Origin of the sequence: Paenibacillus sp. FSL W8-0426, assembly GCF_037969725.1 — a bacterium.
Lineage (GTDB): Bacteria > Bacillota > Bacilli > Paenibacillales > Paenibacillaceae > Paenibacillus > Paenibacillus hubeiensis.
Map to the genome: position 1 here is coordinate 1 of NZ_CP150203.1, position 82500 is coordinate 82500.

Consider the following 82500-nt stretch of genomic DNA (forward strand, 5'->3'; position numbering starts at 1 on the left):
GTGGACAGCCATACTTCCGACTTATGGCAGCAAATCTTATCAATCATACAAAGCAAGCTCAGCAAACCAAGCTTCGATACCTGGTTCAAGGCCACCAAAGCAACCAAGCTGACGGACCAGACCATCGTCATTTCCGCGCCAACAACGTTTGCCGTCGAATGGCTGGAGAGTCGTTACACCAAATTGGTCGGCTCGACAGTATACGAATTGCTCGGCAAACAAGTCGACGTGAAATTTGTCATCGAAGAGAACAAGCCGGCTGAACCGGATCCGCAGCTTCCTGCACCAACACCTACCGTTGTACAAGAGGAAGCTGTGCTTAGCATGCTTAACCCCAAATATACATTCGACACTTTTGTCATCGGACCAGGCAACCGGTTTGCCCATGCCGCATCGCTGGCGGTCGCTGAAGCGCCCGCCAAGGCCTATAATCCCCTCTTCCTTTATGGAGGCGTTGGATTGGGCAAAACGCACTTGATGCATGCGATCGGACACTATGTTCTAGAACATGACCCAAGCAGCAAAGTGGTTTATTTGTCATCCGAGAAATTCACCAACGAATTTATCAATTCCATCCGCGACAATCGCGGGGAAAGCTTCCGCAACAAATATCGTAACGTGGACATCCTGCTTATAGACGATATTCAATTTTTGGCGGGAAAAGAATCGACTCAAGAGGAATTTTTCCATACGTTCAACGCGCTGCATGAGGAGCGGAAACAGATTATCATCTCCAGCGACAGACCGCCAAAGGAAATTCCGACATTGGAGGAGCGCCTTCGCTCCCGATTTGAATGGGGTCTGATTACGGACATCCAGCCTCCGGATCTGGAAACGCGGATCGCTATCCTGCGCAAGAAGGCCCGCGCGGAAAACCTGGATATCCCGAATGAAGCGATGATGTACATCGCCAACCAAATTGACACGAACATCCGCGAGTTGGAAGGGGCTTTGATCCGGGTCGTAGCCTACTCATCGCTGACAAACCAGGATGTCACGTCCCATCTTGCTGCCGAAGCCTTGAAAGACATTATTCCATCCAGCCGTCCTAAAATGATCACTATTCAAGACATCCAACAAAAGGTCGGGGAATACTACAACCTGAAGCTCGAAGATTTTAAAGCGCGGAAGCGAACCAAGGCCGTTGCCTTTCCGAGACAAATCGCCATGTATCTCTCCCGCGAATTGACCGATTTTTCGCTGCCGAAAATTGGCGAGGCTTTTGGAGGAAGGGACCATACCACTGTCATTCATGCGCACGAGAAAATCTCCCAATCCATTAAAAGCGATCAGGAGCTCTATAAAGTTATCAACAACTTAACCGAAAAAATTAAGAACCCAACCTGAACAAGTCCAAAGCCTATGCACAACGTGTACACATGTGGATAGGCTTAATTTTATGGGTTTTAACACACTTATCCACATATTCAGTGCCCCTATTACTATTAATACTAAAAAGATTTAAAATATATCTTCTCCTAAACAGACAAGTCGAAACAGGCCTATCGGCCTTTTGAATAACCGTAGCCCATCACTTGACCACCTAATGCACACACCCAAAAAATCCGTCAGGAGTGAAACCATGAAAATCAGCATAATGAAAAGCTATTTGAACGAGTCCATACAGCATGTATCCAAAGCGATCTCCAGCCGTACAACGATTCCGATCCTGAGCGGGATCAAATTCGACGTAAATCATCAAGGCGTCACGTTGACGGCAAGCGACACTGATATTTCGATCCAATCCTTCATCCCTCTTGAGGATGGAGATCGCAGCGTAGTTCAAGTCGAGCAGCAAGGAAGCGTCGTGCTGCCTGCCAAGTTTTTTGTCGAGATCATCAAAAAGCTGCCTTCGCAGGAAGTTCACATGGAGGTCAAGGAAAACTTCAATACGTTTATTTCAGCCGGAGCTACCGAAATCCAACTGGTCGGTCTTGATCCGGAAGAATTCCCTGTATTGCCAAGCATCGAGGAGAATCAAACCGTATCGATTCCCGGCGATTTGTTGAAAAACATGATCAAGCAAACGGTATTCTCCATTTCCACTCATGAAACCACGCCTATTCTTACAGGGGTGCTTTGGAGCCTGGCGGATAACGAGTTGAAATTTGTGGCAACCGACCGCCACCGTCTTGCCACCAGATCGGCAATGTTGGATAATGCAGAAGGCGTTCGTTTCAGCAATGTCGTTATTTCGGGAAAAACGCTGAACGAGCTGAGCAAAATCGTGCCGGACCAAAACACGCTTGTGGATATCGTTGTCGCTGATAACCAGGTCCTGTTCAAAATCGACCGGGTGTTGTTCTATTCCCGCATTCTGGACGGAACATATCCCGATACTTCTAGAATTATTCCGACTTCGTACAAAACAGAACTTGTTCTCGATACAAAAAAATTGAGCGAGTCGATCGACCGCGCATATTTGCTGTCCCGCGAGGAGAAAACGAATATTGTGCGCATGCAGACGATGGAGAACGGATCGATCGAGATTTCTTCCAGTTCTTCCGAGCTGGGGAAAGTAAGGGAAGAGATCGAGCCAGCCGAATTCACCGGCGATCCGCTCAAAATTTCGTTCAACTCCAAATATATGCTCGACGTACTGAAGGTTGTGGAAAGCGAGCAGCTGATGATAGCTTTTACCGGCGTCATGAGCCCGATTATCCTCAAACCGATGGATGACAGCCATAGCTTGTATGTCATTCTGCCTTACCGTACGACGAACTAACGAAAGGAAGATTCCTTTGAAACGAGTGACCATTCGTACAGACCGTACGGAATATATCAAGCTTGACCAGTTTCTGAAACTCGCTGACTGCGTCCCGACCGGAGGTATGGCCAAAGCGTTGCTTCAGGAAGGGCTTGTGCGTGTGAACAATGAGCCGGAGGAGCGCCGGGGACGGAAATTATACCCTGGGGATATCGTTGAGGTGGACGGAGAAGGCACTTTCGAGGTTGCCGCGGAATAAAACGATGTGCTCCTGATGCCTCCTGATGAACGGAATCACAAGGGAGGGTAACGCGTGTTTGTCAAAAGCATAGATCTGCAGCAGTTCCGCAATTACGAGCATCTGAGACTGGATTCGTTCGGTCCGGTGAACCTGCTGATCGGGCAAAATGCCCAAGGCAAGACGAATATGGCCGAGGCTATATTTGTCTTGGCCCTTACCAAAAGCCATCGCACGTCCCGAGATAAGGAGCTGATCCGTTTCGGTGAAGAACGTGCTCGCTTGTTTGCTGAGGTTGACAAAAAGTATGGCGCGGTCCAACTGGAACTGTCGCTGTCCCAACAAGGCAAGAAGGCGAAGATCAACGGCCTGGAGCAGCGCAAGCTTAGCGATTTTATCGGGGCGCTCAATGTGGTGATGTTTGCTCCCGAGGATCTGGAGATCGTCAAAGGAACACCGGGGGTTCGCCGCCGGTTTCTTGACATGGAGATCGGACAAGTGGCGCCGGGTTACCTCTATCATCTGCAGCAGTACCAGAAGGTGCTCGTGCAGCGGAACAATCTGCTTAAACAGCTGTGGGGCCAAGGCGCTTCCGCCCAGACGATGCTGGACATCTGGAACGAGCAGTTGGCCGAGCACGGTGTTAAAATCGTCAAAAAAAGGAAACAATTCATAAAGAAACTGCAAAAGTGGGCCGAAACGATTCATCAGGGCATCACCGGCGGCGGAGAAGTGTTAAAACTGGCATATGTGCCATCATTCGGCGAAGCCGCCGAGGAAGATGAAGCTGTTTTAATGGACCAATTTATGATAAAATTATCACAAATGAAAGAGCAGGAGATTCGCCGGGGGACTACGCTGAGTGGCCCGCATCGGGATGACCTGTCCTTTTTCATTAACGATCGGGAAGTGCAAACATATGGTTCGCAGGGACAACAGCGCACAACCGCATTGTCCCTTAAACTTGCAGAAATCGAACTGATCCATGAAGAAATCGGAGAGTACCCCGTCCTGCTGTTGGACGACGTGCTGTCCGAACTGGATCCTTTTCGCCAGACGCAGTTGATCGAGACGTTCCAGAGCAAGGTGCAGACCTTTATTACGGCTACTGGAGTCGAGAGCCTGAACGTTGACAAGCTCAAGGATGCCAGTATTTATCACGTTCATGCCGGACAGGTTGAACGCTAGGGAGTGAGGGTGCCATGTACATTCATCTGGGCGGCGAGAAAATTATCCGTTCTTCCGAACTGGTTGCTATTTTTGATATATCGATTGAAAAATCCTCAAAGATTTCCAAGCAATATGTTACGCATGCAGAGCAGGAAAAAACGGTGGAACACATCGGCGAAGAGGAAGCCAAGTCCATCGTGGTAACCAAAAACATTGTGTACTACTCGCCGATTTCATCTGCTACGCTCAAGAAGCGGGCGCACATCTTTCCGGACCTATGACATGTGCAAGCAACACGAGCGTTGCCTCCCGTTCCTTGGTTTTATTATGTTTAACGCATATTTAGGATATTGAATCTATAGAAGTAGGTGAAAGGCATGTCTATGAATCAACCGTCATATGATGCGAATGAAATTCAGGTCCTTGAGGGACTGGAAGCCGTACGGAAGCGTCCGGGGATGTACATCGGTTCTACCAGCGCCAAAGGTCTGCATCATTTGGTGTGGGAAGTAGTGGACAATAGTATTGACGAAGCACTTGCAGGATACTGTGACCATATCGAAGTGACGATTCATGAAGATAACAGCGTTACCGTCGTGGATAACGGGCGCGGAATTCCGGTCGGTGAGCATGCCAAAATGAAACGCCCTGCGCTTGAAGTCGTCATGACCGTACTTCACGCTGGCGGTAAATTCGGCGGCGGCGGTTATAAGGTATCGGGCGGTCTGCACGGTGTAGGGGTATCGGTCGTTAATGCCCTGTCCGAGAAAGTGGTCGTTACCGTTAAGCGTGACGGTCATATCCACCAGCAGGAATATCGCCGCGGTGCGCCGCAGTATGATCTGAAAGTCATCGGCACGACGGATGAGACGGGAACGACGGTTACGTTCCATCCAGACCCGGAAATTTTTACGGAAACGACCGTATACGACTATGAAACGCTGCTGACCCGTATTCGGGAGCTTGCTTTCTTGAACAAGGGAATCGGTCTTACGCTCACCGATGAGCGCACGGGGGCAACCAACTCATTCCTGTATGAGGGCGGAATTATCGAGTACGTATCTTTCCTCAACCAGAAGCGGGAAGTGCTTCACGAGAATCCGATTTACGTTGAAGGCTCACGCGATAATATCCAGGTAGAAGTGGCGTTGCAATACAACGACAACTATACCGAGAACATTTATTCTTTTGCCAACAACATCAACACTCATGAAGGTGGAACACACGAATCCGGATTCAAGAGCGCCCTTACCCGGATCATTAATGACTATGCACGCAAAACAGGCGTTATCAAGGACAGCGCGAGCAACCTGTCGGGAGATGACGTACGTGAGGGCCTGACTGCCATCATTTCGGTCAAAATCCCTGAACCGCAATTTGAGGGACAAACGAAAACCAAATTGGGCAATAGCGAAGTGCGCGGTGTCGTTGAATCCCTCTTCTCGGAGAAGCTGCAGGAGTTCCTGGAAGAAAACCCTTCTGTATCCCGCAGAATCCTGGAAAAAGGTCTGCAGGCTGCACGCGCTCGAGAAGCTGCGCGCAAAGCGCGTGAGCTGACCCGACGCAAGGGAGCGCTTGAGGTAAGCTCCTTGCCAGGGAAGCTGGCGGATTGCTCCTCCAAGGATGCTTCCATCAGCGAACTGTACATCGTCGAAGGGGATTCGGCGGGCGGATCGGCCAAACAAGGCCGGGATCGTCATTTTCAGGCCATCCTGCCATTGCGCGGTAAGATCCTGAACGTCGAAAAGGCGCGCCTTGACCGGATTTTGGGCAATGCAGAGATTCGGGCCATCATAACGGCAATGGGGACAGGAATCGGCGACGATTTCGATATTTCCAAAGCACGTTATCACAAAATCATTCTGATGACCGATGCCGATGTCGACGGTGCGCATATCCGGACACTATTGTTGACATTCCTGTACCGCTATATGCGCAAGATTATCGAAGCGGGCTATGTATACATTGCCCAACCGCCTTTGTTCAAAATCGAACGTAACAAGGTCATTCGCTACGCAGGTTCCGAGAAGGAACGTGATGAGATCATTGCAAGCTTCGGCGAGAACGTGAAAGTCAACGTCCAGCGTTATAAAGGTTTGGGCGAAATGAACGCAGAGCAGCTGTGGGAAACGACGATGGACCCTGAGAGCCGGACGATGCTTCAAGTATCCATCAATGATGCGATGCTTGCTGACGCCATGTTCGATACGCTGATGGGCGATAATGTCGAACCACGACGCGATTTCATTCAGGAAAATGCAAAATACGTTAAAAACTTGGACATTTAATTTCGTTGATTGCGAACGGCTTAATGACAAGGATATGGGGCGCCTGATGGCGCCCCTTTCACTTTGTGGTCATATAATCCGGTGGTGGCGTGCAATAGAGCAGACAGTCACTGTTTTTTGGACTTAGCGGCACTCGTTTTTAGCTGGCGTATTTGGCGGGCTGGCTTTGATTTTTTGGAAGGCAGTCTGCCATATGCGATGGCATAACGCTTAATCTTACGGTAGGTTTCTTTGTCGGGCAAAAGGCCGAATGCATAAATGCCGGGAAGTGTGTTGACTTCCAGAATCCAGGGTTGACCCGCTGGGTCCAGCGCAATATCAACGCCGATTTCTTTGATTCCGGGGTAGTACTTCCTCAGTTGCCGTGCAATCAGGACCCCTAAGATATTCAGTTCGTTGCGAAGCTGCTGATAGCGCTTTGGTGTGAAGTGAGGTTGTACGAGTTCCGCGAAGGTTGCGAGGCGTCCGCCGCCGTGAATGTTGGTTATGATTTTGCCGGGGGCGGCGACCCTGCCTAAGATACCGGTCGTTTCCCAGTTTCCTTTCAAGTTTTTTTGCGTCAGCACCCGGAGGTCGAAGGGCAAATCCTCATGTTTGAGCAGGGGGATGCCTTGCTGGATGATGTAATCATGGTTTTTGATCCGTTTTTGCAGTGCCGAATCCAAATCGTCCAGACTGTGATATGAAAACTGTTCCGTACCATGTTGCAGCTCGTAAGCAAAGGTTGGGAGTGCGGAGATTTGGGCTTGGAGGATTTCAGAATTTCCCTCGATTGTGGACAATTCGGACTGTCCGACGGCTTCATCTCCAGCAGCATCATGTCGGAAATCCTGAGGAACTTGGTAGGTACGAAGCGCTTTGACTCGCATAACTCCATTCCCATAGGTGCCACGATCGGGTTTGATATAGTTCGATTCAAATAAATTTAACATTTGTTCCAGGGTCTGGCGACTATATTGGCGGGTGACTGGAATATATGGGGCTATACCATGGTTACGCCGTAAAACTGCTGTCTTGGCCCATTTGCTGGAGACGCGCTGGATACTCAGAGGGCATCGTTCCTTTCTGTTGTAATCAGAATCGCGTGCAGGCAGAATTGCAGAGAAATCAAAGGACAATTGAGGATTTCAATGGTATAATAGAGAAATATGGCGTTTTGTGCGGTTTGCTGCACAATTTGCAGTTTAGTCTTGTGAATGGGAATGGCGAATGCCTGATGGAAGCAGTATAACTGCCGCTTTTTCTAGCATTGTATGTACAAATGCCGAGGAAGTAAGGGCTAACCCCCAAACTACCCCAAGTTCCCGGAAAAAGGCTAAAACCCAGCGGACGTTTAATTGTGTAACTTTTGTGAAAGTAATATAATAAAGAGTAGCGTTTTTGTGCGGTTTTAGCCTTGTTATGCTTTTCACATATAGTGATTGAATGGATTTGGAACGTTTGTTGAAGGTCAAGAAGGAGGTCCAGCATGGCGGAAGAAATGAACTCGCAGATAAAGGATCGGGATATTGGCGTCGAGATGCGTGAATCGTTTATGGACTACGCGATGAGCATCATCGTCAGCCGCGCGCTTCCTGATGTGCGTGACGGATTGAAGCCGGTGCACCGGCGGATTTTGTACGCAATGTCAGAGCTAGGCATGACACCCGATAAACCGCATAAAAAGTCGGCCAGAATCGTCGGAGAGGTCATTGGTAAGTACCATCCGCACGGAGACTCGGCTGTATACGAAACGATGGTACGGATGGCTCAGGATTTCTCTCTTCGCTACATGCATGTCGATGGTCACGGCAACTTTGGTTCGGTAGATGGCGATATGGCGGCTGCCATGCGTTATACCGAGGCACGCCTGTCCAAGATTGCGATGGAGATGCTGAAGGATATCAATAAAGATACGATCGACTTCCAACCAAACTATGACGGCGAAGAAAACGAGCCGGTTGTTCTGCCTGCCCGTTTTCCAAACTTGCTTGTCAATGGTGTAGGGGGGATCGCCGTAGGTATGGCGACCAACATTCCTCCGCACAATCTGGGTGAGGTTATTGACGGCGTACAAGCGATGATCAAAAACCCGGATATTACTTCGATGGAATTGATGGACTATATTCAAGGGCCGGATTTCCCGACGGCTGGTTATATCATGGGGCGTTCCGGTATTCGCCAGGCTTATCAAACGGGCCGCGGATCAGTGACCATGAGGGCGAGAACCAACATTGAGGAACATAACAACAAGGCCCGCATTGTCGTTACGGAAATTCCGTATCAGGTCAACAAGGCAAGACTTGTTGAGAAAATTGCCGAGCTGGTGCGTGACAAAAAAATCGACGGCATTACCGATCTTCGGGACGAGTCGGATCGTAACGGGATGCGTATCGTCATCGAGCTACGCCGCGACGTGAATCCAAACGTTGTGCTTAACAATCTGTACAAGCATACAGCGATGCAGTCGACTTTCGGGATCAATATGCTGGCCATCGTGAATAAAGAGCCGAAAATTCTGAATTTGCGCGAAGTGCTCTATCACTATCTGCAACATCAGATTGAGGTTATCCGTAGACGGACCCAGTTTGAGCTTCGGAAGGCTGAAGCCCGTGCACACATTCTCGAAGGATTACGCATTGCTCTTGATCATATCGATGAGATCATTGCGCTGATCCGATCTTCGGCGACGGCCGATGCGGCAAGAGAAGGTTTGATCGAACGCTTCGGACTCAGCCATGACCAGGCGCAGGCGATTCTTGACATGCGTTTGCAGCGTCTGACAGGTTTGGAGCGGGAACGCATTGAGAACGAATACCAAGAACTGATGGCCAAGATTGCCGAGTATCGCGAAATTTTGGCGAATGAGCATCTCGTTCTCGACATCATCAGCACAGAGCTGGAAGAGATTCGCGAGCGCTTTTCCGATGATCGCCGTACCGAGATTACGATTGGCGAGGAAAGCATTTTGGATGAGGATCTCATTCCTCGCGAAGAAGTCATCATTACGATCACCCACACGGGCTATGTGAAACGCCTTCCTGCGTCGACATATCGCAGCCAGAAGCGCGGCGGACGCGGCGTGGTTGGCATGGGCACAAAGGATACGGATTTCGTGGAGCATCTTTTCGTGACCAACTCGCATAACTATTTGATGTTCTTTACCGATAAGGGTAAAGTATACCGTCTTAAAGCTTATGAAATTCCTGAACTTGGCCGTACGGCACGTGGAACACCGATCATCAACCTGATCCAGATCGAGCAGGGAGAATCAGTCAACGCGGTAATTCCGGTGCAGGAATTCGAAAGTGACAAATATTTGTTCTTTGCCACGCGCCAAGGGGTTGTGAAAAAGACGCCGCTTGAGGACTATACCAATATCCGCAAAGGCGGTCTGATCGGTATTTCCCTGCGCGAGGACGATGCCTTGATCGAAGTGAAGCTGACCGATGGGCAGCAGGAGATCATTATGGGGACAGCCCACGGAATGTCGATTCGCTTCTCCGAAGAGAATGTTCGTTCAATGGGTCGCAGTGCTACCGGTGTCAAAGGGATCACGCTTGAAGGCGATGATGCCGTCATCGGCATGGACGTTGTCGATCATGATCTGGACGTACTCATCGTGACTGCCAAAGGTTACGGCAAACGGACTCCGGTTGCGGATTATCGTATTCAGACCCGGGGCGGTAAAGGGATCAAGACGATTAATGTTACCGATAAAAATGGCGAAGTAGTCAGCCTGAAAATGGTTAAGGATGACGAAGACTTGATGATTATCACATCCAGCGGCACGCTTATTCGTACAAGCATGGATGGCATCTCCACGATGGGGCGTTACACCCAGGGCGTGAAGCTGATCAATATTCGTGAAGAAGACGATGCGGTGGCTACCGTCAGCCGAATCGACAAAAATGAAGAAGAACCGGACGAGCAAGAACTCGAAGGATTGGAGGGCACGGATGCCGATAGCGAGGCAACTGCCCCGATGGAAGATTCAAATGCTGACACGGAAAACGATCCTTCCGATACAGAAGCATAAAACGGAATAAACATGGATGAAGAGCCCTGCATAAGGGCTCTTTTCTTTTATGCTCTGATCTAGGCAGATAATGTACAGCAGCATAGCTGTGCGGAGAAAATCCTTAGAATCTGGGATGTACAAGCCCGTTTGCTCAGTAATATAATGGGGAATATCATGCGATCCGGGACTATGGTCATACAAAATTCATAGATAAACAACGAGGGGATAAATATGGGACTAATTACCGTGTCTGAGGCCAAACCAGGCTTTAAACTGGGAAGTGACGTGCTTACTACGCGCGGAAACGTGTTGTTGCCGAAAGGCAAGGTCATCTTACCAAAGGATATTGAAGTGCTAAAAGCTTTCATGATACATAAGGTCGAGATCGAACATGCGAAAACAGGTGCAAATGCTCCGACCTTCATCCCGAACGAAACAGAAGATCCAATCTTGAACGGAAAGAATGCTGAGCGGCCAGTTTCGGATGGAGGAGCAGCTTCAACTGTGCAGTCTTCTTTACAGGATGAGTATGAGAAGATGGTGAATTTGACTAAAAGTGCTTTTTTGGCCTCTATTGCTGCCGAATTGCCAATATATGAGCTTCGTACGCAGTTGGAATCCTTACTAGGATATATTAAGCAGTACAATCCGCTAACCTTCAGTCCGAGAAATATGATGGATCACGATTATGTATATCACCAAGCGGTGTTAAGTGCAATGACCTCCTATCAATTGGCTCAATGGATGGATCTTCCGTCCAAAGACTGGATGCAAGTAGCTTTTGCAGGGTTATTCCATGATATAGGAAACAGCAAGGTCGATCCTCAAATTTTGCATAAACCAACGACATTGACAAGCTCGGAACAGGAGGAAATCCGACAGCATACGAAATATGGGTATCAGTTGCTGAAGCAGGCAAAAGCGATTAATGAAGGGGTCAGGCTTGCCGCTCTCCAGCACCATGAAAAAGTGGACGGATCGGGTTATCCGCTACAGCTGAGTGGCAGCCAGATCCATGTATATGCGAAGATTGTTGCCATAGCGGACATTTTCCATGCGATGACACTGGAGAAGGTTTACCGCAAAGCCCAGTCTCCTTATTTGGTGCTTGAGCAGCTCCAAAGCGAAGCGTTCGGAAAGTTGGATCCGGCGATTGTAAATGTTCTGGTTCAACGTTCAACGCAAATTCATAATGGAGTAAGGGTAAAGCTGAGCAACCATCAGATTGGTGAAATTGTATTTTCGGATCGGGATCATCCCACGCGCCCAATGGTTTCTGTGGAGGGCAACATCATTAATTTGATGCAACAGCGGCAGCTACATATTCAGGAGGTTATTGGTTGAACTGAATCCTGGACAAAGCACGATGAAGAAACTAGTCAGGTTATAAAGTGTGTTTCTTTATCGTGCTTAAGTTATGTATCTTCTGCTGCCACCATAAATTTTATTCGAAATATTATTAAAAAACACTTGCATAATATTTATGTACATGGTATATTCTAATTCCGGCCAAGAAAACACCGAGAAACATGGTGCGGCAAGCAAAGCAAATAAGCTTCGAAAAAAGAAACTCAAAAAAAATGCTTGCAAAGTTGGTTCGGATGTGATAAGATATAAGAGTTGCTAAGGACAACAACTTAGTAACGAAAACGAAGTTTGATCTTTGAAAACTGAACAACGAGTGAGTAATGCGAAGGTTTTTGGTACATGTCGTATGACTGTATAAAAACCGGAGCGACATTGAGATATTTTATCTCGTCAGATTCAAATGAGCTAATCGCTCTTTTCAATACCTCAGATGATTTTCATCACGATTAACCTCGTGACCGAAATTCATCTTTATTGGAGAGTTTGATCCTGGCTCAGGACGAACGCTGGCGGCATGCCTAATACATGCAAGTCGAGCGGAGTTGATAGGAAGCTTGCTTCCTTGATGCTTAGCGGCGGACGGGTGAGTAACACGTAGGCAACCTGCCCTCAAGCTTGGGACAACTACCGGAAACGGTAGCTAATACCGAATACTTGTTTTCTTCGCCTGAAGAGAACTGGAAAGACGGAGCAATCTGTCACTTGAGGATGGGCCTGCGGCGCATTAGCTAGTTGGTGAGGTAACGGCTCACCAAGGCGACGATGCGTAGCCGACCTGAGAGGGTGATCGGCCACACTGGGACTGAGACACGGCCCAGACTCCTACGGGAGGCAGCAGTAGGGAATCTTCCGCAATGGGCGAAAGCCTGACGGAGCAATGCCGCGTGAGTGATGAAGGTTTTCGGATCGTAAAGCTCTGTTGCCAGGGAAGAACGCTTGGGAGAGTAACTGCTCTCAAGGTGACGGTACCTGAGAAGAAAGCCCCGGCTAACTACGTGCCAGCAGCCGCGGTAATACGTAGGGGGCAAGCGTTGTCCGGAATTATTGGGCGTAAAGCGCGCGCAGGCGGTCATTTAAGTCTGGTGTTTAATCCCGGGGCTCAACCCCGGATCGCACTGGAAACTGGATGACTTGAGTGCAGAAGAGGAGAGTGGAATTCCACGTGTAGCGGTGAAATGCGTAGAGATGTGGAGGAACACCAGTGGCGAAGGCGACTCTCTGGGCTGTAACTGACGCTGAGGCGCGAAAGCGTGGGGAGCAAACAGGATTAGATACCCTGGTAGTCCACGCCGTAAACGATGAATGCTAGGTGTTAGGGGTTTCGATACCCTTGGTGCCGAAGTTAACACATTAAGCATTCCGCCTGGGGAGTACGGTCGCAAGACTGAAACTCAAAGGAATTGACGGGGACCCGCACAAGCAGTGGAGTATGTGGTTTAATTCGAAGCAACGCGAAGAACCTTACCAGGTCTTGACATCCCTCTGACCGGTACAGAGATGTACCTTTCCTTCGGGACAGAGGAGACAGGTGGTGCATGGTTGTCGTCAGCTCGTGTCGTGAGATGTTGGGTTAAGTCCCGCAACGAGCGCAACCCTTGATCTTAGTTGCCAGCACTTCGGGTGGGCACTCTAAGGTGACTGCCGGTGACAAACCGGAGGAAGGTGGGGATGACGTCAAATCATCATGCCCCTTATGACCTGGGCTACACACGTACTACAATGGCCGGTACAACGGGCTGCGAAGCCGCGAGGTGGAGCTAATCCTAAAAAGCCGGTCTCAGTTCGGATTGCAGGCTGCAACTCGCCTGCATGAAGTCGGAATTGCTAGTAATCGCGGATCAGCATGCCGCGGTGAATACGTTCCCGGGTCTTGTACACACCGCCCGTCACACCACGAGAGTTTACAACACCCGAAGTCGGTGGGGTAACCGCAAGGAGCCAGCCGCCGAAGGTGGGGTAGATGATTGGGGTGAAGTCGTAACAAGGTAGCCGTATCGGAAGGTGCGGCTGGATCACCTCCTTTCTATGGAGAATCGTCTTCTGCGATGAAGACATTCAAATTTAAAATCTAGCCAGGTCGGCTAGTGACTCACTCGTTGCTCAGTTTTGAGAGTTCAAACTCTCATGATTGTTCCTTGAAAACTGGATATCGAAACGAAAAATGCGAATTAGAATATTCCTTTTAGCTGAACTTGTGTCAAAACAAGTTTCAATAAAACGGTAGATTGCATCTTACTCTTTACGAGTAACATGGTTAAGCTACTAAGAGCACACGGAGGATGCCTAGGCGCTAGGAGCCGATGAAGGACGTGGCGAACAACGATACTGCCTCGGGGAGCTGTAAGCAAGCTTTGATCCGGGGATGTCCGAATGGGGAAACCCAGCTGGCGTAATACCCAGTTACTCTTGTCTGAATACATAGGGCAGGAGAGGCATACCAGGGGAACTGAAACATCTAAGTACCCTGAGGAAGAGAAAACAATAGTGATTCCGTCAGTAGCGGCGAGCGAACGCGGAACAGCCCAAACCAGGGAGCTTGCTCTCTGGGGTTGTGGGACGTCTCACATGGAGTTACAAAGGAGCCGGTTAAACGAAGAGGTCTGGAAAGGCCCGCCATAGAAGGTAAAAGCCCTGTAATTGAAAGTCTGCTCCCTCCGAGACGGATCCCGAGTAGTGCGGGGCACGTGAAACCCCGTATGAATCCGGCAGGACCATCTGCCAAGGCTAAATACTTCCTAGCGACCGATAGTGAAGCAGTACCGTGAGGGAAAGGTGAAAAGCACCCCGGAAGGGGAGTGAAATAGAACCTGAAACCGTGTGCTTACAAGAAGTCAGAGCCCGATCTATGGGTGATGGCGTGCCTTTTGTAGAATGAACCGGCGAGTTACGTTCCCGTGCAAGGTTAAGGTGAGAAGCCGGAGCCGCAGCGAAAGCGAGTCTGAATAGGGCGACATAGTACGTGGACGTAGACCCGAAACCGGGTGATCTACCCCTGTCCAGGGTGAAGGTGCGGTAACACGCACTGGAGGCCCGAACCCACGCACGTTGAAAAGTGCGGGGATGAGGTGGGGGTAGCGGAGAAATTCCAATCGAACTCGGAGATAGCTGGTTCTCCCCGAAATAGCTTTAGGGCTAGCCTCGGAAAACAGAGTCGTGGAGGTAGAGCACTGATTGGGTGCGGGGCCCGCAAGGGTTACCAAGCTCAGTCAAACTCCGAATGCCATAGACTTACTTCCGGGAGTCAGACAGTGAGTGCTAAGATCCATTGTCAAAAGGGAAACAGCCCAGACCATCAGCTAAGGTCCCCAAGTGTGTGTTAAGTGGGAAAGGATGTGGAGTTGCACAGACAACCAGGATGTTGGCTTAGAAGCAGCCACCATTGAAAGAGTGCGTAATAGCTCACTGGTCGAGTGACTCTGCGCCGAAAATGTAACGGGGCTAAACACACCACCGAAGCTATGGCTTGATCTTATGATCAGGGGTAGGGGAGCGTTGTATAAGGGTTGAAGGTGTACCGTAAGGAGCGCTGGACATTATACAAGTGAGAATGCCGGTATGAGTAACGAAAAGATCAGTGAGAATCTGATCCGCCGAAAGCCTAAGGGTTCCTGAGGAAGGCTCGTCCGCTCAGGGTAAGTCGGGACCTAAGGCGAGGCCGAAAGGCGTAGTCGAAGGACAACAGGTCGAAATTCCTGTACCACCGTAAATCGTTACGAGCGATGGGGGGACGCAGTAGGGTAGTGACGCAGGCTGATGGATGCCTGTCCAAGCAGTGAGGCTGGTTAGTAGGCAAATCCGCTAACCGTAAGGCTGAGCTGTGATGGGGAGTGAAAATTACAGTAGCGAAGGTCATGATCTCACACTGCCAAGAAAAGCCTCTAGCCAGATGAAGGTGCCCGTACCGCAAACCGACACAGGTAGGCGAGAAGAGAATTCTAAGGCGCGCGGAAGAACTCTCGTTAAGGAACTCGGCAAAATGACCCCGTAACTTCGGGAGAAGGGGTGCCCCGGTAGTGTGAATAGCACGAGGGGGCCGCAGTGAAAAGGCCCAAGCGACTGTTTAGCAAAAACACAGGTCTGTGCGAAGCCGTAAGGCGAAGTATACGGGCTGACGCCTGCCCGGTGCTGGAAGGTTAAGGGGAGCGGTTAGGGAGCAATCCCGAAGCTGTGAACCGAAGCCCCAGTAAACGGCGGCCGTAACTATAACGGTCCTAAGGTAGCGAAATTCCTTGTCAGGTAAATTCTGACCCGCACGAATGGCGTAACGACTTGGGCGCTGTCTCAACGAGAGATCCGGTGAAATTTTAATACCTGTGAAGATGCAGGTTACCCGCGACAAGACGGAAAGACCCCATGGAGCTTTACTGCAGCTTGATATTGAATTTGGGTACGATCTGTACAGGATAGGTGGGAGCCTGAGAAGCATGAGCGCCAGCTTGTGTGGAGGCACCGTTGGGATACCACCCTGATCGTATCTAGGTTCTAACCTGGTGCCCTGATCGGGTACGGGGACAGTGTCAGGTGGGCAGTTTGACTGGGGCGGTCGCCTCCTAAAGAGTAACGGAGGCGCCCAAAGGTTCCCTCAGAATGGTTGGAAATCATTCGAAGAGTGCAAAGGCATAAGGGAGCTTGACTGCGAGACCTACAAGTCGAGCAGGGACGAAAGTCGGGCTTAGTGATCCGGTGGTACCGCATGGAAGGGCCATCGCTCAACGGATAAAAGCTACCCTGGGGATAACAGGCTTATCTCCCCCAAGAGTCCACATCGACGGGGAGGTTTGGCACCTCGATGTCGGCTCATCGCATCCTGGGGCTGAAGTAGGTCCCAAGGGTTGGGCTGTTCGCCCATTAAAGCGGTACGCGAGCTGGGTTCAGAACGTCGTGAGACAGTTCGGTCCCTATCTGTCGTGGGCGTAGGAAATTTGAGAGGAGCTGTCCTTAGTACGAGAGGACCGGGATGGACGTACCGCTGGTGTACCAGTTGTTCCGCCAGGAGCACCGCTGGGTAGCTATGTACGGACGGGATAAGCGCTGAAAGCATCTAAGCGTGAAGCCCCCCTCAAGATGAGATTTCCCAATTAGTAAGACCCCTTGAAGACGACGAGGTAGATAGGCTGGGGGTGGAAGTGCAGCAATGCATGGAGCTGACCAGTACTAATCGGTCGAGGGCTTATCCAAGAAATGCAGGTTCTAAGATCGCAAGTTTCGTTTCGAATCCAGTTTTCAGAGAGCAATCTCTGAGTGAAAAACGGGTACATCACTTGATGTGCGGATCGTTTTTCAATCCAAAGCAAAATCGTTTGGTGGCGATGGCGGAGGGGTTCCACACGTTCCCATCCCGAACACGACCGTTAAGCCCTCTAGCGCCGATGGTACTTGGACCGCAGGGTCCTGGGAGAGTAGGAAGCCGCCAAGCGAAGAACCACTGCCGATGTAATCGGCGGTGGTTTTTATTTTGTATTTATACTATTGAAATCTGTTTCCTTTTTGAAATGGATTTACAAAAGGAAGGTAACAGTTTTGTTACGGAAAGCGCAGACAAAACCAGTATAATAGGACTATGTTTATTATGCTAAAAGTACCTGACCCGAGAGCTGGAATGTGCAGCTGTGAAAAGGAGGGTGTGCATGTTTAGTTGGCGCAGACTAGTGCTGTATTCTTGTTTATTAAGCTTGGTGATTGTGCTAGCTGGCTGCGGTGAAGATTCTGTCGCTTGGAACTCCTATGAGGGTGCGGTGAACGAAAAGAGCTTCCCGGTTCCGAAAGTGGCCAATAAAAGCGAGCAATTCGAAAACCGTTCCGACATGGATTATGTTCGATATACGATTTCCGGAATCAGCGAAAAGACCAGCTTGCCAGAGGTTTATTTGGATGAAATCAAAAGTTGGGGATGGACGGAAGAAGCCTCCAGCAATACAAGTGAGAACTCAAGTTCAACCCGTGTGTTTGCCAAGGATGGACATCTTGTTCATTTAGCCGTGCATGATGGATTCTTTACGCTAATGGTGCCTAGAACGGATGCAACCGCAGCCAAGGTAAAGTCCATGGATGATGACGAAGACTGACCGTGTACGAGGATTGCTTAGCCAGAGAAGGTTAAGTAGGTATCGGTGATTGTATATGAGATAAGAGGCCCTGATCAATGAATCAGGGCTTTTTCGTCGTGGGAAAGAGAACGTTATCTACCAACCACTATATGCGTGAACAGCTGAAGCGAAGGCATCCAACCAGCGACATGTATATGATAGGGTGTGGTGCAGAAACAGGGATGCTGTATCATCGCAAGCAAGCATGCATGTATGCTGGTCAGTCGAAGTGGATCGCCTATCTCATCAATGCATGTTCGAACTGCGAGGAGGAGTCGGTGCTGCACTCTGGGGATAAGTTTGGTATTAATATGCTTACGTTCTTTGTGGATAAAAGAAAAGGAGAAAAGACAAAGAGGTTATCCACTGTGGATAACCTCTTTGGTACAGCATCAACTTTGAACTGCGAGGGTCGAAGCGAAATGAATAACCATTTCATTGCAGATAATAAGATACATCCTGCGGGTTCAACTTGATGAGCCCGTCTTTTCGCTGGCGGGAGAGTGCGGCCAAGACGTAAAGGCGCGGTACTAACAACCATAGATGCCAAAAGATTAACGAGATCGTAAAGGACAATGGTGACCAGATTAAACAAATGGTGATGATACAGAGACCAATCCAACTCAGATTGAGGTGGACTCTGGCAAACATGCGGTAACTAAAATGCTGGCTGGGAATATAGCCAAACCAGGGCATCTGGAAACTCCACTGCCAGCGTTTTACATACGATGAACCCACGCTGAGAAGTATAGTTCTGGCGATAACATAGTGGATCCAAACCGTTAGGGGGCCAGCCAGGACAAAAAAGAAAAGTGATGTCCAAGGGAAGGCAAGCAAGTTAAACAGAAGCATGACGACAGGCAAACATAAATAGCTGTTAACGACGCTGCGGGGGATATTCTTTTTTTTCAGAAGCCGGTATTGGTAGAATGTTGCTTTATTCTCCGGTTCGGGAAACATACGTGTTCAAATCCTCCTTGTGAATACGTTTGATTAAAAAGTGTGAGTCGTACATGATGGTGATCCGTGAGTGGTTATGTAATAATGCAGCATGGCAATCCTGACTGCGACAGGTTTTGGTCAAATTGAAGGAGAGGCATAAGCAGCATATCCCGAGTTACTTTCGCTGTCAGGTCTGAAGAATTTGCGATGTAATATATATATCGGCGGCGATTCGGTGATTTTTTAAGGTTAACGAAGATTAGTTTTCGATAAGGCTCGGTTGTTTTTTTCGGTACAGACACCCGACGGCAAATGGGCGAATATATATATTTTGAATCAAGAAAGCACTATGAAAAGGTTTAAAATAATAGAAAGTGTGCCATACTGATAGTAAACGTAAATAAGGTGGGATGGTTGATGGAAGAACGCGCCGAACACGTCTGCATTATTTGTGAAGAGAAAAAAAGAGAAGGCATATTTATCGTATCCGAATTCATATGCGACGCTTGCGAGTCTGAAATGGTTCATACCGATGCACAAGATGCCAAGTATCCTTTCTTTATCCATCAGATGAAGCAGATTTGGGTACAAAAGAACGCATAATATGATCGCCGTATATATGTGAGACAAACATAGACGGAAGGCCCTGTGAGGCCTTTTTCTGTTGAAATCCGAAATGGGAGTCCGCAAATGCTTGGTATCGGAGATAAGCTGATATAATAATATTGATTTAGATATTTCATTTCTAAATGTTCAGGAAGGGTAACTTATGAACGATAGATCGCATCATGCACCACTATATGAGGCATTGCTGGCTTACCGGGAATCAGGCAACCGTTCCTACCATGTCCCGGGTCATAAAAATGGACAAGCATATCGTAGAATGCCAACGAAAACGGAGGGAGAAGGTGTAAGAGTAGAGGATGCCATTCCATCTGGCGCGGCGGTCTCCTCCGAATTCGTGGGGCGGAAGACGGTTAAAGGTGAAATGGATCACCGCTCTCTCCGATCATCCGGTACGCCTGATACGGCGTTTATGGATATGATGCGTATGGACGTAACAGAAATCACCGGCACAGACGACCTCCACCAACCGGAGGGTGTCATTTTGGAGGCGCAGCAGCTCGCGGCAGACTGTTATGGGGCGGAGGAGAGCTTCTTTCTTGTAGGCGGCAGTACGGTTGGCAATCTGTCGCTGCTGCTGACGATTTGCAATGAACCGGGGAGTGTCGTTTTGGTGCAGCGGAACGTGCACAAGTCCGTGATTCACGGTTTGATGCTGGCGGGGGCGAAAGCGGTATTTCTTGAGCCATGGGTCGATGCTGCAAGTGGACTTGCGGTCCTACCGTCGGTAGAGACGGTCCAGGCTGCTGTCCAAGCGTATCCCGAGGCAAAGGGGGTACTTGTTACGTCGCCGAATTATTACGGCATGGGCAGCGATCTGACGCCCCTTGCCGAGGTTTGCCATGCAGCAGGCATGCCGCTGCTGGTGGATGAGGCGCATGGCGCCCATTACGGCCAGCATCCGCAGCTGCCGAAGTCCGCCCTGTCCTGCGGAGCAGACGGGGTGGTTCAGTCGACGCATAAGATGCTGTCGGCCTTCACCATGGGGGCCATGCTGCATGTCCGGGGACCGCGCATCAACCGGTCCCTGCTGCGGCAGCGCCTGGCCATGGTGCAGAGCTCAAGCCCATCCTACCCGTTGATGGCTTCGCTCGATCTGGCGCGCCGGCACCTGCATGTGCACGGCGCAGAAGCCTTCACGGCGGGACTTGCCGCCGTGGAAGCCTTCAGGCGCGGCCTTGCGGAGCTGCCGCGCTTCCGGCTCCTGCAGCCGGCACAGCCGTGCGCTGCAGGATATACCGCTCAGGACCCGTTCAAGGCCGTCATTCATGACGGCGCAGGGGTGCTGAGCGGCTACAGGCTGCAGCAGCAGCTGGAAGCCCGCGGCTGCGTGCCTGAGATGAGCGACGAGCGATACGTCGTCTTGCTTTTCAGCCTTGGATCGACGATGCAGGATGCGGAGCACCTGCTTCGGGCTTTGGATGAAATCGATCAGGCCAACCGCCCGGGGCAAGAATTATTGCCGCAGCCTGATTCAGGGGTAGGGATGACTTATATTTCCACGTGGAACAATTTAGAAAATGCCAAGCCTTTTTCGGATCCGGTTCCTTTTTCGCTGCAACCTGTTCTTGAAGGGGACATGTCTTCTGTATCGATTGAGGAAAGCGTTGGGCACATATCTTCAGAGATGATTACTCCTTATCCACCCGGAATTCCTTTAGTTTATCCTGGCGAACGGATCACTTCTGCCATGGCGGCGCGCTTAAAGCTTCTGAGCCAGGAAGGGGCTAAATTCCACGGTGTTTACGATCCCCGATTGCAAACTTTGAAAATCAAAAAAGACGGGGTTCACTGAGCATGGGACGCTTGGTCCATCGAATGAAAAATCTGCATATAGCTGACCACATGAGCTTGATCATGTATAGTATTATGTGAGAAACAATGATTTGTACATGCCCATGAAACAATGAGTGGGCCTGATCATACACCTCTGGGCGCATGGATTCATAATGTGGAGCAAGAGACCGCATCCCATGCCAATGAACAGTCGCCGAATCAACCAAGAACCGACGCAATCAACGATATAGAAAGCAGGGAAGTATATGCAGGGCAGAGGTCAATTCATTACGTTGGAAGGAGGAGAGGGCTCCGGGAAAACGACGATGATCGCCAGCTTGGATTCTTATTTTCGTGAAAAGGGTACTCCGTATATAGTGACACGGGAACCGGGAGGAATCGAAATCGCGGAAAAGATTAGAGAAATCATCCTTAATCCTCTTCATACGGCAATGGATGCGCGAACAGAAGCGCTGCTGTATGCAGCCGCAAGAAGCCAACATCTCGCTGAAAAGGTGGAGCCTGCGCTTGCTGCAGGAAAGACGGTGGTGTGTGACCGTTTTGTCGATAGCAGCCTGGTTTATCAAGGCTACGCCCGCGGATTGGGCATGGATAACGTATGGACCATCAATCGATTTGCCATCGGCGATCTGATGCCTGACATTACGTTTTATTTGGATATCGAGCCAGAAGTCGGTCTGGGGCGAATTAATGCCCATCAGGGACGCGAAGTCAATCGCCTCGATCTGGAGAGTCTTGAATTTCATCACAAAGTGCGGGAAGGGTACCTGCTCTTGAAAAAACAATTTCCGGAACGCATTCGCATTATTGACGCATCGGGCACACCTGATGAGGTCGCAAAGGCGATGATTTTGTCGCTGGACGAGGGATATTGAAGGAGTTTGGCGAGTAATTGTCAAATATATTAGGCAAGGCATTTCCGAAATGCCAATTCTGAAGGAGGTAATGCAGGATGAAACTGATTGTTGCGATTATACAGGATAAAGACAGCAACCGATTGTCCAGTGCATTGGTAAAAGCAAACTTTCGGGCAACCAAACTGGCCAGTACCGGTGGATTTCTGAAGGCCGGAAACACCACGTTTATGATCGGTGTTGACGACGGTCAGGTTGAGAATGTAATGAACGTCATTCGCAGCAGCTGTAAGGTTCGTGAACAGCTCGTGACTCCGGTCACTCCAATGAGCGGTACAACCGATTCGTACCTGCCGCTGCCTGTGGAAGTGCAAGTGGGAGGGGCCACTGTATTTGTTCTCCCGGTAGACCGCTTCGAACACTTTTAATCGGATCAGAACATATATACCTCGGCGGAACAGTACCCGATATGGCATTTAAACCTTCTGCTACGCGCGGTCTGGCTTCCCTGAGAGTAAATTTAGACATACGTTTGTGTTATGATGGATATAGGCCATGAAATATAAATGTGTCTAGTGCCGTTAGCACCTTACGTGACTTCGTTCTCCGTCCAAAATGAACAAACCTGATCGGCCAGTGTTCAGCGGGTATCTTTTGGCTGGAGAACGATGACGGCTCGATGTTGTACGACGAACTCTTTTCTACCATTATATATAGTGTATTGAACGTCAGAAATCGAAAAAGGGTTTTCTTCCATGCACAGGCGCAGCGCGTACTGTGCTGATGGTCGATCACCTACTATAACAGAAGGCGGGCGTTTTATGAAAATCAATCCTGGCTTCAGGCCGATGCAGAGCGGGATCAGTTCGGCCGATACCGGATCCAAGCCGATTCAGTCTAAAAGCTTTTCCGATATGATGCAGCATCAGGGCGAGCGTGCTTCTCAGGCCGAATTGAATCGCAGGTTAAGCGAGATTCAGATGCAGGGTGAGAGGCTTGCCCGCTCTATGACCATCCGTGAACTGAAGGCGTATAAAACTATGGTTAAGCGATTCCTGGAGGAGACGGTTCGCCGCGGCGTATCGATGAAGGAAACGCGTGGATGGGATCGCCGGGGAAGAGGCAAGCGGTATAAACTGATTGATGAGGTCGATTCTGCGTTACTCGCCATGGCGGATGAGCTGTTGGAAACGGAAGAAGGCAAGATTACGCTATTACAGCAGGTTGGGGAAATTCGGGGAATGCTTATTAATTTAAGCTTCTGAGGAGGAAACATGTCCTTTCAACAAATTATGGGCCAGCAGGCGGCCAAGCAAATGTTACAGAGCAGTTTGAGACGACAGGCCATAAGCCATGCATATCTGTTTAGCGGCCCGACGGGCAGTGGCCAATTGCAGACTGCGGTTACGTTTGCCAAGGCTATTTTCTGCACGGAGCTAGAGGATGATGCATGCGGACATTGTCTTGAATGCCGTAAAGTAGAGCACGGTAACCATCCGGACTTAACGATGATTGCACCGGATGGAAGCACCATCAAGATCGATCAGATCCGGGATCTGCAACGGATGTTTTCATATCGATCAGAGGCAGAACACCCGAAAGTATATATTATTGAACAGGCCGAAAAAATGACGGTGCAGGCTGCAAACAGCTTGCTGAAGTTTTTGGAGGAGCCCCAGGTTCCGGCGGTAGGCATTCTGATTACCGATAATGGCCAGGCCATGCTCCCGACCATTCGTTCACGCGCACAGCTCGTGCCTTTTAATGCACTCCATCCTGAGGAAATGCTGCAAGCGTTGACGCTGGAAGGATATACTGGAAATCTGGCTCGTACTGCCGTTCACCTGGCTTCGGGACTGGAAGGATGTAGAGAAATCCTCCAGCAGAATTGGTTTGCAGAAATTAGAAACGTAATGTTACAATTAGGGAAGGAGTCCCTGGGCAGAGGCAGTACATCACTGATATCTGCGCAGCAGAAAATTTTTAAAACAGGACTCTCTGAGCATTTGGACATGCTGTTCAGCCTGTTCCATATTTGGTTCAGGGATATGCTGTATGTCCAGGTTGGTAGGCATGAACATATCGTTTTTATAGATCAGTTGGACATGCTGTCTCAATTGGCACATACCCGAAGCACAGAGCAGTGGGTCTCCTATATGGATTTGGCCGCGGCATGCAGGAAAAAATTGCGTTTCAATGTCAATGGCCAGCTTTGTCTGGAGCAATTTTTGATTGGTCTGGCATAAGACTTGTGATCACTTCGGCGGAATTGCCATAAGAATACAGGGCTTCAGACGAAGTGGGGTTGGCTTACGAGGGGGTTAATTTTTTGTATAGTGTAGTGGGTGTCCGTTTCAAAAAAGCGGGCAAAATTTATTACTTCGATCCCCTGGACCTTCCCATTGAAAAAGAAAACTGCGTTATCGTGGAGACAGCGCGGGGGGTTGAGTACGGTAAGGTTGTTGTTGGCAAGAAAGAAGTAAGCGAGTCCGATGTAGTGTTGCCGCTTAAAAAAGTCATTCGCGTAGCCGGGGAGACTGATGCCCGGGTTGTTGACGAAAACAAGCGTGCAGCCAAGGAAGCATTCGGTACTTGTTTAAATAAAATCAGAGACCATGGACTCAAAATGAAGCTGGTCGATGTAGAGTTTACGTTTGATCGCAACAAGATCATTTTTTATTTTACGGCTGAAGGAAGGGTGGATTTCCGGGAGCTGGTGAAGGATTTGGCCAGCATTTTCCGTACGCGGATCGAGCTGCGGCAGATCGGTGTTCGGGATGAAGCCAAAATGCTTGGCGGTATTGGTCCCTGCGGCCGCGTGTTATGCTGTTCCTCCTGGCTGGGAGACTTCGAGCCGGTATCCATCAAGATGGCCAAGGATCAGAGCTTGTCACTGAATCCGACGAAAATTTCCGGGTTGTGCGGAAGGCTCATGTGCTGTCTGAAATTCGAGCATGATAATTACGAAAGTGTAAAGGAAGAACTGCCGGCCGTTGGCAAGCTGGTTATCACCTCCTTGGGTGAAGGGAAAGTGGTCGCCATTAACGCAGGCAATCGTACGGTGCATGTTCAACTGTTCGAGATCAGTAAAGTCAAAGAACTTCCGCTGGATGACGTCGTTATCAAGTAAACCATTATAGGTTGCTTCGGGGTGGAAACTTGGAAAAGAAAAATCTGTTTACGCATATTCATGAGATGGAAACCCAATTGGGTCAATTGCACAGTGATTTGGGAGAGTTAAAAATGATTGTTAAGGAGCTGCTGGAAGATAATCAGCGGCTTACCATTGAGAATGAGCAGTTACGCAAACTGTTGAAACGTGAAACGCCGGCAGAGTTGCCTGTGTCCTCCGCACTCGCTCCGGTAGCGAGGCCTGCTGGCCCCGATCCGGGCGAAGACGTGGTGGGCGAAGGATACGACAATTTGGCTCGGCTGTATCACGAAGGGTTCCATATCTGCAATGTCTATTATGGCCATTTGCGAACGGAAGGCGATTGTCTGTTCTGCCTGTCTTTTCTTAATAAATGATGTGACCGTAGGGAAGAGCCCCTACGGTTTTTTTTCAAGGTTGGAAACATTGAAGGATAGTATACCGGAGGATGAATGCAATTGACGAAGGTGAATTCAGTGCCACTATACGAGTCTGAACGGCTTGACGATCTGTTGACGCATGATCTGAACATTATACAAAGCGATGAAGTTTTCAGTTTTTCCATGGATGCAGTTCTATTGGCACGATTTGCGGCTGTACCCAAGTATGGGCGAGTCCTGGATCTGTGCACCGGAAATGGAGTCGTCCCGATTCTATTATCGACGCGAACGCAGGCCCGACTAGAGGGAATCGAAATTCAGCCGAGGTTGGCCGATATGGCCAGACGTAGCGTGCAGTTGAATGGTCTGGAAGACATCATTACAATCCACGAGGGAGATCTGCGCGATTGGGTGAAACAAACCGGGCATGATGTCTATGATGCGATTACCGTGAACCCTCCTTACATGCCCTTAAACGGAAGCGACATCAAGGTCAATGTACATCAGGCCATGGCAAGACATGAATTGGGATGTACGTTGGAGGAGGTCATTCAGGCGTGTACCCGTTTGGTTCGTCATGGAGGCAAGGTGTTCATGGTACATCGACCACAGCGGCTTGCTGAAATAATATCGCTCATGAGGCAGTACCGGCTTGAACCGAAACGGATCCGTTTGGTACATCCACGCGCCCATCTTGAAGCCAATATGGTATTGATCGAGGCACACAAGGGAGGCAAGCCTGAAGTAAGGATGCTGCCGCCGCTCATTGTTTATAATGAAGAGGGGGCATACTGTGATGAAGTTATGGAGATTTACTATGGCTCCACGAATTCGAAACTTGGGCAGGAAGGAGGAGAGTAAATGACGCTGCACGTTCAAAAGAGTTTTGCCGACCAACCGGAGCATTACGGCAAATTGTATTTGGTAGGAACTCCGATCGGTAATTTGGATGACATGACCTTCCGTGCGATCAAGACACTTCAGAGCTGCGACATTATTGCAGCAGAGGACACGAGGCAAACGCGAAAATTGTTGACCCATTTCGAAATTACGCCATCCATGCTGTTCAGCTATCATGAGCACAATAAGGTGGCCAGCGGGCCTGAACTGATACGCTATATAATAGAAGGAAAAAATTTGGCGCTGGTTAGCGATGCCGGTTTGCCGGCCATTTCCGACCCTGGTTCCGACCTGGTCAAGCTGGCTCTTGAAGCCGGAATTAGCGTTGTTCCCATCCCGGGCCCCAATGCCGCGTTGTCGGCGCTCATGGTGTCAGGACTATCGACGGAACGCTTTACTTTTGGCGGATTCCTCCCGCGAGAGAAAAAGGACATGCGCAAAGTGCTGGAAGGGTTCAATGAATCCAATGGAACGTTGCTGTTCTATGAATCGCCGCACCGTATACGCAAAACGTTATCCGTCCTGGAAGAGCTGCTCGGCGATCGTTCGGTTGTGCTTGCACGTGAACTGACGAAACGGCATGAGGAATTTGCGAGGGGAAGTATTAGCGAGTGCATGGAATGGCTGGATGAGCACCCTCCGCTTGGAGAGTACTGCCTTCTGGTGGAGGGCATTCGGGAGGAAGAGCGCAAGGCGGAGCGAGAAGCATGGTGGCAGCAAATGTCCTTGGAGGAACACGTCAGCCATTATGAATCAGAAGGATTCAACCGGAAAGACGCGATGAAAAAAACGGCGACGGACCGAGGCTTATCGAAACGCGAGGTATACAATGCTTTGGTATAATGGTTTGCATGTTCCTGAAAAAGGAGAACATATCCTTAAAATGGATGACTTTCAACCTTAATGTAATATTAAAGAAACATGAAAAAAGGAAGCGACGAAAAAAAATTTTTTCATCGTTTCCTTTGAAGATTACGGGGTAATGCCCTAAGACAGGATCGAGCGGTTTGGGCAGCTCCAAAAAAAAGACCTTCCAACGATGGGGTTCACATCGGGAAGGCAACCAAGGAATATAAAAAGGTTAGAATTAACAATGTTATAAGTCCATTATACCTGATCTTTCTTATTTTGTCACAGGTGCAGGGATTTCAGAAATACATTCGTTGCAAACAATTTTACCTTTGAAGTATGTCACGTTTTCGGCATTTCCGCAGAAGATGCATGCTGGCTCATATTTTTTCAGCATGATGCGTTCGCCATCAACGTAAATTTCAAGAGCATCTTTCTCGCCGATACCCAGAGTACGACGCAATTCGATTGGAATAACTACCCGTCCCAGTTCGTCTACTTTTCTTACAATACCTGTTGATTTCATCATTATAATCAGTGCTCCTCTCAACTAACTATCAGTAGTTCAGTGTCATTATTCGACATTATTTTATGTTTTATGATACTCATCATACCAACGATTCCCAAAACAGTCAACCTTAAAATTTGCTTAAAATTAAGGTTATTTTTGATAAGGTAACGGTGGGCAAGGGATTGGGGCAGTTTTTTCGCAAATAGACACGAAGTTCGGCTTTGTCGATTTGGAAGACGACAAAATCACTGTATTCGACATAATTCGTCATTGTTTGTCGAATGGTTGATGTGCTTTTCGCCAAAATCCAATAAACTGCAGTAACAAACGTATCGTAGACTTAGATCAGGAAATCATCTTAAAGGAGTGAGTTAACATGGAGCAGCGCTTGACGGAAGAAAAGGTGTTTAAAGATCCCGTACATAATTACATTCATGTGCAAGATCCAATCATTTGGCAATTGATCAACACGCCCGAGTTCCAACGGCTGCGTCGCATCCGTCAGTTAGGGACATCCTATCTCACGTTTCATGGTGCGGAACATAGCCGGTTTTCCCACTCGCTTGGCGTATACGAGATTACGCGCAAAATCATCTCGCAGTTTGAACGAAGCCATTATCCGGATTGGCCAAAAGAAGAAAAGATTGTGGCCCTTTGTGCAGCATTGCTGCATGATCTGGGGCACGGTCCATTTTCCCATTCCATTGAAGAGGCATTCGATATGCATCATGAAGATTGGACCTGTCGTATTATTCTTGGCGATACCGAAGTGGGGGCGATTCTGAGAAGGTATGCTTCCGACTTTCCGGAGAAAGTCGCTTCCGTGATTCAGAAAACATACGACAAACCTATTGTGGTCAATTTGATCACAAGCCCTCTGGATGCGGACCGAATGGATTATTTGCTGCGCGACGCCTATTTTACGGGCGTAAATTATGGGACGATCGACCTTGATCGAATTTTGCGAATGTTGAGGCCCTACCATGGCAGAATCGTCGTCAAGGAGTCGGGCATGCATGCGGTGGAAGATTACCTGATGTCCCGTTATCAGATGTACTGGCAGATCTATTTCCATCCGGTAACACGAAGCTCTGAAATCATTCTTAGGCAAATATTCAAACGGGCCAAACAACTGATGAAGCAGAATTTTAACTTCCGTTTCATGCTGGATCCCCTGCCGCAGCTGTTTGAGGGGTCGCTCTCGGTCAAGGAGTATTTGCAATTGGATGAAGCGCTCATCCAGACCGCCTTTATGCAATGGCGTCAGGAGAACGATGCCATTCTTCGAGAACTGTGCGAACGCTTCATGGATCGCAGGTTGTACAAATACGTAGAGATTGAACAGCATGACGTAGCGTTGATGGATGACATTCGGAAGGCCTTCGCCGAAGTGGGACTGGAGCCCGAATACGATGTCGAAATTGATTTTCCAACTGATCTTCCGTATGATGTGTTTCGTCCGGACGAATCGACGGAGAAACAGATTTTGCTGCTGGATCGCCAAGATAAATTGCATGAATTATCCGAGGTATCCGATATTGTGCGTTCGATTAGCGGCATACAGCGTGGAAAGCATCATCTGTATTATCCGCAGGATAAAGTGGATGCCGTTCTTCACCATCTTCCAGCCCATATACGCCGTTATTTTTCTTGAAGCTGCACTTATTTTTTTTATGATACAGTAATCTGCTTTAATGGAGAGTAAATGTAGATCGACATAATTTTGTAATTCATTATTTTTTTCCGGACAGACCATTAAGGAGAAGGAGATGTAACCATGATGTTATTCGACACTCACACGCACCTGGATGCGCCGCAATTCGACGAGGATAGGGAGGAGGTCATTCAACGTGCTGTCGACGCTGGCGTCGGACGCATGATTAATGTCGGTTTTAATCGGGAAACTATTCCATCCACCATGAAGCTTGCCGAAACGTACGAGTTTATCTACGCCGCGGTCGGATGGCATCCCCAAGATGCCATCACCATGCAGGAGGGCGACCTGGAATGGATCGCTGATTTGTGCAAACACGAAAAAGTCGTAGCCATTGGCGAGATCGGGCTTGACTACTATTGGGACACCTCCCCCAAGGATGTTCAGCATCGCGTTCTTCGCCAGCAGATCGGATTGGCTCGCGAGCTGAAGATGCCTATTGTCATTCATAACCGGGACGCGCATGAAGACATTGTGAGAATTTTGCGTGAAGAGAAGGCGTCAGAGGTCGGCGGTGTGATGCATTCGTTTTCGGGGAGCTGGGAAACGGCAAAACTTTGTCTGGATCTGAACTTTGACCTTTCCTTCGGTGGACCGATCACGTTTAAAAATGCCAAGCAGCCAAAAGAGGTACTCGCCAAGGTGCCGATGGACCGGTTTTATATCGAAACCGACTCCCCTTATCTTACTCCTCATCCATTTCGAGGAAAGAGAAATGAGACGGCTCACGTTCGCCTCGTGGCTGAGGCAGCTGCCGAAATCAAGGGTGTATCGGTCGAGGAAATTGCGGCAATTACGAACAAAAATGCCATGGGACGTTTTGGGATTCGTTGAAAATCGGAGTAATTCAGGTGAAAAAACGAGCTAGACGGAGTGAATTTGCTTTTTGATCCAAATAAACGAAGTTTATTACAATATTTTAACCAAATATTTAGAAAAACGTAGTTGAATGCTGCTTTACAACATGCATCGAAACAGGATATCATCTTTTCAGTGAATTGTTGCGTGGAAAAAGGACAGATGTTCGGGGGATAGCAAAAGGGACTCTTCCTTGAACGCAGCGTTTACTTTCATGAACCAGTCTCGCTGAGTCTCCGAACACGGAGAGCGGGGGAACCAATAGGGCTTGAATATCGGTGAAATTTCCCGATCCGCGTCATTCGCTGACCCAAAAGCAGCGGATGGACTGCGAAGCCGTATTTGATTTCTTCTTTGGGTCTCGGGGTGAATTCAAGGGTATCCGCCATGAGCGGGTGACCGGAGATAGGGCGGCTCTCTTTCGTCCGAACCCGACAGCTAACCTCGCAAGCGGAAAAAGAGAGGTAATCTCGTGCATGAATTTCCGATATTCAAAATCATTCGGAAGCCACGAAAGAGTCCTCTTAGCTCTTTCTTTGGCTTTTTTGTTTTTGAATAAAAGAAATGCGGTCATCATAGAGTTCTTTTTAGGATGACTGATCTCATGTTGCGAAGAAGGGTTCATGGTGCAGAGCCGGTTGTTGTTTTGACCCGTTCTGTAGAAAATTTCGGTATAGTCGCGTCAAAGACATCATGCATTACTTTAGACGGCGGGGCTATGAAGGAGGACGGAGAAGTGGGCGCATTCCAACCAGAGGAGACCCATGAGTCACGATCATCCAGTAAGTCTTACGCGTTGAGGTGGAAGCATGAGAACTTGCGTCAAATTGCGTTGATCGCTATTTTCTCAATCGCACTTACAATCATGATCTTGTTAGTCGTTTATGGTCAGGCCGGAAAACAAATATCACTGGTGATTGACGGCAAATCTCAAGAGGTTGAGACTCGTACAGGATTGCTTCAGGAATTGCTGGATGAGCAATCCATCACGGTAGGGCCTCACGATGAGGTATCCATGCCATTGAACGGGTCCATTACGGATGGCGATCGCATCGTCATCGAGCGTGCTGTTCCAGTTAATGTTACGGCAGACGGAGACACCAAGACTCTGTATACAACAGATGCATCGGTGGAAGAAGCCATTCAAAAGGCAGGCATCACCGTAGGGAATGAAGACAAAATCTATCCAGCCTTGGATACTTCGATCAAGAAAGATATGAAAATTCGCGTAGTGCGGGTAACAAAGCGTACAGTCGACGTTGAACAGCCGATCGCATATAAAGTGGTCAAAACGGCTGACCCGAGCCTGTACAAGGGTGACAATCGAGTCATTGTGAATGGCAAGGAAGGCACATTGGTGCAGCATATCGAAAAGGTATTTCAGGATGGAGAATTGGTCTCCAAAAAAATGGTCGGCAAGACGGTGACTACGAATCGCGTGGATAAAGTCATTGCGGTGGGAACCAAAGCAAAACCGGTTGTCAAGGAAGAGCCTGTGGTTCAAACCGTATCGGCCCAAACTTCGAAAACTAAATCGGCTACAACGGCAAGCTCGACCAAAAAGTCTGCTTCGGGCAGCAAGGTCATCACGGTTTCGGGCACGACGTTCAAATATTCCAAAGTCCTCAAAAACGTAACCATGACGGCGTACTCCGCCGAAGAACCGGGAATCGGAACCAAAACGGCTTCCGGTACGAAGGTAACCGAAGGACGCACCATTGCCGTGGATCCGAAAGTGATTCCGATCGGTTGGTGGGTTTACATCGAAGGCCTCGGCTTCCGTCGCGCAGAGGATACGGGAGGGGCAATCAAAGGAAACAAAATCGATGTTTATTATGATAGCGTGAAGCACGCCCTGAACTTCGGAAGAAAGAAAGGCAAGACGGTATATGTCATCGGTCCGGTGAAGCCGGAACTGAACTAAAATCGTTTTACTTTAAATAGGGAATGCTATAAAATAGTGCATGATTGAATCATGCGGAATATGCGGCAGTGGGAACAAATGCTTTCCACGTCGTTTGCCAGAGAAGAGGGTCCTCCTCTTCTTTTTGCGTTAGAAAGGGAGAAATCGAACATGATAAAAGAAGTGATCGTGGTGGAAGGCCGTGACGATACGGTAGCGATTCGGCGGGCGGTGGAAGCCGACACGATAGAAACGGGAGGATCGGCCATCAATGATCGCATCCTGAGTCGCATTGCGCTTGCCCAGGAGAGACGGGGAGTCATCGTGCTGACCGACCCGGACCATGCCGGAGAGCGCATTCGCAAAATTATTGCGAATAAGGTGCCAGGCTGCAAGCATGCGTTCATTCCGGAAGCGGATGCTACCCGCAAGGGCGATATTGGCGTGGAGAATGCTTCGCCGGAGGCGATCCGTCTGGCGTTGTCCCGCGTTCATACATCGTATGAAGGGGTTCCTAGCCTGATTGACTGGGAAGATCTGATCGAGGCGGGATTGATCATTCATCCCAGGGCTTCCGAACGCCGGATGCAGATGGGCAATCTGCTGGGTATCGGCTATTGCAACGGCAAGCAGTTTCACAAGCGGCTGGGCGTGTTCCAGATTACCCGGGAGGAGTTCCTGGCCGCTCTGGCAAAAATTGAACGTGAAGGAATGTGAGGAGCATGAAGGGCATGGAAGAACGGTTGGAAATTGCTACACCCAAACGCACGAAGGAAATTATCGCTCGACACGGATTTTCCTTCAAAAAAAGTCTGGGCCAAAATTTTCTGATCGATCAGAATATTTTGAATAAAATCGTAGACGCTGCCGATCTGGACGAGTCCAAGGGTGCATTGGAGATCGGTCCCGGCATTGGGGCATTGACAGAACGCCTGGCTCGCGTAGCGGGGACTGTAACAGCCGTAGAGATCGACCAGCGGCTGCTGCCGATTCTGGACGAGGTTATGGAGCCGTATTCCAACGTAAGAGTGCAGCATGGAGATGTGCTGAAACTGGATCTGGCGGAGCTGTTCCGCAATGATTTTGGTTCGGTGGACAAGGTAAGCGTGGTGGCCAACCTGCCTTATTACGTGACCACACCCATCATGATGAAGCTGCTCGAGGAGAAATTGCCGGTAGATCGCATCGTGGTCATGATTCAAAAGGAAGTGGCAGAGCGCATGGCGGCTGCTCCGGGCTCCAAGGACTACGGCAGCCTTAGCATTGCGGTTCAATACTACAGCGAACCGGAGCTGGTTTGCATCGTGCCGCATACTGTCTTTATTCCGCAGCCGAATGTCGAATCGGCTGTCATCCGGCTGAAGGTCCGCGATGAGCCTCCTGTTCGGGTTCCGGACGAAGCATTCTTTTTCGAAGTGGTTCAGGCTGCTTTTGCGCAGCGGAGAAAAACGATATCGAACAATCTCAAAGCCAGATTTTTCACCAAGGAAAATCGGGAACAAGCCGATCAATTGCTTGAACAGGCGGGAATTCAGCCTTCCAGACGGGGAGAGACACTCAGCCTTCAGGAATACGCAGCGCTTAGTACCGTTATGTGGGAAGCAGGCATTCGCGATTAAGCTCCCAGCCCCGTTCGTTCTTCACATTTTCGGTTTGGATGAACCAATCCGGGTTCCTGCCCATACGATGGGGTAGAGGTGATGATGTTGATGAATGTCGGAGATCTGGTCGTTCGAAGATCATATGGCGGAGACGTAACTTTTCGGGTAGAGGTCCTTCAACTGGATAAAGCGATCATCAAGGGAACCGAGTTCCGGTTGCTGGCCGATTCCCCGCTAGACGATTTGATACAGGTTACTCAAGAGGCGCAGAGTGACAAATCGAGACGCGCACATGTGAAAGCACACCAGACGCTCACGCGTCTGCAGCAAAATCGGATGGACCAGGCTGAACGAAACCGGGAAGGCCTGCTTCAAGAGTGGTCTGCCCAAGAGCCCGCCTACTTTGAAATGCCGGGTAAGGTGCTGCATCTGGACGGCGACCCCAATTATCTGAAAAAAAGCATGAATCTGTACGAACAGCTCCGCGTGCCGGCCGAGGGCCATTATGTGCATGAATCGGCAATGGCCGATACCTTGTACCACCTTTTACCCCAAGTGCGTCCCGACATTGTCGTGATCACGGGGCATGATGGAGTGCTGAAGTCCCGTCAGCCCTATGACCTGTATAGTCTTTCGAGCTACAAAAACTCCCAAAACTTCGTGTCTGCCATCCAGGTCGCACGCCAGTACGAACGCCACTTGGATGCACTCACCATCGTAGCGGGAGCCTGCCAGTCCCATTTTGAAGCTTTATTGCGGGCAGGGGCGAACTTCGCCAGCTCGCCGGGCCGTATACTCATTCATGCTCTTGATCCCGTATACGTGGCTTCAAAGGCAGCATTTACTTCGGTAAGGGAAACGGTGAACATGAATGATATTCTGCACAATACCATTAGTGGCAGCCAGGGAGTTGGCGGGGTGGAAACCCGAGGCAGCTACCGCGTCGGTTTGCCGGGGCTCAACGATTTATCTACGCTCAAAGTCAATCCATCGGTTGTGTAAGGGTGGGCAGAGGAAGTCCCAAACAGGGGCTTTTTTTGTTGCAAAAAAATTCATTGACAACTGCTTTTACAGGTTGATATAATATTTGTCTTTAATTTGACATTGACTGTAAAAAGAGGTATAATGGACAAGAAAAGAGGTGGTCGTCGACAATGGCTAAAAATACGCTGTTGGATATCAAACGCAATCTCGATGCTCATATCGGTCAGAAGATCATGCTGCGCGCCAATGGTGGCCGCCGCAAGACGATTGAGCGTACAGGAGTATTGGAAGAAACGTACCCTTCTGTTTTTATTGTCAAGCTCGATGAGGAACACGAAACCTTTAAGCGAGTTTCTTACAGTTATGCCGATATACTTACGGAGTCGGTGGAGGTCATGGTGGTTGATCCCGGCCAATCTACCGATAACTCCTTCATGGAGACGTAAGCAAGATTTGACAATGCGGTTTGCCGATCAGGCGAGCCGCATTTTTTCGTTTCCGGCATATTTCTCTCCGCGAAGACAGGAATGAGACGCAGGGGCACTTGGCATACTATGCGGACAGGCTCAAAACCATTTGCTTTACCCTTAGGTTTGATGCCTGTAACGGATATGCAGCATGAATCACTGTGGTGGTCTGGACTAATCATGGTTTAATTTATGCGAGGAGGACGATGGCATGAGTCGGAGAAGAAGAAGCGTAATGTCGGAAGAGCTGAAATACGAGCTCGCCAAGGATCTTGGTTTTTATGATACGATCCAGCAGGAGGGCTGGGGGGGCATCAAAGCCAAGGATGCTGGAAACATGGTGAAACGGGCCATCCAGATGGCAGAGCAGGCGGCGCGCAAATCGTAAGTGGTTTAAAAGCTAAAGGGCGGGGGAATCCGTTAGGAGCACCTCGCTTTTTCCCCATACATGGCGAATGGCAATGACTTGACAGTCCCATTTTGATATAATATGTTAAGTTGTCTTAGGGAAAAGGTGAGGACGGGTGAACGCCTTGAAAATTTACGAAAAAGCGCCTGCTAAAATCAATTTGATGCTGGACGTCTTACATAAACGAAGCGATGGATTTCATGAAGTGGAAATGATCATGACGATGGTTGATCTTGCCGACCGGTTGGAAATGTCGGAGCTTCCACGCGACACGATCGTCATTTCCAGTCAGGCAGGGTATATCCCGCTGGATGAGAAAAATTTGGCTTTTCAAGCAGCCCGATTGATCAAGGAGCGTTATGACGTCAAGACCGGCGTGCACATCCATCTGGATAAAAAAATTCCGGTGGCGGCAGGGCTCGCCGGAGGGAGCAGCGATGCAGCGGCTGCCCTGCGCGGCTTGAACCGTCTCTGGAAGCTGGATATCCCCGACACAGAGCTCTGGAAGCTCGGGGCCGAGCTAGGGTCGGACGTTCCGTTCTGCATTACGGGAGGAACAGCGCTCGCCACAGGCCGGGGAGAGAAGCTTCGGGCGATTCCGAATCCGCCGCAGTGTTGGGTCGTTTTGGCCAAACCGCCTATTAACGTATCCACAGCGGACGTATATGGGCGATTCCGCAGCGACAAAATCGTTCGGCATCCAAGTGCGGAGAAAATGGAGCAAGCCATACGTAATGAATCATTCCCTGAGGTGTGCGCACAATTAGGAAACGTGCTTGAGGACGTGACGCTGCGGCTGTATCCTGAAGTCCGGCATCTGAAGGAAGCCATGATCCGGCTTGGGGCGGATGGAGTTCTTATGTCGGGGAGCGGTCCAACCGTATTCGGGCTTGTCTCGAAGGAATCGAAGGTTGCCCGCATATACAACGGGCTTCGCGGTTTCTGCAAAGAAGTGTATGCGGTACGCATGTTGACTTAAATTTACATTTTAATGTACAAACACGTATAAAGGTGTTATATTTTTAGATAATTATTCGGATTTGGATGTTTCCGTGATCGTGAGGATGGATCTCTGTGAAGAAATTAAAACGAAGCGCAAGGCTGGTTGAAATGACGCAGTACTTATTGGCAAGACCGCATACAGTCATTCCGCTCACCACTTTTGCCGAACGTTACGGTGCCGCGAAGTCATCAATTAGCGAAGATTTGGCGATTATCAAGGAAGTGTTCGAAGAAGGTGGATCGGGCGAGCTTTTAACGCTGGCTGGGGCGGCTGGAGGAGTGAAGTGGATACCGAAAGTATCCAGAGAACATGCTCTTCATTTTGCTGAAAAATTATGCAGTGAACTTGAACAACCGGATCGGATCTTGCCGGGAGGGTACCTGTACATGTCGGATCTTCTAGGTGAACCTTCCCTGATGAACGAGGCAGGCAAAATTTTCGCCACGGCATTTGGCGGTATGGATATCGATGTGGTCATGACGGTAGAGACCAAAGGAATACCGCTGGCGTATGCGACCGGAGCCCAACTTAACCTGCCTGTCGTTCTCGTTCGCAGGGACCATCAGGCTACGGAAGGATCGGCTGTTAGTATCAATTACGTTTCCGGGTCCCATAAAAGCCTGCATACAATGACCCTGTCCCGCAGGGCTATGAGAGAGCATTCCCGGGTCCTGATCGTGGATGATTTCATGAAAGCGGGAGGAACGGTTCAAGGGATGATCGACTTGCTGGCCGAGTTTAATGCAACGGTTGCCGGTGTAGGCGTTTTGGTGGAATCGGGAGCGGTGGATTCGGAGGAAAGACTGCTGACCGATTACGTCTCTTTGGCCAAGCTGACGGCGGTTGACGCCAAGAGCAGACAGATTTCCGTGAAGCCGGGGAACTACTTCGATCTGTAAAATGTTGACGGTTTACGTGTCGAGAAAGCTTCTATTCCATCGATCAAACATAAATACTGTCGAATTGTGTATTAAATAAAAAAATTCCTGATATTAGGACATTTTTATGGTTCTAAAAGAAGGAGTTCGTATATGCTGTGTGGAATTATACACCAAGTTCTGATGGAAAAAGGTGGTGAACACACATGCAAATTACGGATGTCAGACTCCGCCGAGTTAACTCTGAGGGGAGAATGAAGGCAATCGCATCCATTACCATCGATAACGAATTCGTCGTTCATGACATTCGCGTCATTGATGGCAACAACGGAATGTTTGTTGCAATGCCGAGCAAGCGGACTCCTGACGGAGAATTCCGTGATATCGCCCACCCGATTTCTTCCGGAACGCGCGAGAAGATTCAGGCTGCTGTTTTGACTGAGTATGACCGTGCTGCGACTGAGGAAGAAGTCATTGAAGAAGGTGCCTGAGAACATTATTGGGGTTCAAAGGAAAAGAGAGCCATGTCTTATGGCTCTCTTTTCTTTTTGTCCGGAATAAGATATATTCAGTATTGAGTTTATTCATGCAGGAGATCTGCGCAGCGACTGTGTTCCCATGTTTCGCATGGGTGATATGCGTGCGCAAAAATATATACGGCAGGCGTATTCTGAAAGCGTCGTGACATTCGAAGGCTTACAGATAATGGCGTATACGTATAACTGCGATGATCGGTGTCCGCGTTGTTACGTGTCATGACTGAGACAGTGGTTGATGAACAAGACCGGCTCAAGCCGGCTGAACGTTGCTCGTTGACAAGGCTTCGCAAAAGGGGATGTCAATGAGGATTTTCAGAACAGGAGGTCGTGGATTTTGAAAAAAATGGCAATCGTTCTTGCTGCAGGGCAAGGCAAACGAATGAAGTCGAAATTGTACAAGGTGCTGCATCCCGTATGCGGCAAACCGATGGTTGGCCACGTACTGGATGCAGCGCTTCGGGCAGGTGTTGAGCGTACTGTCGTCGTGGTTGGCCATGGAGCCGAAGCGGTGCAAGCCTTTTTGGGTACAAAGGCGGAATATGCGCTTCAGGCCGAGCAGTTGGGTACAGGGCATGCCGTTAAACAGGCAAAGGATCTGCTCGGAAGCGAGTCAGGATCGACAATCGTCGTTTGCGGCGACACACCGCTGGTAACCAGCGAGACGTTGCAAGGACTGATGGAGCTTCACGAAAGCCGAGGGGCGGCAGCTACCGTCTTAACGGCAAATCTGGATCAACCTCATGGATATGGCCGCGTCATTCGCAGTGAAGACGGGTCCGTACTGCGGATCGTGGAACAAAAGGATTGCAACCCGCAGGAAGATGCAGTGAAAGAGATCAATACGGGGACGTACTGTTTCGATAATGCAAAACTGTTTGCCGCCTTGGAAAAAGTGACGAACGAGAACGCTCAGGGGGAATTTTACCTGACGGATGTGATCGGCATTTTCCGTAACGAAGGTGAAGTTGTGGAAGCATACATGTCGGATGACATCGCTGAATCGATCGGAGTCAATGACCGACTGGCCTTGTCCCAGGCGGAAGGATTCATGCGCGAACGTTTGGCCAAACATCATATGCTGAACGGGGTTACGATCATTGATCCGGCATCGACATATATCGGGGCAGATGTTACGATTGGAGCAGATACCGTACTCTATCCGGGGACCGTTCTGAAAGGAACAACGACGATCGGCGAGGCTTGCCAGATCGGGCCGCATGCGGATATTGAGGATAGTGTCATTCATAACGGCGTGGCCATCAAACATTCGGTTGTTTCGAAATCCGAAATTGGAGACGAAGTGACCGTGGGTCCGTTCGCCAACTTGCGTCCAGGCACCAAATTGGGACGCAAAGTGAAAATCGGCGACTTTGTCGAAGTGAAAAATGCTACAATTGATGAAGGCTCCAAAGTGTCTCATTTGAGTTATGTTGGAGACGCCCAAGTGGGCAAAAACGTTAATATTGGTTGTGGTGCAATAACGGTGAATTATGATGGATATAATAAGGCAGTGACGACAATAGAAGACGATGCGTTCGTGGGCAGCAACGTCAATCTCATTGCACCGGTAACGATCGGAAAAGGAGCATACGTTGTAGCCGGTTCCACGATTACCCATGCTGTTCCCGATAACGATCTCGCCATTGCGCGTCCACGCCAAGAGAATAAAGCGGGCTATGCGGAGAAGATTCGCGGCCGTGCAAAAGCAAAGAAACAAGCGAAGTCCGAGTAAACTCGGGATATCTATATTCCTTTTTTCCTTCCGGAAGCCCGGAAGGTGCCGACATGTCGCAGACGCTTACAGATTCCAATGAACCAGCACGGAGGGTTTTTATTTTATGACTTATTTTGATTCGAAATTGAAAATATTCACTTGTAATTCTAACCCAAAGCTTGCCCATCAAATCGCGGATTATATCGGAATTCCTATGGGCGAATCTCACACGACCAGTTTCAGTGACGGCGAGATTCAAGTAAAACTCTCCGAGAGCGTGCGCGGCTGTCATGTATATATCGTGCAGTCTACTTGTGCGCCGGTGAATGACAATTTGATGGAAATGCTCGTGATGATCGATGCGTTGAAACGGGCTTCCGCCAAAACGATCAACGTTGTCATTCCGTATTACGGATATGCACGTCAAGATCGCAAGGCTCGTTCCCGTGATCCAATCACGGCGAAACTGGTGGCGAATTTGATCGAAAAAGCAGGGGCTACCCGCGTCATTGCCATGGACTTGCATGCCATGCAGATCCAAGGATTTTTCGATATTCCCGTCGATCATCTGCTCGGCGTGCCGATTCTGGCACAGTATTTCCGTTCGAAACAGATCGAAAATCCCGTTGTTGTCTCGCCTGACCATGGCGGTGTGGTTCGCGCGCGCAAGCTGGCTGACTTCTTGAACGCACCGCTTGCGATTATTGATAAACGCCGTCCGGAGCCGAACGTCAGCGAAGTCATGAACATCATCGGTAACATTGAAGGGAAAACGGCGATCCTGATCGACGATATCATCGATACGGCAGGAACCATTGTGCTGGGGGCAAATGCTTTGATGGAAGGCGGCGTGAAAGAAGTATATGCATGCTGTACGCATCCGGTATTGTCGGGTCCTGCGATGGAGCGTTTGGAAAACGCACCGCTGAAAGAGGTCATCGTGACGGATACCATTCCAATTACGCATGCCAATCCGACGAGCAAGCTGAGAGTGCTGTCTGTTGCACCTTTGCTTGGTGAAGCGATCATCCGGGTTCATGAGGAACTGTCCATTAGCAAACTATTTGAAATAGAATAAGGCTGTCTGCATCATCTAGAAGTGAGGGGTTACGTTTTCCAGTTCAATGGAAAATGTAACCCCTGTCGGCGTGCTAATAAAAATAAACCCCGATCAATAACCGGGGCGGGAAATAAAACGAAACCGGCGCCGATGGAACAGCGTGTCGGCAATTTCGACAAATTGATGGTCGAAACGTGTAATCACACCGATTTCTACGTGGGTATCGCGGTCATATACCTGCACAGGGGTACGAGATTCCAGATGATAGATGAAATCATGATGCTGAGTCAGTTGTCCATTGTCTTCGCGCAAAACCCGCTCACCTTCCTGAGTCGATGAAATTAGGCTGTGAAAGTTACAGCAAATTGGAAGTTCACTTTCCTGATATTATATGTAATATATCAATCGAAGTCTATGCTATATGTTGGTTACCCGAAGGAGGGAATACAATGAAATGGATTGTCGGACTCGGAAACCCGGGCTCGAATTATGCCAAAACGAGGCACAACATCGGTTTTATGGCGCTGGATCGCCTGGCGGAGCGCCACGGCATTTCCATCACGCAGAACAAATGCAAAGCGCTGATTGGAGAAGGGAATATCAATGGAGTAAAAACGGTGCTGATCAAGCCGATGACCTACATGAACCTTTCGGGTGAATCGGTACGTGCATACATGGACTTCTTCAAAGTCAGCCTTGAGGACATGATTGTGGCGTATGATGACATGGATACGGAGATCGGCAAAGTGCGATTGCGGTATCAAGGAAGCGCAGGCGGACATAACGGAATCAAGTCGATCATCCAACATGTGGGCACGCAGCAATTCAACCGGGTGCGTATGGGAATATCCCGTCCCGAACCTGGACATGCCATCGTGGATTATGTATTGTCGACGTTTATGAAAAAAGAAAAAGAAGCGCTTGAACAGACGATTGAGCAGACCTGCAATGCGCTGGAGTTCAGTCTGGACCATACGTTTGAACAAACGATGGCGAAATTCAATGGCTAAACCGCTCTGAAGCATTAGCGAGAACAAAGACAGATCGTTTCCAGGTTGAAATCGGTCCGAATGGGGTATGCTGAACGTATAAACCACGTGCAGGAGGCATAGATATGTCAGTGAATTATGTGTGCAGGCATTGCCGCACCTTTATTGGACGGATCGATTCGGCTCGAATCACGGAGACGCAGCTCGGTTTTCATTTCTTGACCCCCGACGAGCGGAGGGATATAATAGCGTATAATTCCGGTGGTGACATTACCGTCCGGATTACTTGCGATTATTGCAAAGAAGCTCTGGACTCCAATCCCGAGCTCAGTTTGCTGGCCAACCCGCTTCAGTAGCGGAGCTGGGCAGCAGCAATCAACCGATTACAGATGATGGCGGCAGCGAAATGCTCCACCTTTATAGCCTTGGCAGCCTGCTGAGGCTTCTTTTCGGTTTGGGTAAAAACAGTCTCTCCCCATAATAGGGAATCCGCATCAAACGGATTGTGGCAAAGAAACGGCAAATCCCTTATGATGGAACAGGAGAAAAAGGCAATGTTATCCAAATGTTAAAAGAACGCTTGGCTGCGTACATCATTAAGTAAGTTATAAGAGAGGTGCCCCTTTTGTTACAAGCACTTATACAGGCTTTTTCCAAAGATCCGGACTTTGGGTCCATCACTGCCGGTATTGAGTCCGGAATGAAGGAGCAGCTGGTTTCGGGGTTGTCCGGATCAGCACGGCAGATCATGCTGGCTGCACTTCATGAAGAGATGAACCGGCCATTGCTCGTCGTTACGCATAATATGTTTTCCGCACAAAAAATTGCAGAAGATTTACAGGAAGCGCTTTCACCAGAGCGCGTGCTTCTATACCCCGCCAATGAGCTTGTTGCCGCTGAAGCCGCCGTTTCCAGTCCGGAAACGTTGGGTCAGCGTATTGACGTGCTCGTTCAATGTGCCCAAGGCTTTCGAGGGGTCGTTGTCATCCCGTTTTCGGGGGTACGCAGATATGTACCGACTCCAGAAGTCATGGCCAGCGCCCGAATCACGCTAAAACAGGGAGAAACGCTGAAGCTTGATGCCTTCCTGCTGGAGATGGTGAAGCTCGGGTATCAGCGGGTAGAACGGGTTGAATCACGAGGAGAGATGAGCGTCCGCGGCGGAATCATTGATTTCTACCCGGTGACGTCCTCCGTTGCATACCGGGTAGAACTGTTCGACGACGAAATTGATTCCATCCGGACGTTTGATCCAGCGGACCAGCGCTCGATCGAACGTATTGGCGAAATCACGGTGCTGCCATGCAGAGAGTTGATCGCCGACGGCGATCGGATGGAACGGGCGGCCGACACGGCTGCACTTATGCTGGAGAAACAGCTGGAGAAGGTGACGGACCGGCAGGCCAAGCTGCGCCTGCGCGAAGAGATTCATCGCGAGATTGAGCTGCTGCGAGAACATGTCTATTTTGATGAAATATATAAATATATATCCCCGCTCTATCCGGAGCACAAAACGATTTATGATTACTTGCCTGAGGATACGCTCCTTGTGCTGGATGAACCTGCAAGGCTGGGAGAGACTTCGAAACAGTTGGAGCGGGACGAGTCCGAGTGGAATCTGCATTTGATGCAAAACGGTAAAACGCTGCCTGATCTGCATCTGTCCGCGGACGGCGATGATCTGATATATGAACGTCCGTTCCAGACGCTCTTCATGTCGATCTTTTTGCGTCAGGTACCGCATACGCAGCCGCAAAACATCCTCAACTTTATCAGTCGCGGCATGCAGGATTTCCATGGACAGATGAACGTGCTCAAGGCCGAGATGGAGCGTTGGCATAAAGCAGGGGTTCGCGTTGTCATGCTCGCGAGCGGCGAGGAACGATTGGAGCGCATGCGGCGCGTGCTTGCGGATTATGAAATTCCTGAGCCGGAAATGCTGATCGGAAATCTGCAAACCGGCTTTGAGCTGCCATCGATTCACTTGGCTGTGGTCACGGAAGGCGAGATGTTTTCGCAGAAACAGCGCAAAGTTCGCAAATCCAGCCGCAATGTCGACAATGCGGAGCGGATCAAATCCTACAGCGAACTGAAGGTCGGCGATTATGTCGTGCACCAGAACCATGGTATCGGTAAATATCTGGGGATCGGAACGTTAGAGGTTGCGGGCATTCATAAGGACTACATGCACATTTTGTATGCCGGCGGAGACAAGTTGTCCGTGCCAATCGAGCAGATCGACCTGATTCAGAAATACGTCGGTTCCGAAGAGAAGGAACCGAAAATCTACAAGCTGGGCGGCAACGAGTGGACGCGCGTAAAAAACAAGGTCCGTTCCTCCGTTCAGGATATTGCGGATGATCTGATCAAGCTGTACGCCGAGCGCCAAACGTCCCAAGGATATGGCTTCGACAAAGACACGCCGGAGCAGCAGGAATTCGAGGCCATGTTCCCTTATGACGAGACACGGGATCAGATTCGTGCCATCGAGGAAATCAAAAAGGATATGGAACAGAATCGGCCTATGGACCGCCTATTGTGTGGTGACGTCGGATACGGCAAAACAGAGGTCGCCATTCGTGCTGCCTTCAAAGCTGCCATCGAGGGAAAACAAGTTGCTGTACTTGTGCCCACAACGATTTTGGCGCAGCAGCATTACGAGACGTTTCGCGAACGTTTCGGCGAATACCCTTTCAACATTCAGGTGCTCAGCCGATTCCGTTCCCGCAAGGAACAGAACGAGACAGCCAAAGGCATCAAGGCCGGAACGGTGGATATCGTAATCGGTACGCACCGGCTGTTGTCTCAGGATTTGGTATTCAAGGATCTCGGATTGCTGATCGTCGACGAAGAGCAGCGCTTTGGTGTTACCCATAAGGAAAAGCTCAAAAAATTGAAAACCAACGTGGACGTGCTGACGTTAACGGCGACGCCGATTCCGCGTACCCTGCACATGTCGATGCTGGGCGTACGGGATTTGTCGGTCATCGAAACACCGCCGGAGAACCGTTTCCCTGTGCAGACGTATGTCGTCGAACACAGCCAGACATTGGTGCGTGAAGCCATCGAACGCGAGCTTGCCCGGGGAGGGCAGGTGTATTATTTGTACAATCGGGTTCAGGGCATTCACGAAAAGGCAGCAGAGATATCCGACCTGGTGCCGGAAGCAAAGGTTGGCGTAGGCCATGGACAGATGTCGGAAACGGAGCTGGAGAAAACCATTCTGGACTTCCTGGATGGCGAATATGACGTACTCGTCAGCACAAGCATCATCGAAACAGGCGTGGATATTCCGAACGTCAATACGTTAATCGTTCACGATGCCGATAAGATGGGATTATCCCAGCTCTATCAGCTGCGCGGACGTGTAGGGCGGTCCAACCGGATTGCGTATGCTTATTTTACGTATCAGCGGGATAAAGTGTTGACCGAGGTGGCGGAAAAACGCCTGCAATCCATTAAAGAGTTTACGGAACTGGGCTCCGGCTTCAAAATCGCGATGCGCGACTTGTCGATCCGCGGGGCGGGCAATCTGCTCGGTGCGGAGCAGCACGGCTTTATCGCATCCGTCGGTTTCGATCTGTACTCCCAGATGCTTGCCGAGGAGATCAACAAACGTAAAGTAACCATGTTGGGCGAAGCACCAGTGCCATCCGATCAGTGGAATACGACGCTTGATCTCAGCATTGACGCGTATTTGCCGTCCGATTATATTTACGACAGCATTCAAAAAATAGAGATTTACAAAAAAGTAGCGGTAATTTCCTCCTTTGAGGACGCGATGGAGTTGGAAGACGAGTTGGTAGACCGATTCGGCGATCTGCCGGAGGCGGTTATTAACCTCATGGCTGTAGCGAGACTTAAAGTGTATGGAAAAACCTACGGCATTGAGTCCATAACCCGCCGTGGCGATGACTTGACCATCAAATTCTATGAAGGCCGTGAACATGCCTTTGAACTGTCCAAAATCGCGAACATTGGAAATCAGTTCGAAAGACGTGTACAATTTGAGCAAGGGAGCCACATGCTGGTCCATGTCAAAGGCAAAGGTCTCGAGGACAAGCAATTGATGGAACTGGTCGAGAAGTTTATGGAGTCCTTACAAAGTGCTTTTAAATCAAAGGGGGAACCAAAGAATGTTACTAAAGTATAAAAACGTGAGGAAAGTGCTGTCCGTCAGCATGGTTGCAGTACTTTCCCTGTCCTTGCTTGCCGCATGCGGCAAAAAGGATGCTGAAAGCACGAACGATCCGAAGGATACGAGCGCTGTTGTGGCAAGCTACGAGGGCGGTACCATTACCGCCAATGAATTCGATATGGAACAACGGGTAATGAAATTCCTGTATCCGGAATACGCACAAATGATGGACATGGACGACTTCAAGGACTTTCTGGTACGTCAGGAAGTCGCTTATGAATACCTGAGCAACAAGGCTAGCGAAGAAGCAAAGACGGCAGGCGCCAAGGCGGCGACCGAGCAGTTTGACAAAATGAAAGCTCAGGTCGCAGCCGATCAATGGACCGAAATGACCAAGGCACAAAACTTGACCGACCAAAACATCAAGGATTACATGACTCGCATCATGACGGTCATCAAGGACAAGGAAACGGGTGTAACCGAAGACCAGATCAAATCCGAGTTCGAAACGAACAAAGATCAATACACGACGGCAACCGTTCGTCACGTTCTGATCAATTTCACGGATCCGGATACGCAAAAAGAACGCAAAAAAGAAGACGCGTTGAAATTGGCCAAAGAAGTAAAAGCGAAACTGGATGCCGGCGATGATTTCGCCAAAGTGGCGAAAGAATATTCCGAAGACCCGGGTTCCGCGGAGAAAGGCGGCCTGTATGAAAACGTGCCTGTCGGCAATTGGGTAGAGGCCTTCAAAGAGGCTGCCAAAACGCTGCCGCTCAACAAAATCAGCGATCCGATCGAAACCGAGTACGGTTATCACATCGTGAAGGTAGAAGCGCGCACGGAAGCAGATTATGCCAAATTGACGGATGAGCAAAAAGAGAGCCTGAAGAGCCAGCTGGCCGCTACCGAGATCGACAAGTTCATGTCGGATGAACTGGATAAGATCGTCAAAGAAGTAAAACTGCCTAAGTCCGAAACGAGCGAAGAAGGCAAGACGGAAAGCGGAACAACGGGCACTGGAACCGATGCAGGAACAAGCAAGGAAGGCGATAAAGCCGGTGAAACGAAAACCGACGGTACAAGCAGCACCGATTCCAAAACGGATCAAGGTACGACTGGAACAGATGCAAAAAGCGAAAGCACGGAATCCGGCAGCAAGTAAGAGCCAATACACCAGTGGGTGGACAAGTTATGAAAGCGAGGGAGGCCTTTTGGCCTGCCCTTGCTTTTTTGCTGTCTGATCGGGGAAGAATAGGCATAAAGTCACCTTTTGTCAGGTAAGCACAACGATATCCCCCAAGGCATGTATAAGGAAATGGGAACAGATGAATACTATGGTCAAGATATTACAAATCACGTTCTGGGATTCTCCTCTGCCCATTAACGAACAGTAGTTTAAAAATCTTCTCGAGAAAGTGGGGCAACATGTGAAATGAAAGCTACTGGTATTGTTCGCCGTATTGATGACCTCGGCCGCGTGGTCATTCCGAAGGAAATTCGCCGTACGTTACGGATTCGCGAAGGTGACCCGCTGGAAATTTTCGTGGATCGCGACGGAGAAGTCATTTTGAAAAAATACTCACCGATCGGCGAGCTTGGGGACTTTGCCAAGGAATATGCTGAATCGCTGTATGAAAGCACAGGCCACGTCACTCTGATTTCGGACCGTGATACGATCATCACTGTAGCCGGAGGCTCCAAGAAAGAATATTTGGACAAGCAGGTCGGCCAGATGGTCGAAAATTGCATGGAGAACCGGAAGACCATTCTGGAAACAGGAAGCGGCTCTTACGAAATCAGCAAGGATCATGACGAGACGTTATCATCCTTTGTCATCGCACCGATCATTTCGGGTGGAGACCCGATTGGAACCGTCATTTTGTTCAACAAGGACGAATCCGTGAAAATGTCCCAGTTGGAAGTGAAGATGGCTGAGACGGCCGCAGGGTTTCTTGGCAAACAAATGGAACAATAAATTACTTAGTCAACTCCTGAAGCCTGCTTTGGCGAACAGGAGTTTTTCTATTTTATTCGTCTGCGCACCGATCGGGAGGTATAATACAAGCATATGCTTGTTATTCTTGATCGGAAATGGTGCAGGAGGAGATTATGGGACAGCCATCTACGGCTTCGAGGTTGCTGCAGGGTGCGTTTGTGCTCGCGCTGGCGGCCATTATGTCGAAAGTCATCGGAGCTTTTCAGAAGATTCCGCTGCAAAACTTGGGGGGCGACGGTGTTTTCGGCATTTATAACACGGTGTACCCGTTCTATATGATGCTCATCACGATTGCAGCGGCTGGATTGCCTGCTGCGGTCTCCAAGTTCGTGGCTGAAGAAAATGCATTGGGGAGACCGGAAGAAGGACGGAGAGTTGCCCGCCTGTCCTCTGCCTTGCTCGGGGGAATCGGATTGGTCATGGCTGCCCTGATGTATGCGGGAGCCCCCCTTCTGGCAAAGATTATCGGAAACAGCCATGTAGCAGCATCAATACGTACCGCCTCGCTTGCGTTGCTCTTTGTGCCTCTGATGACAGGACTGCGAGGTTACTTTCAGGGACTGCAGCAAATGGTGCCTACGGCCGTATCCCAAGTCTTGGAGCAAACGGTTCGGGTGACGGTCATGATTGTTCTTTTGTTATGGCTGTTAAGGAAAGAAGCCTCGCTGGAGACGATTGCCGCAGGTGCGATGCTCGGATCGGCAGCGGGCGGCATCGCTGGACTGTTGGTTATGCTGTATTTCTGGTATCGCCATCGCCATCGCCTGAAGGCTGCGGACCAGAGCGGACCGACGGGTACATGGAGCAGGACAGGACGATGGAAGGAGGACCGCGTACAAGGGCAGATGGAGACAACCGGGGCAGCAGGCAAACGCAGCAATGCCGAGTGGGTTCGTATGTTGATGGCTTACGCAATCCCGGTTTGTCTCGGTTCGTTGGCCGTTCCCCTCATGAACCTGGTGGACACGTTCACTGTGCCGCGGCTGCTTCAGCGCGAAGGATTGGACGAAATCGGGGTCATGGTCGATTTCGGCATTTACAATCGCGGCCTGCCGCTCGTGCAGATGGTGACGATGCTGGCCACGTCACTATCGGTGCTGTTCATCCCGGCGATGGCCGAAGCCCGGCTGAAGGGTGGGCCGGAAGCCGTAAGACAGCAAGCGGGCATGGCGCTGCGCTGGTTTTGGCTCATCGGCCTGGCAGCATCCGCTGGGCTTGCGGTGCTGGCGGAGCCGATCAACCGCATGCTGTACGGGGATGCCGCAGGCACGGAAGCTTTGCGGTACATGGCGCTGACGGCCGCGGGCAGCACCGTCAGCATTATCGCGGCGGCGCTGCTGCAAGGCCTCGGCGCCGTGCGCGCACCCGCGTTCAGCATGCTTGCCGCCGCAGGCGTCAAGGCGCTGCTGAACGTGCTGCTCGTGCCGGCGCTGGGCATCAGCGGCGCGGCACTGGCAGGCGCGGCCGCCTACATGCTGGCGGCCGGCCTGAACGTGGCGCTGCTGGCGCGGCGAAGCGGCATGCGCCCGGCCATCGGCGCCGCCCTGGCGAAGCCGGCGCTGGTGATCGCCGCCATGGGCGCAGCGGCGGCGGTCGCCGCCTGGGCCGCCGAAGCGGTGCTCGGCGGCGTGGGCATCGCGGCCGATCGCAGGCTGGCCGCGACGGGCATCAGCCTGCTGGGCATGGCCGCAGGCATAGCCGTGTTTGTGCTGGCCGCGGCGCGAACCGGGCTGCTTACCGCCGCAGAGCTGGCGTCCGTTCCGAAAGTGGGCGCTCGCCTGGCCGCGATCTTGCGCAGACTGCGTATTCTGCGCTAGTCACCCGCTCATGCTGCACAGCCTGCATGAGCGCCATTTACAGGCGAGCGGCAGATTCTGGTATAATACGTGTAATCATGATGCGACGCCCGGTTCGAAAGAGCGGGACGCAAGATACGGAGGTTTGTGCATGAGCGCAGCATTAACGGTGGTTGGCCTGGGTTCGGGAGATGCCGATCAACTGACGATAGGAATCGTGAAAAAAATGAAGCAGGCGGCCGTTCTGTACGTCCGCACGCTGGATCACCCTGTTCTGGACGATCTCAGGCAGGAAGGGTTCAAGATGACGTCGTTCGATTCCATCTATGAATCGAAGGCTTCTTTTCCGGAAGTGTATGACGAGATTGCGAACCGGCTTATCGAAGCTGCATGTCAAGGTGAAGGCGGAAGCGAAATCGTATATGCCGTTCCAGGGCATCCCATGGTTGCCGAAGCCAGCGTGCGGCTGTTGAAGGAGCGCTGTCCGGACAAGGGAATATCGCTGCGGGTGATGGGCGGAGAGAGTTTTCTGGACGAAGCGTTCATCCGCCTCGGTTTTGATCCGATTGAAGGGTTCCAGCTGCTTGATGCAAGCAGCTTGAGTCCGGAGTTGATTCAGCCCCAACTGCATACGCTGATCGGACAAGTGTATGACACGTTCACCGCTTCCGACGTGAAATTGTGCCTGATGGAAGTGTATCCGGATGAGTATCCGGTCTATGTCGGTCATGCGCTGGGCGTGCAGGATCAGGAAATCATCCGGAAAGTGCCGCTGCATGATCTCGATCGGGTCGAAGGATATGGGAATCTGTCGCTGATCTATGTGCCAAGAAATACGGAAGATCATTTGCGCCGCCGCTCATTTGCCCGCCTGCACGAGATCGTGAACATTCTTCGCAGCCCTGGCGGATGTCCGTGGGATCAGGAGCAAACGCATCAGAGCATCCGCAAAAACCTGATCGAAGAAACGTACGAGGTCATCGAAACGATAGACGAGGACGATCCGGACCACATGAAGGAAGAGCTCGGCGACCTGCTGCTGCAGATCATGCTGCACTCCCAAATGGAGGAGGAGGTCGGGACTTTTAACGTGTACGATGTCATTGAAGGGTTGAACGACAAGCTCATTTTCAGGCATCCGCATGTTTTTGGCGAAAATCAGGCCAGCGATGCGCATGAAGCGCTGCAGAATTGGGAACAGATGAAAGCAGAAGAGAAACGCCGCAAAGGCCAGGACCTGAAGGCAGCCTCTGTTCTGGACGGCATACCGCCCGACCTGCCTGCCCTGATGAAAGGATACAAGCTGCAGAAAAAAGCAGCCAAAGTCGGCTTTGACTGGGACGATGTCGATGGCGTATTTGCCAAAATCGAAGAGGAGCTGGCTGAGCTGAAGGAAGCCGTACAACAGAATCACTCCGACGAACAACGCAAGCTGGAGCTCGGCGATCTTTTATTTGCCACTGCCAATGTGGCACGTTTCATCGATGCTGATCCTGAAGAAGCGCTGGCTGCAACCAACCGGAAGTTCACGAAGCGTTTCCACTACATCGAAACCCGGTTGCGCGAGCAGGGGAAAACCCCTGCAGAGAGCAATGTTGAGGAGATGGAAAGATACTGGCAGGAGGCCAAGCAAAGAGGCTTGTAAACGGAGCGGTCGGTACATTCGTTCTTAGAAATCCATCTTAGATGAATGACGCTGGATTTGAAATCCCGTATAATGTTGATTGGCATGGATCGGTTTAGGGTATTGGACTTGACGGTCTTTGGCGAATTGGTGTGGCGATTGTTAAAAAAAGTCGTCGCCGAAGGCAGGAATTCGAAGCCGAAGCCAGAATACATGTGTAGTAACCTTGCGCGAATCAAGGTGCGGCTTATATGCTGCAGCGCATTCGCAGATACTTTTTTTTCAATTTGGGAGGCTTCTAAAAGATGAACAAAACAGACCTGATCAACAACATTTCCACGAAAAGCGGATTGACTAAAAAAGACGTCGAAGCTGTACTGAACGGCTTTTTGGGCGAAATTACAGATGCACTTGCTAGCGGAGACAAAGTACAATTGATCGGCTTTGGCACTTTCGAAACCCGCAAACGTTCCGGCCGCACTGGCCGCAACCCGCAAACAGGGAATGAAATCGTTATTCCTGAGTCCATTGTTCCTGCATTCAAAGCGGGCAACAAGCTTAAAGAAGCTGTAAAATAATGCGTCTTGATAAATTCCTGAAGGTCTCAAGGCTGATCAAACGCCGCACGGTGGCTAAAGACGTTTCCGAACAGGGGCGCGTGCTGATCAATGGACGAGAAGCCAAGCCAAGCGCTGCCGTTAAGGTAGGCGATGAGCTGACGGTTCAGTTCGGTCAGAAACTGGTCACGGTAAAGGTAGAGCGACTTGCGGAGAGCACCAAGAAGGAGGAGGCGACCAGCCTCTATACCTTGGTTAAGGAAGAGCCGATCGCAAAGGATAACGGGCTGAACTGGTAATATTCGCCTGGGATGCCTTGCAGCATCTTTCTGCAAAACCATCGACATAGGGCTGTCCCGTAAGTCATGCAATTGACGAGGGGCAGCCCTTTTGGCTTTTCGTTCAGCGACAATTCTATTTTGTTTCTGTTAGTACCCAAGGTTCTATTCCTTTCTTCTGCTCCATAAGCTAGGTGTAGAAGGAGGGGTACATGCCATGGTTGAGTACGGTAAGCCAAAGCAGCATCATGTGAACATGCAAAATCGAAAGCTGTTGGATCTGACAGGTGTTTCGAATGTGGAGAGTTTTGACAGCGAGGAGTTTTTGCTTCAAACTGAACTTGGACATTTGACCATCCGCGGACATAATTTACATATCAAAAACCTGAACTTGGAGGAAGGTTTGCTGTCCATAGAAGGTACAGTGAGTTCACTCCAGTATCTGGACCCCGGTTCCCAGACCAAAAACGGCAAGGGCTTGTTCGGCAAGATGTTCCGATGAGTCCGGATACTCAATGGATCACTTTGGTGTGGATGGTCCTTTCGGGAGCCGTAATGGGAGTGGCCTATGACAGTTACCGGGTGTTATGCGGGCAACTACGATTCCCGAGATGGAGCGTCCACACGCTCGATCTGTTGTATTGGATCGCTTCGGCGCTGTTCGTTTTTCGGATGCTGTACGCCGGCAACCATGGGCAGCTGCGTTTTTATGTCTTTTTGGGGCTGATTGTGGGGGTTTGCTTCTATTTTTGGCTTTTAAGTGTTACAACCCAACGTTTTGTGGTAATGTTAATTAAACTCGCAAGAACGCTGATTCATTGGTGTGGACATATCCTTAACGTCCTTGTCGTCATGCCCGCCAAAGGGGTATATAAGCTAGTGCGCGTGTTGTTGGGATTTATACTGGCGATTCTCCTTTTTGTGGGCAAGCTCGTATTACAATGCTTGGTGCCTTTCGGAAAGCTGCTTCGCTGGATGTTCAGGCCGCTGCTGAAGCATTGGGTAACGCCGCGCTGGATGATTCAGGCGTGGACAAGGGTTGCAGCGATATGGAAACGCTGGTTTTAAGGAGGTCCGTATATGGGCAGAACAACCTTGGGGCGAACCGCCGCTCCAACAGGCCAGGGGAAATCTGCTGCTTCACGAAGAAGGTTGATGTTATGGATGGTTTTTGTTGTTTTATTCACCATCTGGGCACTCTATACGTTCTTCGTACAGAACGCACAGATTTCGGACAAGAGCTCTCGACTGGCCGCTCAACAGGCATCCCAGGAAGAGACGTTGAAAAAGCTGGATCAGTTGAAGTATGAAGTCAGCCGGTTGAAGGACCCTGAATACATAGGACAGCTGGCACGTAAAAAAGGGTATTACCTCCCTGAAGAAACGCCGATTAAGGTAGAGGGCTCAGGAAACTGACGAGTTTGGTCCATACGAAGGGATAGGCGCTCGATACGGTTCCAGGGTCATCGAATCCGGAAAAAATAGGCTCTATTATAGGGAGCAGCTCAGTTGACCTTGGTTTGAGGCATAAGGTATAATCAGTTTAGCACAGCATTGATTTTTGCATCCAAAAATCGGGTTGTATATTTTTAAGGGAGGATCATTTTATTCTATGGCAATTGAAGTGGGCACCAAGTTAGAGGGCAAGGTGACAGGCATCACGCATTTTGGAGCATTTGTGGATCTGTCAGGAGGTGTCACGGGTCTCGTTCACATCTCGGAAATCGCCGACAATTACGTCAAAGATGTCAACGACCACCTGAAGCTTAATGACGTGGTTACAGTGAAGGTCATCAACGTTGACAAAGACGGAAAGATCGGACTTTCAATCAAGCAGGCTGTTGACAAACCGGTTGAGCAACAGACGCAGTCGAGACCCCCGAGAGGTCCTAGACCGGAACGCAGTGGAGGAGATCGCGAACGTTTCGGTGGCGGCGGCGGAGGTGGTTTCAACCGTGACCGCGGAGGACGTTCCTTCAAGCCCGCAGCAGGCAAACCTTCATTTGAGGATAAAATGTCACGCTTCCTGAAAGATAGCGAGGAACGGATCTCTTCGCTCAAGAAGAACACGGAAGGCAAACGCGGAGGTCGCGGAGCTAAACGTGTCTAATCTGTTCAACCTGATTTAAAATATATACGTTCAAAGCCGTTAGCCCTCGGGCTGGCGGCTTTTTAGCGTTCTTTGCGATTTTTGCAGCTGCCCAGGCAGTAAATAAGAACATTTGTCGTCTACCATTTTTTACCGACAGCATTCCATGGCATTCCGCAGGTATTTTGTTTGAATGCTGCATCGCTTGGAACAGAAACGATTCAAAATCAGACAATCGCCTCCCTTGGATGGAGGAGCAAAAATCGGCGAAGCAAGCATAGGGACGGGGTTCTGCCGCACCGCGCAATCGCCGAGTCTTTTGTCGTAAATTTTTTATGGCCTGTCCAGTTATTGTGACAAACTATGTCTTTCATTCTATCTATAATCGGTACCAATGAGATGGAATTGAAAACATACGAATGGGGTGCCTTGGGATATGGAAAAGTGGAATGTCATTCAATTTCCGGGATGGAAAGCAGGGAAAGAACGTACGAAGGCGTGGGAGGATCTGTCCGGAAGAATCAAGCAATGGTTCAGCTCCCGCAAGGCGGTCCAGTTCGTTGCTGCACGGAAGTGGGTAATGCTGCTCACTGCGATGGGTTTTTTACTCGGGAAGGCGATGATTTTGAATGAACTGTCCCCCTTTGCCATCGCGTATTTTGCCGTCATTGCGTTTATGCGGAAAGACTATGTCATCCCTGTGGGCATTGCTTTGCTGGCAGGCAGCTTCTTCGCGCCCTTCCCGGTTGTGCTGATCGTTGCGGCCGAAATTGCCATTTTCCTGCTGCTCTACAAAGGTTTGTCCACATATGATCGCGCTGAATTATCCTATGCGCCGGCCATGGTGTTCATGACCACTTTTCTGGTCAAGCTGTTTGCCGTCGTGATCGGCCCTTCGTTCAGCTGGTATGCCATGATGATGCTGACGCTGGATTCGGTGCTCAGTTTCGTGCTTACCCTTGTGTTCATACAAGCGATTCCACTCTTCACGTTCCGCAAAAAAAAGCTTAACTTGAAAAGCGAGGAGATCCTTTGCTTGATCATTCTGCTCGCTTCCGTCATGACAGGCGCCGTAGGATGGACGATACAATCTCTCTCCGTGGAACATATGTTATCGCGATACCTAATTTTGATCTTTGCTTTGGTAGGCGGAGCGCCCTTGGGAGCTTCGGTCGGGGTCATAACCGGCCTGATCTTGAGCCTGGCTGATATGAGCGCCATCTATCAGATGAGTTTGCTCGCCTTTGCCGGGATGCTGGCCGGGATGCTGCGGGAGGGGAAACGCCCAGGCGTTATACTCGGCATGCTGCTCGGCTCATCTATTCTGTCTATCTACCTTGGCGGGCCTAATGACGTAATGAATTCGTTATGGGAAACCTGTGCAGCCATCGCCTTGTTCATACTTACCCCCAAAAGCATTATGGCCGCCATATCCAGATATGTGCCAGGCACGCAAGACCACACGAAGTCACAGCATGAGTATGCCAAACGCATTCGCGACGTGACGGCAGAGCGGGTTACCCGCTTTTCGCAAGTGTTCCGCCAGTTGTCCCGAAGCTTCGACCAGATGTCAGGGGCGGGCGAAGCCGTAAAAAATGAGGGTGGTATGGAGCATTTCATGAATGCTGTTGCGGAGGGCACCTGCGCGTCCTGCTTCAAACGTTCCCAATGCTGGGACGCCAAGTTCATTCAAACCTATAGGTATATGACTGACGTGATGAGTTCGATTGAGGCCAACCCCGAGATGACGGCAGAGCAGATTCCGGTGGGATGGAACCGGATCTGTGCCAAACCGGAGGAAGTGCTTGAAGTTATGCGTGCCCAATATGGACTGTATCAGCATGATTTGCAGTGGAAGCGGCAGATCATGGACAGCCGCCAGCTTGTTGCGGAGCAGTTGTCGGGCGTATCCCAGGTGATGGAGGATCTGGCGAGGGAGATTCAGCGGGAAAGCGAGGAGATGGTGCAGCAGGAGGAACAAATTCGGGAAGCGCTGGAATCATTCGGCCTGTCGATTCATTCCATCGAGATCATTAGTCTGGAGGCAGGCAATGTGGAAATTGAAATTGTCCACGCCTACACGCGGGGGTTTGACGAGTGCCGCAAAATGATCGCTCCGCTCATTTCGGAGGTGCTGGACGAGCACATTGCCGTCCTGCATGAAACGATGACCGATCCTAAACAGGGGCTGGCTACCGTCACCTTCGGGTCGGCCAAAACGTTTGAGATTACGACTGGAGTGGCCGCCGCAGCCAAAGGCGGGGATCTGTTTTCCGGCGATAGTTTCAGCACGGTGGAGATGGGGAACGGCACGTTCGCGGTAGCCCTCAGCGATGGCATGGGCAATGGTGAGCGGGCACGGATGGAGAGCAGTGCGGCTTTAAATATATTGGAGCAGCTGCTGCAATCCGGGATGGATGAAAAACTGGCGATCAAATCGGTGAATTCCATTCTGATGCTGCGGTCCCCTGAAGAAATGTATGCTACTGTCGATATGGCGCTCATTGACGAGTATTCGGCCGAAACCACCTTCATGAAGATCGGCTCAACGCCGAGTTTCATTAAAAGGGGACACGAGGTCATTCAAGTGTCGGCCAGCAATCTCCCGATCGGCATCATCAAAGATATCGAGGTCGATCTGGTGACCGTACAGCTCCAGCCCGGCGATATTTTGATCATGATGACAGACGGCATTTATGATGCACCCGGTTATGCCGTGAACAAAGAACTGTGGATCAAACGCCTGATTCAGGAGGTGAGCAGCGAAGACCCGCAGGAAGTGGCGGACTGCCTGTTGGAGAGCGTGATCCGATACCAGCAGCATGAGATTTATGACGACATGACCGTGATCGTGGCCAAGGTAGAGCACTACCATCCGGAGTGGGCCACATTGCGGGTCCCCGGAATTAGCCGGATGGAACGGCCGCGCACCGTAAGTTGAAGCCCGTTCCCTCTTGTTTGAAATCTCTTCAATCTGGCAATGCTAGTCATAGAATTGAAGAGTAACGAAACGGAGGGATACCGGATGAAGCAAATTCTATTGATTACCGACGGTTGTTCCAATGTGGGCACAAGCCCTGTGCTTGCTGCGGCTGAGGCGCATGAAGAAGGCATAACTGTGAATGTGGTCGGGGTTATCGATTATGGCACGATTGGAGAACTCGGAAGCCGAGAAATCGAAGACATTGCCAGAGCAGGAGGAGGGATCAGTCAGATCGTGGGCACCAGACAGCTGGCCCAAACGATGCAGATGATGACCAGAAAAACGGTGGTACAGACGATCCAACAGGCCGTTAACCGCGAGCTCACGCAGATTTTCGGAGAAAACTCGCCTAAAAGCGTGACCGATCTTGCGCCTGCGCAGCGGGCGCAGGTTGTTGAAGTTATGGATAACATGACGGAAACCGCTCCGCTGCAGGTTGTGCTGCTGATCGACGTCAGTGCAAGCATGAAGCCCAAGCTGCCTGCCGTGGAAGAAGGCATCCGCGACTTGATGCTAAGCTTGCAGGCGAGGGTTGGAAAGAGCCGGCTTGCGGTATTTCACTTTCCCGGCCGGCACAGCGGTGAAGAGGCCGTGATGGATATAGACTGGACGGACGATCCTGGCAGCGTGAAGTCGCTGTTTGGACGTCTGCAAATGAAAGGCGCGACGCCCACGGGACCCGCGATTCAGAGGGTGATTGATTTTTATCGTTATGGTACACTGGAGGAACAGCAGGAAATAGAAGGGAACTATCGCATTGAAAGAGAAGGGATGCTCGGTGACAACGTTGTCTGATGCTTCTTTCCCGCCGGGCACCGTCATTACGGGAAAATGGAATCGAAGCCGTTATACCGTCCGGAAGCTGCTGGGCAAGGGGGCCAACGGCATCGTTTTTCTTGTCCAGCGGCGGGAAAACGGGAAACATTATGCACTCAAAATGGGGTTCGATCCGGTAGATCTGCAATCGGAAGTCAACGTGCTCAAATCGTTTCAACTGCAACGCAAGCACGAGGCCTTGCAACAGAGCGGCATTCCTTCTTATTTAAAAGAGGTTGACGATTACTCCGTTGAGGGACGGGATATCCCCTTCTACGTGATGCGTTACGTTCGCGGCGAGGCATTTCATCACTTTATAAGGCGCCAGGGAACGGAGTGGACAATCGTTGTCGGTCTGCGGTTGCTGCAGAAGCTGTCCCAACTGCATCAGGCCGGATGGGTGTTCGGAGACCTCAAACCGCAGAACGTGCTCGTAACCGATTACGGCCAAGTCGAACTGATTGATTACGGCGGTGTAACATCGATGGGGCGCAGCGTCAAACAATTTACCGAATGGTATGATCGCGGATTCTGGAATGCAGGGAGCCGTGCTGCTGACGGGACTTATGATATTTTTGCATTTGCTTTATTGCTTATTCATGTGTTGGAGGGAGAAGAATTAAAAAGGCTGGCAGCAGAGGGGTTGCCGCAATTGCGGAGCGTCAATCAACTCGTTGCCCTGGTCATGCGCAGCGAGCGGATGAAGCCGCTCCAGAGCTGGACGGTCCAAGCCTTGCGGGGACAGTTCACCGATGCGGAGCAAGCGATTCGCGGCTGGAAAGAGATGATGGCGCGGCCGTCCAAGCTCCGCCGTTCGTCCAGAGGTGCGACGCCGGGCTGGCTTAAAAGCGCATTTGCCATTTCTATCATTATACTTATTGTGGCGCTCATCTATGCACTCCTGAACTGACTGATGCGAGTGCATATACATAACGCAAGGAAAGAGGAAGCAGGGATGGAAGCTTTAGGCTGGGACATGTTGGTGAAGACTGTGATGGAAGCAGCAGAAGAGCATCGGTTATGGGTTTCCGGGGATCGGATCGTCGTTGCGGTGTCCGGCGGACCGGACTCGGTGGCCTTTTTGCATATCATGCATGAAATCAGCACCCGCCATACGCCCCTTGAACTGATCTGTGCACATGTGCATCACGGGTTCCGAAAAGCATCGGACCAGGAAGCCGAGATGGTCAAAGAATTGGCGGGTCGGTTAGGGATTGCCTTCGAGTGGATCAAAGCCGATATTCCTTCATATATGAAGCTTACAGGCTTGGGTTCGCAGGAAGCTGCACGCGACCGTCGCTATGCCTTTTTGCATGAGGTCGCACGCAAATACGATGCATCCAGCATTGCGCTGGCTCACCATGCCGATGACCAGGCGGAGACGGTTTTGCTTCATTTATTGCGCGGCTCCGGGCTTTCAGGCCTGGCCGGCATGAGGTTTAAACGTCGCGAAAAAAATGTGGAACTAATTCGGCCATGCCTTCGTATAAACAAGACGGACCTTGTAGAAGCTTGTAATACACAAGGTTTCCCGTATGTGAACGACGAGTCGAACACCAACCGAAAATATACACGGAATGCCATCCGTCTGGATGTGCTCCCTTTCTTGGAGCAATTTAACGGACAGATCACGCCGTCTTTGAATCGTCTTGCCGAAATCGTGGGCGATGAAGACGAATTCATGGGGCAGGGTGCACTCGACGCATACAGCTGTCTAGTGCAGAAGAACGGCGGAAGGCAGACCTTTGAGTTGCCTTCCTTTTTGAAGTTACATGTCGCTTTACAACGGAGGTTGATTAAACTAATATTGAATTATCTGCCTTTGGACAGTGATTTTGTCGACTTTACCCGGATCGAAACCATTCGGCGCAAGGTCACGGAGAACGATTCGACGACCTGGAGTCTGGATCTGGGACAAACCTTTGTCTGTACTCGGGAATACGACAATATTTCCTTTGGCGTACGGAATGAAGTACAGGATCAATCTTATGAGTATCGTCTCGAGCGATGGAGCGGAGTTTGCGAGCTTTCGCTCATGGAGATTAATCGTCAACTGCGGTTATTCCCCCTGAGCCCCAAGGACTACCTTGCACCCGAATCGGCTGACGTGGCCGCATTTGATGCGGACGAACTGATCATGCCGCTCGTTGTGCGTTCACGGTTACCTGGAGATACCATGAAGGTCATGGGATTAAACGGAAGCAAAAAGGTGAAAAATATTTTCATCGACGAAAAGGTACCTCCCTCTGTCCGACCACGCATTCCTGTGGTATGTGACGGTGCTGGCAACATTATTTGGTTGCCGGGCGTGCGCCGGTCCAGTCTGGCTCCGGTGAAGGAGGATACTTCTGCCATTCTGTACATGACTGTAGGCGATTCAGCGATTCAGGGGTAGTGGTTATGGTTCAGGTAAGGCTTTCATAGTATAACTTAGGAGGTTCACGCAGTTGCAGAACGACATTCAGGAAGTATTGATCAGCGAGGAAGAGATTCAAAACAAGGTGAAGGAACTTGGTGCAGTATTGAGCGCCGAATATGCAGGTCGCAATCCTTTGGTCATTTGCGTGCTCAAAGGTGCGTTTATATTTATGGCTGATTTGGTTAAAAACATTACTGTACCCGTGGAGATGGATTTCATGGCGGTATCCAGCTACGGCGCTTCAACCAAATCGTCCGGCGTTGTCAAAATCATCAAGGATTTGGACGTATCCGTCGATGGACGCGAGGTCCTGATTGTTGAAGATATCATCGACAGCGGACTTACGCTCAGTTATTTAATCGAACTGCTGCAAGGCCGCGGAGCCAAATCGGTTCGCGTAGTGACACTCTTTGACAAGCCGTCCGGCCGCAAGGTCGAGCTGGAAGCGCATTATACGGGCTTTGACATTCCGGATGCCTTTATTGTTGGTTACGGTCTGGATTACGCCGAGAAGTATCGGAACCTCCCTTATATCGGGATCTTGAAACCAGAGGTTTACACCAGTTAATCTGTGCTGGACCCCAGCCCCGAGCGGCTTTTTTGCTTCTGTTGAGAAGCCATATCGGGCTATGTTAAAATAAATAAAGTGTCTCGAGAGGAGGTAGGGGATGAATCGGTTCATCCGGAATTCTGGTTTTTATTTGATTCTTTTTTTAGTTGTGGTGGGCATAGTCCAATTCGTCAGCAATGGCGGCGAAGCCACCGATAATCCTAGATATGATCAGTTGCGTTCGGCGATTCAGGCCGATAACGTCAAAGATTTGACGGTTCAGTTCGATGGACAGTCATTTCTGGTAACCGGTCATTACAGAACCAAGCCAGCAGAAGCCAAATCAGAAAATTTCTCGACGTACATTCCTCCTACAGACGAAGCGATTGGGGAGCTTGTAAAGGCAAGCGAAACCAATAATTTCGAGTTTAATCAGGAGCCCATGAGAGGTGACAGCATTTGGTTGACATTGCTGACCTCCTTTATTCCTTTGATCATTATGTTCCTCCTGTTCTTCTTCCTGTTTAATCAGGCTCAAGGCGGCGGCGGTAAAGTAATGAACTTTGGTAAAAGCCGTGCCCGTCTCTACAATGAAGAGAAGAAACGGGTCACGTTCGAAGATGTTGCCGGTGCGGACGAAGAGAAGCAGGAGCTTGTCGAGGTCGTTGACTTCCTCAAGGATCCTCGCAAGTTTGCGGCTGTCGGCGCACGGATTCCGAAAGGCGTATTGCTTGTAGGTCCTCCGGGTACGGGTAAAACTTTGCTTGCGCGTGCCGTAGCGGGTGAAGCAGGAGTGCCGTTCTTCAGCATTTCCGGTTCCGATTTCGTGGAAATGTTCGTCGGTGTCGGTGCTTCCCGTGTACGCGATTTGTTTGAAAATGCAAAGAAAAACGCACCATGTATCATCTTCATTGACGAGATTGATGCCGTGGGACGTCAACGTGGTGCCGGACTTGGCGGCGGTCACGATGAACGTGAGCAGACGCTGAACCAGTTGCTCGTTGAGATGGACGGTTTCGGGGCGAACGAAGGCATCATTATCGTTGCCGCAACCAACCGTGCAGACATTCTCGACCCGGCGTTGCTGCGTCCAGGCCGCTTCGACCGTCAAATTACGGTAGATCGTCCGGATGTTAAAGGCCGTGAAGCTGTACTGAAAGTACATTCCCGTAACAAACCGCTCACCAAAGATGTGAAGCTGGATGTGATCGCGAAGCGTACAACCGGATTCTCCGGTGCGGATCTGGAAAATCTCCTGAACGAAGCGGCATTGCTTGCGGCACGCCGTAATCGTAGAGATATTTCGATGCGTGAGGTAGATGAAGCGATTGACCGTGTCATCGTGGGTACGGAGAAGAAAAGCCGTGTCATCAGTGATCGCGAGAAACGCATCGTTGCTTACCACGAAGCGGGTCATACCATCGTAGGTTATTTCCTGGAACATGCCGATATGGTACATAAAGTGACCATTATACCGCGTGGACGCGCGGGTGGATACGTCATCATGTTGCCAAAAGAGGATCGCATGCTCGTCACCAAGCAAGAGCTTCTGGACAAAGTTACGGGTCTCCTGGGGGGCCGTGTAGCAGAGGAATTGTTCATCGGCGAGATTGGTACTGGCGCATATAGCGACTTCCAGCAAGCAACAGGTATTGTTCGCAGCATGGTAATGGAGTACGGTATGAGCGAGAAATTGGGACCAATGCAATTCGGCAGCTCGCAAGGGCAAGTGTTCCTTGGTCGCGATATCGGTCACGAACAAAACTACTCGGATTCCATCGCTTATGAGATCGATCAGGAGATGCAGCGTTTCATCACGGAATGTTATGAGAAATGTAAAGACCTGCTCGTGAAACATTCGAAGGAAGTTCACCTGATTGCACAAACGTTGCTGGAAGAAGAAACCCTGGAGATGGAACAAATCAAGCAATTGATTGAAACAGGATCCCTGGGCAATAAAGCTGCCAGCGACAATGGCAATGAAGGTACACCTAATGAAAGCGGCGAGGCAATCATTGATAATATCGGTGATGTGCGCGTTCGTATTCAAGGCAAGGATGATGTAGTGCCTGAGACACCAGCCGGAGATGTTCCCAACGAAGCTCCGAACCTGGATAAAGGCGATAGCACCGATCCAAGCGATGGTGGTTCGAAGCCGACATCCTAAGCATAATCATAACCGCTCGTTGTTAGCGCGGATTAAAAAGAGAGCCTTCCGGCTCTCTTTTTTTTGCAAAAATACATGAATGGATCAAGATAACGCAAATGGAGAGCTAGGACGCGAACCGGGCAGGAAATGGGCCGATACGTGGCAATTCTGTGGCGTTTTCATTAATTGACAGACTCGTGAACGTTGTGTACATTAGGTGTTAAACCGCTTGTGATTCGTTTCTCAAGCGAAAATTACGGTACACAACCTTATACAACACAGCGCTATGCGCTGTCCTGATAAAGGAGAGGATCGCAGGTGGAAGCTCTGGCATTAGAGCGCAAGGCTGAGATGAATCGGGAGCTGCGGGAGCGGCTGCTGCAGTTGAAAAAAGAACGTAACGCCATTATTCTTGCCCATTATTATCAACGTGACGAGGTACAGGAGGTCGCCGATTTTCGTGGGGATTCGTTCTTGCTTGCCCAGAAGGCAGCGCAGACGGATGCCGATGTCATTGTTTTTTGCGGCGTACACTTCATGGGGGAGAGCGCTAAGATTTTGGCGCCGAACAAAACGGTTATCATCCCGGACGAACGTGCCGGCTGCCCGATGGCAGATATGGTGAATGTGGACGGATTGCGAAAGCTGAAAGCACAGCATCCGAATGCCAAGGTTGTTACTTACATCAACTCTTCCGCCGAAATCAAGGCAGAAACCGATATTTGCTGTACATCAGCCAATGCGGTCAGAGTCATTCAATCTGTCGATTCTGACGAAATCATCTGGGTGCCGGACAAAAATCTGGGCCATTATGTGCAGCAGCACACGGACAAGAAAATGATTATTTGGGAAGGTTACTGCAACACACATGACATGCTGACTGTAAAAGATGTTGTGGAGATGAAAGCCAAGTATCCGAACGCCGAATTTGTCGTGCATCCGGAATGCCGCCCGGAAGTAGTGGCCATGGGGGATTTCGTAGGCAGCACAACGGCCATTCTGGAATATTGCAAAAATTCTACGGCCAAAGAATTCATCGTAGGAACCGAAGACGGAACAGGCTACCAGCTTCGTTTGGACAGCCCGGATAAACAATTTCATTTCGCGACCAAATTCCTCGTATGTCCAAACATGAAGGTCAACAACCTGAAGAAACTGGTGAAATGCCTGGAAACGATGAAACCGCAAATTTACGTACCGCCGGCCGTTGCCGATAAAGCCAGAGAATCGCTAGAGCGCATGTTACTCGTGAAGTAGCGTGCGCTACTCTTGCTCCAAGACAGGTGAATAACATGATACCGCAATATGTAGTAGATTTTGATATATCCCTGCTGCCGGTGCATGAAACGGATGTGCTGGTGATTGGATCGGGCATCGCAGGTTTGTTTACGGCCATCAAGGCGAGCGCGCAGAACCGCGTACTCATGATTACGAAGAAATCGTTGCTCGAAAGCAATACCCGTTATGCTCAGGGAGGCATCGCCGCGGTGATTGCTGAGGACGATTCGCCGGCATACCATCTGCAGGACACGATGGTGGCCGGGGCCGGGCTTTGTCGTCCTGAAGCGGTGGAAGCTTTGGTAAATGAAGGGCCCGACGGAGTCAAGGAACTGATCCGCCTGGGCACCTCGTTCGATCTCGAGGACGGCGAGCTGGCACTGACACAGGAGGGCGCGCATAGCCACCGCCGCATACTGCATGCAAACGGAGATGCGACAGGCTACGAAATTGTGCGTGCGCTGGCCGTTGAAGTGAGCGAGCATCCCGGCATCGACGTTTGGGATGAACACTTCGTCATCGACTTGATAACCGGGGATGGCGAGTGTAGAGGCGTGCTTGTGCAAAAGCCTGATGGAACAAGAGTGTTTGTGAAGGCAAAAGCGACGGTGCTCTGCTCAGGCGGAGCGGGGCAGCTGTATAGATACACAACGAACCCGGAAGTAGCGACAGCCGACGGGGTAGCTATGGCGTATCGTGCTGGCGCCATCGTTCGTGATATGGAGTTCATTCAGTTTCATCCAACCTCGCTCTGTTATCCCGGTGCCCCGAGATTCCTGATCTCCGAAGCGGTTCGCGGCGAGGGCGCGTATCTGCGCAACGTGAAGGGCGAACGGTTCATGGCGCGGTATCATGCGCAGCTGGAGCTTGCACCGCGTGATATCGTAGCAAGGGCGATCATTAGCGAGATGGAAGCTACGAACAGCACGTTTGTTTATCTGGACATTACGCATGAATCGGCAGAGATGGTCAAACACCGTTTTCCAACCATTTATGAAACCTGCATGCGTTACGGACTTGATTTGACATCCGATTGGATACCCGTCGCTCCTGCGGCCCATTACATGATGGGTGGCGTGAAGACGGATATGAACGGGGAGAGCAGCATTTCAAGATTGTTCGCTTGCGGGGAAGTCTCGTCCACAGGCGTGCATGGTGCAAACCGTCTGGCCAGCAATTCATTGTCCGAAGCGATCGTGTTCGGAAGCCGCATCGTCGAACGGATTTCTCAGCTGCCTCCGTTAACTGCACAGGAGGAAAACCATTCGAAAACAAGTTTCATCGGGAACCCTGATCCAAGAGTCAACCGGTTAACGTTAGATCAAAAACCTGTTTCCGAGCGGCGTCTACGGTTACAGAAGCTAATGGTAAGACAAGTCGGATTGCGGCGTAACCTGAACGGATTGCGCGAAGCCTCCGAGAAGTTGAAGCAGGAGATGGCCTTTTTTGAACAGGAGCTTGAGCAAGTTGAGGAAATGGAATATGCAAACCTGCTGACATGTGCCTGGCTGGTGACAAGCGGAGCCTTGCACCGGCAGGAGAGCCGGGGAGCTCATTATCGTGAGGATTACCCCGAACGTAATGACGCGGTTTGGCAGAGACACAGCCTGCAGCAGCGGGAACAAGCGATCGTGGAGGAATTGATGTCATGATACTCGATGGATATAATGAAGCACTGATTGAATCGATTAAGGGCTGGCTTCGCGAAGATGTCGGTTCGGGTGATGTAACGACAACTGTAACGATCCCGGAAGGTCATCAATCCAAAGCGGTGATCCATGCCAAGGACGATGGTATCGTTGCCGGAATCCATGTAGCCGAGCTTGTTTTCCGCGAGGTGGACCGAACGCTTTCTTTTGCCGCTAAAGTGAAAGATGGCGATCGTGTTACACGTGGAACGATTTTAGCCGAGGTTGAGGGCAGTACGCATCGTCTGCTGACGGGAGAGCGACTTGCCTTGAATCTGCTCCAACGCATGTCCGGCATTGCGACCCGCACGCGTATGTATGTGGACGCATTGGAAGGGCTGCCAACCCGATTGGTGGATACGCGCAAAACGACGCCGGGCCACCGCATGCTGGAGAAGTATGCCGTACGCGTCGGCGGGGGAGCGAATCATCGGTTTGGCCTCTATGATGCAGTCATGATCAAAGACAATCATATTAAAGGTGCAGGCGGTATCACTCAAGCGGTCAAACGGGCAAGAATGGCTATTCCGCATACAATGACCATTGAAGTAGAGACGGAGAACCTGGAACAGGTGCAGGAAGCGCTGCAGGCCGGCGCGGACATCATCATGCTCGACAACATGCAGCCCGGCCTGATGCGTGAAGCCGTCGCCGTCATTCGTGAGCAGGCCCCACATGTTAAGGTGGAGGCTTCAGGAAATGTATCTTTGGAGACGATCCGGGGAATTGCCGAGACGGGTGTGGATGTAATTTCGGTAGGCAGGTTAACCTATTCTTTCGAGAGCCTCGATATCAGCCTGGATTTAAACGAAAAGAAGGAGGGGTGAACCTCTTTGATTCTTGTTGTGGACGTGGGCAACAGCAATATCGTGCTTGGGGTATACCGGGGACGGGAGCTGCTCCATCATTTTCGCTTGAGTACCTCACGCCAGTCGACAGTGGATGAATACGGCGTATTGATTTATAATTTATTTCATATGTCCGGCATGTCTGCCCGAGACATTGAAGGCGTGATCATTTCATCGGTGGTTCCGCCGCTGGTGAACGTGATTGAAACGATGTGTGAAAAATACATCGGCCAAAAGCCGATGCTGGTTGGGCCCGGTATCAAAACCGGCCTGAATCTGCGATATGAAAATCCGCGCGAGGTAGGCGCCGATCGGATCGTTAATGCCGTGGCTGCCACCGCCAAGTATGGCGGACCGCTCGTTGTTGTCGATTTTGGGACGGCAACGACCTTCGACTGCATTGACGAGAAAGGCCATTATCTCGGCGGAGCGATCGTGCCTGGCATTCATATCGCCACCGAGGCGCTGTATGAACGGGCTTCGAAGCTGCCGCGCATCGAATTGGAAAAGCCCAAAAAGGTTATTGGCCGCAACACCGTACATGCCATGCAATCAGGCATTATTTACGGATATGCCGGCCAGGTCGACGGCATCGTGGAACGCATCTGCGCAGAGATGGACGCGAAGCCGACGGTGATCGCAACAGGGGGATTGGCATCACTGATTGCCGAGGAGACCCGCAGCATCGAGAAGGTTGATCCGCTGCTTACACTGGAAGGGCTGCGTATCATTTATGAACGGAACCGGGAAAGGTAAGGATAAGGACGGCAGACAGCGGGCTGGTGGACAGTCTGAAGTACGGGCCGTCTTTTCTGTCGCTTGCAGGAGCTTTTTCTCTTTATCATTGGATTGAAATCGGGTTCATTAAATAATTTAAACATCATCGATATGATGATGAAACAACTAAGGAGGCTGAAAAGCTTGGAAAACAACCATAAGCAAGACCGGCTGATTCGTGGGACGGCCATGGAGGGACGGGTCAGAGCCTTCGCCGTTCAAACGACGGCGTTGGTAGAAGAATTGCGCCGAAGACACGATACGTTCCCTACAGCCACGGCAGCGATGGGACGCACGGCAACGGCTGCGGCCATGATGGGCGCCATGCTGAAGGGCGAGGAGAAGCTGACGGTTCAGATCAAAGGAAACGGGCCGATCGGCCAGATTGTTGCCGATGCCAACGCCAAGGGCGAAGTGCGAGGATATGTACACAATCCGCATGTGCATCTGCCAAGCAACAGCAAAGGAAAGCTCGATGTTGCGGGAGCGGTTGGTACGGAAGGATTCCTTCATATTACCAAGGACCTTGGATTGAAGGAGCCTTACCGCGGCAGCGTGCCGATCATTTCCGGCGAGCTTGCCGAAGATTTTACCTACTATTTCGCAACTTCCGAGCAGACGCCCTCTGCGGTTGGTTTGGGTGTGCTGGTCGATCAGGATAGCTCGGTCATCGTCGCTGGCGGATTTATCGTACAATTGCTGCCAGGATTGAGCGATGACGAGATCTCAGCGATTGAAACATCCCTTGGCGAGTTGTCCCCGGTAACCACTTTGCTGGAGCAAGGAATGGAGCTGGAGGAACTGCTTCGCCAGGTGCTTCCGGACGTGCGTATTATGGATGGCATGGACATTCATTTCCGTTGCGAGTGCTCACGTGAGCGCGTGGAAAAAACGCTGATTAGTCTTGGGCAATCCGAGATGGAGCAATTGATCGAAGAAGATGGCAAAGCCGAAGTGGTTTGCCAATTTTGCAACGAAGCTTACCAATTTGATCGCGAACAGCTCGAGAGCATTCTAGAACAAGCCAAGAGCTGATTCGGGCGGGGGCACGCAATGACAAGTCAGGAAAAAGGGTTGTGGACGGCGGTAGTTGTCTTGACGCTCGGCATGGTGGTGATGGGGACCATGATGGTTATGCAGGGCCTCAGGCCACAACGCGAAGACGCGGATGCATCCGGCGAGAACGGACGGGGAGATGGCAATGTCATTGCAACAATCAATGGGGAAGTGATTACCGACAAGGAATGGACGGATGCGCTGAAGCGACGTTACGGAAACGAATTGCTGATTCAGATGTTGAATCGCAAAGCGGTGTATGCCGAAGCGCTCAACCGCAATCTGACGGTAACTCCTCGTGAAATTAGCCGGGAACTTAACGCGGCGATGGAAGGATACGACTCGGTGCAGGCGTATTTTGACGAGATGCAGTCCCAACTGGGCCTGACCAAAGAAGAACTGGAATTAGAGGCAGGCTACAAGCTGCTGCTGGAAAAGATCGCAACGATCGGCATCCAGGTGAGGGAATCGGACATTGAGGACTACCGGAGCAAACATGAGGAAGATTTCGTGACACCCGAGAAATACGATCTATCTCTTATCGTGGTCAAGGACAGGCAATATGCCGAGGATTTGGTGGATGCATTGAAAAAGGGCACCGACTTTGAAGAAACCGCGCGAACGGAATCGATCGACAGTTACTCGCGCGACTCCGGCGGGCGATTGGGTTGGATCGAACGAACGGATCCCTTTCAGCCTGAAGCGATCATGAACCGGGCCGAGCATATGCAAAAAGGCGAAATCGCAGGTCCCATTCCGGTGGAAGAAGGGTATGCGATCCTCAAAATGAATGACCGAAAAGAAAAAGAAGTTCCTTCGGACGAGGAGATCGTTGAAGAGATTCGCATGCAGCTCGCATTAAGTCAGGCAGATCCCCTTTCCGAAGTGGAAGAGAGACTGCGCGACAAATACGAAGCGGTCATCATTGCCGAAATTCCGGCTTCGTAAAAACCCGATTGTTCCCTCTTTGCAGCCTGCCGACAGCATTGTGATAAATAGACTCTTTTTGTGGGCCCAAATGCCCATGGAAAGAGTATTTTTTTTGGCACTCATATTGACAATAAGGTGTAACGTTGATAAGATGAAAATAGCAAATACCTACTTTTTTACTCGGATTAAACATGATTTGTGCTTATATACTTTTTGAAAAGAAACCTTCGGAGACCTGGCCTGCCAATGCGTTGTCGTTGACAGGATGAATATGAAGCAAGGGGTTTCCGCGGTTCTTCTATACAGCAACCAGAGGCTGGTTCAGCCGCAGAAGGGTCCCGCAGGACCAAGATTTACTCATCCAACCTAAGGAGGGCATTCATATGGCTAAAGTCGTTAATAACGTAACAGAATTGATCGGGGGAACTCCTCTTGTGCGTTTGAACCGCATCGTTCCGGAGGGCAGTGCCGAAGTATTCGTGAAACTGGAGTACCAAAACCCTGGCTCCAGCGTTAAAGACCGCATTGCCGTTAGCATCGTGGAAGAAGCGGAAAAGGAAGGCAAGCTGAAGCCGGGCGACACCATTATTGAAGCAACCAGCGGGAACACCGGGATCGGTTTGGCCATGGTTGCCGCAGCCAAAGGTTACAAGGCAGTGATCGTCATGCCTGAAACGATGAGTTTGGAGCGCCGCAACCTGCTGCGCGCATACGGAGCCGAACTGGTGCTGACGCCAGGGTCCGAGGGCATGAACGGGGCCGTTAAGAAGGCGGAAGAACTGCAGAAAGCCAATCCGACATACTTCATGGCAGAACAATTCAAGAATGAAGCGAACGTAAAAATTCACCGTGAAACGACAGGTCCGGAAATCGTGGAGGCCATCGAATCCATCGGAGGCACATTGGATGCATTCGTTGCGGGCATCGGTACGGGAGGAACGATTACGGGTGCAGGCGAAGTGCTTAAAGAAGCGTTCCCATCGGTGAAAGTATACGCGGTTGAACCGGCAGCATCTCCAATTCTTGCCGGCGGCAAACCGGGACCACATAAAATCCAAGGAATTGGCGCGAACTTTATTCCTGAAATCCTTAACCAAGAAGTGTATGACGAGATCATTCACATCGAGAACGATGATGCATTCGAAACTGCCCGCCAGGTGGCCAAGGAAGAGGGCATCCTTTCCGGTATTTCCTCCGGTGCGGCCATTCGTGCCGGCTTGCAGGTAGCCAAGCAGCTTGGGGCAGGCAAACGCGTTGTCGTGATCGTGCCAAGTAACGGTGAACGTTACCTCAGTACGCCATTGTACAACTTCGAAGCTTAATTTTATGCGCTGGATCGATCCTCCATGCCCGTGTATCGGGTGTGGGGGATTTTTTGTCTGGATGCTTTTAAAAGGGTCGACGCTTTAGTATACTATCAAACAATAGAACTTGCGACAGATGGAGGGCGGCAAACCGCGATGACAGAGCTGATGACAACATACGCCGATTGGATGGAGTGGGCCGTTCAGGACTGGACGATGCTGCCTTATATCATTCGGTCGGAAGGTGGCACGAAGCATGGCGGTTTGCCGCCGACGTGGGCTGAAGCGTGGCAGCAGGCCGCTCCTCATGCCATGGTTTTGGAGAACGGCAAGGGTGGACGCTATACGTTTGTGGGACTGCACCCGGTATCGGTGATTTCGGGAAAAGGAAGCGAAGCCGTAATCGAGGAGCTGGCCAGTGGAGAGCGGCGAAATGATCAGGGTAAGCCGCTGGAGGTTCTGCAGCGTTGGGCACAGCCCTATCGCGCTCCCCGAGTAGAGGGAGTACCCGGCTTCGCTGGCGGATGTGCAGGCTATCTAAGTTATGACGTGGCCCGCTCGCTGGAGAAACTGCCTGCACTAGCGAAGGATGATCCGGCATTGCCGGATTACTGGTGGATGCGTTTCGAAGAGTTGTGGGCCTACGATCATGAGTCTGGTGCGCTTTATTGCATGATCCATGTGCCGGCGCCTGTACAGCCGGAAGCGAATGACAGCGGCCTTCGCGCTGCGTTTGAAAAGGCGGAAGGCCGTGCAAAAGCGATGCAGCGACAGTGGTCGCAGATGATGGATGCGACGAAGTCGGACGAGCAGCAGCGGATTTTGGATCAACGCAGGCAGCGGTGGGCCGTGCAGCAGAACGAACCGGCGGACGCGGAAACGGAAGGTTGGCAAACCCCGTTTCCGCGGCAGGATTTCGAAAATGCGGTACAGCGGGTGCAGGAGTACATCAGGCAGGGCGACGTATTTCAGGTGAATCTGTCCCTGCGTCAACAAAAAGGATTGCAGTCTTCGGCTGAAGATATCTATGAATGGCTGCGGATCGTCAACCCGTCTCCATACATGGGCCTGCTGCGCAGTCCGGAATTTCAACTCGTCTGCGGATCGCCTGAGCTGCTCGTCAAGGTCGATCAGGGCAAGGTAAGCGCACGTCCTATTGCGGGAACAAGGCGAAGGGGCCGGGACCAGGCTGAGGACGAGGCGATGGCTGCGGAGCTGTTGAACAGCGAAAAGGAACGGGCCGAGCACATTATGCTGGTCGATCTGGAACGAAACGATATCGGCCGGATTGCCGCTTACGGTTCGGTGCGTGTTCCGGAGTTGATGACGATCGAGAGATATTCGCACGTCATGCATCTTGTCTCCCAAGTGGAGGGAATGCTGGCCGAGGGATTATCGGTGTACGATGTCATCGCAGCTACATTTCCTGGAGGCACCATTACCGGCGCGCCGAAGGTGCGAACGATGGAAATCATCGAGGAGCTGGAGCCTGTTCGCCGCGGGCCCTACACGGGCTCGATTGGCTGGATAGACTTCAGTGGAAACATGGAATTGAATATTGTCATCCGGACGCTTGCCGTCAAGGATGGCGTGGGTTACGTCCAGGCCGGGGCGGGCATTGTGATTGATTCCGACCCTTACCGAGAATACAGAGAGTGCCGCAACAAAGCCAGAGCGATGATTAAAGCCGTGAAGCACAGTGAAGAAGAGATTCAGAGCAGAGCATTGGTGGAACATACCGATTCCACAGAGAAGCAGTCCGGGCAGGCTGAGCCGGTCCGGGCCCAATAAGAGAGCCGTCTTCAAGCAGGACGGAAGAGGAGGAGCACGAGCGATGATCCTGGTTATCGATAATTATGATTCTTTTACCTACAACTTGGTTCAATATTTGGGCGAATTGGGGGAAACCGTCGAAGTAAGACGCAATGACGAGATTGATCTGGAAGGCATTGAGACACTCGCCCCGGATCACATTTTGATCTCTCCCGGCCCTTGTACGCCGAATGAAGCGGGAATCAGCTTGGCCGTTATTGAACATTTCAAAGGCCGCATCCCGATCTTTGGCGTATGCCTGGGCCATCAATCCATCGGACAGGCGTTTGGCGGCAATGTCATTCGCGCAGAGCGCATGATGCATGGCAAAACGTCGGAGATGTTCCATAACGGCACGTCCGTGTTTGCCGGATTGCCATCTCCGTTTACGGCAACGCGTTATCATTCCTTGATCGTTGAGCGCTGCAGTTTGCCGGATTGTTTGGAAATCACGGCAGAAACCGCCGAAGGCGAAATTATGGGCCTGCGTCATAAGGAATATGCGATCGAAGGTGTACAGTTCCATCCGGAGTCGATCATTACGGATCATGGGCACCAAATGCTGCGTAATTTCCTGGCAGGTCAGGTCAAGGCATAGACGATGAAATATGCCGCATTGAATGGAAAAGTCGTTCCCATGGCAGCAGCCGTGGTTCCGGTAACGGATCACGGCTTTTTGTACGGGCTGGGACTCTTCGAGACGTTCAGGACCTATCGGGGCGTGCCTTTCCTGCTGGAACGTCATCTGGAGCGGATGGCGGCCGGTTGCCGGGAGTTGGGCATCCCCTTCCATGTGACTGCGCCCGAGGTGGAGAGCTGGATTCGGGAGTTGATGCAGGCGAACGGATTGGAAGAGGCATATGTACGCTATACCGTTTCAGCCGGGGAGGCGCCGCTCGGTTTGCCTTCATCCGATTACGGAACGCCGAATCATATCGTCCTGGCCAAGGCACTGCCGCCCGCATCGTCTGAATTGCACGAACGCGGCAAAATGCTGCAATGCCTGAAGCTGCCCCGCAACACCCCGGAAGGGGCCGTGCGGCTGAAATCGCTGCATTACATGAACAGCATTCTAGCCAAACGCGAGCTGAGTGGATATGGCGAGGCGGCTCATGGCGCGGAAGGCCTTCAGCTGACCAGGGAGGGCTATGTGGCGGAAGGCATCGTGAGCAACGTATTTTGGATAAGATCGGGTGTCCTGTATACGCCGTCCATCCATACGGGCATACTGCCTGGCATCACCCGTGGAATGGTGTTGGAATTGGCGGGCGGGCGGAACATACCTTGCGAAGAAGGTTTGTATGCATGGGACAGCCTGCTGGAGGCGGATGAGATTTTCCTGACAGGCTCCGTGGCCGAATTGGTCCCCGTGACTTCGCTGCGTGATCCGATGGGTGAAGTCCGAATCATCAGCGACGGAAGAATAGGTCCAATTACAGCCAGGCTTCTTCGTAAGTACCGAGAGAAAGCGGGGTTAAATTCATGACGCTTGCACCAATCATATATGAACGAGATTATGCATGGGGGCCGGCCGGGCTAAAGCTCGGGGAACGGACGCTTATTATGGGCATTCTCAATGTTACGCCCGATTCGTTTTCGGATGGAGGGCGTTACAACAATGTGGAGCGCGCCGTCACTCATGCGCTTCAGATGATGGAGGACGGCGCCGACCTGATCGACATCGGCGGAGAGTCGACGCGTCCCGGCTCACAGGTCGTGACCGCCGAGGAAGAGATGAGCCGGATCGTTCCGGTGATCGAGGCGCTGCGCCGGGAAGCTCCGCATATTCCCATTTCGGTGGATACCTACAAGGCGGGCGTTGCCCGTGAAGCCATCCTTGCCGGAGCTCACATTATTAACGACGTGTGGGGGGCGAAAGCTGATCCGGATATGGCCCGCACGGCTGCAGAGCTGGGATGTCCCATCATTCTAATGCACAATCGGCAGGCGCGCGACTACACCGATTATGTGCCTGACGTCGTCCGCGACCTCCAGGAGAGCGTACGGATCGCAAAGGAGGCGAGCGTAAAAGAAAACCAAATCTGGCTGGACCCAGGTATCGGATTCGCAAAGGACCTGAACGAGAATTTGACGCTGATGTCTGCGCTTGGGGAATTGAACGAGCTGGGATATCCCGTTCTGCTCGCCACATCGCGCAAGCGGTTCATTCAGACCACGCTCGGCGTGGAGCCGGGCGATGCGGTGGAAGGCACGGCGGCAACGGTTGCCTTCGGCATCGCCCAAGGCTGCCAGATGGTTCGCGTCCATGACGTGAAGCCGATTCGGCGCACGGTGGACATGTGTGACGCCATGTTATACGCTTCTCCGGGCTTGCGGAGAAGATGAAACGGCGGTCTGCCTGGACCCGTCCGGAGGAAGCGCAGCGTTTTTGGGAAAGAGGAGAAGGTTGCTAACGGAATGCGTTTGATGAGTTTGGCGGACTGCATAAAGGTTGAAGGAGGATGAAATGATGGACCGGATGGTGTTGCATCGAATGGAGTATTACGGGTATCATGGCGTGTTTGAGGAAGAACGGAAACTTGGGCAGCGCTATTACATAGACCTGGAGCTGGATATGGACTTGGGGGAAGCCGGGCGTACGGACGACCTGACCAAAACGATAAATTACGCGGAAATCCACGAGCTCGTGAAGGGCATCGTCGAGAATACGTCATTCCAGTTAATTGAAGCATTGGGTGAACATATTGCATCTTCATTACTGGACACTTATACTAGTATCATTGCACTTACAGTCAAGGTGACGAAGCCGCATCCGCCGTTCGATATTCATTTTGGCGGCGTGACCGTGGAGCTTCGGCGCACAAGAAAGTGAGAACGGATATGAATGCACATTCGACCTCTGAATTTTCAGAGGCTTATATTGCTTTAGGGGCTAATTTGGGGGATCGCGAGCAGACGCTGCTTGAGGCGCTGAATTTGCTTGACGAACACCCGCAGATCAAGGTTCTTCGGGGTTCTGCGCTCTATGAGACGGAGCCGGTAGGCTACGTGGATCAGCCCGCTTTTCTGAATATGGCGGTAGCGCTCCAAACGAGCCTTCAGCCTGAGCAGTTGCTTACTGCGATGCTGGAGATCGAGAATCGGCTTGGCCGGGTTCGGGATGTTCGCTGGGGCCCTCGCACCGTTGATCTGGACCTGCTTTGGGTAAATGGGGAGACAAGGGATACGGAATTGCTGCAGCTGCCGCACCCGCGAATGGGTGAGCGGGCATTTGTGCTGGTTCCGTTGTCCGACATCGTGTCCGAAGGGGAGACTACAGGTTTGTACGACGTTGTACACGCATCGTTGTCTGCGCTGGATGGAAAGGGTGGAATTCGGCTTTGGAAAACATGCAACTGGCCAATCGCATCCGGGCATTCCGGAAGTTGAGAGGTTTGACGCAGCAGGAGCTTGCTGCAAAAACCGGCATATCGCTGGCTGTTCTGGGCACGATTGAGCGGGGCAACCGCGTGGTGACGGAAAAGGAGCTGGCACGGATCGTTGAAACGCTTGGGGTCAGCGCCAGCGAGCTTCAAGGGCAATAAATCGTATCTTCAGTTTGAATGACAGCTTGACGTTCGACATACAATGTTCAATTTTGAATCGCGGGTCTTCTGAAGGATGCCTGCAAAATGAAGGAGAGTGGGACAAGGGATGCTGAAAATAGGCAATATTGAAATGAAAAATCAGGTCGTGCTGGCGCCTATGGCCGGTGTCTGCAATCCGGCTTTTCGTTTGATCGCCAAAGAATTCGGAACAGGACTCGTTTGCGCCGAGATGGTCAGCGACAAAGCGATCGTTCACGGCAACAAGCGCACGCGCCAGATGCTGTTCGTGGATGAGCGGGAGAAGCCGCTCAGCCTGCAAATTGTCGGAGGCGACCGCCAATCGCTCGTAGAGGCTGCCAAAGTAGTCGATAAGGAAACCAATGCAGACATCATTGACATCAACATGGGATGCCCGGTACCCAAAATAACGAAATGCGATGCAGGGGCACGCTGGCTGCTAAATCCGGACAAAATCTACGAGATGGTATCTGCCGTAGTTGATGCTGTTGAGAAGCCAGTCACGGTCAAAATGCGTATTGGCTGGGACAGTGAGCATATCTATGTGGTCGAAAATGCCCTTGCCGTAGAACGTGCTGGAGGACAGGCAGTGAGCGTGCATGGTCGTACCCGGGAGCAGCTGTATACGGGAACAGCCGATTGGTCCCACATCAAAAACGTGAAAGAAGCCGTATCCATTCCGGTCATCGGCAATGGGGACGTAGCTACTCCGGAGGATGCGCGGCGCATGCTGGATGAAACGGGTTGCGACGGTGTCATGATCGGCCGTGCTGCACTCGGCAATCCATGGATGCTGTATCGTACCATTCAATATTTAAGCTCCGGGGAGCTGCTGCCTGATCCGGAAGCCGAAGAAAAAATTCGCGTGGCTATCCTGCATATGGATCGTCTCGTTGCCCTTAAGGGCGAAGTGGTCGCTGTACGCGAGATGCGCAAACATTTGGCGTGGTATCTGAAAGGGCTCAAAGGCTCCGCACGTATCAAGGACGTTATTATGGAAGGAACGAAACGTGACGAAATGGTGCAGATTTTGGAGAATTTCGTAAGTCAACTGCATCAAGAGGGGCCATCTGACGCTGAACGTGCCGTTGCTGAAAATGCATCCTAAGACGACGTTGTAAAACGTTTACAGCCATATGGGGAGTGACATTGACTTTTCGATGTCGTTCCCCTATAATTTCTCAGTATAAATTCGCCAATGTGTGTCATAAGGCTTAGTGCATCAGGGGAAACGTTCTGTTTCTCCGGAGAACTTCATATAGTTTTCAAGATATATGCGGGCGGGGCTTTTGAAAGACATCATGGGTTCCGTTGCCGTGCAATCAAATTATTCCCATGACAGGAGAATCGGTTGAGATGAGCGATAAGGAAGTTATCCTTACACAAGAGGGACTCAAGAAACTGGAAGAAGAACTGGAGACGCTGAAGTCTGTCAAGCGCCGTGAGGTGGCTGAGCGGATCAAGGTAGCCATCGGTTATGGCGATATCAGCGAGAACTCCGAATACGAAGATGCGAAGAATGAGCAGGCGTTCATCGAAGGCCGCATCATTACGCTGGAGAAAATGCTCCGCAACGCGCGCATCATCAACAATGACGAGATCGATACCGACGCTGTAAGCGTAGGCGCAACGGTAATCGTTGAGGATTTGGAATTTGGCGACACCATGGAGTATACCATCGTAGGTACGGCTGAATCCGATCCTTTGCAGAACAAAATCTCGAACGAAAGCCCTGTCGGAAAAGCGATTTTGGGCAAGAAAAAAGGTACGGTGGTTGACGTAAACGTGCCTGCAGGCGTTATTCAATATAAAATTGTAGATATTAAGAAGTAATATAATCAATGAAGCAGTCGGGAAATGAGGCAAAAGCTTCCTTAGGGGAGCTTTTTTCAACATGTCCGGCATGCATAAACATTGATGTACACTTGCATCCTGATACTGCAACATAAACTTCCGACAACCGTGGTCTGCCTTTTGCGGGAAACCATCGATGAACGATGTTCCCGGCATGAGAGGAAGCGCAGATTCGCCTTTGTCTGCAATGTAAATAAGGAGATGAATATAGATCATGACGGATGAAGTCTTGAATCAGGAAACCGAACTTAGCGAGCTTTTGCAAATTCGCCGCGACAAGCTGGACGAGCTCCGCAATCTGGGAATCGACCCGTTTGGCAAAAAGTACGTACGTACCGAGGAAGCCGGTTCTATTCTGAAGAAGTACAATGAACTGACGAAGGAAGAGCTCGAGGAAAAGCAAATCGAAGTCAGTATTGCCGGACGGATTATGGCGAAGCGGGGAATGGGTAAAGCGAGCTTTGCGCATATTCAGGACCTGAGCGGCAAAATCCAGATTTATGTTCGTCAAGACTCGGTGGAAGAGTCGAAATTTGCTGCATTCAGCCTGCTTGATCTCGGAGATATCGTCGGTGTTAGCGGTGTGGTCTTCAAGACCAAAACCGGTGAAACGTCTGTCAAAGTTAAAGATTTGGAAGTATTGTCGAAATCGCTCTACCCACTGCCGGATAAATATCATGGTCTCACAGATGTGGAGCTGCGTTATCGTCAGCGCTATGTGGACCTGATTACGAACCCTGAAGTACAACAAACATTCATTACACGTTCCAAAATCATTCAGTCGATGCGCCGTTACCTGGATTCCCTCGGCTATCTCGAGGTGGAAACCCCTACGTTGCATACTATCGCTGGTGGTGCCGCTGCGCGTCCGTTCATCACGCATCATAATGCGCTGGACATGGAATTGTACATGCGGATCGCAATTGAGCTTCATCTGAAACGTCTGATCGTAGGCGGATTGGAGAAAGTGTATGAAATCGGTCGTGTTTACCGGAATGAAGGGATGTCGACACGTCATAACCCTGAGTTCACGATGATCGAGCTGTATGAGGCATATGCCGATTATAAAGACATCATGCGTCTGACTGAAAATTTGGTTGCTCATATCGCCCAAGAAGTGCTTGGCACGCAGGTCATCCAGTACGGAGACCATCAGGTGGATCTGACGCCTCAATGGCGCCGTGTGACCATGGTTGATGCAGTCAAAGAAGTCGTTGGTGTAGACTTCTCCGTGCACATGTCGGATGAGGAGGCTCATCGTCTGGCCAAAGAACATAAGGTTCCGGTTGAACCGCATATGACTTTCGGTCACATCCTGAATGCGTTCTTCGAGCAATTCGTAGAAGAGACGCTGATTCAGCCGACGTTTATTATGGGACATCCGCTTGAGATTTCTCCACTGGCAAAGAAAAGTGATGTAGACCCGCGTTTTACAGACCGTTTCGAATTGTTCATCGTCGGTCGCGAGCATGCCAATGCCTTTACGGAGCTGAACGATCCGATCGACCAACGTCAACGGTTCGAAGCGCAGCTGCTGGAGAAAGAGCACGGAAACGACGAAGCGCATGAAATGGATGACGACTTCATCCGTGCGTTGGAATACGGCATGCCGCCGACAGGTGGACTGGGGATCGGCATTGATCGTCTCATCATGCTGTTGACCAACTCGCCGTCCATTCGCGATGTTCTGCTGTTCCCTCATATGCGTCCGCGTACGCAAGACTAGGAGTTGTACTGCAAGAGTCAAAGTATCGAGAGTCGGCGTTCTGCGAATAACGGCTGCGGTTAATAATAAGGGACGCATCCAGCGTTCATAATAGAAGAGGAACCTGCTGTTCGGCATTACCGCTGGCGCAAGTTCCTCTTTAGGTTTAATATGCGGTTTTTATTATGTTTTAGAAGAGGTGCCCTTTATGAAGTTCAAGCTTCATTTAGCCAAAATCCTGTCTCCTCCGTTAATCCTGGTAGGTGGATTTTTATTGATCATAACCATCGGTACCATTCTGCTTATGATGCCTTTTGCCAATCAGAGCGGAGTACATCTGCCATTGATCGATGCGCTGTTTACCGCGACCTCAGCTGCTTGCGTTACAGGGTTGGTCGTGGTGGATGTGGGTACGACGTTCAATCTGTTCGGCCAGATCGTTATTATGGTATTAATGCAGCTGGGCGGACTGGGGTTCATGACACTTGCAACCTTGTTTGCGCTTGTGGTGGGTAAGCGGATTTCCCTGAAGGACAGGCTGCTGCTTAAAGAGGCCATTAACGCCGACAGCATGGAAGGCATCGTGCGCATCATCCGCAAGGTGCTGATATTTTCGTTTACCATTGAGGGGATTGCTGCAGTGATATTGGCTCTTCGATGGGCGCTTGAAATGCCCTTTGGCCAAGCGGTTTATTACGGAATTTTCCACTCCGTATCTTTATTCAACAACGGTGGCTTCGACCTGTTCGGCAACAGTTTTCAATATTTTACGGGAGACTGGTTGTTCAACATTACTGCATCCGTTCTCGTCGTTTCCGGCGGACTGGGGTTTGTGGTGCTTAATGATCTGTTCGAGTATCGTAAAAAACGGCGTTTGTCTCTGCAATCGAAGCTGGTATTATCCGTCTCGGGTTCGTTAATCGGTATCGGTGCGCTTGTATTGTTCATTTTTGAGTTCACCAATCCCCATACGCTTGCTTCGCTTACATGGGACGAAAAGATCTATGCTTCCTTCTTCCAGTCCGTTTCGACGCGTTCTTCGGGTACAAGCACCATTGATATTACCGAAATGCGGCAGGCTACGCAGTTTTTCTTCATACTGCTGATGTTTATCGGGGCCTCGCCGGGCTCCACCGGGGGCGGCATCAAAACAACGACGTTCCTGATCATGATCGGGGCAGTGTATGCCATGATTCGAGGGAATCGGGATATCGTGTTTTTCCGACATCGCGTACCCAAGGAGCTGTTGATGCGTGCATTAACCATCATTATGGTCTCGTTGATCATCTTTATGATCGTTGTTATGCTTCTCCTCACGACAGAAGATGCGCCGTTTCTTGCATTGATGTTTGAAGCAGCTTCGGCGATCGGAACGGTAGGACTATCAGTAGGGGTGACCTCGGAGCTTAGCGATTGGGGAAAAATCATTATCTCCCTTACCATGTTCATCGGCCGGATCGGCCCGTTAACGATTGCGTATGCATTACGCCCTCGCAAGGAGAAGAGATTGTACCGCCATCCGGAAGGGCGAATCATTATCGGATAAACCAAATAACCGCAAAACCCGCCGAATTTCATCCAGGCATCAGCTCAGGTGAAATGTCGAATCGGGTTTTGCGGTTTTTTTTGTTTTCAGGGTCTGGTTTCGTCTTTATTACGTTTTACTGCATAGAGAGGATAGATGCAGCTCAACGATGTCCTCCAACAGTTGGGGTTCCATCTGCTCGGGATTCAATATGGCATGAACGGCAAGGCCGTCAATCAATGCGTATAAACGTTCCGTTTCCAGTTGTTCCTGCATATCGGGTTTGGCCAACCCGAGCTTGATTAAATACTGAATGACGGAGGAAGCGGTATAACGCAATTCTCCATATACCTGGTCTGCTAGCGATTTCAGCGCCGGATCTGTCTTGGATTTGGCCGTAAAAGCATACCACACCTCCATTTCGGCCATGTTCTCTTCCGTCGTCGGCAATACCTCAAGCAGCAGCCTCTTTGCATTTTCCAATGGCGGGCCGTTAAGGTCCAGTCTTTTAATGCGTTCGTGTACACGCTTCGAGACCAAGGTCATTGCATATAACAACAACTCGGACTGAGTGGAAAAATAGTGACGCATGGAGCCGGGCGAGATGCCGGCCTCTTCGGCAATTTTGCGAACAGAGGCTTGTTCCATGCCATCCCTTCGTATGACGCGCCATGCTGCCTCGGCTACGAGCAAGCGTTGTTTGTCGTGATCTACAATTTTAGGCATATACGAATTATATCACTATTGATTAATATAATACAATTGTGTTAAATTG

75 protein-coding genes, 3 rRNA genes and 1 riboswitch are annotated in these 82500 nt (G+C 50.6%); of the genes, 73 read left to right on the forward strand and 5 right to left on the reverse strand.

The annotated features are described in order from the left end of the window. The 6 genes from dnaA to gyrB all read left to right on the forward strand — a co-directional run bounded on the left by dnaA (window position 1) and on the right by gyrB (window position 6403). The gene (gene dnaA, locus MKY59_RS00005; RefSeq protein WP_236413689.1) at window positions 1–1347 is read left to right on the forward strand and encodes a chromosomal replication initiator protein DnaA; all 1347 of its coding nucleotides are present in this window, start codon (window positions 1–3) and stop codon (window positions 1345–1347) included. Between the two features lie 235 nt (window positions 1348–1582). Beyond that, complete coding sequence (gene dnaN, locus MKY59_RS00010; RefSeq protein ID WP_236413690.1) at window positions 1583–2725, forward strand: DNA polymerase III subunit beta; 1143 nt, start codon at window positions 1583–1585, stop codon at window positions 2723–2725. 16 nt (window positions 2726–2741) lie between these two features. Further along, window positions 2742–2966 (forward strand): S4 domain-containing protein YaaA, encoded by a 225-nt coding sequence (gene yaaA, locus MKY59_RS00015; protein ID WP_236413692.1) that lies wholly within the window; start codon window positions 2742–2744, stop codon window positions 2964–2966. Between the two features lie 54 nt (window positions 2967–3020). Beyond that, window positions 3021–4133, forward strand: coding sequence for a DNA replication/repair protein RecF (recF, locus tag MKY59_RS00020; RefSeq protein ID WP_339275450.1), 1113 nt, complete (start codon window positions 3021–3023; stop codon window positions 4131–4133). Window positions 4134–4147: 14 nt separating this feature from the next. Then, a complete protein-coding gene (locus MKY59_RS00025; RefSeq protein ID WP_017691405.1) occupies window positions 4148–4396 on the forward strand; it encodes an extracellular matrix/biofilm biosynthesis regulator RemA family protein in 249 nt (82 codons plus the stop codon). Window positions 4397–4492: 96 nt separating this feature from the next. Further along, window positions 4493–6403: a DNA topoisomerase (ATP-hydrolyzing) subunit B gene (gene gyrB / locus MKY59_RS00030; protein WP_236413696.1), complete on the forward strand. Its 1911-nt coding sequence runs from the start codon at window positions 4493–4495 to the stop codon at window positions 6401–6403. A 107-nt stretch (window positions 6404–6510) separates the two neighbouring features. Here the strand turns inward: gyrB and MKY59_RS00035 are convergent, their stop codons facing one another. Continuing rightward, a complete protein-coding gene (locus tag MKY59_RS00035) occupies window positions 6511–7500 on the reverse strand; it encodes a YheC/YheD family protein (protein ID WP_339278507.1) in 990 nt (329 codons plus the stop codon). 371 nt (window positions 7501–7871) lie between these two features. Here MKY59_RS00035 and gyrA point away from each other — a divergent pair, with 371 nt between their 5' ends. The 7 genes from gyrA (at window position 7872) to MKY59_RS00070 (ending at window position 18333) form a co-directional block, all read left to right on the forward strand. Then, the gene (gene gyrA / locus MKY59_RS00040) at window positions 7872–10421 is read left to right on the forward strand and encodes a DNA gyrase subunit A (protein ID WP_339275452.1); all 2550 of its coding nucleotides are present in this window, start codon (window positions 7872–7874) and stop codon (window positions 10419–10421) included. Window positions 10422–10634: 213 nt separating this feature from the next. Further along, window positions 10635–11747, forward strand: a complete 1113-nt coding sequence (locus MKY59_RS00045) for an HD-GYP domain-containing protein (RefSeq protein ID WP_339275454.1) — start codon at window positions 10635–10637, stop codon at window positions 11745–11747. 495 nt (window positions 11748–12242) lie between these two features. Further along, window positions 12243–13794, forward strand: a 16S ribosomal RNA gene (locus tag MKY59_RS00050). Window positions 13795–14023: 229 nt separating this feature from the next. Next, window positions 14024–16949: ribosomal RNA gene (locus MKY59_RS00055) — 23S ribosomal RNA — on the forward strand. Between the two features lie 121 nt (window positions 16950–17070). Continuing rightward, window positions 17071–17187: ribosomal RNA gene (gene rrf, locus MKY59_RS00060) — 5S ribosomal RNA — on the forward strand. The 16S, 23S and 5S rRNA genes sit together here, the layout of an rRNA operon. A 211-nt stretch (window positions 17188–17398) precedes the next feature. Continuing rightward, a complete protein-coding gene (locus tag MKY59_RS00065; protein WP_236421362.1) occupies window positions 17399–17836 on the forward strand; it encodes a hypothetical protein in 438 nt (145 codons plus the stop codon). Between the two features lie 77 nt (window positions 17837–17913). After that, window positions 17914–18333 carry a hypothetical protein gene (locus MKY59_RS00070; protein ID WP_339275456.1) on the forward strand — a complete coding sequence of 140 codons (420 nt, stop codon included), beginning with the start codon at window positions 17914–17916 and terminating at the stop codon, window positions 18331–18333. Here the strand turns inward: MKY59_RS00070 and MKY59_RS00075 are convergent. Further along, window positions 18293–18817, reverse strand: coding sequence for a hypothetical protein (locus tag MKY59_RS00075; protein WP_339275458.1), 525 nt, complete (start codon window positions 18815–18817; stop codon window positions 18293–18295). The genes MKY59_RS00070 and MKY59_RS00075 overlap by 41 nt on opposite strands. 399 nt (window positions 18818–19216) lie before the next feature. On the opposite strand from MKY59_RS00075, the gene MKY59_RS00080 reads away from it, so the two are divergent. The 10 genes from MKY59_RS00080 (at window position 19217) to rsmI (ending at window position 27348) form a co-directional block, all read left to right on the forward strand. Next, complete coding sequence (locus MKY59_RS00080; RefSeq protein ID WP_236421359.1) at window positions 19217–19402, forward strand: sigma factor G inhibitor Gin; 186 nt, start codon at window positions 19217–19219, stop codon at window positions 19400–19402. Window positions 19403–19568: 166 nt separating this feature from the next. Beyond that, window positions 19569–21218 carry an aminotransferase class I/II-fold pyridoxal phosphate-dependent enzyme gene (locus MKY59_RS00085; RefSeq protein WP_339275459.1) on the forward strand — a complete coding sequence of 550 codons (1650 nt, stop codon included), beginning with the start codon at window positions 19569–19571 and terminating at the stop codon, window positions 21216–21218. A 247-nt stretch (window positions 21219–21465) separates the two neighbouring features. After that, on the forward strand, window positions 21466–22095 hold the full coding sequence (gene tmk / locus MKY59_RS00090; RefSeq protein ID WP_236421357.1) for a dTMP kinase: 630 nt from the start codon (window positions 21466–21468) through the stop codon (window positions 22093–22095). Window positions 22096–22172: 77 nt separating this feature from the next. Then, window positions 22173–22502: a cyclic-di-AMP receptor gene (locus MKY59_RS00095; protein ID WP_236421356.1), complete on the forward strand. Its 330-nt coding sequence runs from the start codon at window positions 22173–22175 to the stop codon at window positions 22500–22502. 393 nt (window positions 22503–22895) lie between these two features. After that, the gene (locus MKY59_RS00100) at window positions 22896–23339 is read left to right on the forward strand and encodes a YaaR family protein (protein WP_339275460.1); all 444 of its coding nucleotides are present in this window, start codon (window positions 22896–22898) and stop codon (window positions 23337–23339) included. 9 nt (window positions 23340–23348) lie between these two features. After that, entirely contained in the window at window positions 23349–24320 is a 972-nt protein-coding gene (gene holB, locus MKY59_RS00105) for a DNA polymerase III subunit delta' (RefSeq protein ID WP_236421354.1), read from the forward strand. Between the two features lie 83 nt (window positions 24321–24403). After that, window positions 24404–25204 (forward strand): stage 0 sporulation family protein, encoded by an 801-nt coding sequence (locus tag MKY59_RS00110; protein WP_236421353.1) that lies wholly within the window; start codon window positions 24404–24406, stop codon window positions 25202–25204. 29 nt (window positions 25205–25233) lie between these two features. Beyond that, window positions 25234–25602 carry a DNA replication initiation control protein YabA gene (gene yabA, locus MKY59_RS00115; protein WP_236421352.1) on the forward strand — a complete coding sequence of 123 codons (369 nt, stop codon included), beginning with the start codon at window positions 25234–25236 and terminating at the stop codon, window positions 25600–25602. Window positions 25603–25677: 75 nt separating this feature from the next. Further along, window positions 25678–26466 carry a tRNA1(Val) (adenine(37)-N6)-methyltransferase gene (locus tag MKY59_RS00120; RefSeq protein WP_236421351.1) on the forward strand — a complete coding sequence of 263 codons (789 nt, stop codon included), beginning with the start codon at window positions 25678–25680 and terminating at the stop codon, window positions 26464–26466. After that, window positions 26467–27348: a 16S rRNA (cytidine(1402)-2'-O)-methyltransferase gene (gene rsmI / locus MKY59_RS00125; RefSeq protein ID WP_236421350.1), complete on the forward strand. Its 882-nt coding sequence runs from the start codon at window positions 26467–26469 to the stop codon at window positions 27346–27348. It begins immediately after the preceding gene. Between the two features lie 280 nt (window positions 27349–27628). Here rsmI and MKY59_RS00130 read toward each other — a convergent pair whose 3' ends face one another. Continuing rightward, complete coding sequence (locus MKY59_RS00130) at window positions 27629–27883, reverse strand: AbrB/MazE/SpoVT family DNA-binding domain-containing protein (RefSeq protein ID WP_024633700.1); 255 nt, start codon at window positions 27881–27883, stop codon at window positions 27629–27631. Between the two features lie 358 nt (window positions 27884–28241). On the opposite strand from MKY59_RS00130, the gene MKY59_RS00135 reads away from it, so the two are divergent. From MKY59_RS00135 to MKY59_RS00195, 13 genes are all read left to right on the forward strand, one after another. Continuing rightward, window positions 28242–29519, forward strand: coding sequence for an HD domain-containing protein (locus tag MKY59_RS00135; RefSeq protein ID WP_339275462.1), 1278 nt, complete (start codon window positions 28242–28244; stop codon window positions 29517–29519). Window positions 29520–29642: 123 nt separating this feature from the next. After that, window positions 29643–30413: a TatD family hydrolase gene (locus tag MKY59_RS00140; RefSeq protein ID WP_236421348.1), complete on the forward strand. Its 771-nt coding sequence runs from the start codon at window positions 29643–29645 to the stop codon at window positions 30411–30413. Window positions 30414–30653: 240 nt separating this feature from the next. Next, window positions 30654–30906, forward strand: a riboswitch (cyclic di-AMP (ydaO/yuaA leader). A 267-nt stretch (window positions 30907–31173) separates the two neighbouring features. Continuing rightward, window positions 31174–32361, forward strand: a complete 1188-nt coding sequence (locus MKY59_RS00145; protein WP_236421347.1) for a 3D domain-containing protein — start codon at window positions 31174–31176, stop codon at window positions 32359–32361. A gap of 150 nt (window positions 32362–32511) precedes the next feature. Then, window positions 32512–33057, forward strand: coding sequence for a ribonuclease M5 (gene rnmV, locus MKY59_RS00150; RefSeq protein WP_236421346.1), 546 nt, complete (start codon window positions 32512–32514; stop codon window positions 33055–33057). Between the two features lie 5 nt (window positions 33058–33062). Continuing rightward, on the forward strand, window positions 33063–33959 hold the full coding sequence (gene rsmA, locus MKY59_RS00155) for a 16S rRNA (adenine(1518)-N(6)/adenine(1519)-N(6))-dimethyltransferase RsmA (RefSeq protein WP_236421345.1): 897 nt from the start codon (window positions 33063–33065) through the stop codon (window positions 33957–33959). A 90-nt stretch (window positions 33960–34049) separates the two neighbouring features. Next, entirely contained in the window at window positions 34050–34943 is an 894-nt protein-coding gene (gene yabG / locus MKY59_RS00160; protein ID WP_236421366.1) for a sporulation peptidase YabG, read from the forward strand. Window positions 34944–35095: 152 nt separating this feature from the next. Next, complete coding sequence (locus tag MKY59_RS00165) at window positions 35096–35371, forward strand: Veg family protein (RefSeq protein ID WP_236421344.1); 276 nt, start codon at window positions 35096–35098, stop codon at window positions 35369–35371. Window positions 35372–35603: 232 nt separating this feature from the next. Next, entirely contained in the window at window positions 35604–35780 is a 177-nt protein-coding gene (locus MKY59_RS00170) for a small, acid-soluble spore protein, alpha/beta type (RefSeq protein ID WP_236421343.1), read from the forward strand. 145 nt (window positions 35781–35925) lie between these two features. Further along, the gene (gene ispE, locus MKY59_RS00175) at window positions 35926–36780 is read left to right on the forward strand and encodes a 4-(cytidine 5'-diphospho)-2-C-methyl-D-erythritol kinase (protein ID WP_236421365.1); all 855 of its coding nucleotides are present in this window, start codon (window positions 35926–35928) and stop codon (window positions 36778–36780) included. A 95-nt stretch (window positions 36781–36875) separates the two neighbouring features. Continuing rightward, complete coding sequence (gene purR / locus MKY59_RS00180; protein WP_339275463.1) at window positions 36876–37703, forward strand: pur operon repressor; 828 nt, start codon at window positions 36876–36878, stop codon at window positions 37701–37703. 185 nt (window positions 37704–37888) lie between these two features. Next, the gene (gene spoVG, locus MKY59_RS00185; protein ID WP_017691372.1) at window positions 37889–38173 is read left to right on the forward strand and encodes a septation regulator SpoVG; all 285 of its coding nucleotides are present in this window, start codon (window positions 37889–37891) and stop codon (window positions 38171–38173) included. 382 nt (window positions 38174–38555) lie between these two features. After that, window positions 38556–39953, forward strand: coding sequence for a bifunctional UDP-N-acetylglucosamine diphosphorylase/glucosamine-1-phosphate N-acetyltransferase GlmU (gene glmU / locus MKY59_RS00190; protein WP_339275465.1), 1398 nt, complete (start codon window positions 38556–38558; stop codon window positions 39951–39953). 106 nt (window positions 39954–40059) lie between these two features. Then, entirely contained in the window at window positions 40060–41013 is a 954-nt protein-coding gene (locus tag MKY59_RS00195; RefSeq protein ID WP_236421341.1) for a ribose-phosphate diphosphokinase, read from the forward strand. A gap of 93 nt (window positions 41014–41106) precedes the next feature. On the opposite strand, the gene MKY59_RS00200 is transcribed toward MKY59_RS00195, so the two are convergent. Next, the gene (locus MKY59_RS00200) at window positions 41107–41307 is read right to left on the reverse strand and encodes a hypothetical protein (RefSeq protein WP_236421340.1); all 201 of its coding nucleotides are present in this window, start codon (window positions 41305–41307) and stop codon (window positions 41107–41109) included. Between the two features lie 137 nt (window positions 41308–41444). On the opposite strand from MKY59_RS00200, the gene pth reads away from it, so the two are divergent. The 37 genes from pth to MKY59_RS00385 all read left to right on the forward strand — a co-directional run bounded on the left by pth (window position 41445) and on the right by MKY59_RS00385 (window position 81746). Then, window positions 41445–42005, forward strand: a complete 561-nt coding sequence (pth, locus tag MKY59_RS00205) for an aminoacyl-tRNA hydrolase (protein WP_236421339.1) — start codon at window positions 41445–41447, stop codon at window positions 42003–42005. 104 nt (window positions 42006–42109) lie between these two features. After that, a complete protein-coding gene (locus MKY59_RS00210; protein ID WP_236421338.1) occupies window positions 42110–42340 on the forward strand; it encodes an anti-sigma-F factor Fin family protein in 231 nt (76 codons plus the stop codon). Window positions 42341–42609: 269 nt separating this feature from the next. Beyond that, window positions 42610–46137: a transcription-repair coupling factor gene (gene mfd / locus MKY59_RS00215; RefSeq protein WP_339275466.1), complete on the forward strand. Its 3528-nt coding sequence runs from the start codon at window positions 42610–42612 to the stop codon at window positions 46135–46137. Continuing rightward, complete coding sequence (locus MKY59_RS00220; RefSeq protein ID WP_339275467.1) at window positions 46121–47287, forward strand: peptidylprolyl isomerase; 1167 nt, start codon at window positions 46121–46123, stop codon at window positions 47285–47287. The genes mfd and MKY59_RS00220 overlap by 17 nt, the downstream gene beginning before the upstream one ends. A 270-nt stretch (window positions 47288–47557) precedes the next feature. Then, on the forward strand, window positions 47558–48100 hold the full coding sequence (spoVT, locus tag MKY59_RS00225; RefSeq protein ID WP_236421335.1) for a stage V sporulation protein T: 543 nt from the start codon (window positions 47558–47560) through the stop codon (window positions 48098–48100). 134 nt (window positions 48101–48234) lie between these two features. Beyond that, window positions 48235–49938, forward strand: coding sequence for a polysaccharide biosynthesis protein (locus MKY59_RS00230; RefSeq protein ID WP_339275468.1), 1704 nt, complete (start codon window positions 48235–48237; stop codon window positions 49936–49938). A 130-nt stretch (window positions 49939–50068) separates the two neighbouring features. Continuing rightward, complete coding sequence (mazG, locus tag MKY59_RS00235) at window positions 50069–51562, forward strand: nucleoside triphosphate pyrophosphohydrolase (protein ID WP_339275469.1); 1494 nt, start codon at window positions 50069–50071, stop codon at window positions 51560–51562. 284 nt (window positions 51563–51846) lie between these two features. Next, window positions 51847–52119: an HU family DNA-binding protein gene (locus MKY59_RS00240; protein WP_236421332.1), complete on the forward strand. Its 273-nt coding sequence runs from the start codon at window positions 51847–51849 to the stop codon at window positions 52117–52119. After that, the gene (locus tag MKY59_RS00245) at window positions 52119–52397 is read left to right on the forward strand and encodes an RNA-binding S4 domain-containing protein (RefSeq protein ID WP_236421331.1); all 279 of its coding nucleotides are present in this window, start codon (window positions 52119–52121) and stop codon (window positions 52395–52397) included. The genes MKY59_RS00240 and MKY59_RS00245 overlap by 1 nt, the downstream gene beginning before the upstream one ends. Before the next feature lie 196 nt (window positions 52398–52593). Beyond that, window positions 52594–52878, forward strand: a complete 285-nt coding sequence (gene yabP, locus MKY59_RS00250; protein WP_236421330.1) for a sporulation protein YabP — start codon at window positions 52594–52596, stop codon at window positions 52876–52878. Continuing rightward, window positions 52875–53444, forward strand: coding sequence for a spore cortex biosynthesis protein YabQ (gene yabQ, locus MKY59_RS00255; RefSeq protein ID WP_236421329.1), 570 nt, complete (start codon window positions 52875–52877; stop codon window positions 53442–53444). Before yabP ends, yabQ begins: the two co-directional genes overlap by 4 nt. Before the next feature lie 12 nt (window positions 53445–53456). Further along, entirely contained in the window at window positions 53457–53792 is a 336-nt protein-coding gene (locus MKY59_RS00260; RefSeq protein WP_236421328.1) for a septum formation initiator family protein, read from the forward strand. Between the two features lie 196 nt (window positions 53793–53988). Next, complete coding sequence (locus tag MKY59_RS00265) at window positions 53989–54486, forward strand: S1 domain-containing RNA-binding protein (RefSeq protein WP_236421327.1); 498 nt, start codon at window positions 53989–53991, stop codon at window positions 54484–54486. Window positions 54487–54901: 415 nt separating this feature from the next. After that, on the forward strand, window positions 54902–57406 hold the full coding sequence (gene spoIIE / locus MKY59_RS00270) for a stage II sporulation protein E (protein WP_339275471.1): 2505 nt from the start codon (window positions 54902–54904) through the stop codon (window positions 57404–57406). An 84-nt stretch (window positions 57407–57490) separates the two neighbouring features. Further along, window positions 57491–58243, forward strand: a complete 753-nt coding sequence (locus MKY59_RS00275) for a VWA domain-containing protein (RefSeq protein ID WP_236421325.1) — start codon at window positions 57491–57493, stop codon at window positions 58241–58243. Beyond that, window positions 58227–59174 carry a serine/threonine protein kinase gene (locus MKY59_RS00280; RefSeq protein WP_236421324.1) on the forward strand — a complete coding sequence of 316 codons (948 nt, stop codon included), beginning with the start codon at window positions 58227–58229 and terminating at the stop codon, window positions 59172–59174. The genes MKY59_RS00275 and MKY59_RS00280 overlap by 17 nt, the downstream gene beginning before the upstream one ends. A gap of 45 nt (window positions 59175–59219) precedes the next feature. Continuing rightward, entirely contained in the window at window positions 59220–60659 is a 1440-nt protein-coding gene (gene tilS / locus MKY59_RS00285) for a tRNA lysidine(34) synthetase TilS (protein WP_339275472.1), read from the forward strand. Window positions 60660–60711: 52 nt separating this feature from the next. Further along, complete coding sequence (gene hpt / locus MKY59_RS00290) at window positions 60712–61251, forward strand: hypoxanthine phosphoribosyltransferase (RefSeq protein ID WP_236421322.1); 540 nt, start codon at window positions 60712–60714, stop codon at window positions 61249–61251. A gap of 100 nt (window positions 61252–61351) precedes the next feature. Continuing rightward, window positions 61352–63400 (forward strand): ATP-dependent zinc metalloprotease FtsH, encoded by a 2049-nt coding sequence (ftsH, locus tag MKY59_RS00295; RefSeq protein WP_236421321.1) that lies wholly within the window; start codon window positions 61352–61354, stop codon window positions 63398–63400. A 300-nt stretch (window positions 63401–63700) separates the two neighbouring features. Beyond that, complete coding sequence (gene nadA / locus MKY59_RS00300) at window positions 63701–64639, forward strand: quinolinate synthase NadA (RefSeq protein WP_236421320.1); 939 nt, start codon at window positions 63701–63703, stop codon at window positions 64637–64639. 35 nt (window positions 64640–64674) lie between these two features. After that, complete coding sequence (nadB, locus tag MKY59_RS00305; RefSeq protein ID WP_339275475.1) at window positions 64675–66312, forward strand: L-aspartate oxidase; 1638 nt, start codon at window positions 64675–64677, stop codon at window positions 66310–66312. Next, on the forward strand, window positions 66309–67175 hold the full coding sequence (gene nadC, locus MKY59_RS00310; RefSeq protein ID WP_236421318.1) for a carboxylating nicotinate-nucleotide diphosphorylase: 867 nt from the start codon (window positions 66309–66311) through the stop codon (window positions 67173–67175). The genes nadB and nadC overlap by 4 nt, the downstream gene beginning before the upstream one ends. A 6-nt stretch (window positions 67176–67181) precedes the next feature. Next, on the forward strand, window positions 67182–67952 hold the full coding sequence (locus tag MKY59_RS00315; RefSeq protein ID WP_236421317.1) for a type III pantothenate kinase: 771 nt from the start codon (window positions 67182–67184) through the stop codon (window positions 67950–67952). Window positions 67953–68117: 165 nt separating this feature from the next. Next, the gene (gene hslO, locus MKY59_RS00320) at window positions 68118–69008 is read left to right on the forward strand and encodes an Hsp33 family molecular chaperone HslO (protein ID WP_290371512.1); all 891 of its coding nucleotides are present in this window, start codon (window positions 68118–68120) and stop codon (window positions 69006–69008) included. 18 nt (window positions 69009–69026) lie between these two features. After that, window positions 69027–69977 carry a peptidyl-prolyl cis-trans isomerase gene (locus tag MKY59_RS00325; RefSeq protein WP_236421316.1) on the forward strand — a complete coding sequence of 317 codons (951 nt, stop codon included), beginning with the start codon at window positions 69027–69029 and terminating at the stop codon, window positions 69975–69977. Window positions 69978–70342: 365 nt separating this feature from the next. Further along, window positions 70343–71281 carry a cysteine synthase A gene (cysK, locus tag MKY59_RS00330; RefSeq protein ID WP_236421315.1) on the forward strand — a complete coding sequence of 313 codons (939 nt, stop codon included), beginning with the start codon at window positions 70343–70345 and terminating at the stop codon, window positions 71279–71281. Window positions 71282–71419: 138 nt separating this feature from the next. Next, window positions 71420–73054 carry an anthranilate synthase component I family protein gene (locus MKY59_RS00335; protein ID WP_339275478.1) on the forward strand — a complete coding sequence of 545 codons (1635 nt, stop codon included), beginning with the start codon at window positions 71420–71422 and terminating at the stop codon, window positions 73052–73054. 43 nt (window positions 73055–73097) lie between these two features. Continuing rightward, window positions 73098–73673 carry an aminodeoxychorismate/anthranilate synthase component II gene (gene pabA, locus MKY59_RS00340; protein WP_339275479.1) on the forward strand — a complete coding sequence of 192 codons (576 nt, stop codon included), beginning with the start codon at window positions 73098–73100 and terminating at the stop codon, window positions 73671–73673. A 3-nt stretch (window positions 73674–73676) separates the two neighbouring features. After that, a complete protein-coding gene (locus tag MKY59_RS00345; RefSeq protein WP_339275480.1) occupies window positions 73677–74561 on the forward strand; it encodes an aminotransferase class IV in 885 nt (294 codons plus the stop codon). Continuing rightward, entirely contained in the window at window positions 74558–75421 is an 864-nt protein-coding gene (gene folP / locus MKY59_RS00350; protein ID WP_339275481.1) for a dihydropteroate synthase, read from the forward strand. Before MKY59_RS00345 ends, folP begins: the two co-directional genes overlap by 4 nt. 124 nt (window positions 75422–75545) lie before the next feature. After that, a complete protein-coding gene (gene folB, locus MKY59_RS00355) occupies window positions 75546–75908 on the forward strand; it encodes a dihydroneopterin aldolase (protein WP_236421310.1) in 363 nt (120 codons plus the stop codon). An 8-nt stretch (window positions 75909–75916) separates the two neighbouring features. Then, the gene (gene folK / locus MKY59_RS00360; RefSeq protein WP_339275483.1) at window positions 75917–76465 is read left to right on the forward strand and encodes a 2-amino-4-hydroxy-6-hydroxymethyldihydropteridine diphosphokinase; all 549 of its coding nucleotides are present in this window, start codon (window positions 75917–75919) and stop codon (window positions 76463–76465) included. Beyond that, on the forward strand, window positions 76417–76620 hold the full coding sequence (locus tag MKY59_RS00365) for a helix-turn-helix transcriptional regulator (RefSeq protein ID WP_236421308.1): 204 nt from the start codon (window positions 76417–76419) through the stop codon (window positions 76618–76620). Before folK ends, MKY59_RS00365 begins: the two co-directional genes overlap by 49 nt. Window positions 76621–76729: 109 nt before the next feature. Further along, complete coding sequence (gene dusB / locus MKY59_RS00370) at window positions 76730–77749, forward strand: tRNA dihydrouridine synthase DusB (RefSeq protein ID WP_339275484.1); 1020 nt, start codon at window positions 76730–76732, stop codon at window positions 77747–77749. 248 nt (window positions 77750–77997) lie between these two features. After that, window positions 77998–78474 (forward strand): transcription elongation factor GreA, encoded by a 477-nt coding sequence (greA, locus tag MKY59_RS00375; RefSeq protein ID WP_236421306.1) that lies wholly within the window; start codon window positions 77998–78000, stop codon window positions 78472–78474. 235 nt (window positions 78475–78709) lie between these two features. Continuing rightward, complete coding sequence (lysS, locus tag MKY59_RS00380) at window positions 78710–80221, forward strand: lysine--tRNA ligase (RefSeq protein ID WP_236421305.1); 1512 nt, start codon at window positions 78710–78712, stop codon at window positions 80219–80221. Between the two features lie 187 nt (window positions 80222–80408). Beyond that, window positions 80409–81746 (forward strand): TrkH family potassium uptake protein, encoded by a 1338-nt coding sequence (locus tag MKY59_RS00385; RefSeq protein ID WP_339275486.1) that lies wholly within the window; start codon window positions 80409–80411, stop codon window positions 81744–81746. A gap of 108 nt (window positions 81747–81854) precedes the next feature. Here MKY59_RS00385 and MKY59_RS00390 read toward each other — a convergent pair whose 3' ends face one another. Then, window positions 81855–82451 carry a TetR/AcrR family transcriptional regulator gene (locus MKY59_RS00390; RefSeq protein WP_339275488.1) on the reverse strand — a complete coding sequence of 199 codons (597 nt, stop codon included), beginning with the start codon at window positions 82449–82451 and terminating at the stop codon, window positions 81855–81857. Window positions 82452–82500 lie beyond the last annotated feature (49 nt).

Bases quoted from the DNA above. Each gene is read 5' to 3' on its own strand.
- dnaN (WP_236413690.1), top strand. From the start codon at position 1,583: ATGAAAATCAGCATAATGAAAAGCTATTTGAACGAGTCCATACAGCAT.
- MKY59_RS00025 (WP_017691405.1), top strand. From the start codon at position 4,148: ATGTACATTCATCTGGGCGGCGAGAAAATTATCCGTTCTTCCGAACTG.
- gyrB (WP_236413696.1), top strand. From the start codon at position 4,493: ATGTCTATGAATCAACCGTCATATGATGCGAATGAAATTCAGGTCCTT.
- gyrA (WP_339275452.1), top strand. From the start codon at position 7,872: ATGGCGGAAGAAATGAACTCGCAGATAAAGGATCGGGATATTGGCGTC.
- MKY59_RS00045 (WP_339275454.1), top strand. From the start codon at position 10,635: ATGGGACTAATTACCGTGTCTGAGGCCAAACCAGGCTTTAAACTGGGA.
- MKY59_RS00065 (WP_236421362.1), top strand. From the start codon at position 17,399: ATGTTTAGTTGGCGCAGACTAGTGCTGTATTCTTGTTTATTAAGCTTG.
- MKY59_RS00070 (WP_339275456.1), top strand. From the start codon at position 17,914: ATGAATCAGGGCTTTTTCGTCGTGGGAAAGAGAACGTTATCTACCAAC.
- MKY59_RS00075 (WP_339275458.1), bottom strand. From the start codon at position 18,817: ATGTTTCCCGAACCGGAGAATAAAGCAACATTCTACCAATACCGGCTT.
- MKY59_RS00080 (WP_236421359.1), top strand. From the start codon at position 19,217: ATGGAAGAACGCGCCGAACACGTCTGCATTATTTGTGAAGAGAAAAAA.
- MKY59_RS00085 (WP_339275459.1), top strand. From the start codon at position 19,569: ATGAACGATAGATCGCATCATGCACCACTATATGAGGCATTGCTGGCT.
- tmk (WP_236421357.1), top strand. From the start codon at position 21,466: ATGCAGGGCAGAGGTCAATTCATTACGTTGGAAGGAGGAGAGGGCTCC.
- MKY59_RS00095 (WP_236421356.1), top strand. From the start codon at position 22,173: ATGAAACTGATTGTTGCGATTATACAGGATAAAGACAGCAACCGATTG.
- MKY59_RS00100 (WP_339275460.1), top strand. From the start codon at position 22,896: ATGAAAATCAATCCTGGCTTCAGGCCGATGCAGAGCGGGATCAGTTCG.
- holB (WP_236421354.1), top strand. From the start codon at position 23,349: ATGTCCTTTCAACAAATTATGGGCCAGCAGGCGGCCAAGCAAATGTTA.
- MKY59_RS00120 (WP_236421351.1), top strand. From the start codon at position 25,678: ATGCAATTGACGAAGGTGAATTCAGTGCCACTATACGAGTCTGAACGG.
- rsmI (WP_236421350.1), top strand. From the start codon at position 26,467: ATGACGCTGCACGTTCAAAAGAGTTTTGCCGACCAACCGGAGCATTAC.
- MKY59_RS00130 (WP_024633700.1), bottom strand. From the start codon at position 27,883: ATGATGAAATCAACAGGTATTGTAAGAAAAGTAGACGAACTGGGACGG.
- MKY59_RS00135 (WP_339275462.1), top strand. From the start codon at position 28,242: ATGGAGCAGCGCTTGACGGAAGAAAAGGTGTTTAAAGATCCCGTACAT.
- MKY59_RS00140 (WP_236421348.1), top strand. From the start codon at position 29,643: ATGATGTTATTCGACACTCACACGCACCTGGATGCGCCGCAATTCGAC.
- rnmV (WP_236421346.1), top strand. From the start codon at position 32,512: ATGATAAAAGAAGTGATCGTGGTGGAAGGCCGTGACGATACGGTAGCG.
- rsmA (WP_236421345.1), top strand. From the start codon at position 33,063: ATGAAGGGCATGGAAGAACGGTTGGAAATTGCTACACCCAAACGCACG.
- yabG (WP_236421366.1), top strand. From the start codon at position 34,050: ATGAATGTCGGAGATCTGGTCGTTCGAAGATCATATGGCGGAGACGTA.
- MKY59_RS00165 (WP_236421344.1), top strand. From the start codon at position 35,096: ATGGCTAAAAATACGCTGTTGGATATCAAACGCAATCTCGATGCTCAT.
- MKY59_RS00170 (WP_236421343.1), top strand. From the start codon at position 35,604: ATGAGTCGGAGAAGAAGAAGCGTAATGTCGGAAGAGCTGAAATACGAG.
- spoVG (WP_017691372.1), top strand. From the start codon at position 37,889: ATGCAAATTACGGATGTCAGACTCCGCCGAGTTAACTCTGAGGGGAGA.
- MKY59_RS00195 (WP_236421341.1), top strand. From the start codon at position 40,060: ATGACTTATTTTGATTCGAAATTGAAAATATTCACTTGTAATTCTAAC.
- pth (WP_236421339.1), top strand. From the start codon at position 41,445: ATGAAATGGATTGTCGGACTCGGAAACCCGGGCTCGAATTATGCCAAA.
- MKY59_RS00210 (WP_236421338.1), top strand. From the start codon at position 42,110: ATGTCAGTGAATTATGTGTGCAGGCATTGCCGCACCTTTATTGGACGG.
- MKY59_RS00220 (WP_339275467.1), top strand. From the start codon at position 46,121: ATGTTACTAAAGTATAAAAACGTGAGGAAAGTGCTGTCCGTCAGCATG.
- spoVT (WP_236421335.1), top strand. From the start codon at position 47,558: ATGAAAGCTACTGGTATTGTTCGCCGTATTGATGACCTCGGCCGCGTG.
- MKY59_RS00230 (WP_339275468.1), top strand. From the start codon at position 48,235: ATGGGACAGCCATCTACGGCTTCGAGGTTGCTGCAGGGTGCGTTTGTG.
- mazG (WP_339275469.1), top strand. From the start codon at position 50,069: ATGAGCGCAGCATTAACGGTGGTTGGCCTGGGTTCGGGAGATGCCGAT.
- MKY59_RS00240 (WP_236421332.1), top strand. From the start codon at position 51,847: ATGAACAAAACAGACCTGATCAACAACATTTCCACGAAAAGCGGATTG.
- MKY59_RS00245 (WP_236421331.1), top strand. From the start codon at position 52,119: ATGCGTCTTGATAAATTCCTGAAGGTCTCAAGGCTGATCAAACGCCGC.
- yabP (WP_236421330.1), top strand. From the start codon at position 52,594: ATGGTTGAGTACGGTAAGCCAAAGCAGCATCATGTGAACATGCAAAAT.
- yabQ (WP_236421329.1), top strand. From the start codon at position 52,875: ATGAGTCCGGATACTCAATGGATCACTTTGGTGTGGATGGTCCTTTCG.
- MKY59_RS00260 (WP_236421328.1), top strand. From the start codon at position 53,457: ATGGGCAGAACAACCTTGGGGCGAACCGCCGCTCCAACAGGCCAGGGG.
- MKY59_RS00265 (WP_236421327.1), top strand. From the start codon at position 53,989: ATGGCAATTGAAGTGGGCACCAAGTTAGAGGGCAAGGTGACAGGCATC.
- spoIIE (WP_339275471.1), top strand. From the start codon at position 54,902: ATGGAAAAGTGGAATGTCATTCAATTTCCGGGATGGAAAGCAGGGAAA.
- MKY59_RS00275 (WP_236421325.1), top strand. From the start codon at position 57,491: ATGAAGCAAATTCTATTGATTACCGACGGTTGTTCCAATGTGGGCACA.
- tilS (WP_339275472.1), top strand. From the start codon at position 59,220: ATGGAAGCTTTAGGCTGGGACATGTTGGTGAAGACTGTGATGGAAGCA.
- ftsH (WP_236421321.1), top strand. From the start codon at position 61,352: ATGAATCGGTTCATCCGGAATTCTGGTTTTTATTTGATTCTTTTTTTA.
- nadB (WP_339275475.1), top strand. From the start codon at position 64,675: ATGATACCGCAATATGTAGTAGATTTTGATATATCCCTGCTGCCGGTG.
- nadC (WP_236421318.1), top strand. From the start codon at position 66,309: ATGATACTCGATGGATATAATGAAGCACTGATTGAATCGATTAAGGGC.
- MKY59_RS00325 (WP_236421316.1), top strand. From the start codon at position 69,027: ATGACAAGTCAGGAAAAAGGGTTGTGGACGGCGGTAGTTGTCTTGACG.
- cysK (WP_236421315.1), top strand. From the start codon at position 70,343: ATGGCTAAAGTCGTTAATAACGTAACAGAATTGATCGGGGGAACTCCT.
- MKY59_RS00335 (WP_339275478.1), top strand. From the start codon at position 71,420: ATGACAGAGCTGATGACAACATACGCCGATTGGATGGAGTGGGCCGTT.
- pabA (WP_339275479.1), top strand. From the start codon at position 73,098: ATGATCCTGGTTATCGATAATTATGATTCTTTTACCTACAACTTGGTT.
- MKY59_RS00345 (WP_339275480.1), top strand. From the start codon at position 73,677: ATGAAATATGCCGCATTGAATGGAAAAGTCGTTCCCATGGCAGCAGCC.
- folP (WP_339275481.1), top strand. From the start codon at position 74,558: ATGACGCTTGCACCAATCATATATGAACGAGATTATGCATGGGGGCCG.
- folB (WP_236421310.1), top strand. From the start codon at position 75,546: ATGGACCGGATGGTGTTGCATCGAATGGAGTATTACGGGTATCATGGC.
- folK (WP_339275483.1), top strand. From the start codon at position 75,917: ATGAATGCACATTCGACCTCTGAATTTTCAGAGGCTTATATTGCTTTA.
- dusB (WP_339275484.1), top strand. From the start codon at position 76,730: ATGCTGAAAATAGGCAATATTGAAATGAAAAATCAGGTCGTGCTGGCG.
- greA (WP_236421306.1), top strand. From the start codon at position 77,998: ATGAGCGATAAGGAAGTTATCCTTACACAAGAGGGACTCAAGAAACTG.
- lysS (WP_236421305.1), top strand. From the start codon at position 78,710: ATGACGGATGAAGTCTTGAATCAGGAAACCGAACTTAGCGAGCTTTTG.
- MKY59_RS00385 (WP_339275486.1), top strand. From the start codon at position 80,409: ATGAAGTTCAAGCTTCATTTAGCCAAAATCCTGTCTCCTCCGTTAATC.
- MKY59_RS00390 (WP_339275488.1), bottom strand. From the start codon at position 82,451: ATGCCTAAAATTGTAGATCACGACAAACAACGCTTGCTCGTAGCCGAG.